This window comes from Pseudomonas sp. FW306-02-D09B (assembly GCF_058782685.1).
Map to the genome: position 1 here is coordinate 1 of NZ_JBYSXY010000004.1, position 115,343 is coordinate 115,343.

At 58.9% G+C, this 115,343-nt stretch carries 105 protein-coding genes, 1 tRNA gene and 4 pseudogenes (1 of these 110 running past the window's edge); 45 read left to right on the plus strand and 65 right to left on the minus strand.

Annotated features, from left to right (window positions below; all coding sequences use genetic code 11):
• Positions 1-111: 111 nt before the first annotated feature.
• From AC3WK5_RS08585 to AC3WK5_RS08595, 3 genes are all read right to left on the minus strand, one after another.
• Complete coding sequence (locus tag AC3WK5_RS08585) at positions 112-609, minus strand: GNAT family N-acetyltransferase (protein ID WP_103314968.1); 498 nt, start codon at positions 607-609, stop codon at positions 112-114.
• 324 nt (positions 610-933) lie between these two features.
• Entirely contained in the window at positions 934-1,422 is a 489-nt protein-coding gene (locus AC3WK5_RS08590) for a GyrI-like domain-containing protein (protein ID WP_103314969.1), read from the minus strand.
• Between the two features lie 66 nt (positions 1,423-1,488).
• Positions 1,489-2,151: a LysE family translocator gene (locus AC3WK5_RS08595; protein ID WP_103314970.1), complete on the minus strand. Its 663-nt coding sequence runs from the start codon at positions 2,149-2,151 to the stop codon at positions 1,489-1,491.
• Positions 2,152-2,380: 229 nt separating this feature from the next.
• On the opposite strand from AC3WK5_RS08595, the gene alaC reads away from it, so the two are divergent.
• On the plus strand, positions 2,381-3,586 hold the full coding sequence (alaC, locus tag AC3WK5_RS08600; protein WP_103314971.1) for an alanine transaminase: 1,206 nt from the start codon (positions 2,381-2,383) through the stop codon (positions 3,584-3,586).
• A gap of 92 nt (positions 3,587-3,678) precedes the next feature.
• Here the strand turns inward: alaC and AC3WK5_RS08605 are convergent, their stop codons facing one another.
• The 3 genes from AC3WK5_RS08605 to AC3WK5_RS08615 form a co-directional block, all read right to left on the minus strand.
• The gene (locus tag AC3WK5_RS08605) at positions 3,679-5,388 is read right to left on the minus strand and encodes a glycosyl hydrolase family 18 protein (protein WP_103314972.1); all 1,710 of its coding nucleotides are present in this window, start codon (positions 5,386-5,388) and stop codon (positions 3,679-3,681) included.
• A gap of 223 nt (positions 5,389-5,611) precedes the next feature.
• Positions 5,612-6,964, minus strand: coding sequence for a GntP family permease (locus AC3WK5_RS08610; protein WP_103314973.1), 1,353 nt, complete (start codon positions 6,962-6,964; stop codon positions 5,612-5,614).
• A gap of 82 nt (positions 6,965-7,046) precedes the next feature.
• Positions 7,047-7,580, minus strand: coding sequence for a gluconokinase (locus tag AC3WK5_RS08615; protein WP_054593660.1), 534 nt, complete (start codon positions 7,578-7,580; stop codon positions 7,047-7,049).
• Positions 7,581-7,795: 215 nt separating this feature from the next.
• Here AC3WK5_RS08615 and gntR point away from each other — a divergent pair, with 215 nt between their 5' ends.
• The 3 genes from gntR (at position 7,796) to AC3WK5_RS08630 (ending at position 11,960) form a co-directional block, all read left to right on the plus strand.
• Entirely contained in the window at positions 7,796-8,827 is a 1,032-nt protein-coding gene (gntR, locus tag AC3WK5_RS08620; RefSeq protein WP_103314974.1) for an HTH-type transcriptional regulator GntR, read from the plus strand.
• Between the two features lie 307 nt (positions 8,828-9,134).
• Positions 9,135-9,878, plus strand: a complete 744-nt coding sequence (locus AC3WK5_RS08625; protein WP_054593662.1) for an NAD-dependent epimerase/dehydratase family protein — start codon at positions 9,135-9,137, stop codon at positions 9,876-9,878.
• Positions 9,879-10,049: 171 nt separating this feature from the next.
• Positions 10,050-11,960 carry an IucA/IucC family protein gene (locus AC3WK5_RS08630; RefSeq protein ID WP_103314975.1) on the plus strand — a complete coding sequence of 637 codons (1,911 nt, stop codon included), beginning with the start codon at positions 10,050-10,052 and terminating at the stop codon, positions 11,958-11,960.
• 77 nt (positions 11,961-12,037) lie between these two features.
• On the opposite strand, the gene AC3WK5_RS08635 is transcribed toward AC3WK5_RS08630, so the two are convergent.
• From AC3WK5_RS08635 to AC3WK5_RS08645, 3 genes and pseudogenes are all read right to left on the minus strand, one after another.
• A complete protein-coding gene (locus AC3WK5_RS08635; protein WP_371917621.1) occupies positions 12,038-12,577 on the minus strand; it encodes a methyl-accepting chemotaxis protein in 540 nt (179 codons plus the stop codon).
• Between the two features lie 9 nt (positions 12,578-12,586).
• Positions 12,587-13,357: pseudogene (locus AC3WK5_RS08640) on the minus strand (PAS domain-containing protein); the annotation flags it as partial.
• 444 nt (positions 13,358-13,801) lie between these two features.
• Positions 13,802-14,680, minus strand: coding sequence for a LysR family transcriptional regulator (locus AC3WK5_RS08645; RefSeq protein WP_103314977.1), 879 nt, complete (start codon positions 14,678-14,680; stop codon positions 13,802-13,804).
• Positions 14,681-14,779: 99 nt separating this feature from the next.
• Here AC3WK5_RS08645 and gstA point away from each other — a divergent pair, with 99 nt between their 5' ends.
• Complete coding sequence (gstA, locus tag AC3WK5_RS08650; RefSeq protein WP_103314978.1) at positions 14,780-15,388, plus strand: glutathione transferase GstA; 609 nt, start codon at positions 14,780-14,782, stop codon at positions 15,386-15,388.
• Between the two features lie 134 nt (positions 15,389-15,522).
• Here the strand turns inward: gstA and AC3WK5_RS08655 are convergent, their stop codons facing one another.
• The 4 genes from AC3WK5_RS08655 to AC3WK5_RS08670 all read right to left on the minus strand — a co-directional run bounded on the left by AC3WK5_RS08655 (position 15,523) and on the right by AC3WK5_RS08670 (position 18,969).
• A complete protein-coding gene (locus tag AC3WK5_RS08655; RefSeq protein WP_103314979.1) occupies positions 15,523-16,536 on the minus strand; it encodes an ABC transporter substrate-binding protein in 1,014 nt (337 codons plus the stop codon).
• On the minus strand, positions 16,533-17,075 hold the full coding sequence (locus tag AC3WK5_RS08660; RefSeq protein ID WP_103314980.1) for a sigma-70 family RNA polymerase sigma factor: 543 nt from the start codon (positions 17,073-17,075) through the stop codon (positions 16,533-16,535). The genes AC3WK5_RS08655 and AC3WK5_RS08660 overlap by 4 nt, the downstream gene beginning before the upstream one ends.
• Positions 17,076-17,227: 152 nt before the next feature.
• Entirely contained in the window at positions 17,228-18,019 is a 792-nt protein-coding gene (locus tag AC3WK5_RS08665; RefSeq protein ID WP_103314981.1) for a phosphate/phosphite/phosphonate ABC transporter substrate-binding protein, read from the minus strand.
• Positions 18,020-18,027: 8 nt separating this feature from the next.
• Positions 18,028-18,969, minus strand: a complete 942-nt coding sequence (locus AC3WK5_RS08670; protein WP_103314982.1) for a fatty acid desaturase — start codon at positions 18,967-18,969, stop codon at positions 18,028-18,030.
• 374 nt (positions 18,970-19,343) lie between these two features.
• Between AC3WK5_RS08670 and AC3WK5_RS08675 the strand changes: the two genes are divergently transcribed.
• Positions 19,344-19,760 (plus strand): GNAT family N-acetyltransferase, encoded by a 417-nt coding sequence (locus AC3WK5_RS08675; protein WP_054593667.1) that lies wholly within the window; start codon positions 19,344-19,346, stop codon positions 19,758-19,760.
• 20 nt (positions 19,761-19,780) lie between these two features.
• Here AC3WK5_RS08675 and def read toward each other — a convergent pair whose 3' ends face one another.
• The 3 genes from def to AC3WK5_RS08690 all read right to left on the minus strand — a co-directional run bounded on the left by def (position 19,781) and on the right by AC3WK5_RS08690 (position 21,638).
• Positions 19,781-20,320 (minus strand): peptide deformylase, encoded by a 540-nt coding sequence (gene def / locus AC3WK5_RS08680; protein ID WP_054593668.1) that lies wholly within the window; start codon positions 20,318-20,320, stop codon positions 19,781-19,783.
• A 2-nt stretch (positions 20,321-20,322) separates the two neighbouring features.
• Complete coding sequence (locus tag AC3WK5_RS08685) at positions 20,323-21,267, minus strand: YihY/virulence factor BrkB family protein (RefSeq protein ID WP_103314983.1); 945 nt, start codon at positions 21,265-21,267, stop codon at positions 20,323-20,325.
• A gap of 179 nt (positions 21,268-21,446) precedes the next feature.
• The gene (locus AC3WK5_RS08690) at positions 21,447-21,638 is read right to left on the minus strand and encodes a CsbD family protein (RefSeq protein WP_054593670.1); all 192 of its coding nucleotides are present in this window, start codon (positions 21,636-21,638) and stop codon (positions 21,447-21,449) included.
• A gap of 197 nt (positions 21,639-21,835) precedes the next feature.
• Here AC3WK5_RS08690 and AC3WK5_RS08695 point away from each other — a divergent pair, with 197 nt between their 5' ends.
• Complete coding sequence (locus tag AC3WK5_RS08695; protein WP_054593671.1) at positions 21,836-22,213, plus strand: hypothetical protein; 378 nt, start codon at positions 21,836-21,838, stop codon at positions 22,211-22,213.
• Positions 22,214-22,456: 243 nt separating this feature from the next.
• Here AC3WK5_RS08695 and fadD1 read toward each other — a convergent pair whose 3' ends face one another.
• Together fadD1 and fadD2 are read right to left on the minus strand one after the other, a co-directional pair.
• On the minus strand, positions 22,457-24,157 hold the full coding sequence (gene fadD1, locus AC3WK5_RS08700) for a long-chain-fatty-acid--CoA ligase FadD1 (protein WP_103314984.1): 1,701 nt from the start codon (positions 24,155-24,157) through the stop codon (positions 22,457-22,459).
• Between the two features lie 380 nt (positions 24,158-24,537).
• Complete coding sequence (gene fadD2, locus AC3WK5_RS08705; protein WP_103314985.1) at positions 24,538-26,226, minus strand: long-chain-fatty-acid--CoA ligase FadD2; 1,689 nt, start codon at positions 26,224-26,226, stop codon at positions 24,538-24,540.
• A gap of 227 nt (positions 26,227-26,453) precedes the next feature.
• On the opposite strand from fadD2, the gene AC3WK5_RS08710 reads away from it, so the two are divergent.
• Both AC3WK5_RS08710 and AC3WK5_RS08715 read left to right on the plus strand, forming a co-directional pair.
• Positions 26,454-27,398 (plus strand): alpha/beta hydrolase, encoded by a 945-nt coding sequence (locus AC3WK5_RS08710; protein ID WP_103314986.1) that lies wholly within the window; start codon positions 26,454-26,456, stop codon positions 27,396-27,398.
• A gap of 42 nt (positions 27,399-27,440) precedes the next feature.
• A complete protein-coding gene (locus tag AC3WK5_RS08715) occupies positions 27,441-27,911 on the plus strand; it encodes a MaoC family dehydratase (protein WP_054593675.1) in 471 nt (156 codons plus the stop codon).
• Between the two features lie 67 nt (positions 27,912-27,978).
• Here the strand turns inward: AC3WK5_RS08715 and AC3WK5_RS08720 are convergent, their stop codons facing one another.
• Complete coding sequence (locus AC3WK5_RS08720) at positions 27,979-28,446, minus strand: PA2169 family four-helix-bundle protein (protein WP_103314987.1); 468 nt, start codon at positions 28,444-28,446, stop codon at positions 27,979-27,981.
• A 202-nt stretch (positions 28,447-28,648) separates the two neighbouring features.
• Here AC3WK5_RS08720 and AC3WK5_RS08725 point away from each other — a divergent pair, with 202 nt between their 5' ends.
• Together AC3WK5_RS08725 and AC3WK5_RS08730 are read left to right on the plus strand one after the other, a co-directional pair.
• Positions 28,649-28,885: a DUF3820 family protein gene (locus AC3WK5_RS08725; RefSeq protein ID WP_019693207.1), complete on the plus strand. Its 237-nt coding sequence runs from the start codon at positions 28,649-28,651 to the stop codon at positions 28,883-28,885.
• A gap of 21 nt (positions 28,886-28,906) precedes the next feature.
• Positions 28,907-30,088 carry an aminotransferase class V-fold PLP-dependent enzyme gene (locus AC3WK5_RS08730; protein WP_103314988.1) on the plus strand — a complete coding sequence of 394 codons (1,182 nt, stop codon included), beginning with the start codon at positions 28,907-28,909 and terminating at the stop codon, positions 30,086-30,088.
• Between the two features lie 24 nt (positions 30,089-30,112).
• Here the strand turns inward: AC3WK5_RS08730 and AC3WK5_RS08735 are convergent, their stop codons facing one another.
• The 4 genes from AC3WK5_RS08735 to zwf all read right to left on the minus strand — a co-directional run bounded on the left by AC3WK5_RS08735 (position 30,113) and on the right by zwf (position 34,056).
• A complete protein-coding gene (locus tag AC3WK5_RS08735) occupies positions 30,113-30,838 on the minus strand; it encodes an intradiol ring-cleavage dioxygenase (RefSeq protein ID WP_103314989.1) in 726 nt (241 codons plus the stop codon).
• A 365-nt stretch (positions 30,839-31,203) separates the two neighbouring features.
• Positions 31,204-31,869: a bifunctional 4-hydroxy-2-oxoglutarate aldolase/2-dehydro-3-deoxy-phosphogluconate aldolase gene (locus AC3WK5_RS08740; protein WP_024264889.1), complete on the minus strand. Its 666-nt coding sequence runs from the start codon at positions 31,867-31,869 to the stop codon at positions 31,204-31,206.
• Between the two features lie 17 nt (positions 31,870-31,886).
• The gene (gene pgl, locus AC3WK5_RS08745) at positions 31,887-32,600 is read right to left on the minus strand and encodes a 6-phosphogluconolactonase (protein ID WP_103314990.1); all 714 of its coding nucleotides are present in this window, start codon (positions 32,598-32,600) and stop codon (positions 31,887-31,889) included.
• The gene (gene zwf / locus AC3WK5_RS08750) at positions 32,587-34,056 is read right to left on the minus strand and encodes a glucose-6-phosphate dehydrogenase (protein ID WP_054593680.1); all 1,470 of its coding nucleotides are present in this window, start codon (positions 34,054-34,056) and stop codon (positions 32,587-32,589) included. Before zwf ends, pgl begins: the two co-directional genes overlap by 14 nt.
• Before the next feature lie 206 nt (positions 34,057-34,262).
• Between zwf and AC3WK5_RS08755 the strand changes: the two genes are divergently transcribed.
• Entirely contained in the window at positions 34,263-35,123 is an 861-nt protein-coding gene (locus AC3WK5_RS08755) for a MurR/RpiR family transcriptional regulator (RefSeq protein ID WP_173859948.1), read from the plus strand.
• 200 nt (positions 35,124-35,323) lie between these two features.
• Here AC3WK5_RS08755 and AC3WK5_RS08760 read toward each other — a convergent pair whose 3' ends face one another.
• The 11 genes from AC3WK5_RS08760 to edd form a co-directional block, all read right to left on the minus strand.
• Entirely contained in the window at positions 35,324-36,178 is an 855-nt protein-coding gene (locus tag AC3WK5_RS08760; RefSeq protein ID WP_054593681.1) for a D-hexose-6-phosphate mutarotase, read from the minus strand.
• Between the two features lie 294 nt (positions 36,179-36,472).
• A complete protein-coding gene (locus AC3WK5_RS08765) occupies positions 36,473-37,819 on the minus strand; it encodes a carbohydrate porin (protein WP_103314991.1) in 1,347 nt (448 codons plus the stop codon).
• 105 nt (positions 37,820-37,924) lie between these two features.
• Positions 37,925-39,085, minus strand: coding sequence for an ABC transporter ATP-binding protein (locus AC3WK5_RS08770; RefSeq protein WP_019693216.1), 1,161 nt, complete (start codon positions 39,083-39,085; stop codon positions 37,925-37,927).
• Positions 39,086-39,088: 3 nt separating this feature from the next.
• On the minus strand, positions 39,089-39,934 hold the full coding sequence (locus tag AC3WK5_RS08775; protein ID WP_054593683.1) for a carbohydrate ABC transporter permease: 846 nt from the start codon (positions 39,932-39,934) through the stop codon (positions 39,089-39,091).
• On the minus strand, positions 39,927-40,835 hold the full coding sequence (locus tag AC3WK5_RS08780; RefSeq protein WP_019693218.1) for a carbohydrate ABC transporter permease: 909 nt from the start codon (positions 40,833-40,835) through the stop codon (positions 39,927-39,929). Before AC3WK5_RS08780 ends, AC3WK5_RS08775 begins: the two co-directional genes overlap by 8 nt.
• 122 nt (positions 40,836-40,957) lie before the next feature.
• Entirely contained in the window at positions 40,958-42,265 is a 1,308-nt protein-coding gene (locus AC3WK5_RS08785) for an ABC transporter substrate-binding protein (protein WP_103314992.1), read from the minus strand.
• A gap of 117 nt (positions 42,266-42,382) precedes the next feature.
• Complete coding sequence (locus AC3WK5_RS08790; protein ID WP_103314993.1) at positions 42,383-43,642, minus strand: D-mannose isomerase; 1,260 nt, start codon at positions 43,640-43,642, stop codon at positions 42,383-42,385.
• 245 nt (positions 43,643-43,887) lie between these two features.
• Positions 43,888-45,315, minus strand: coding sequence for an ATP-binding protein (locus AC3WK5_RS08795; protein WP_177474849.1), 1,428 nt, complete (start codon positions 45,313-45,315; stop codon positions 43,888-43,890).
• Positions 45,316-45,346: 31 nt separating this feature from the next.
• Complete coding sequence (locus AC3WK5_RS08800) at positions 45,347-46,078, minus strand: response regulator (RefSeq protein ID WP_103314995.1); 732 nt, start codon at positions 46,076-46,078, stop codon at positions 45,347-45,349.
• Positions 46,079-46,284: 206 nt separating this feature from the next.
• Entirely contained in the window at positions 46,285-47,235 is a 951-nt protein-coding gene (locus AC3WK5_RS08805) for a glucokinase (protein WP_054593687.1), read from the minus strand.
• A complete protein-coding gene (gene edd / locus AC3WK5_RS08810; RefSeq protein ID WP_103314996.1) occupies positions 47,232-49,058 on the minus strand; it encodes a phosphogluconate dehydratase in 1,827 nt (608 codons plus the stop codon). The genes AC3WK5_RS08805 and edd overlap by 4 nt, the downstream gene beginning before the upstream one ends.
• Positions 49,059-49,282: 224 nt before the next feature.
• Here edd and gap point away from each other — a divergent pair, with 224 nt between their 5' ends.
• The 7 genes from gap to AC3WK5_RS08845 all read left to right on the plus strand — a co-directional run bounded on the left by gap (position 49,283) and on the right by AC3WK5_RS08845 (position 57,293).
• Positions 49,283-50,284, plus strand: a complete 1,002-nt coding sequence (gene gap / locus AC3WK5_RS08815) for a type I glyceraldehyde-3-phosphate dehydrogenase (protein ID WP_054593689.1) — start codon at positions 49,283-49,285, stop codon at positions 50,282-50,284.
• 24 nt (positions 50,285-50,308) lie between these two features.
• Positions 50,309-50,773, plus strand: coding sequence for a methylglyoxal synthase (locus AC3WK5_RS08820; RefSeq protein WP_103314997.1), 465 nt, complete (start codon positions 50,309-50,311; stop codon positions 50,771-50,773).
• A 75-nt stretch (positions 50,774-50,848) separates the two neighbouring features.
• Entirely contained in the window at positions 50,849-51,367 is a 519-nt protein-coding gene (locus AC3WK5_RS08825) for an RNA polymerase sigma factor (RefSeq protein WP_103314998.1), read from the plus strand.
• 118 nt (positions 51,368-51,485) lie between these two features.
• On the plus strand, positions 51,486-52,457 hold the full coding sequence (locus AC3WK5_RS08830; RefSeq protein WP_103314999.1) for a FecR family protein: 972 nt from the start codon (positions 51,486-51,488) through the stop codon (positions 52,455-52,457).
• 120 nt (positions 52,458-52,577) lie between these two features.
• Positions 52,578-55,142, plus strand: a complete 2,565-nt coding sequence (locus AC3WK5_RS08835; RefSeq protein ID WP_103315000.1) for a TonB-dependent receptor — start codon at positions 52,578-52,580, stop codon at positions 55,140-55,142.
• A gap of 113 nt (positions 55,143-55,255) precedes the next feature.
• The gene (locus AC3WK5_RS08840) at positions 55,256-55,864 is read left to right on the plus strand and encodes a biliverdin-producing heme oxygenase (protein ID WP_103315001.1); all 609 of its coding nucleotides are present in this window, start codon (positions 55,256-55,258) and stop codon (positions 55,862-55,864) included.
• 82 nt (positions 55,865-55,946) lie between these two features.
• On the plus strand, positions 55,947-57,293 hold the full coding sequence (locus AC3WK5_RS08845; protein ID WP_103315002.1) for a CoA transferase: 1,347 nt from the start codon (positions 55,947-55,949) through the stop codon (positions 57,291-57,293).
• 36 nt (positions 57,294-57,329) lie between these two features.
• Here AC3WK5_RS08845 and AC3WK5_RS08850 read toward each other — a convergent pair whose 3' ends face one another.
• Positions 57,330-58,193, minus strand: coding sequence for a DNA-3-methyladenine glycosylase family protein (locus AC3WK5_RS08850; RefSeq protein ID WP_103315003.1), 864 nt, complete (start codon positions 58,191-58,193; stop codon positions 57,330-57,332).
• Between the two features lie 495 nt (positions 58,194-58,688).
• On the opposite strand from AC3WK5_RS08850, the gene arcD reads away from it, so the two are divergent.
• The 12 genes from arcD (at position 58,689) to AC3WK5_RS08910 (ending at position 73,374) form a co-directional block, all read left to right on the plus strand.
• Positions 58,689-60,116 (plus strand): arginine-ornithine antiporter, encoded by a 1,428-nt coding sequence (arcD, locus tag AC3WK5_RS08855; protein WP_103315004.1) that lies wholly within the window; start codon positions 58,689-58,691, stop codon positions 60,114-60,116.
• 42 nt (positions 60,117-60,158) lie between these two features.
• The gene (gene arcA, locus AC3WK5_RS08860) at positions 60,159-61,415 is read left to right on the plus strand and encodes an arginine deiminase (protein ID WP_103315005.1); all 1,257 of its coding nucleotides are present in this window, start codon (positions 60,159-60,161) and stop codon (positions 61,413-61,415) included.
• Positions 61,416-61,486: 71 nt separating this feature from the next.
• Complete coding sequence (locus AC3WK5_RS08865) at positions 61,487-62,497, plus strand: ornithine carbamoyltransferase (RefSeq protein WP_054593697.1); 1,011 nt, start codon at positions 61,487-61,489, stop codon at positions 62,495-62,497.
• Between the two features lie 190 nt (positions 62,498-62,687).
• Complete coding sequence (gene arcC, locus AC3WK5_RS08870) at positions 62,688-63,617, plus strand: carbamate kinase (protein WP_103315006.1); 930 nt, start codon at positions 62,688-62,690, stop codon at positions 63,615-63,617.
• Positions 63,618-63,674: 57 nt separating this feature from the next.
• Positions 63,675-64,031: a DUF5064 family protein gene (locus AC3WK5_RS08875; RefSeq protein ID WP_054593699.1), complete on the plus strand. Its 357-nt coding sequence runs from the start codon at positions 63,675-63,677 to the stop codon at positions 64,029-64,031.
• Between the two features lie 205 nt (positions 64,032-64,236).
• Positions 64,237-65,745 carry a transcriptional regulator GcsR gene (gene gcsR / locus AC3WK5_RS08880; RefSeq protein WP_103315007.1) on the plus strand — a complete coding sequence of 503 codons (1,509 nt, stop codon included), beginning with the start codon at positions 64,237-64,239 and terminating at the stop codon, positions 65,743-65,745.
• 438 nt (positions 65,746-66,183) lie between these two features.
• Positions 66,184-66,567: a glycine cleavage system protein GcvH gene (gene gcvH / locus AC3WK5_RS08885; RefSeq protein WP_103315009.1), complete on the plus strand. Its 384-nt coding sequence runs from the start codon at positions 66,184-66,186 to the stop codon at positions 66,565-66,567.
• Positions 66,568-66,576: 9 nt separating this feature from the next.
• Positions 66,577-69,429: an aminomethyl-transferring glycine dehydrogenase gene (gene gcvP, locus AC3WK5_RS08890; protein ID WP_103315010.1), complete on the plus strand. Its 2,853-nt coding sequence runs from the start codon at positions 66,577-66,579 to the stop codon at positions 69,427-69,429.
• 203 nt (positions 69,430-69,632) lie between these two features.
• On the plus strand, positions 69,633-71,009 hold the full coding sequence (locus AC3WK5_RS08895; protein ID WP_054593703.1) for an L-serine ammonia-lyase: 1,377 nt from the start codon (positions 69,633-69,635) through the stop codon (positions 71,007-71,009).
• Between the two features lie 41 nt (positions 71,010-71,050).
• A complete protein-coding gene (gcvT, locus tag AC3WK5_RS08900) occupies positions 71,051-72,175 on the plus strand; it encodes a glycine cleavage system aminomethyltransferase GcvT (RefSeq protein WP_103315105.1) in 1,125 nt (374 codons plus the stop codon).
• Positions 72,176-72,576: 401 nt separating this feature from the next.
• Positions 72,577-72,789, plus strand: coding sequence for a cold-shock protein (locus tag AC3WK5_RS08905; protein WP_019693243.1), 213 nt, complete (start codon positions 72,577-72,579; stop codon positions 72,787-72,789).
• A 96-nt stretch (positions 72,790-72,885) separates the two neighbouring features.
• Positions 72,886-73,374 (plus strand): RDD family protein, encoded by a 489-nt coding sequence (locus AC3WK5_RS08910; RefSeq protein ID WP_285379969.1) that lies wholly within the window; start codon positions 72,886-72,888, stop codon positions 73,372-73,374.
• 158 nt (positions 73,375-73,532) lie between these two features.
• On the opposite strand, the gene nadA is transcribed toward AC3WK5_RS08910, so the two are convergent.
• From nadA to AC3WK5_RS09000, 18 genes are all read right to left on the minus strand, one after another.
• A complete protein-coding gene (nadA, locus tag AC3WK5_RS08915; protein WP_054593706.1) occupies positions 73,533-74,591 on the minus strand; it encodes a quinolinate synthase NadA in 1,059 nt (352 codons plus the stop codon).
• A 263-nt stretch (positions 74,592-74,854) separates the two neighbouring features.
• A tRNA-Lys gene (locus tag AC3WK5_RS08920) sits at positions 74,855-74,930 on the minus strand.
• Positions 74,931-74,993: 63 nt separating this feature from the next.
• Positions 74,994-75,686: a 7-cyano-7-deazaguanine synthase QueC gene (gene queC, locus AC3WK5_RS08925; RefSeq protein ID WP_054593707.1), complete on the minus strand. Its 693-nt coding sequence runs from the start codon at positions 75,684-75,686 to the stop codon at positions 74,994-74,996.
• A 1-nt stretch (position 75,687) separates the two neighbouring features.
• Entirely contained in the window at positions 75,688-76,335 is a 648-nt protein-coding gene (gene queE, locus AC3WK5_RS08930) for a 7-carboxy-7-deazaguanine synthase QueE (protein ID WP_054593708.1), read from the minus strand.
• Positions 76,336-76,504: 169 nt separating this feature from the next.
• Positions 76,505-77,338 (minus strand): tol-pal system protein YbgF, encoded by an 834-nt coding sequence (gene ybgF, locus AC3WK5_RS08935; RefSeq protein WP_054593709.1) that lies wholly within the window; start codon positions 77,336-77,338, stop codon positions 76,505-76,507.
• Between the two features lie 6 nt (positions 77,339-77,344).
• Positions 77,345-77,842, minus strand: a complete 498-nt coding sequence (gene pal / locus AC3WK5_RS08940) for a peptidoglycan-associated lipoprotein Pal (RefSeq protein ID WP_054593710.1) — start codon at positions 77,840-77,842, stop codon at positions 77,345-77,347.
• A 52-nt stretch (positions 77,843-77,894) separates the two neighbouring features.
• The gene (tolB, locus tag AC3WK5_RS08945) at positions 77,895-79,175 is read right to left on the minus strand and encodes a Tol-Pal system beta propeller repeat protein TolB (RefSeq protein ID WP_173859947.1); all 1,281 of its coding nucleotides are present in this window, start codon (positions 79,173-79,175) and stop codon (positions 77,895-77,897) included.
• Positions 79,176-79,192: 17 nt separating this feature from the next.
• Complete coding sequence (gene tolA / locus AC3WK5_RS08950; protein WP_103315012.1) at positions 79,193-80,272, minus strand: cell envelope integrity protein TolA; 1,080 nt, start codon at positions 80,270-80,272, stop codon at positions 79,193-79,195.
• Positions 80,272-80,724, minus strand: a complete 453-nt coding sequence (gene tolR, locus AC3WK5_RS08955; RefSeq protein WP_162174768.1) for a protein TolR — start codon at positions 80,722-80,724, stop codon at positions 80,272-80,274. Before tolR ends, tolA begins: the two co-directional genes overlap by 1 nt.
• A 23-nt stretch (positions 80,725-80,747) precedes the next feature.
• Positions 80,748-81,443 carry a protein TolQ gene (gene tolQ, locus AC3WK5_RS08960; protein ID WP_019693256.1) on the minus strand — a complete coding sequence of 232 codons (696 nt, stop codon included), beginning with the start codon at positions 81,441-81,443 and terminating at the stop codon, positions 80,748-80,750.
• Positions 81,433-81,900: a tol-pal system-associated acyl-CoA thioesterase gene (gene ybgC, locus AC3WK5_RS08965; protein WP_103315013.1), complete on the minus strand. Its 468-nt coding sequence runs from the start codon at positions 81,898-81,900 to the stop codon at positions 81,433-81,435. The genes tolQ and ybgC overlap by 11 nt, the downstream gene beginning before the upstream one ends.
• 138 nt (positions 81,901-82,038) lie before the next feature.
• On the minus strand, positions 82,039-83,100 hold the full coding sequence (ruvB, locus tag AC3WK5_RS08970) for a Holliday junction branch migration DNA helicase RuvB (protein WP_103315014.1): 1,062 nt from the start codon (positions 83,098-83,100) through the stop codon (positions 82,039-82,041).
• Positions 83,101-83,709: a Holliday junction branch migration protein RuvA gene (ruvA, locus tag AC3WK5_RS08975; protein WP_054593714.1), complete on the minus strand. Its 609-nt coding sequence runs from the start codon at positions 83,707-83,709 to the stop codon at positions 83,101-83,103. It lies immediately after the preceding gene.
• A gap of 118 nt (positions 83,710-83,827) precedes the next feature.
• On the minus strand, positions 83,828-84,352 hold the full coding sequence (gene ruvC, locus AC3WK5_RS08980; RefSeq protein WP_046032063.1) for a crossover junction endodeoxyribonuclease RuvC: 525 nt from the start codon (positions 84,350-84,352) through the stop codon (positions 83,828-83,830).
• Positions 84,353-84,542: 190 nt separating this feature from the next.
• Positions 84,543-85,289, minus strand: coding sequence for a YebC/PmpR family DNA-binding transcriptional regulator (locus AC3WK5_RS08985; RefSeq protein ID WP_054593715.1), 747 nt, complete (start codon positions 85,287-85,289; stop codon positions 84,543-84,545).
• 129 nt (positions 85,290-85,418) lie between these two features.
• Positions 85,419-87,194, minus strand: a complete 1,776-nt coding sequence (aspS, locus tag AC3WK5_RS08990; RefSeq protein WP_103315015.1) for an aspartate--tRNA ligase — start codon at positions 87,192-87,194, stop codon at positions 85,419-85,421.
• Positions 87,195-87,302: 108 nt separating this feature from the next.
• The gene (locus tag AC3WK5_RS08995) at positions 87,303-87,524 is read right to left on the minus strand and encodes an FmdB family zinc ribbon protein (protein ID WP_010457489.1); all 222 of its coding nucleotides are present in this window, start codon (positions 87,522-87,524) and stop codon (positions 87,303-87,305) included.
• Positions 87,525-87,691: 167 nt separating this feature from the next.
• Entirely contained in the window at positions 87,692-88,039 is a 348-nt protein-coding gene (locus AC3WK5_RS09000; RefSeq protein WP_173859946.1) for a ribbon-helix-helix domain-containing protein, read from the minus strand.
• Positions 88,040-88,693: 654 nt separating this feature from the next.
• Between AC3WK5_RS09000 and AC3WK5_RS09005 the strand changes: the two genes are divergently transcribed.
• Positions 88,694-89,296, plus strand: a complete 603-nt coding sequence (locus AC3WK5_RS09005) for a cold-shock protein (protein ID WP_054593717.1) — start codon at positions 88,694-88,696, stop codon at positions 89,294-89,296.
• Positions 89,297-89,392: 96 nt separating this feature from the next.
• Here the strand turns inward: AC3WK5_RS09005 and AC3WK5_RS09010 are convergent, their stop codons facing one another.
• Complete coding sequence (locus AC3WK5_RS09010; protein WP_019693266.1) at positions 89,393-89,599, minus strand: SlyX family protein; 207 nt, start codon at positions 89,597-89,599, stop codon at positions 89,393-89,395.
• 3 nt (positions 89,600-89,602) lie between these two features.
• Positions 89,603-90,028 (minus strand): HIT family protein, encoded by a 426-nt coding sequence (locus AC3WK5_RS09015; RefSeq protein WP_103315106.1) that lies wholly within the window; start codon positions 90,026-90,028, stop codon positions 89,603-89,605.
• 924 nt (positions 90,029-90,952) lie between these two features.
• On the opposite strand from AC3WK5_RS09015, the gene AC3WK5_RS09020 reads away from it, so the two are divergent.
• Both AC3WK5_RS09020 and AC3WK5_RS09025 read left to right on the plus strand, forming a co-directional pair.
• Positions 90,953-92,311 carry an OprD family porin gene (locus AC3WK5_RS09020; protein ID WP_103315016.1) on the plus strand — a complete coding sequence of 453 codons (1,359 nt, stop codon included), beginning with the start codon at positions 90,953-90,955 and terminating at the stop codon, positions 92,309-92,311.
• A 123-nt stretch (positions 92,312-92,434) separates the two neighbouring features.
• Positions 92,435-93,688: pseudogene (locus AC3WK5_RS09025) on the plus strand (IS3 family transposase).
• 181 nt (positions 93,689-93,869) lie between these two features.
• Here the strand turns inward: AC3WK5_RS09025 and AC3WK5_RS09030 are convergent.
• Both AC3WK5_RS09030 and AC3WK5_RS09035 read right to left on the minus strand, forming a co-directional pair.
• A complete protein-coding gene (locus AC3WK5_RS09030; protein ID WP_054593719.1) occupies positions 93,870-94,706 on the minus strand; it encodes a mechanosensitive ion channel family protein in 837 nt (278 codons plus the stop codon).
• 139 nt (positions 94,707-94,845) lie between these two features.
• The gene (locus AC3WK5_RS09035; RefSeq protein ID WP_019693270.1) at positions 94,846-95,331 is read right to left on the minus strand and encodes a YajQ family cyclic di-GMP-binding protein; all 486 of its coding nucleotides are present in this window, start codon (positions 95,329-95,331) and stop codon (positions 94,846-94,848) included.
• A gap of 143 nt (positions 95,332-95,474) precedes the next feature.
• On the opposite strand from AC3WK5_RS09035, the gene AC3WK5_RS09040 reads away from it, so the two are divergent.
• Genes AC3WK5_RS09040 through AC3WK5_RS09050 form a run of 3 tightly spaced genes read left to right on the plus strand, consistent with a single transcriptional unit; the run spans position 95,475 to position 99,061 of the window.
• Positions 95,475-96,392, plus strand: a complete 918-nt coding sequence (locus AC3WK5_RS09040) for a putative 2-dehydropantoate 2-reductase (RefSeq protein WP_103315018.1) — start codon at positions 95,475-95,477, stop codon at positions 96,390-96,392.
• Between the two features lie 45 nt (positions 96,393-96,437).
• Positions 96,438-98,477 (plus strand): sensor histidine kinase, encoded by a 2,040-nt coding sequence (locus AC3WK5_RS09045; RefSeq protein WP_103315019.1) that lies wholly within the window; start codon positions 96,438-96,440, stop codon positions 98,475-98,477.
• Between the two features lie 2 nt (positions 98,478-98,479).
• The gene (locus tag AC3WK5_RS09050; protein ID WP_054593722.1) at positions 98,480-99,061 is read left to right on the plus strand and encodes a cob(I)yrinic acid a,c-diamide adenosyltransferase; all 582 of its coding nucleotides are present in this window, start codon (positions 98,480-98,482) and stop codon (positions 99,059-99,061) included.
• 144 nt (positions 99,062-99,205) lie between these two features.
• Here the strand turns inward: AC3WK5_RS09050 and AC3WK5_RS09055 are convergent, their stop codons facing one another.
• The 4 genes from AC3WK5_RS09055 to secA all read right to left on the minus strand — a co-directional run bounded on the left by AC3WK5_RS09055 (position 99,206) and on the right by secA (position 105,046).
• On the minus strand, positions 99,206-100,147 hold the full coding sequence (locus tag AC3WK5_RS09055) for a Nudix family hydrolase (protein WP_019693274.1): 942 nt from the start codon (positions 100,145-100,147) through the stop codon (positions 99,206-99,208).
• On the minus strand, positions 100,144-100,776 hold the full coding sequence (locus AC3WK5_RS09060) for a glutathione S-transferase family protein (protein ID WP_103315020.1): 633 nt from the start codon (positions 100,774-100,776) through the stop codon (positions 100,144-100,146). The genes AC3WK5_RS09055 and AC3WK5_RS09060 overlap by 4 nt, the downstream gene beginning before the upstream one ends.
• 178 nt (positions 100,777-100,954) lie before the next feature.
• A complete protein-coding gene (gene argJ / locus AC3WK5_RS09065; RefSeq protein ID WP_054593724.1) occupies positions 100,955-102,172 on the minus strand; it encodes a bifunctional glutamate N-acetyltransferase/amino-acid acetyltransferase ArgJ in 1,218 nt (405 codons plus the stop codon).
• Between the two features lie 138 nt (positions 102,173-102,310).
• Positions 102,311-105,046, minus strand: a complete 2,736-nt coding sequence (secA, locus tag AC3WK5_RS09070; RefSeq protein WP_103315021.1) for a preprotein translocase subunit SecA — start codon at positions 105,044-105,046, stop codon at positions 102,311-102,313.
• Between the two features lie 306 nt (positions 105,047-105,352).
• Between secA and AC3WK5_RS09075 the strand changes: the two genes are divergently transcribed.
• Positions 105,353-105,808: a DUF721 domain-containing protein gene (locus AC3WK5_RS09075; protein WP_103315022.1), complete on the plus strand. Its 456-nt coding sequence runs from the start codon at positions 105,353-105,355 to the stop codon at positions 105,806-105,808.
• Positions 105,809-105,942: 134 nt separating this feature from the next.
• On the opposite strand, the pseudogene AC3WK5_RS09080 reads toward AC3WK5_RS09075, so the two are convergent.
• Positions 105,943-106,035, minus strand: a pseudogene (locus tag AC3WK5_RS09080) (hypothetical protein); the annotation flags it as partial.
• A 179-nt stretch (positions 106,036-106,214) separates the two neighbouring features.
• Here AC3WK5_RS09080 and AC3WK5_RS09085 point away from each other — a divergent pair.
• The 5 genes and pseudogenes from AC3WK5_RS09085 to gpgF form a co-directional block, all read left to right on the plus strand.
• A pseudogene (locus tag AC3WK5_RS09085) lies at positions 106,215-107,246 on the plus strand (HAMP domain-containing protein); the annotation flags it as partial.
• A 93-nt stretch (positions 107,247-107,339) separates the two neighbouring features.
• Entirely contained in the window at positions 107,340-108,104 is a 765-nt protein-coding gene (locus AC3WK5_RS09090) for a methyl-accepting chemotaxis protein (RefSeq protein WP_488656205.1), read from the plus strand.
• Between the two features lie 174 nt (positions 108,105-108,278).
• On the plus strand, positions 108,279-109,388 hold the full coding sequence (gene gpgS / locus AC3WK5_RS09095) for an N-acetylglucosaminyl phosphatidylglycerol synthase (protein ID WP_103315024.1): 1,110 nt from the start codon (positions 108,279-108,281) through the stop codon (positions 109,386-109,388).
• A complete protein-coding gene (gene gpgD, locus AC3WK5_RS09100) occupies positions 109,381-110,157 on the plus strand; it encodes an N-acetylglucosaminyl phosphatidylglycerol deacetylase (protein WP_103315025.1) in 777 nt (258 codons plus the stop codon). The genes gpgS and gpgD overlap by 8 nt, the downstream gene beginning before the upstream one ends.
• Complete coding sequence (gene gpgF / locus AC3WK5_RS09105; protein WP_103315026.1) at positions 110,154-111,149, plus strand: glucosaminyl phosphatidylglycerol flippase; 996 nt, start codon at positions 110,154-110,156, stop codon at positions 111,147-111,149. Before gpgD ends, gpgF begins: the two co-directional genes overlap by 4 nt.
• Here the strand turns inward: gpgF and AC3WK5_RS09110 are convergent.
• Positions 111,136-111,336: a hypothetical protein gene (locus AC3WK5_RS09110; RefSeq protein ID WP_103315027.1), complete on the minus strand. Its 201-nt coding sequence runs from the start codon at positions 111,334-111,336 to the stop codon at positions 111,136-111,138. The two genes, gpgF and AC3WK5_RS09110, sit on opposite strands and share 14 nt — an antisense overlap.
• An 80-nt stretch (positions 111,337-111,416) precedes the next feature.
• Positions 111,417-112,265 carry a formyltetrahydrofolate deformylase gene (gene purU, locus AC3WK5_RS09115; protein ID WP_103315028.1) on the minus strand — a complete coding sequence of 283 codons (849 nt, stop codon included), beginning with the start codon at positions 112,263-112,265 and terminating at the stop codon, positions 111,417-111,419.
• Between the two features lie 340 nt (positions 112,266-112,605).
• Here purU and mvaT point away from each other — a divergent pair, with 340 nt between their 5' ends.
• Positions 112,606-112,980, plus strand: a complete 375-nt coding sequence (gene mvaT, locus AC3WK5_RS09120) for a histone-like nucleoid-structuring protein MvaT (RefSeq protein ID WP_005790963.1) — start codon at positions 112,606-112,608, stop codon at positions 112,978-112,980.
• Positions 112,981-113,080: 100 nt separating this feature from the next.
• On the opposite strand, the gene sbcB is transcribed toward mvaT, so the two are convergent.
• Entirely contained in the window at positions 113,081-114,508 is a 1,428-nt protein-coding gene (gene sbcB / locus AC3WK5_RS09125) for an exodeoxyribonuclease I (protein ID WP_103315030.1), read from the minus strand.
• Between the two features lie 174 nt (positions 114,509-114,682).
• On the opposite strand from sbcB, the gene AC3WK5_RS09130 reads away from it, so the two are divergent.
• Positions 114,683-115,343 carry the 5' portion of an RDD family protein gene (locus tag AC3WK5_RS09130; protein WP_103315031.1) on the plus strand. Its footprint extends 65 nt past the window's final position, so only the first 661 of its 726 coding nucleotides appear in the window; it begins with the start codon at positions 114,683-114,685; its stop codon lies beyond the right edge, outside the window.

Here is a 115,343-nt window from a genome sequence, read left to right on the forward strand (position 1 = left end):
AAAGCCCGGCGGGCCTGAGCCGCCTGGAGCTGTGTGCTGAATTTGATGGCCTATTCGCGAGCAAGCCCGCTCCCACATTGGATCTCCACTGTCCTGCCAGAATCTCGTGGGTTACAGATCCAGCGCCATTTCATGCCAGGCCATGCCGCCATGGTCGGATGCGGACACGTTGAGGTAGGCGAAACCAAACCCGGCATACAGCGGTATGTGCCGTTCCTTGCACATCAGGTTGATACGAGTTTTGCCCAAATCCCGCATGCGGACAATGAACTCGGTCATCAAGCGCTTCGCCAGTCCCAGCCCTTGGAAGTCAGGGTGCACCACCACCGACATGATCACCACCTGCGGGCCATCCGGGTCATGGCCAATCATTTCCTTGAAGGCTTCATCCGCCATTTCTACCTGATACGCCGCCCCCGAATTGATGAACCCGGCGACGACACCGTCGACCTCGGCCACGATAAAACCTTGCGGCCAGGTGGCAATGCGCGTGGCGATTTTCTCGCGAGTGGCCGCTTCATCACCTTCATAGGCTTGGGTTTCGATGGCGAAACAGCGATCCAGATCAGCCGGCGTGACCTGGCGAATGACAGTCGTGGTTGAGTTCATGGCGTGGCCCGGTCAGCGAAAAAGAGGGAGCGAATCATAAATTAATAAGGTCCGCATATCGATCATCGGCACGCCCGTAAAGCCTTCGTATAGCGGCTTTCTTTCGCGCAAGGTTCGGGCTATTGCTTGTCCCTGTCTTTCGCCATGAAGAGGGAAACTCACCATGACTAGCGTTCAGGTCGGTCTTCTTATGCTGTTCACCATCAGTGCTTTTGGCTTTATCACGCTAACGATCGACGTGTTGCGAGCGCGGCGAATCAGCAAAGATAAATAGTGCAGATGCCGAGTGGCGGCGGCGCTTGAGTGCGCCGCCTCTCAACCCGTTCAGGCCGTTTTGAGCGGGACCCAGATTTCCAGCACACCGGTATTGAGCTTCGGGTTGAAGTCGTCGCTGTAGCGCTCGAACTCCGGGGCATCGGCGGCCTCGTAACCCGACGTTGGCAGCCAGGTTTTCCAGATGTACTGAAAGGTTTGCGGCAGGGTGTCCAGCGCACCTTCGTGCTTGAACACCGCGTAGTGCTGAGGCTGTATTTCGATCCAGCGGTAGAGATCCGGTAAGTCATCGAGCTTGCTGATTTCGACACCGGCGATGTACTCAAATCCACCTTTACCGTCCGGGTTGCAGCAGACGCCGTAGGTTACCTCCCCAATCTGCCCTGGAACGTTACCGATGTGCGGTACGAATTTCTCCCAGAGCTTGGGAATACCTTCGGTGGTGTCCGCGCTAAACCGCCCACCAAGTCCTGCGATCAGCAGAAAATGCCCCGCTTCGAAGCGCGGTCCAGCGACTGCGCCCTTTTTTGGATCATCCATGAATCAACTCCTGCAACTGAAGGTAGGTTCGGCTGCAAGTATAGAAGCCAAACCGGATTCCCCCAGTCAAAGGCCCGGAAGTTCTGCAACAGCCGCCGGAAGGATAAACTCCTGATAGCCAGAAACGATCACGTAGACCGCGAAATAGCAGAAGATCGCTGCAGATGCGAGGTAAGAGTAGCGCAGCAGCTTGTCACCCAAGAGTTTGCCGCCCTGGGTCGCCGCCAGGCACAGGGCAACGCACCACAACAGCCCGGCGCAAAAGAACCCTGCCAGAAACAGTGCGGCATTGCTCAGGCTACCGCCCCCGGAACGGGCAATCAGCGTACCGCCGACCGCGGCGAACCAGAGAATCGCGCTGGGCGACGACATTGCCAGAAAAATCCCACGGAAAAACTCCCGCCGATGGGAACCGGCACTGACTTCACCTGCCTCTGCCAATACGGCGCTGTGATAAATCGCCGAGTGAATCATCTTCGCCGCGAAGTACAGCAGCAATGCCGAACCACCGACCCACAGCACCCAGCGCACTGCCGAGTACTGCAACAGCACCGTCATGCCGGCCAGCGCCAGCACCGCGTAAATCAGGTCACCGACACAGGTGCCGAGCCCCAACGCAAAACCCTGAAAATACCCACGCTGCATGGCCAGCGTGATCATCGCAATGTTGGCCACGCCGATGTCCAGGCACAGTGAAAGACTCAGCAAAAAGCCGCTGGAAAACTCCATTTTTCATCTCGTTTAAAAGTGGTAGTTGAGTAAAAGCCAACTTCTGCAAAAAGCGTGCGCGCACTGATTGAGAGCGAAAACTTGCGCATGCGATCAACCGTGTAGTGAAAAATAGTTGGACCTCGCCACTAGACAATTGGCCACCAGCGCCCTTATCTTCCGCCACAGGCCACCGCAGTGGCCAGCGTCGCTCGGACGGTTCCGGGCGCTTACGTTACTCGAGGCAACAATGGCCGAACAAGGTTCGCCGCGCCGCTTTGCGCGCATAGATCGACTCCCCCCTTACGTATTCAATATCACTGCCGAGCTGAAGATGGCCGCCCGTCGTCGTGGCGAAGACATCATCGACTTGAGCATGGGCAACCCTGACGGCCCGACTCCACCGCACATCGTCGAAAAACTGGTGACCGTTGCCCAGCGCGAAGACACCCACGGCTACTCCACCTCCAAGGGTATTCCGCGTCTGCGCCGGGCGATTTCCAATTGGTACAAGGATCGCTACCAAGTTGATATCGACCCGGAAAGCGAAGCCATTGTCACCATCGGCTCGAAGGAAGGCCTCGCGCACTTGATGCTCGCCACCCTCGACCAGGGCGACACGGTGTTGGTGCCGAACCCGAGCTACCCGATCCACATCTACGGCGCAGTGATTGCAGGTGCACAAGTGCGCTCGGTGCCGCTGATCCCCGGCGTGGACTTTTTCGCCGAGCTGGAACGGGCCATTCGCGGCTCGATCCCGAAGCCGAAAATGATGATTCTCGGCTTCCCGTCCAACCCGACCGCGCAGTGCGTCGAGCTGGATTTCTTCGAGCGGGTGATCGCCCTCGCCAAGCAGTACGACGTGCTGGTGGTGCATGACCTGGCCTACGCCGACATTGTCTACGACGGCTGGAAAGCCCCGTCGATCATGCAGGTGCCGGGCGCCAAGGACATCGCGGTGGAGTTTTTCACCCTGTCCAAGAGCTACAACATGGCCGGCTGGCGGATCGGTTTCATGGTCGGCAACCCGGAACTGGTCAACGCTCTGGCACGGATCAAGAGTTACCACGACTACGGCACCTTCACCCCGCTGCAAGTGGCGGCCATCGCCGCGCTGGAAGGTGATCAGCAGTGCGTCAAAGACATCGCCGAGCAGTATCGGCAACGGCGCAACGTGCTGGTCAAAGGCCTGCATGAACTGGGCTGGATGGTCGAAAACCCGAAAGCCTCGATGTACGTCTGGGCCAAGATTCCAGAAGCCTATGCGCATATGGGTTCGCTGGAGTTCGCCAAGAAACTGCTGGCCGAAGCCAAGGTCTGCGTATCGCCGGGCGTGGGCTTTGGTGAATACGGGGATGATCATGTGCGCTTTGCCCTGATCGAAAACCAGGACCGGATTCGTCAGGCGGTCCGCGGGATTCGCGGGATGTTCCGGGCGGATGCGGCGGCGGGTTGATCCCTGCGTTTAAGCCAGTAGAACGAAGAATGCCCCTGTGAGTGTATTGCGCTCACAGGGGCATTTTCGTATCTGGAAGTTGATCGCTAGCGTTATGGCTGTAACGTAGTCGCGCCTTTGTAGTAGAAAGGTGACATGTCGATAACTTGAGTTTCCACCGTACGGCCCACCCCTTCACAGGCGGCGTTGTTCAGCAGGCCATTGTCATGATCCCCCATCCAACTAAACAGGCCACCCAGCAACCATTGAAGGACATACTCGCCTTTGGCCTTGACGGTACGGGGTGTATCCAGAGACATGAACACTTGGGTCGTTCGGTTGTAGAGAAAGTCTGCATCTGCCTTTTCGTCGGTGTACAGAGTAAAGCCATTCATCGGCTGCTTCGTTTCCAGATCCAGATAATGCTTCATCGCGCCCGGCCATTCGGTAATGCCCGGTTCAAAACAGCCTGGCGTCGAGTTAGGGACATCCTCGGTTCCCGGGCGTTGGGTGTATGTTCCCACCAGCGGTGACACGCTCGTCAGCACCGCTTGCTGAGCATTTCGACTGTATCCAGCGTAGCCGATAAAAATTATTTTCGACGGCACGCCCAACCCCAGCAGGTACTGCACCGCTGAGTGCACGGAGTTCTCGGTAATATCAGCGGGATCGCTGCGATACAGGTTGCAATGGTGCTGGATTTTAGGGGCCCAGGGCGTACCGAAGAAGTCATAACACATGAGGTTGATGCCTCCAAGACCCGCCTGGATCAGCAACGGAATATTGGATTTGGCTAACTTGACCGGGTCGGCAATTGCCGCGATGCTAATTTTCACACTGCCTTTCCCGATGGCAGTCAGTTTGGTTTTAAGCGCCTGAATAAACACCGCAAAGTAAGCCGGATCGTCATCATCAAAATCATTACCTTTCCATGTATCACCCGCTTGCGGCTCATTCCCGGGTACCGATGGGTACTCCCAGTCGATATCGAGTTCGTTGAACATCGGCCATAGCGTAAAGATCGCGACAAGGGAGTCGATGCAACGTGCAGTTTTGATTGGGTCACGCGCAATGTGATAAAAGGCATGACTCATTGACCAACCGCCAAGACTCAAGGAAAGCTTCAGGCCTGGATTAGCCGTTTGAAGTTTAAGCAGCGCACCCAATACGCCTTGCGCTTTGGCGGGGTCATAGAGGTCTGCATAGTCGTTACTTTTCCACCCGTTGAATCCGCAATTGATAAAGGCCGCAACATCATTCCAGGGATCGATAAACATCGCGAGCGCAAGAGCGATAATCTCTGCAGCATCCAACTCTTCTCGCGTCGGATTTTCCGGATCTAGCGCAGGAGAGAGGCCCCAATTGATCACGGCCTTATTGATCACATCTCGATTGACCCCTTTGTCCCCCACAATCGCGGTAAACCCAACCACGATTTTATCGAAGGTTCCGGTCTTGCCCAGAAGCCGCATGATGTCGGTTCCACGGCCTCCGGTTGAATAGTCCTCAGGAGGCGGCTTATCAGGCCCTTCGCCATAACGTGGATCGCCAATGCCCCAATCGCTTTTATAACAAAAAGTACTGTAGCCATTTTCTTCGTACTGATTGAAGACATTCTTGGCCATCCGACCGGGGGTATAGGACAGCTGATCATCTCGTTTTTCAGGCTCAAACTGGTTCTGCGCATAGGTTTTTTCGGCAGCACCCACGCCCCACATCTTGGGCGGAGTTCCTACGGCAGTGCCTGGGTCCGTGTCATAAACAAGCTGACTCACTCTGACGCTTCGGTTTGCCTGCGTTGCACCTGGTTCTTTGGTGGTCATGATGTTTTCTCCCCCGCACGCGTAAATGAGTCACAAGTTCATGAGCAACTTTTACGCGCGGCACAACACAGCGCCTACCTGTCAAAGTTGACAGTGCCGACGAGTGGTATTCAGGGGTTGAGGATCGCAAAGAAGAAAGCCGCGACAAGGATTGAATATCCTCTCGCGGCTCAGATGACTCTGTAAGTCCGGCACCCGCACAAGGCGCAGGCACCGTAATAAATCAAACCACCAACGACAGCAACATGATGAAGCCCAGAGCAACGACGGACAGGATGGTTTCCATCGCGGTCCAGGTCTTGAAGGTTTCGGCCACGGTCATGTTGAAGTACTGCTTGACCAGCCAGAAGCCTGCGTCGTTGACGTGCGACAGGATCAACGAACCCGCGCCGGTGGCCAGCACCAGCAACTCGCGGTTCACGCCCGGAATCATCCCCACCACCGGCACCACAATGCCTGCACCGGTAATGGTCGCCACGGTCGCGGAACCGGTCGCCACGCGGATCACCGCCGCGACCAGCCAGGCCAGCAGGATCGGCGAAATCTGCGCGCTCACCGCCATGTGGCCAATCACATCGCCCACACCGCTGGTCACCAGCATCTGCTTGAAGCCACCGCCGGCACCGATGATCAGAATGATCGCCGCGGTTGGCGCCAGGCTGGCGTCGAGCAGTTTGAGGATCTGTTTGGAACCGATGCCCTGACGATGCCCGAAGGTGTACAGCGACAGCAGCAGCGCCAGCAGCAACGCCGAGATCGGGTGACCGATCATGTCCATCCAGGTGCGGAAGAAATGCCCGTCCGGAAGTGCGATGTCGGCAAAGGTTTTCAGCAGCATCAGGAACACCGGCAACAGCACGGTGATCAGCGTGATGCTGAAGCTCGGCAAGGTGCTGGAGTGCGGCTCGCGAGCCAGTTGATCCACCAGTTCCTGGTTAGGATGGCCGGGGATGTACTTGGCGATGAACGTGCCGTAGATCGGACCGGCAATGATCGCGGTCGGCAGGGCAACGATCAGACCGTAGAGAATGGTTTTACCGATGTCCGCACCGAACACCCCGATGGCCAGCAATGGCCCCGGATGCGGCGGAACCAGACCGTGTACGGCAGACAGACCGGCCAGCAACGGGATACCGATCTTGATGATTGAAACGCCGGTGCGCCGGGCAACGATGAACACCAGCGGGATCAGCAGTACAAAGCCGATTTCGAAGAACAACGGGATACCGACCAGGAAGGCCGCAAACATCATGGCCCATTGCACGCGCTCTTTGCCGAACGCGCGAATCAGGGTCTGGGCGATCTGATCCGCCCCACCCGACTCGGCCATCATTTTGCCAAGCATGGTGCCCAACGCAAGGATGATCCCGACAAACCCGAGTACCCCACCAAAACCGTCCTGGAACGCCTTGATGATGGTGCCAATCGGCATGCCCGAGGTCAGCCCGAGAAAAGCCGCAGCGATGATTAATGCAATGAAAGGATGAAGCTTGAACTTGGTGATCAGGACGATTAATCCAATCACGGTGATCACTGCATCAAGCAGCAAAAACGACTCGTGGGACATGCCAAACATGGGGGGTATCTCCTGTTTGTTGTTGTTATTGAAGCGGGTTATTCAGAAGCCGTCAGGACAGCGCTATCTCTTGCAACAACACTCAGCCGGCGAGTTTCAAACCATGACTGAGCCACCAGGCGTGGGCCTGCCGGGCGAGTTCATCGACGTTGTGCTTCGAGGCATCGAGCGCCAGGGTCAGTGGCTCGCCAACGGGGGATTCAAGGGTCGCGAACTGGCTGGCGATCAAGGTCGAAGGCATGAAATGCCCAGGACGATGAGCCACGCGATCGGCGGCGACTTCAGGGGTCAACTCGAGGAACACAAAACCCAGGCCCGGCAAGGCGCTGCGCAAGCGTTCACGGTAACTGTGCTTGAGCGCCGAGCAGGTCAACACCGGGCGTGCGCCCGAGGCATCGACTCGACGCAACTCCTCGCACAGGCTGTCGAGCCAGCCGGCACGATCGTCGTCGTTGAGGGGAATACCCGCGCTCATCTTTTCGATATTGGCGGCAGGGTGAAAGGTATCGCCTTCAATGCCGGTTGCGCCGCTCAGCTGGCACAGGGCCTCGCTGACGCTGGACTTGCCGCAGCCGGCCACGCCCATGATGACCAGGGCGGTGATGGGTTGACTCATGTAACACCTCAGCGCGCAGACAGCGCTACCTTTGCTACGTGAAACTCTAGTGCAAAAGCAGGCATTGCCGACGCCTTCTTGTCATTTTTATGGGTTGCAGCACGTTCTTTCCCAACGCCAAAAAGCAGGGATCAGGCAAACCCTGCTCAAGCATTTGCAGCCGCATCGAGACAGCGCTACCTTAGTGCCTTGAATTTTGTTTGGCAAGCAGCCCGATGACCTCCACTAAAAACGATAAAAATACTCGCACCACCGGCCGCCCTACCCTCAACGAAGTCGCCCGTCTGGCGGGTGTGAGTCCAATCACCGCGTCCAGGGCCTTGCGCGGGATCAGCACCGTCGCCACCGAGCTGGTGGAAAAGGTCCAGCAGGCCGCGCTCGAACTGAACTACGTGGTCAACCCCGCTGCCCGCGCACTGGCTTCGGCCCAGAGCCATTCGGTGGTGGTGCTGGTGCCGTCGCTGTCGAACCTGCTGTTCATCGAAACCCTTGAAGCCATCCATCAGGTGCTGCGTCCCAAAGGCTTTGAAGTGCTGATCGGCAACTATCACTATTCCCGTGATGAAGAAGAAAACCTGCTGCGCAACTACATGGCCTATCAGCCTCGCGGCCTGCTATTGACCGGCTTCGATCGCACCGAAAGTGCCCGCCGGATGATCGAAACCAGCAATATTCCCTGCGTCTACATGATGGACCTGGACCCTGGCGCCGGTCTGAACTGCGTCGGCTTTTCGCAATTGAGTGCCGGCGAAACCGCCGCACAACACTTGATCTCGCGCGGGCGGCGACACCTGGCCTACATTGGCGCGCAGCTCGACCAACGCACCTTGCTGCGCGGCGAAGGCTTCCGGCGTGCCTTGCAGCAAGCCGGCCTGTACGACCCGGACCTTGAGTTGCTGACACCGCGTCCCTCCTCGGTGGGCCTTGGTGGCGAATTATTCCTGCAGCTGATGGCCAGCCACCCGCAGGTCGACGCGATTTTCTTCGGCAACGACGACCTGGCCCATGGAGCCCTGCTCGAAGCCATGCGTCACGGGATCAAGATCCCCGAACAAGTCGCCATTCTCGGCTTCAACGACCTGCCAGCGTCGGCGCACATGGTGCCGCGCCTGAGCAGCATCAGCACCCCGCGTGAAGCCATCGGCCGGCGCGCCGCCGAACACATGCTGACCTTGATGGCCGGCAACTCGGTGGCCAATCCGGTGGTCGATATGGGGTTTGAATTAAAGGTTCGCGAGAGTACCTGAGCCCGACAGCTCTACGTGCAAATGTGAGCGTTGCCCTTGACCCCGCTGCGTCGAGGGCAGCCGGCCAAACGTTGAAACATCATTATCCGGCACACCCGCGATCCACGCTTGATGCCGGCGATCAAAAACTGCCTTGCCGCCCATCAAAAAGGAGACGGTCCGGCGCTTGTGATGAATGCAGGGCACGCCAACCTCGATGAAGTGTGGGTAATGACCACCGACCTCACTATCGAGTATTTAAGATCGCCCAATGCAGGGGGGGCTGATAGATTCCAGACGCTCGCCTCATCCCCAGAAAGAGACAGACATGAACGGACTCAAGGTACTGCTGACCGGCGCCTGCGGCAGAATTGGCAAAACTTTTTTCGAGGCTTCGAAAGACCGCTACACCTTCACCCTCACCGACCGGGTCGAGCCCGGCTTCACGGTCAACGCGCCACATCGGTTTTTCTGCCTCGACCTGAGTGACGCGGCAGCCGTCAGTGCCGCGCTCGAAGGCATCGACGTCATCGTGCACCTGGCCGGCATTCCTCACGCCACGGCATCGTTCGACGAGTTGTTACCCAACAACATCCTGGCCACCACGTATCTGTTTGAGGCCTCCGTGGCGGCCGGTTGCAAGCGGTTGGTGTTCGCCAGCAGCGCGCAAACCATCGAAGGTTACCCGGTGGACCGGCAGATCACACCGGGCATGCCCGTCATGCCGGCCAATCTTTACGGTGTCAGCAAATGTTATGGCGAAGCCCTGTGTGCTTTCTATTCGGCCAAGCGTGGTCTGTCGACTATCGCGCTGCGCATTGGCGCATTCGAGTTCCCGGATCGTCATGAACTGACCAATGCCCGGGACCTGAGTGCATGGCTCAGCCCCCGCGACGCGGTGCAGTTACTCCAGCGCTCGGTGGAGGTTGAAGGTGTGCAGTACCTGATCGGCCACGGGATTTCCAATAATCGCTTCAAGCGTCTGGACCTGAGCGAAACCACGCGGGTGCTTGGCTATGAACCAGTAGATGATGCATTCCAGCTGTTTGACATCCCCATCGCGCCCCTCTGAGTACCTCGCCCGACAATCAGCGAAATGCCTCGCGCAAACCGCTCTCGGACCTTCCCGCCAACAGCATCGGATGCGTCCCACAGATTTGTCGGAAACGCTTGCCATCGTTTTTTTTGCGCGTGCCGTAGCCTGTTTGGAGCTGCTTTTAACCGCCCCAAGGAGTCTTATGTCATGCACACGGACCCGCAAAAACAGCAAGGGTTACTCTCACGCTGGAGCGAAGCCCTGGCGACCGAGGCGTTCACGTCTCGCCGGATAAGCCTCGGCCATCTGGCCGATACACTCGAGTTCAGCACCCGCGCAAGCTTTCAGCGCTTATTGCAGGCGCTGCTGCGCGAAGGCCTGCTGAATCCCAAAAGCCTGAAAGCCGAAGGCTCGGTGCATTGGCATACGCTGCTCGATGGTGCCCGGTTGTGTTTCGAAGGGCTTATCCCGGCGCGGATGAACAGTTGGGACCTACAGGGCGACATCACGCTGCATCGCTCTGAATGCCCAGCACAAAAACTGCTGTTTCCTTCACAGTTGCTAAACCTGCTCTGCACACAACTTGAGCCTTTACCGTCACCCGAAGTCCTCGTTCGCCTGTGCGAGGAGCTTGATGACAGCTTCTGCAACGCCACCTTGTGCCAGGCCTTTCACCACGGCTGGAGCCGGCAACTGCGTGAACAGTTCAAGCTCGCCGATGACGATAATCTGCTGACCTGGCTCAAGAGCAACACCGCCCACCCGAACCCGACATCGGTGCTTGAACAGTGGGGCACGCTGGGTCATCCCTGGCACCCGAACTACAAGACCAAGCTTGGCTTGGGCACCACTGAGGTCATTGCTTTATCACCGGAATTCGAAGCCTGCGTGCCAGTCGTCCTGTGCGCCTTGCATCGGCAATGGGCTCACGTCGAATCGTTGATCGGACCTGAGCATTACCGCGGCTGGTGGCAAGGGCATTTCCCGCTCGCGGCCGAACAATTGATCCAGCACCTTCTAACCCAAGGTCTCGACCCGGATGACTACCTGCCCATCCCCGTCCATCCGTGGCAAGCCGCAGAGGAACTACCGCGCTCGTTTGCTCGCGAAATTGCCGACCGCGTGCTGGTCGTGACCACCATCATTGCGTTCAATGGTCAGCCGACCATGTCGTTTCGCACCCTGGCGCCCAACGCAAACCGCTGTTCACCGATGGTCAAGCTTCCGGTGGCGCTACGACTGACCAGCGTGCAGCGCACCCTTTCGCCACGCTCTGCGCGGATGGGGCCAAGGGTTAGCGGATTGTTGCTGCAAATACTCAAGCAGGAGCCGCAGATTCGAGCCGTGTTGAACATCGTGCCGGAACGTATCGGCGTGCATTACTCGCCGCAACCGGCAGATGATCAACGCTCCCGGCACCTGGCGGTGCTTTACCGGGATAACCCGTCAAGCGTGTTGCAACCGGGCGAGATGGCCGTTCCCGTTGGCAGCCTGTTCGCCCTGGATGAACGCGGACAACCGTTACTGCGCCAGTGGGTCCGGTTGGCCCAAGGAGGCGACGGCAGACCGGAACTGCTGCGCTTTTGCCGTGACTATCTATCGATCGCCGTTCCCGGATTGCTCGGTCTGTACCTGATCTACGGGGTCGCCTTTGAGGCGCACCAGCAGAACAGCTTCATGGTCATGAGTGCCGAGGGACAGTTAAGCCGACTGCTGGTACGTGACTTCGGCGACATTCGGATTCACCGCCAGACTTTGCACCGGCAAGGCCTAGACCTTCAGTTGCATGACCCGCAGATGACGCTGTATGACGATGCGGACTTCGTGCGCGACAAACTCTTGCACACCACCTTCATGTGCCATCTCGGTGAGCTGGTTCTGCTCTGCGCCCGGCATTGGAAGATGCCGGAAGATGCACTTTGGAATGAGCTGGCCATTCAGGTCAGCGACTGCTTTGACCACCTGCGCGAACGGGTCGAGCCTCAGCGCTGGACAATCGAGCGTCTGGCCTTGCTGAAACAGGACTGGCCGGCCAAATCGTTCATGCGTATGCGCTTGCTCGACAGCGCGCTCGATATCGTCGGTCGCCTGAGCAATCCGCTTCGCGTGCACTCTTAAATAGTCACTGGAACGGTAAAAAGGATTCTCGATCAAGTAATGACACTTGATCGAAATCCTTTTAGCTGCATGACGTTTTAACCAAGTTGCAATGTCGAGTTGAATTGACTGATGGCGTCCACCACATGCCGTGAACCCTGTTGAATTTCCAGGATCACCTCGCCCGCTTCATTGGCCAGTTCCACACCAAGTCCAGTACGACTCAAACTTGATTGCATGCTCGACACTGCACTCAAGGACAAGTCGTGGTTCTTGCGCACTACTTCCACAATTTCCACGGTTGCGTGGCTGGTTCGTGCCGCCAGGCTACGCACCTCGTCGGCAACCACCGCAAATCCTCGCCCATGTTCGCCGGCCCGCGCAGCCTCGATTGCGGCGTTGAGTGCCAGCAGATTGGTCTGATCGGCGATACCGCGAATGGTCTGAACAATGGTGCCGATGATGTCGGACTGTTTGCTCACCGCATCAATGCTGAGGGCCGCTTCATTGAGATCCCTGGAGATCTCTTCGATGATCTGCACGGTTTGCTGCACCACCTGCGAACCTTTCTGGGCGCAGGCGTCGTTTTGCACCGAGGTTGAATGGGCCGACTCGGCGGCGGTTTGCAACGTGGTCATCTGCCGGGTGATGTCGCTGGCGAACTTGACCACTTTGTACAAGCGGCCCTTGGTGTCGAAGATCGGGTTGTACGAAGCTTCGAGATAGACCATGCGACCGTGTTTGTCGACCCGTTCAAACCGACGCGAATGGAATTCACCTCGGTTGAGCGAAGCCCAGAATGCCTTGTAGGCCGCCGACTCGCTCTCCGAGCGATGACAGAACAGGCTGTGGTGCTGACCCACTACTTCGTTAAGTGAATAGTGCATGGTCTGCAAGAAGTTATCGTTGGCAGTAATCACCCTGCCATCGGGGGAGAATTCGATCACCGCCATGGCGCGGCCCAAGGCATTCACTACGCTCTGGTTTTCATGCTCTTTATTGATTCGAGCCGTGATGTCCGAGGCCACCTTGATCACGCTTCGTACGTGCCGGTCAGTCCCGATCACCGGCATATAACTGGCCTCAAGCCAGACTTCCTTGCCACTCTTGTTCATGCGCAAGAAGGTGCCACTGTTTGATTCGCCACGACCCAATTCACGCCAGAAGCGCTGGTAATCTTCGCTTTTGGCGTAATCCTCTTCACAAAAAATCCGGTGATGCTTGCCGCGCAACTCCTCGATGGAATAGCCGACGGCCTTACAAAAGTTTTCGTTGGCCTCGAGGATCACACCGGTGGGGTCAAACTCGATCATTGCCATGCAGCGGCTGATTGCCGCCAACTTGGCATTGGCCTCAGTCAATGCGTAGCTAAATCGCTCTATCTCAAGCAAGTCAGACTTGTGGTGTCGATTGAACATGGTGGTATCACCTTCAGCGCTGTCTTTTGATGAACGGAAGTTCCTAGTCTTTCACTGGACTTACGACTACCTTCCACAGAACAGGCAAACGCATCCTCAGACGAAGGATAAGAGTCAGGTGATCAATGATGATTAATCGGAGTGTCCATAACGCAACGCTCTTATCAAGCCATCCTTTTCTTGACGCCCCGTGCAGGGGCCAACCCAACATTCACAAGTAATTCCCTCTAAGAAACACTCCTTTTCACCGCAGTGCCTTAAGTGGCGCACTCTTATCGATCATTCAATTTACAGCCGGCCGCAAAACACTGACTCAAGCACAATCGGGCTGAGGCATCGAGACTTTCACGCTTTATAAATTGACCGGCATCAGTAGCTACGAGTGAGCATAGACAGCAACGCCACGGATGCAAGGCCATCAATAGGCCATCTTTTTATCGATGGTCAGAGCGCCGCAGGATGGAGCATCGCCAGCAGCGCCTGCACCGCCGCAGAGGGTTCCCTCAACGGTGTCGCGACCAGCGCAAACTCTCGATGAACAGGCACCGCCAACGGCAGCACGCGCAACCCCTTGCGATTGGCTGGCAAGGTCATTTCCGGAACCAGTGTCACCCCGACGTTTTCCCGAACCAGCGCGAACGCACTGCCCCACTCTCGAACTTCAACCCGGACATCCAGCAGCGCAAGACCTGCATCCGCTGCCAGGCTGCGGGCATTGACGCTGCATCCACCAGTGGCCAGCACGAATGGCTGCCCGACCAACGTCTCCAACCTCAATCCGTGCTCATGGTTTCCGCGAGCCAATGGGTGCGCCATCGGCAGCACCGCAACCCAGGTATCTCGCCCCAACATTCCGGCGTTGCGTTCAGGTGGAGGATTGAGCACCACGCCCAGATCAACCAGGCCAGCGCCGAGCAACGCTTCGACTTCGTTGTCGCTGACCTCCAGCGCCACCACCTGAATACCGGGATAAAGTTGCTTGAACTGGCGCAACAGCGGCGGCAGAAACGTTGCAAGCACCATCGGAAAACTGGCCAGGCGAATCGTGCCACGCTGAATATCCCGCGCCGCGTCGGCAGTAGCCCGGATGGTCTCAAGGGCCTGAAGCATCACCCGCGCCTGGTCGATCACATGGACTCCGACCGCGGTCGGCAAGGTCTGACGGTTTTCCCGGACAAACAGTTGAATACCGAGCACGTCCTCAAGCAAGGCCAGCGCTTGACTGGCCCCCGACTGAGTCATGCCGACACGCTCGGCAGCGCGAGTAATGTTGCCCGTGTCGGCGATAGCCACCAGCATCCGCCAATGCGTCAGGTTCATCATGGCAGTAGCTATCCTTATGGCTGATATCTGAAAGATTAATTTTACGACATGCGCGGGCGACTATGACACTGATCAAAATCCTCACCTGGAACCCTGATCATGAAGTTGTATTTTTCGCCTCAAGCCTGTTCCCTTGCGCCGCACATTGTTCTGCGCGAACTGCAGTTGCCATTCGAGCTGGTCCGCGTCGACAACCGAACGAAGAAGACCGGCGACGGTGCCGACTTTCTTGCGATCAATCCGAAAGGTTATGTCGCGGCGCTGCAACTGGATAACGGCGATGTGCTGACCGAAGGACCGGCAATCCTGCAATACCTGGCGGATCTTCGCCCGCTTGCCGGCCTTGCACCGACATGCGGATCCTGGGAAAGAGTGCGTTTGCAGGAGGTCCTGAACTTCATTTCGAGTGAGATTCACGGCGGCCTGGGACTGCTGTTCAACGTGCAGTTTCCTGATCAGGTGAAAGCGCTCTTCAAGGAGAAACTGTTCAAGCGGTTTGCCGTGCTGACCCAGACACTGGAACAACAGGATTATCTGCTGGGCGAACGCTTCAGCATCGCTGATGCCTATCTGTTCAGCGTACTGCGGTGGACTTCCTTGTTTGATATCGACCTGAAGCAATGGCCGTCGCTGGAGCGTTTTCAGGCGCGGATTGACTCACGGCCTGCGGTAAGCGAGGCGCTGGCGGCGGAAGTGGCGCACGCCTGAAGATTGATCGCTGGCAAGCCCTGCTCCTACGGTGATGCGGTGCGTTCGAGATCAAGGGCTCATGCAAAACCTGTAGGAGCACGGCTTGCCGGCGATGGCGACTTCATGAGCGCCATCACCGGTGAATGCCACACCTACAGACTACTGCTGACTTTCGTCGCGACCTGCGTTGGCACCCAGCCCTGCCACACCTGCGGTTGCTCGCGCAGGAAGGCTTGTGCGACTTCACGCGGTTTTTGGCGTTTTTCGCTCATCTGGCCGAGGGTCTGGTTCAGCAGATCGATCGGTAAATCGACTTTCTCGAAGAACGCCACCAGGTCCGGGTATTGCGCCTTGAACGGTGCCGAGACGCCAATGGCCAGGTTGGCCGGCATCGAGCGCGTACCTTTGGGGTGTGGGTTGTTGGCGTCGGCCAGGGTTTTCCAGGCATCGGCATCGAAGGCCGGTTCGTCGAGCTTCACCAATTTGAAACGCCCCAACAGCGGTGTCGGCGACCAGTAGTAGAAAAGTACCGGCTTGCCGCGCCGAATCGACGAACTGACCTCGGCATCCAGCGCCGCCCCCGAGCCGGTGCGGAAGTTGACGAAGCTCTCGTTCAACGCATAGGCCTTGAGCTTCTGGCTGTTGACGATCTCCGAGGTCCAGCCGGTCGGGCTGTTGAGAAAGCGCCCGCGAGTCGGGTCTTCCGGATCCCGGAACACGTCCTTGTAGCGCGCCAGATCGGCGACCGATTTCAGCTCCGGCGCCAGCGGTTTGATCCCGCGCTCGGGGTCGCCCTTGATCACATATTCCGGCACCCACCAACCTTCGGTAGCGCCTTTGACGGTATCGCCCAGGCCAAACACTTTGCCCTCGGCCTGAGCCTTGATCCAGGCTGGACTACGCCCCGCCCACTCCTCGCCGATGACCTGAATATCATCCTTGGCCAGCGCGGCTTCAAGGCTGACGGTGCTGCCCGGCAGCGTGTCAGTCGGGTAGCCATAACCTTTCTCGACGATCAAACGCAGGATCTCGGTGATCAGGCTGCCGCTTTCCCAGGTGATGTCGCCGAAGTGAATGGGTGCGACTTTTTCCGCCGCGGGGGCCTGTGTCGCCACAAGGCTGAAGACCAACAGCGAACTGCCGAGCCAGGTTTTGATTGATCTCATGCGGACCTCAGGGTGGGGGGTGAGAACAATGGTTGATTGGCGCTGCGCTGGCAAAGCGTCTGACAGCGGGTCATGTAGACGCTGACCGAACGCTGGGAGATGCCCAGTTCGGCGGCGATTTGCGGGTAAGTCAGGCCCTCGAGCCGTGACAGCAGGAACGTCGCCCTGACCTTGCCCGGCAAGCGGTCAAGCGCCTGATCGAGAACACTCAAGGTCTGCAACTGCTGCGTCAGGTCTTCCGGCGACGGCCCTTGGCAGGGCTGAATGTGCCGCAACTGATCAAGGTGTTCACGCTCGCGGTCCCGTCGGTGCCAGAGACGATAAATCACCCGCTGAGCAAGAGTGGTCAGCAAGGCACGAGGCTGTTGGATCGACGTCAGGTTCGGCGAGTCGAGGAGCTGCGCAAAGGCCTCGGCGGCGACATCTTCGGCGCTGATGCCAGCATCGAGGTAGCCGCGCAAGCGATTGCACAACCAAACATAATGACAGCGGAACAATCCGCCGACGTATTCGCTGTGAGAAAGGTCAGTGCCGGACATGGAGGCTCCAATCGATAGGGTTGCGCTGGATGTCCGGTGGTCCGGTGCAGCGATCCTAGCAAGGAGCCTTATTCTTTAATAATACTTAAAAACTATTTTAATATATTCTTTAGAAATAAATAAATCACATCGTCCACCAATCGCGTCAATCCTCAACGCAGTTGTCCATACCCCAGCTCTTCGGCTTCCTGCCGGTAATCCAGGAGGATCCGGTAGTCGCTTTCAGTAGCCGGCAACACCTCGTGGAGCCCCAGGACTTCAACCACATCAGGCAGTTCATTCAACGCCTGGTTCATCACCTCGCGAAGGTGCCCGATTTGCCCGTCCGTCAGGCTGGCGACCCCGATATACGGCAAGGTTGGGCTGAACGCACTGCGCGCCACCACCCGCAGACCTTCGACCTCCTGCGGCGCATGGCGTGCCAGATAGGCGAAGGTCACGCTGTCGATGGACGCCAGATCCGCGCGCCCGTCACGCAGCCAGCGCAGGCTTTCCCGGTGACTGCCGCTGACCGAGACGCTGGAAAAAAACTGACCATTGCGTTGCAACGCAGCGATGCGGTGACGCAACAGATTCATCCCGCTGTTGGAGTCCTCGCCATTGATCACCGCTCGGCACTCCAGCAGCGCCGGCAAGGTTCGGCGCGGGTCGTCGGCCCGGGTCAGCAGCAGGCTGCAATGGTTGCCAGCGCTGCTGTCCGGTAGCTCATAACGCGGCCGACCGATCACCCGCACCTGCCCGCGCAGTGTCGTCATCAGCGGATAGCCACAGGTCTGCGTGAGCAGTAATTGCGGGGCCAGCCAAAGCTCCATCAACGACAGGCCTTCAGCGTTCAAACGGGTCGCGCCGAGCCGCTCGACGATACGCGCCAGCCAGTGTTCATTGGCCTGACGTATCGGCTCGGGGGCGACGTACATCAGTAATTCTGCAAAACCTGAAATCATGCCGCTTCTCAACTGAAGGGATGCTGCGGACTGTCGACGGGACTGAGCCCGTGCCGACGCAACAGCTCACCATAGCCGCGCACCAGAAACCCGCCACTGCGCACCTGCCATTGTTCACGTCGCGCGCGATAAACCTGCGGCAAATAGAACCACGGCAAACCCGGCAGATCGTGATGCACCAGGTGCAGGTTCAGGTTCAGGAACAACCAGCGCCAAGGCCAGGCAGCCTCGTTGAGCACGGTGCGTTTTTGTGATTCGCGGTGCGGACGATGTTCATAGTAGGAACGGATCGCCCCGACCGACAACGCCGGCACGCTGATCAAGAACAGGTAATGCCAGACGGGAACAGCACTGTAACCCGCGATGAAGGTCAGCATCAGCACGGTCAACGCGCCGTGGGTCAGCCACATCAACCAGGCCTGGCGATCACCGTGGCGCAAGCGCTGAAACTCTTCCTTGGCCAGCGCCAGCAACGCCAACGGCGCACCAACGGCAAAGCGCCCCAACACGGTTTTGTTCAGCCAGTGCAGGCTGCGCTCGAACACTGAACTGCCCTGCCACTGCTGCGCGCTCACATAGCGACTTTCCGGATCGCGGCCGGGTAACGTCAGGTCTTCATCGCGGTGATGCAAAAGGTGGCTGTCGCGGTACAGGGTGTACGGGTACCAGACGGCAAAAGGTGCATAGCCAAGGAGTTTGTTCAACGCGGTAAAGCGCGTCGGATGCCCATGCAACAACTCATGCTGGACCGACATCCACAGCACCACGATTGGTATCAGCAGCAGCGTGCTCAACCACAGTCCCAGCCAGGCACTGGCCAGCAGTACGCCAAACCAGGACGCGTAGACGCCGATCAACAACAGCCAGGTCGGCCATTCGCTGCGACCGGCAAACGTTCGGCGCAGGGTTTCAATTTCTTCACGCAGGTTTTGATCAAGGTAATAGGACATGGCTCGGCTCAGAACAGGACAAGCCAACAGACAAATGTCGGCCTTATCCCCTTCTGTGCAACGAAGCAGGGAAATCTTGCAGATCGATGGCTGATTTACCTGGAAGTGAACACTTGAGAATGAACGCGGAGCCCGATTGCCGGGCTCCGTCAAAGCGGGCTCAGTGCCCGAACACACCGACCTTTTTGGCCTTCTTGTCAGCGCGTTTTTCAACGGCTGTCTTGGTCGGTTTCTTTTTCGCCGCTTTCTTCGAATCCATGCCTTTGCTCATGATGCACGCTCCACCAACTGGGAATATGAGATCAGGTATACACCTATCTCGCAGCGTTGGTTCTTTTATAATAGGCGCATTTTTCGCAGTGACCCTCTCGCACATGCCCAACACCCAGTACACCCAGCTTGCCGAGCCACTGTGGCCTTTGCTGAACAAGTTTTACCGCAGTCACCAGTCATCGATGAAAGCGGTTCGCGACGCTCAACTGTGGGTAGGCAAGCGCGACGAGATCATCGCCGGGCTCTGTTTGCGGCCGATGGCGGAGGGGTTTTGGCTGACGGGGTTATTTGTCGACCCGGCCCTTCGGGGACAAGGTATTGCGGGGGCGTTGATGGCCCAGGCGCTGGTGCAGATCAAGGCGCCGGTATGGCTGTTCTGCCACCCGGACTTGCGCAGTTTTTATGAGTGCAATGGCTTCACTGCGGACCCGTTGTTGCCCTATGCACTGGCCGAGCGCCTGGCTCGCTATAAACGCAACAAGCCGATGATCGCCATGGGCCTGGAGCCGGGTAGGTAAACAGCGATCTTTTAGCGCCTTTAGTCATCAGCCGTCGGGTCGAGATCCGGGAACATCACCTCGGTAAACCCGAACTTGCGAAAGTCGGTGATCCGCGACGGGTACAACCGGCCGATCAGGTGATCGCATTCGTGCTGCACCACTCGGGCGTGAAACCCCGAGGCGATTCGCACAACCGGCTCGCCCTTGGGATCGAAGCCTTCATAACGAATGTGCTGATAACGCTCAACCGCCCCCCGCAGCCCCGGCACTGACAGGCAACCTTCGAAGCCCTCTTCCAGCGTCGGATCAAGCGGCGTAATCAACGGGTTGATCAAGATCGTCTGCGGTACGGCGTCAGCGTCCGGGTAACGTTCACTGTGCTCGAAGCCGAAGATCACCAGTTGCAGGTCGACGCCGATCTGCGGGGCAGCCAAGCCAACGCCACCGACACTTTCCATGGTCTGGAACATGTCATCGATCAACTGCCACAGTTCCGGGCTGTCGAACATTTCGGCCGGTACAGGCGGAGCGATACGCAGCAGGCGCTCATCGCCCATTTTCAGAATTTCACGGATCATCGTCAGGCTTCGTCAGTGGTCGGGTTGAGCGAGTGGTCCCGGCCCAGTCCCGAAACGTGTTGTTTTTCGTCGTGTTCACCGAAGTCCTTGGCACCAGGATGCTTGCCTTCGCTCGACATGTGATCGATCACCGCATTCATTTCCGCGCCGAGCAACAGCACCGCAGCGGAAATATAGAAGTACAGCAACAGCACGATGATCGCGCCGATACTGCCATACATGGCATTGTAGTTGGCGAAGGTTTTGACGTAGTAACCAAAACCCAGCGAAGCGATGATCCACACCACCACCGCCAGCACCGAGCCCGGTGTGATGAAGCGAAACCGCTGTTTCACATCAGGCATCACGTAGTACATCAAGGCGACCGCAACCATCAGCAAAATGACGATCACCGGCCAGCGCAGTATCGTCCACAGCGTGACGATGAACTCTTCCATGCCGATCTGTGACGCAATCCATTCCATCACTTGCGGGCCGAGCACCATCAAGGCGGCAGCGACCAGCAGCATGCCGGCGATACCCACGGTGTAGAAGACCGACAGCGGAAAGCGCTTCCAGATCGGCCGGCCTTCGACCACATCGTAGGCTGCGTTCATCGCGCTCATCATCAGCCGCACACCCGCCGAGGCGGTCCACAGGGCGATGACGATACCCACCGAGAGCAATCCACCCTTGGATTGCTGGAGCTGGTCGATCACCGGGTTCACTTGTTCCAGCGCTTGCGGCGGCAATACCAGCTCTGTCTGAAGGCGCAGCCAGGAAAAGAAATCCGGCAGGTGCAGGAAACCGATCAGGGCAATCAGGAACAGAATGAAGGGAAACAGCGAGAACAGCATCTGATAGGCCAGCGCCGAGGCATACGTCGACATCTCGTCATTAATAAACTCGGTGACGGTGCGCATCATCACGCGGTGCAAGGGCAAGCCTTTCAACTCGGGGAACATCATAGCGTCTCCTTTCGCCGCAAAAAGGTTGAAGTCGGGGGCGACTCAGGGGGCCGTTTTCTACATCAAAGTAACCTACTTGGCGACTTTGGAACAATTTCGGGGGGGATTCATAACAATAAGCCACAGAAAAACGGCCATCCTCGGATGGCCGTCACACTGCACTAAAACAGGTTATCGGGTCAGATTTTATCGATGGTTTTCTTGATCGCGTCTTTAGCCTTGCCGAGCGCTTGCTGGGCTTCGCCTTTCTTCTCCTGAAGCTTGCCTTCGGCTCGCAACTTGGGATTGTCGGTGGCTTTACCCACACCTTGCTTGACGTTGCCGACCGCTTCGTTGGCCAGGCCTTTAACTTTATCGCCAGTGCTGCTCATGGTATTTCTCCTGTGAACACTCAAAGGTCAGTGACTACCTAGAGGTTGACCTGAGGACGTTGCACAGAGTTTCATTTATTTACACCCGGTCATTTCATCAGCACATGCAGGTTGGGCTTTATGTTTGCGGGCTTTGCCCCGAGAATGCGCAACGTATTCAGGCCGTGGCGCTGAAGATCCAATCCCGTAGGAACGTTATGAAACTCGATAAAAAGCAGGCCATTGCCCGCAGAAACCAGGAACTCGGCGGTGCAGTGCTTGGCGTCAACAACTGCCATTTCACCGAATTGAACCGCAACCGCAATATCTGGTGGTTTGATATCCCGGTTGCGCGCCTGGCCATTGGTCAGTACGAATGGGTTCACCTGCTGATGTACACGCCGGCCACCGACGAACTGCTGCACCTGAAAGTGCCGACGGTGTTCCTGCGCGAGAAGCTCGAAGGCCTGGTGGTGCGCAATGAAGGCAAGCGCAAGGCGGCCCTGAGCCTGGAGCTGAGCGCCGATAAGGACTCGTACCTTCAGGACATGCGCCCGGCCGGTACCAACGTCAACTTTGCGCAGTTCCGCCTCTAACAGCAAAAGATCTGAAGAAACAAAAAGCCCCGCAAATGCGGCAATGCTGTTCACTTAAGGAAGTCTGGAGGCCTGAGAAGTATCTGTGGCGAGGGAGCTTGCTCCCGCTGGACTGCGTAGCAGGCCCAATTCAGGGTCGCTTCGCGCCCCAACGGGGGCAAGCCCCAACGGGGGCAAGCCCCCTCGCCACAAAAAACGATCCAGGTATCTGAAAAAAAGCCCCGCATTTGCGGGGCTTTTGTTTTAGGCGCTGACCTTCTTCAAGCCGAGTTTCTTCAGCTCTTCGTCGCGCAGTTCGCGACGCAGGATCTTGCCGACGTTGGTGGTCGGCAGCGCATCGCGGAACTCGATGGTTCTCGGCACTTTGTAGCCGGTGACGTTGGCACGCATGTGCGTCATCACCTGCTCTTTGGTCAGGGTTACCCCCGGTTTGGCGACGATGAAAATCTTGATCGCCTCGCCCGACTTCTCGTCCGGTACACCAATGGCTGCGCATTGCAGCACACCCGGCAAGGTGGCCAGTACGTCTTCGAGCTCGTTCGGATAGACGTTGAAACCGGAGACCAGAATCATGTCTTTCTTGCGATCGACAATGCGCATGTAGCCATCAGGCTGGATCAACGCGATATCACCGGTCTTCAACCAGCCTTCGCTGTCGAGGATTTCATCGGTGGCTTCCTGGCGCTGCCAGTAGCCCTTCATCACTTGCGGACCTTTCACGCACAGTTCGCCGATTTCGCCCAACGGCTGTTCAACGCCGGCGTCATCGATGACTTTGCACAGGGTCGACGGAACCGGAATACCGATCGTGCCTATCTGAATGTTCTGGTTTGGATTGACGGTGGCCACTGGGCTGGTTTCGGTCATGCCGTAACCTTCGCAGATGGCGCAACCGGTGACGGCTTTCCAACGCTCGGCAGCGGCCAGTTGCAGGGCCATGCCACCGGACAGGGTGATTTTCAGGCCTGAGAAATCCAGCTTGCGGAACGCTTCGTTGTTACACAGCGCCACGAACAAGGTGTTCAGGCCGACGAAACCGCTGAACTTCCACTTCGACAGTTCCTTGACCATCGCCGGCAGGTCGCGCGGGTTGCTGATCAGGATGTTGTGGTTGCCAATCAGCATCATCGCCATGCAATGAAAGGTGAAGGCATAGATGTGGTACAGCGGCAACGGCGTGATGAGGATTTCGCAACCTTCATTCAGGTTGGAACCCATCAGCGCCCGGCACTGCATCATGTTCGCCACCAGGTTGCGGTGGGTCAGCATTGCACCCTTGGCCACGCCGGTAGTGCCGCCGGTGTATTGCAGCACGGCAACGTCGCTGCTGGCCGGGTTGGCTTCGGTCACGGGCTGGCCGTGGCCTTTGCTCAACACGTCATTGAACTTGACGGCCTTGGGCAGGTGATAGGCCGGGACCATCTTCTTCACGTACTTGATGACGCTGTTGATCAGCAAGCGCTTGAGCGGTGGCAGCAGGTCGGCCACTTCGGTGACGATGACGTGCTTGACGCCTGTCTTGGGCACCACGGCCTCGGCCAGGTGCGCCATGTTTGCCAGGCACACAAGCGCTTTGGCGCCGGAATCGTTGAATTGGTGTTCCATTTCCCGCGCGGTGTACAGCGGGTTGGTGTTAACCACGATCAAGCCGGCGCGGATAGCACCAAACACGGCGATCGGGTATTGCAACAGGTTTGGCAGTTGTACGGCGATTCGATCGCCCGGCTGCAAATCGGTATGCTGTTGCAGGTAAGCGGCAAAAGCACCGGACAATTCGTACAGCTCACCGTAGGTGAGTGTCTTGCCGAGGTTACTAAAGGCCGGTTTGTTGGCGAAGCGTTGGCAGGATTGCTTTAACACTGCCTGAATATTCGGATACTCGTCTGGATTGATCTCGGCAGCAATTCCAGCTGGGTACTTATCCTTCCAAAAGTCTTCGATCATGGAAGCCCACTCCTCAGCAACGCGAATTCTTCACCGCATTTTGCGATTATTATTGGTGTCTTTTTGTTGGTGAATCTGGCCTTTACCTAGGCCGAGAAGTCACAAAGCGCGCCGAGAGTAGCAGCTTTGCCAAGGCCCTACTAGAGCCAAAAGAAGCCCCTACAGTCACTTTAATGACTCAAGACCTGCAAATGGTCTGTTTTAGAGCAAAAAATCTATACCCCCTTGAAACGCCCTGAAATTGGCGTTTTACCCCGCTGAAAAGCATCGCGGGCAAGCCTTGCTCCTACGGATTTGTGTCGTGCCACAATTGGCTGATCGACACTAAACCTGTAGGAGCAAGGCTTGCCCGCGATCGTGCGAAGCGCGGTCTTTAACGATTACGCGATATCGCGCAGCTCCCGTCGCAGGATCTTGCCCACAGGCGTCATCGGCAGCGACTCGCGCAGCACGATGTGCTTGGGCACCTTGTAGGCGGTGAAGTTTTCCTTGCAGTAGGCCTTCAGCTCTTCAAGGCTGATCCCCGCTTCACGCGCTACCACGAAGAGCTTCACCGCTTCCCCGGAACGTTCGTCCGGCACACCGATCACCGCGCAGTTGGCGACTTTCGGGTGCGCCATGACCACATCCTCGATTTCGTTCGGGTAAACGTTGAAACCCGAAACGATGATCATGTCTTTCTTGCGATCGACAATCCGTACGAATCCGTCCGGGTCGATCACCGCGATGTCGCCGGACTTGAACCAGCCGTTGGCATCCAGCACTTCGGCAGTGGCTTCGGGTTTCTGCCAGTAGCCTTTCATGATTTGCGGGCCCTTGATGCACAGCTCGCCGCGCTCGCCCAGGGGCTGTTCGACACCGTCATCATTGATGACTTTCAACGTGGTACCCGGCACCGGCAGGCCGACCGTGCCAATACGCGACTTGTCGCCATACGGATTGGTGCAGGCCACTGGCGAGGTTTCGGTCAAGCCGTAGCCTTCGGTGATCCGGCAACCGGTTATCTGCTCCCAGCGTTCGGCGGTGGCCTTGACCAGTGCGGTGCCGCCGGAGTTGGTGAGTTTGAGGCTCGAGAAGTCCAGGGTCTTGAAGTCCGGATGATCCATCAACGCGACGAACAGCGTGTTGAGCCCCAGCAGCGCCGAGAACCGCCAGTTTTTCAGTTCTTTGATGAAACCGGCGATGTCCCGTGGATTGGTGATCAACACGTTGTGGTTGCCGGTCACCATCATGCACATGCAGTTCGCCGTGAAGGCATAGATGTGGTACAGCGGCAGCGGCGCGATCATCACTTCCTGACCTTCACGCAACAGCGGTTTGCCATCGCTGCCGAACTGGCCAAGACAGGCGCGGGCCTGCTGCATGTTGGCGACCAGATTGCCGTGGGTCAGCATCGCACCCTTGGCCAGCCCGGTAGTGCCGCCGGTGTATTGCAGCACGGCGACATCATCGAGGCTGACGTTCAGCGGCTTGATGCTTTGACCTCGGCCCAGGCGCAGCGCGCTCTTGAAGTAAATCGCCTGCGGCAGGTCGTAGGTCGGGACCATCTTCTTGACCTTGTCGACCACGGTGTTGATCAGCCAGCCCTTGGCGGTCGGCATCAGGTCGCCCATCTTCGCTTCGATCAGGTACTGAATCTCGGTGTCGGGCAGTACTTCCTGGACCTTCTGCCCGAACATGTTCAGGTACACCAGCGCCCGGGCACCGGAGTCCTTGAACTGGTGACGCATCTCACGCGCGGTGTACAGCGGGTTGGTGTTGACCACAATCAGCCCGGCTCGCAACGCGCCGAACACGGCAATCGGGTAATGCAGGACATTGGGCATCTGCACCGCGATGCGATCACCGGGCAACAGGTCGGTCTGTGTTTGCAGGTAGCCAGCGAACGCCGCGCTGTAGCGCTCAAGCTCGGCATAGGTGAGCGTCACACCCATGTTGCTGAACGCCGGACGGTCAGCGAATTTCTTGCAGGAACGCTCGAACACCTCGATCACCGACTTGTAGGCACCCGGTTCGATATCATTGGGTACGCCGGCCGGGCGTTTGTCATTCCAGAAATCAGGTTGCATTGTACTTGTCCTCTTTACCTGAGCGAATCCGGGCCGCTCTCTGTGACGCTGAAAAGCGGGGCTTCTGGGACACTAGCAGCTATGGTGATTCAGGCAAATATACGCACCAGCTTCATTGACAGTGTGAATCTTGCTGCTGAGGGACACCCACATCGCACGCCCTGCGGTTGATGAGCTATACAATGCAACGACGCCGCACCTAAACAAAACCGTGCAAAGGAATCGCCATGATCCACGACACTTTCTGGTTGACCGCGAGCGATCACAGTCGACTTTTCGTCAACCAGTGGTTGCCTGAAGGCCCGCTGAAGGCGGTGGTTCTGCTGTCCCACGGTATGGCTGAACACAGCGGTCGTTATGCGCGGCTGGCGCAGGTTTTATGTGCCGAGGGTTACGGCGTCTATGCGCTGGACCAGCGCGGTCATGGCAAAACCGCCGAATACGGCCTGCTCGGGCATTTCGCCGATCAGGACGGCTGGTGCAAAGTGGTCGGTGATCTGGCCAGCCTCAATCAGCACATCGGTCAGCACCATCCGGGCGTACCGATCGTACTGCTCGGTCACAGCATGGGCAGCTACATCGCCCAGGCGTACCTGCTGCATCACAGCGCCAGCCTGCACGCTGCCGTGCTCAGTGGCTCGAACTTCCAGCCCGTCGCGCTTTACCGAGTAGCGCGCCTGATTGCGCGTTTCGAACGCTGGCGCCAGGGGCCTACCGGTCGCAGTGCACTGATCGAGTGGTTGTCGTTCGGTTCATTCAACAAGCCCTTCAAGCCTCATCGCACTCGGTTCGACTGGCTCAGCCGCGACCCTGACGAAGTCGACAAGTACGTCCACGACCCGCTCTGCGGCTACCGTTGTACCAATCAGCTGTGGATCGACCTGCTCGGCGGCTTGCAGCAAATCAGCAAAGCGTCCAATCTCGCGGAGATCGATCCGGGCCTGCCGTTGTTGGTGATCGGAGGTGAATGTGATCCGGTGAGCGAAGGCAAACGTCTCAAGGCTCTGGCCGACGCACTGCGCGGCGCCGGCAACCAGTGCATGCAGCTGAATATCTACCCGCAAGCCCGGCACGAACTGTTCAACGAGAGCAACCGCGATGAAGTGACCGCGGACCTGCTCAAATGGCTGGCTGAGGCATTGAGCCATCGCCGGCCACCCCGAACCGAATAATGTTTGGTTATTACACTTAACTCGTCACAGGATTCAAGACATATGACCCAGGTTACCAATACCCCGTACGAAGCCCTTGAAGTCGGCCAGACCGCCAGCTACAGCAAGACCGTCGAGGAACGCGATATTCAGCTGTTCGCGGCGATGTCCGGAGACCACAACCCGGTGCACCTGGACCCCGAGTTTGCGGCAGCGAGCATGTTCAAGGAACGCATCGCCCACGGCATGTTCAGCGGTGCGCTGATCAGCGCCGCCGTCGCCTGCGAACTGCCTGGACCTGGGACTATCTATATCGGTCAACAAATGAGTTTTCAGAAGCCGGTAAAAATCGGCGACACCCTGACCGTACGCCTGGAAATTCTCGAGAAACTGCCGAAATTCCGCGTGCGCATCGCCACTCGGGTATTCAACCAGCGCGATGAGTTGGTCGTGGACGGCGAGGCCGAAATTCTGGCGCCGCGCAAGCAACAGACCGTGACCTTGCCGACACTGCCCGCGATCAGCATTGGCTGATGCCCATATATGATCGCTCCCACGCTCGCGTGGGAACGATCCTCTGATCCAGGCGTTTTTAACCGACTTACGACCGGGCACGAGCCTGATAACACAAGGCTTTGACCTGATCGTGGTTGCGTTGCGCCCCGTGATACTGACGCTCGATCAGATCACGAATCCCCAGCAGATTGTCTTCGTTGATCTTCTCGAGCGCTGCTTTGTAAGCCTTCAGGGCATGGTCCTCGCCACGCTTGGCTTCGTTGAGCACCACTTCTTCGCTCTTTCCAGTGACCAATGATTTAACGCCGACCCAACGACGATGCCTATCACCGCCGACATGGGTTCTGGTCTCGGGATCGCCACCCATCGAACGCACGGTATGTTGAAGTTCGGCAGCGGCGCTGGCGCACTCGGCAGCGCGTTTGACAAACAGCGCCTTGAGTTCAGGATGCTTGATGTCCTGGGCACAGGTCTTGAAACCCTCCTGACCGTCCTTGCTGATCTCGATCAGGTCGCTCAGGACTGAAATCACTTCTTTATTGATATCAGTCATTTTTCAATTCCTCGCAGACCAAGAGGGATACCTAAAACACTGCATCTCGTGTGCCAGTCCTTGAGTGATTTTTTTATCTTATATTTCAATAATTTAAATTTTCACCAAGTATCTGCACCCGAGTTATTTGCATGATCTGTCAATTGGCCTGCATGCAGAATGCCTGTATTTTCCAAACTGTTTGAATCAAGACGAGCGATCGATGAATCCCGAAAAGCTTGAACTGCTGGTCACCCGCGAAATGCCCTTTGGCAAATACAAGGGGCGCATCATTGCCGACCTGCCCGGCCAATACCTGAACTGGTTCGCCCGCGAGGGTTTCCCCCACGGTGAACTGGGTGGCTTGCTGGCCCTGATGCAAGAAATAGATCACAACGGCCTGTCCGACTTGCTCGACCCGCTGCGCGCCAAACATGGCAAACCCAAACCACGCCACTGAACCACTGAACGAGTCGCCCCCATGCCCGAAAACACGCGCCGTGCCCTTGATGAAGCTTTTTGGCAGACGTTCGCCGACCGCTACGAAGTCCAGCCAGGTCCGATCAATCTGGAGAATGGTTACTTCGGCCGCATGTCGCGTACCGTAGTCGAGGAGTACCAACGCAACATCGAGCTCATCAACCGCAGCAACTCGGTGCATGTGCGCCAGCGTTTCGAAAAACTCGAAAGCCTGAAAATACGCGGGCAACTGGCCGAGCTCTTGCAGGTGCCCGCCGAAGCGGTAGCCCGGACACGCAACGCCTCGGACGCGCTGCAATCGCTGATTCGCAACTACAACGGCTTGCAACCGGGCGATCAGGTGCTGTTGTGCGATCTGGAATACGACACGGTCAAAAGTGCGATGCGCTGGCTGGCTCGCTATCGCGGTGTCGAAGTGATCGAGATCGAGCATGCTCATCCCGCCAGCTTCGAGACGTTGGTGGCGACCTACCGCGAGGCGTTCGTGCGTTATCCACGACTCAAGCTGATGGCGCTGACCCACGTCACCCATCGCACCGGCCTGGTGATGCCGGTCAAGGCGATTGCCGCGGCGGCCAAAGAGCACGGAATCGACGTGATCCTCGACGGCGCCCACGCGCTCGGCCAGATTGAATTCAACCTTGATGACCTGGGCATCTCCTTTGCCGGCTACAACCTGCACAAATGGATCGGCGCACCGTTGACCCTGGGGTTCATCTACATCGCACCACAACGTCTGGCCGATATCGATCCAGACATGGACGAGTTTCACTTCCCGCCCACCGACATCCGCTCGCGCACGCCTTACAGCACGCCAAACATTCCGGCGTTACTGACCTTGCCGCTGGTGTTCGAAGAACATCGCTCCATCGGTGGCGCAGCCGCCAAGGGTGCACGGCTTAACTACCTGCGCAATTTGTGGGTCAAGGCTGTTCGCGATGTGCAGGGCATTGAAGTCATGACCCCGGATGATCCGCGCCTGTATTGCGGCATCACCTCGATGCGCTTCACCCGGCATGCCGACCAGCAAGCGATGGTCGAGCGCCTGCTCAACGACTACAACCTGTTCACCGTGACCCGCAGCGGTTCGGCGTGCGGCAGCTGTATTCGCATCACACCGGGCCTGACCAACACCTCACAGGAAATGCAGCTGCTGGCTCAGGCCCTGATCGAGCTGAGTTGAGGTGATGAACACCGAGGCTGGTGTTCACACGGTATAGATGTCGAAGTCTTCGGGCTTGATCTGCGCAGACATCGCACGCTTGTCGATACCAATGGTCAACTGCCCGAAATAACCGTCTTCCCAGGAATCACGGGCAATGGTGTGGATTTTCAGGATCGAGTCTTCCCCATGCATTTGGGTAAAAAGCTCATCCTGATCGTTGCGCAACGGTGAGACGCCTCGCCCGGTATAGTCTTTGGCGCTCAGTACCGAACGCGATGTCACCTCGGGAAGGTACAGTTGACCGACCCAGGCAACATGCCGCGCCTCCAGGTGATTGCTGCCGGTTACGATTCGAACGGCAACGTGGATGTGCACGCTGCGCCCCGCATAAAACCCCGGATAAATCGTGGTAAACCTGACGGCGCCTTTGCGATCGGTGAATTGCCCACCGCGCAAATAAGTGTCGTCATCGGTACGTGGAACCGAGCCGATATCGCCGACATCGACCTCTTTATCCGGATTGATCTTGCTCCAGCCTGAATAGGCCCCTCGCGCATTGCACTGCCAGATATCCACCAGGGCATCCGTCACCGGTTCGCAGGTGCTGACGTCGACAAGGCTCAGTTTGAGCAGCAAGGGAATGCCACTGGCGCCTTCACTGATGTTCCTTCGGATCAACCTGGGGTTCCTGAAGTACGGGCCGGCAATCTGCTCGGGAGCCAATAAACAGACCGGCCCGGTTGCCTTGGTTGTTGCGTGTTCTTCCATGAGTCGCTTCCTCCATAAGTTGCTCGAAGGATAAACAGATCTGCGGGGTGGGTTGCGGTAACTATGTATGCCGCTATAGACGTTCCAACTCCCCGTAGCAGCTGTCGAGCCCGCGAGGCAGCGTTAGAGGCGGACCGCGTTCGGGCGAAGTCCTCGCAAATCCTGCGAATGCGGTTTGCATGGAAGAACGCGCCGCCTGAATTTACGACCGCTGCGCGGCCGAACGCTGCCTCGCGGGCTCGACAGCTGCTACAGGGCCGCCGCTTTTCCACAGGCAAAAAAAAACGGCGCACTGACCAAGTGCGCCGTAAAGCCGTAGAACACAACTACAACGATTCTGCGTAAAAAACAGCCGGTAAAACCAATCAGTCCAGCAGAGCCAGCGCCTCGGCGGTGCACTCCTGGATACGTGCCCAGTCGCCGTTCTTGATCCACTCCGGATCAAGCATCCAGCTACCGCCGACGCACATCACGTTTTTCAGTGCCATGTAACTCTTGATATTGGCGGGGCCAACACCACCAGTCGGGCAGAAACGTACTTCGCCGAACGGGCCGCCAAGGGCCTTGATCGCCGCCACGCCACCGCTGACTTCCGCCGGGAACAGCTTGAAGCGGCGATAGCCCAGGGCGTAGCCCTCCATGATCCCGGAGGCGTTGCTGATGCCTGGCAACAGCGGAATCGGGCTGGCAACGCTGGCTTCCAGCAGGTCGCGGGTAATACCCGGAGTAACGATGAACTGCGAACCGGCAGCTTCAGCGGCAGCCAGCATGTTGCGATCGAGCACGGTGCCGGCACCGGTGACCAGCTCTGGACGCTGCTCACGCAATACCTGGATGGCCTTGAGGCCGAACTGCGAACGCAGGGTGACCTCCAGGGCCGTCAATCCACCTGCGGCAAGGGCATCGGCCAGTGGCAGAATGTCTTGTTCGCGGGCAATGGTGATCACCGGCAGAATCCGCGCCTTGACGCAGAGGCTGTCGATCAGGGCAACTTTGTCCGCCATGGAAACGGTCGGTTGAGTGTTTGTCATAGCGGCTGATCCTTGGTTCATGGGCACCAGTAAATCTCTAACGTGGGTTGCAGAAACGCGCGAATCGGCATTGCGGCGACATCGTCACCGGCCAGTGCGGCACTCAGGGTGGTCAACTTGGACTGACCGGAAATCGATAGCACGGTGAACTTCGCCGACGCCAGCAGCGCACGACTCATGGTCAGGCGCTGATGCGGCACGGTCGGCGCCAGCATCGGCCAGCATCGGCGCGTGCCGTCGGCTCGCAAGGCTTCGACCAGGTTCGGGCTGTTGGGGAACAGCGAGGCCGTGTGGCCGTCGTCGCCCATCCCCAACACCAGCACGTCGATTGCCGGTAACTCGGCGAGCAAGCGATCGGCCTGCTCGGCAGCCTGTTCAAGGTTGGCGGTGGCGCTGTAGAGGCTGAGGAACTTCGCCTTGGCTGCCGGGCCCTGCAACAAGTAACGCTTGAGCAGACCGGCATTGCTGTCGGCGTGCTCTACCGGTACCCAGCGCTCGTCGGCCAGGGTCACCACGACCTTGGACCAGTCCAGCGTCTGCTTGGCCAGATGCTGGAAAAACGCCACCGGGCTGCGTCCGCCGGAGACCACCAGCGTCGCGGCGCCTCGGGCATCAATAGCGTCGCTGAGTTGCTTGGCCACCTTCAGTGCCAGGCCTTCGGCCAGCAACACCGGGCTGCGAAACTCATGAGCGCTGACGCCCTGAGGCAGTTTGAATTCAGATATCGCCATACCACGACCTCCCGTCCCGCGTGATCAGTGCAATGGAACTCATCGGTCCCCAGGAGCCCGCCGCGTACGGCTTGGGCGCATCACCGGACTTCTTCCACCCGGCAATCAGCTGGTCACACCACTTCCACGCGGCTTCGATTTCATCTTTACGGACAAACAGGTTCTGATTGCCGCGCATCACTTCCAGCAACAACCGTTCGTAGGCATCGGGAATCCGCGCGCTGCGATAGGTATCGGAAAAATTCAGCTGCAACGGACCGCTGCGCAGCTGCATGCCCTTGTCCAGGCCCTGTTCTTTGGTCATCACGCGCAAGGAAATACCTTCGTCCGGTTGCAGGCGGATGATCAGCTTGTTGCTGATCTGCAAGCGCTGCTCGGGAGCGAAGATGTAGTGCGACGGTTCCTTGAAGTGGATGACGATCTGCGACAGTTTCTGCGGCATGCGTTTACCGGTACGCAGGTAAAACGGCACGCCTGCCCAACGCCAGTTGCGGATGTCGGCACGCAGGGCGACGAAGGTTTCGGTGTCGCTCTGGGTGTTGGAGTTCTCCTCCTCCAGGTAACCCGGCACCGACTTGCCTTCGCTGTGACCGGCGATGTACTGGCCGCGCACCACCTGGGTGGTCAGGCCTTCCGGACTGATCGGCGCCAGCGCCTTGAGCACTTTGACTTTCTCGTCACGGATGCTGTCGGCCGAAAGATCCGCTGGCGGGTCCATGGCGATCAGGCACAGCAACTGCAACAGGTGGTTCTGAATCATGTCGCGCAGTTGGCCAGCCTTGTCGAAGTAGCCCCAACGGCCCTCGATCCCGACTTTCTCGGCGACGGTGATTTCCACGTGGGAAATGTAGTTCTGGTTCCACTGGGTTTCGAACAGGCTGTTGGCGAAACGCAGGGCGATCAGGTTCTGGACCGTCTCTTTGCCCAGGTAGTGGTCGATACGGTAAGTGCGGTTTTCCGGGAAGTACCGCGCCACTGCGTCGTTGACCTTGCGCGACGACTCGAGGTCCGAACCGATTGGCTTTTCCAGCACCACACGGGTGTTTTCGGCCAGGCCGACCTTCGCCAGGTTCTCGCAAATCGCGCCGTACACCGCAGCGGGCGTCGCGAAGTAGGCAATCATCCGCTGCGTCGAACCGGCCAGCTCGGCCAAGGCGACGTAGTCGTCAGGCTGGAGGAAGTCGACATGCAGGTACGTCAGGCGTGCCAGGAAGCGCTCGACCACCGCTTCGTCGAGTTCCTTGGCATCAACGTAATGGCGCAGTTCACGGGCAATAAATGCCAGATGCTCTTGCTCGCTGCCTGGTTCACGGGCCAGTGCGATAATGCGCGTGTCCTCGTGCAGCAGGCCAGCGCCATCCAGTTGGTACAAAGCAGGAAACAGCTTGCGAAGGGCCAGATCGCCCAAGGCGCCGAACAAGGCAAAGGTGCACGGTTCAACCGTTATCGAAGGCATGATGTTTGTTCTTTTATCAAGTTAAGCTACAAATACCTTTTTTTAAGGCATCGCTCAAGGAAAAATGTAGTAATAACCACAACATTTTTCCAAAATACAGATTCCGAGTGGTGGTCGGTCGGGGCCATCAGTAGGATAGGCCACCATTATGGGCCGCTTCACAGGCCCAATCTGCATAGCCGACCTAAGGAACATAAATGGACCGCGTGCGAAATTTACTGGAACAAATCCAGAATCGCCTTGCAGACCTGAACAAGGCCGAACGCAAGGTCGCCGAAGTGATCCTGCTCAACCCGCAGCAGGCCACTCGCTTCAGTATTGCCGCCCTCGCCCAGGCCGCCTCGGTCAGCGAGCCGACGGTCAACCGTTTCTGCCGTTCGTTCGGTGTCAGCGGCTACCCGGAACTCAAACTGCAACTGGCCCAAAGCCTGGCCAGCGGCGCGGCCTATGTCAGCCGCGCCGTGGAAGCCGACGACAACCCTGAAGCCTACACCCAGAAAATCTTTGGCAGCGCCATCGCCTCACTGGACAGCGCCTGCCAGGCACTGGACCCGAACCTGATCAGCCGCGCCGTGGATTTGTTGATCCAGGCCCGGCAGATCCACTTCTTCGGCCTCGGTGCGTCAGCCCCGGTGGCGCTGGATGCACAGCACAAGTTCTTCCGCTTCAACCTGGCGGTCACCGCCCATGCCGACGTGCTGATGCAGCGGATGATTGCCTCGGTGGCCCACACGGGCGAACTGTTCGTGATCATCTCCTACACCGGACGCACCCGCGAACTGGTCGAGGTGGCGCGAATTGCCCGTGAGAACGGTGCCTCGGTGCTGGGCCTGACGGCCGAGGGTTCGCCACTGGCCAAGGCCAGCACCTTGAGCCTGAACATCCCGCTGCCGGAAGACACCGACATCTACATGCCGATGACGTCGCGAATCATCCAGCTGACCGTGCTCGACGTGCTCGCCACCGGCATGACCCTGCGCCGCGGCGTCGACTTCCAGCCGCACCTGCGCAAGATCAAGGAAAGCCTCAACGCCAGCCGGTATCCGATCGGGGATGAGTTCAGCTGACGTCTGTCCAAGCCAGTGCCCACTTGTGGCGAGGGGGCTTGCCCCCGCCGGCCGGTCCGCGCTCGGGCGCAGCAGTCGTAAACCGGTAGATACGGTTTACCTGAACTACCGAGTTGGCTGGTTTTGGGGCTGCTTTGCAGCCCAACGGGGCGGTGCGGCGTTCCGACAAGCCCCCTCGCCACAGGGTTTGTGTGCCACCTCTACCCTCCCATCCGCGCCTGCAAACTCAAATGCGCCCGCTCCCCCGGTGCCAGGCTCAGGCTATCGGTGCCTCCGCAGGCTGCCTCTACGCAGACAAACTCCGAGACCTCATTCCAGCTCACTCCCAGCAGCGGCCGTGACCCGGGATGCCAGACCACGGTGTCAGCGCTGTCACCGGTATCGATGCACAACTGGCGCTGCCAGGCGTGGTCCTTGAGCTGTAACTCGCCCTCATGCTGGAACACCCGCTGACAGCCACCTTCCACCCGCAACTCGCCCTTTTGCTCGCAGAACTCGCGCTTGAGCTGGTCATAACCTTGCGCGCCATCGAGTCCAGACAGCGCTATCTCAGCAACGTCGCCAATACGCCAATAGGCGTGCAATGCATGGCTCAACTGGCACGGCAGGCTGTCCTGATGCTCAGTGCTCAGGCGTAAATCCATACGCTCGCCCAAGTGCGCATGCAGGTCCACCTGCCAGTCACACAACTGCAATTGCCAATGCAGGCGCACGCCGTCGTCATCGGTGCTGCTGTCGATCAGCTTCCAGTCGATCAGCCGTGCCCAACCATGGGACGGCCAGGCATTTTCGCTGGGATGACGGCCAAACCACGGCCAGCACACCGGTACGCCACCGCGAATCGCGCCGACCTGCGGCCACTTCGCCGCGCACCAGAGCCAGGGCTTCTGGCCCGTGGGCTGGAAATGCAGCAACTGCGCGCCCTGACGACTGAACACCGCCTGACACAGCGGATGGTCGATCACCAGCACCTCACGCTGCTGATAGCGCTCCCAGGCAAACACCGGGCGCTCGCGCAGGGATTTGAAGAAGCGTTGTAGCGGATGCTCAAGCATGTGCCGCGGTCCTGAAAATCATGGATGTACTCATCACCATTGTCACAACAGCGCTTTTGTGGCGAGGGAGCTTGCTCCCGCTGGGCTGCGAAGCGGCCCCAAAACCAGTCATCGCGCTGCTTCAGCTAAACCACATTTAGCGGATTTACGACTGCTGCGCCCGAGCGCGGACCGGCCGGCGGGAGCAAGCTCCCTCACCACAGAAAACCGTCGTGTGCGGCGCCCCAAAAAAAAGCGGACAGCCTTGGCCGTCCGCAAAAATGCGCACATGGAGAGGAGCTTATCGCAGCTGCGTTAGAACACCGACTGAATTTTCAAACCGGCGACCAGCGCGTTGTCGACTTCATCAACACCGCCCGGGTGAGTGATGTATTGCAGGTTAGGACGCACAGTCAGCCAGTTGGTAACGTGGAAACCGTAGTTGATCTCGTAGTTGTACTCGGTGGAACGCAGTGGCGAGAACAGCGGATTGTCGTAGTCGCTGACACCATTGGCGGCGTTGACCAACTCGGCATTTTTCTTCACGTCATCGTTGACATGGATACGGGCAAAACCGATCCCGACGTCATCTTTTGGACGTGCGTCGAATGGGCCCTTGTACACAAACATCAGCGACTGATAGTTGTCGACGAGGTTGGTGTCCTTGTCGTGGAAAGTGGCGTTGGCCGCGACGTTCAGACCGCGAGAAGCATCACCGTTGTGGGTGGTGAGTTGTTGCTGCGCCACAAACCAGTAGCCGTGCTTGCTGTCGTGGCTACGGAAGGCCTTGCCTGTGGTCGCTGCATCATCGCCATTGTCGTCTTTACGGACGTCATTGGCGTCGGCAGTGCTCTTGTAGTAACCCACGCGGTATTCGCCCGGCAGGTTGTTGACCTTCGGCGACCAGACCAGTTCGACCGGCAAGACGGTGCCTTTGGTACCACTGCCACTGAGCTTGAAGCCGTTACCGTGTTCCAGTTGCGATGGATTCTGGTTGTATGCGCCGATCTGCGCATAGAACTCAGGCGTGATGTTGTACTTCACGCGAACCGCCGCCTGCATGACTGGCCAGTTGAACCAGATACCGGTCGCCCAGTTACCCGCCTGGGAACCGCAGAACGCCAGGTTCTGGAACTCGCAAGGGAAGGTGTTGAAGTCTTCGCCTTCACCGAAGTAACCGGCTTTGACGTCCAGTTTACCGTCGAGGAACTGGTGCTGGACCCACAATTGGGTCAGACGGACCATATGGCCACGGCCGTAGACTTCCTGGGAGGAACTCAAGGTGCCGGCACGCGGGTCGCCGACACGGTCATTGGAAATGTTCTGACCGTTACGGTTGGTGAGCTGGATCTTGGCCTGGGTGTTGTCCCAGCCCCACAGTTTTTGCAGGTCCAGCGCCACGCCCAGACCAAACTGGTCGGCGTAACGTGCGGTCTTGTCGTGGTTGTAGCCGCCATGGAGGTTGGCGCCCACTTCACCGACGTAATCCGCCTTGATGTCGATACCTTGGTCGATCAGCTTGGTCCGCTCGCCCCCCCAGTCACCCGTCATCCACTTGGAGTCGGCGCTGAATGCATCAGCTGCGTGTACGTTACCGGCCATGATCAGCACCGCAACAGCCGACAATTGGCAGATAAGCTGAGCGTTGTTCTTCTTTTTCATCCCTACATCCTCGTCTTTATTGTTATTAACTGTTTTTATCTAACGCGGTTTACAGCGGTTGCGACGGATGTCCCCATCCGCCGCGAATCCCCCACAACTTGATCTTCAGCGCCCTTTGAACTGAGCGACGTTGTCGCTGTGAGTCCCGGTTTTCGCTTGACCGGCCGTCCCCAGGCGTTCGCCCGTCTTGGCATCGAACAGCAGCACTTTCGATGGGTCGAATTGCAAGGTCAGGGTCTCGCCCACGGCCGGCGCAACATCCGGCGCCAGACGGCAGCAGACTTTGGTTTCGTTCAAATTGACGAACACCAACGTATCGGGACCGGTCGGCTCGGTAACCTGGACTTCGGCGCGAATGGTCGGCAAACCATTGGCCTCGCCGTTCGCCAGGACAATTTGCTCCGGGCGCATGCCGAGGATCACTTCGCGGTCCTCAAGACCGGCGTCCTGCATGCCCAGCGGCAGCTCGCAACGCGCCTGGCCGCTGTCGAGCAACGCCAACAGACGGCCGTCCTTGCGCTGCAAACGCAGTGGGATGAAGTTCATTGGGGGCGAGCCGATGAAGCTGGCAACGAAGAGGTTGGCCGGATCGTTGTAGATCTGCTTCGGCGTGCCGAACTGCTGGATGATCCCGTCCTTCATCACCGCCACTTTGTCGCCCAGAGTCATGGCTTCGATCTGGTCGTGAGTCACGTAGACCGTGGTGGTTTTCAGGCGTTGGTGCATCAGTTTCATTTCGGTGCGCATCTCGACCCGCAGCTTGGCGTCGAGGTTGGACAACGGTTCGTCGAACAGATAAATCTTCGGCCGCCGCGCCAGCGCACGGCCCATGGCCACGCGCTGTTGCTGACCACCAGAGAGCTGGCCGGGCTTGCGGCTGAGCAGGTGTTCGATTTGCAGCAGCTTGGCGACCCGCGCCACTTCTTCGTCGATTTCAGCCGCCGGCATTTTGCGGATCTTCAGGCCGAAGGCGATGTTGTCGCGCACGCTCATGGTCGGGTACAGCGCGTAGGACTGGAACACCATGGCGATGTCGCGATCCTTGGGGCTCATGCCGCTGATGTCAGCGTCATCCACCAGAATCGCCCCGCCACTGATGTTTTCAAGGCCCGCGATGCAGTTCATCAAGGTCGACTTGCCGCAACCGGACGGGCCGACGAGGATCAGGAATTCACCGTCATCGATCTTCAGTTCGATGTTTTTCAGGGTGTCCGGCAAGCCGCTGCCGTAGGTTTTGTTGACGTTGCGTAATTCGAGAGTTGCCATGTTCTACCCCTTGACCGCGCCGGACGTCAGCCCACGCAGGAAATACTTGCCAGCGAATATGTAGACCAGCAGTGTCGGCAGCCCGGCGATCATCGCCGCCGCCATATCAACGTTGTATTCCTTGACCCCGGTGCTGGTGTTGACCAGGTTGTTCAGGGCCACGGTGATTGGCTGGGCATCGCCACTGGCGAAGACCACACCGAACAGGAAGTCATTCCAGATCTGGGTGAACTGCCAGATCAGGCAGACCATCACGATCGGAATCGACATCGGCAGCAGGATCTTCCCGAAGATCGTGAAGAAGCCCGCACCATCCAGCCGCGCCGCCTTGACCAGCGCATCCGGAATGCTCACGTAGTAGTTACGGAAGAACAGCGTGGTGAACGCCAGCCCGTAGACGATGTGCACCAGCACCAGCCCTGTGGTGGTGTTGGCCAGGCCGAGTTTGCCGACGGTGAACGAGGCTGGCAGCAGCACGGTCTGGAACGGCAGGAAGCAGCCGAACAACAGCAGGCCGAAGAACAACTGCGAACCACGGAAGCGCCACATCGACAGCACGTAGCCGTTCATTGCACCGATGAAGGTCGAGATCAGCACCGCCGGCACGGTAATTTTCACCGAGTTCCAGAAGTAGCCACCTACCACGTCCCAAGCCTTGATCCAGCCAATGCCATCAATCACTTGCGGCCAGCTCAAGAGGTTGCCGGTGCGGATGTCTTCCGGGGATTTGAAGCTGGTCAGCAACATCACCACCAGCGGAATCAGATACACCGCAGCGGCCAGCAACAAGGTCGCGTAGATCGCAATGCGGCTAAAGCTCAAGGCTGGTTTGCCAAGTTGATTACTCATGGCGTTTGCCTCGCAGTTCGGAGTACAGGTACGGCACCAGAATCGCCAGGATCGCGCCGAGCATCATCATCGCGCTCGCCGAACCGATGCCCATCTGGCCACGGCTGAAGGTGAAGGAGTACATGAACATTGCCGGCAAGTCGGAGGAATAACCCGGACCGCCCGCGGTCATCGCCGCCACCAGGTCGAAGCTCTTGATCGCGATGTGCGCGAGGATCATGAAGGCGCTGAAAAACACCGGACGCAGGCTTGGCAGGACGATCTTCAAATAGATGGTCGGCAGGCTCGCACCGTCGACTTGAGCGGCACGGATGATCGACTGATCGACACCGCGCAGGCCGGCCAAAAACATCGCCATCACAAACCCGGAGGCTTGCCATACGGCAGCGATCACCAGGCAGTAAACCACGCGATCCTGATCCACCAGCCAGTCCAGGCGAAAGCCTTCCCAGCCCCAGTCACGCAGCATCTTGTCCAGGCCCAGGCCTGGGTTGAGCAGCCATTTCCAGGCAGTACCGGTGACGATCATCGACAGCGCCATCGGGTACAGGTAGATGGTGCGGATGAAGCCTTCCTTGCGAATGCGCTGATCGAGCAGCACCGCCAGAAACACCCCGAGCACCAGGCTGATACCGATGAACATGCCGCCGAAGACCGCGAGGTTCTTGCTCGCGACCCACCAGCGGTCGTTCTCCATCAACCGGACGTATTGCTGCAGGCCGACCCACTTGTAGCTCGGCATGAAGCTGGAGTTGGTGAAGGACAAAACGAATGTCCAGATGATGTAACCGTAAAAGCCAACCAGGACGATCAGCATGCTCGGCGCCAAAACCAGTTTGGGAAGCCAGCGCTGCAGTGCGTCGAACGGTGAGGCTTTGCTGAAAACCGCCACAGAGCTCATCGGGATAATCCAGTTGAAGAAGTGAAATCCGGACCGAGCGCCCCCACAACACGAGCCATGGCCCGTGCAGGGAGACGAAGATCTGGGGTTGGCCGCAGGTCGGGCCCGCGGCGGTCCTGGTGTTACTGGGCGGCTTTGATGGCCGATGCCAGTTGGGCGCTGGCCTTGGCCGGGTCAGCGCTCTTGTCGTTCATGAAGTTGGTCACCACATCGAAGATCGCGCCTTGCACAGCCAGGGAAGTGGCCATGTTGTGCGCCATGCTCGGTTGCAGGCCGCCGGTCTTCTCGTCAGCCAGGAAGTCCTTGGCCGACGCCTGGGCGCAGGAGTCGAAGCCCGCCGCGCTCATGTCATTGAGCATGTCGGTGCGCACCGGGATCGAACCTTTGTTGATGCTGAAGACCTTCTGGAAGTCTTTACCCAGCGCGACCTTGGCCAGGTCTTGCTGAGCGGCGATATCGCCGGTGCGATCAGCCTTGAGCTTGAACACCGCCAGAGAGTCGATGTTGTAGGTGAAGGCTTTTTCAGTGCCAGGGAACGGCACGCACTGATAGTCCTTGCCCGCTACCTTGTGGGCGGCGGTCCATTCGCTCTTGGCCCAGTCACCCATCATCTGCATGCCGGCCTTGCCGTTGATCACGTCGGCGGCAGCGATGTTCCAGTCACGGCCCGCGCGGTTGGGGTCCATGTAGCCGGTGAGTTTTTTCAGCTCGGTGAAGGACTTGACCATTTCCGGGCCGGACAGGGTTTTCTGGTCCAGATCGACCAGGGCTTTCTTGTAGCCCTCAGGGCCCATGACCGAGAGCACCACGTCTTCAAACACGGTGCTGTCCTGCCAAGGCTGACCACCGTGGGCCAGGGCAATGAAGCCCGCAGCTTTCAGTTTGTCGCCAGCGGCATAGAACTCTTCGAGGGTGGTCGGGGCTTTGTCGATACCGGCTTTCTTGAAGACCGTCGGGTTGATCCACAGCCAGTTGACGCGGTGAATGTTCACCGGAACGGCGACGTAATCGCCTTCGTATTTGACGGTATCGGAGACTTTCTTCGAGAGCAGGCCGTCCCAGTTTTCAGCTTTGGAAACGCCTTTCAGCGCATCGGTGCTGAGCAGGCCAGTGCTGCCCCACTCCTGGATATCCGGACCTTTGATTTGCGCGACGCCTGGCGGATTACCCGCTACGGCGCGGCTTTTGAGTACGGTCATGGCCGTAGCGCCACCACCGCCGGCGACTGCACCGTCCTTCCAGGTGAAGCCGTCTTTTTCGACTTGAGCCTTGAGGACATCGACCGCTGCTTTTTCACCACCCGAAGTCCACCAGTGCACGACTTCCACGGAACCTTTGGAATCGGCGGCAAGGGCGCTGAGAGGAAATGCAGTCAGGGGAAACAGCGTGGCAAGAGAAACGACAGTGGCGAGGCGAGAAATCGCATTCATCTAGCAGTACCTTTCTTGTTGTTATGCATGCAAGTCTGGTGCTTGCGCTGCAAACGAGTTTAAACAGCGTAGATCGCTTGGCAGGTAACGAAGCGACGGCAAAATGTCACTGCATGGTTACATAAGTGCCGAACTAGAGCCTTGAGCTAATGCGCTGGCCATGCTCGGTGCCAACGGCAAGCGTGGAATCAACACTGCTTGCCAGGCGTGATAGAGGTCTGGCTTGCCGCCCCAGATCTGCGCGCTCGGGCGGTTTTGCGGGTCGAGTTCGTGGTGCCAGCTGCCGTGAATCCGGTCGATCAGGCTGCGGTCGCTGAACTCCCAGAAACGCCGGTACCAGGTTTCGTATTGCGCCTCACCGGTGCGCTTGAGCAAGGCACTGGCGGCGGCACTGGCTTCGCAATGAACCCAGTGCAAACGCTGGCGCACGACCGGGCGATTGTCCCAGTCGAGGGTGTAGACAATGCCTGGCGCGCCATCGACGTCCCATCCGTGAAGGCAGTTGTTGGCGAAGAGTTGTTGCGCGTCGCTCACCAGCCAACCGGGGGTTAACATCCCGGCCTGCCCGCGCGCAGCCTCCAGGTGCAACAGCAGTCGTGACCATTCGAAACCATGGCCCGGCGTGATGCCGTACGGTCGGAAGCCATCAGCCGGATTGGCCTGGTTGTAGTCGCGCAACGGTTGCCAATCGCGATCAAAATGCTCGACCACCAAATAGTCGTTGGCCGCTGCGTGCCGGTGAATCACCCGTTCGACAATCCGCAAGGCACGGTTCAACCAACGGCTGTCCTGCGTGACATCGGCCAGCGCGAGAAAGGCTTCGGTGGCGTGCATGTTGCTGTTGGCACCGCGATAGGGTTCCTCTTCGCTCCAGTCGCGATTAAAGGATTCGCGCATCGCGCCCTCCTCTTCGCTCCAGAAATGCTGCTCGATAATCGCGATGGCATCGTTGAGCAACGCCTCTGCACCGGGCCTTTGGGCAATCACCTCAGAACTCGCCGCGAGTGCCACGAAAGCATGCAGATAAGCGGCCTTGCCGGTATCGCCATCACGGTGATCGGGCGCCGCAAACCAGCCACCGAACTCGGCGTCACGCAGCGGGCCATTGAGGGCATTGATGCCGTGATCCACCAGCTCGGCAAACCCCGGCAAGCCTTGGATGTGGGCCATGGCGAAGCTGTGGGTCATGCGGGCGGTGTTCATGGTGTGGGCCTGGGCGTCAGCCGGTAATTGGCCGTGTTCGTCCAGGTTGCCGAAGCCTTCAGGCAGCTTCGATGCCTTGGCGAAAGCCAGCAGGCGCAAGCCTTCGTCGGCCAGCCATTGCTGATGGGCAGGTGCTTTCAGCCAACTGCTGAAAGCAGGTGGGGTGGTGTTCATGGGGTGCCTTTTTTTGTTGTTATGACTGGGAAGAGTCTAAACAACGGGCGGTGGCGGGCAGGTAACGAAGGGGGTCGGGTATGTCACTGACTTGTGACACTTACTAAAAGTGACGTGCTGAATGGTCGGACGCTTTCGCGAGCAAGCCCGCTCCCACACTTGACCGTGTCGAACACAGATTGTGTGTACGCCGAAAATCCAATGTGGGAGCGGGCTTGCTCGCGAAGAACGATAACGCGGTGTCTCTAATCAGCACTCCGAGGCAACTGCAACGTCACCCGCAGTCCGCCCTCGCGCAAATTCTGCAGGCTGACTTCTCCACCATGGCTATGGGCGATATTGCGCGCAATGCCCAACCCCAACCCGTAACCCTGCTGCTGTCCGGCCAGACGAAAATGCGGCTCGAACACTTGCTCCAGTCGCTGCTCAGGCACGCCCGGGCCTTCGTCGTCGACGTGCAAGATAAACGCGCTGTCATCATCATCGATGTGCAGATGGGCGTTCTGCCCGTACTTGAGGGCGTTGTCGATCAGGTTCCCAATACAGCGCTTGAGCGCCAGCGGCTTACCCGGATACGGCGCCAACGCCCGGCCTTGCTGGGTTACGCGACCATTGCCGTTGGGCGCCAGGTAAGGCTCGACCAGGCAATCGAGTACATGATTGAGGTCCACCGGCTCGATGTTTTCGTGAATGTCGGTGTCCTTGACGCATTGCAGCGCGCCTTTGACCAGCAACTCCAGCTCATCCAGATCACGCCCGAACTTGGCTTGCAGCCGCTCGTCTTCCAGCAACTCGACCCGCAGGCGCAGACGCGTGATGGGGGTGCGCAAGTCATGGGAAATCGCACTGAACAACTGGCTGCGTTCCGTCAGGTAGCGACTGATGCGCTCGCGCATGGCGTTAAATGCCCGGCCGACTTCGACCACTTCACTGCCACCGCCCTCGGCCACCGGCTCCACTTCGGCGCCCAGCGACATGTCCCGTGCGGCCCGCGCCAGACGCTTGAGCGGCCGGCTCTGCCAATGCACCAACAGGCCAATAAACAACAACAGAAAACCGCTGGTGAGCACGATAAACCAGACCTGCTGCGACGGCAGGCCCTGCTCTTCCAGACTGGTATAGGGCTCGGGCAACAGCGACGCGATGTACAGCCATTCGCCCTGGGCCAGTTTGATTTGGGTGACCAGCACTGGTGGATTGACTGGCTCCAGGGTCAACGCGTAGTGCGCCCAGGACCTCGGCAATTCGTCGAGTTTCAAACCGCCATTGAAGATCCGCAGATCGTCCGGGCTGACGAATTGCACGGAGATATTGGTGTCCGCGCCCAGCGATTCGCGCAACACGTCATCCACCGCAGCCAACACTGCTTGTTTGCGCGGGGTCGGCGGCAACAGCTGCATTTCCAGCGGTTTGTCGTTGAGCGTCACCACGAAACGGGTGCCGCCCATGCTGCGCAACTGGTCGAGAACCAGCGGCCGGTACGCCACCGGCAAGGAACGAAAGTAACTGACGCTGGCGGTCATCGAATGCGCCAGGCTGCGAGCTGCGGTGACCAGCCCTTCCAACTGCGTGGCACGCAATTGCGAGACCCAGATCACGCTCGACAGCGTCTGCGCGAACAACACCGCGAGCAGAGTCAGCAGCAACATCCGCCCAAGCAGCGAACGCGGCACCGGCACCCGCCGTATCAGGCGAGTGAAAAACTCAGTGGCCATTGCTGGCGACTACATTGGCGGCCAGTTGATAACCGCTGCCGCGCACGGTGCGGATCAGGCGAGGAGGTTTGTCGGTATCGCGCAGACGCTGGCGCAAACGACTGACGGCCATGTCGACGATGCGATCGAGTGGCATCAGGTCGCGGCCACGGGTGGCATTGCCGATGGTGTCGCGGTCGAGGATTTCCTGCGGGTGATCGAGGAAGAGTTTCAGCAGCGCGAAATCGGCGCCGGAGAGAATCACCTCTTCGCCATCGGTGTGGAACAGCCGGTGGCTGACCATGTCCAGCCGCCATTCATCGAAGGCCAACACCTCGCCGCCAGAGCGCTCCTGACCGAATTGGGCACGTCGTAGCAAGGCTTTGATTCGCGCCTGCAACTCACGAGGGCTGAAGGGTTTACCAAGGTAATCGTCGGCGCCGAGTTCCAGGCCAATGACCCGGTCGGCCTCGTCGGAACTGGCGGTGAGCATGATGATCGGCACCTGGGCCTGACGCGGGTGCTGGCGAATCCAGCGGCACAGGCTGAAGCCGTCTTCGTCGGGCAACATCACATCAAGGATCACCAGATCACTCGGCGCCTCGTTCAGCGCCTGGCGAAAGCCGGCGCCGTCGGGCGTGGTCCGCACCTGAAACCCTGCGCGGCTGAGGTAGGTGTCCAGCAACTCGCGTATCTCTTGATCGTCATCGACCAACAAAATCGACTTGTTGACTGAGCTCACGGGGCGGCATCCTTGTTGTTAGTGTTGGGGCGGATTATGCCTTAAGAAAATCTAATGACGTGCGAGCATTTGTGGCGAGGGGGCTTGCCCCCGTTGGAGCGCATAGCGGTCCCAAAACAGTCGCTGCGGTTTGCCTGAATAAACGCGGCAACTGCATTTACGGCTGCTACGCAGCCGAACGGGGGCAAGCCCCCTCGCCACAGGTATCAAGCCTGTTCCAGTGCCACTCCCGCGCCGGTCAAACCGGAATACGGTGCGGTCACCAGCCAGACCGGAATGCCCTTGAAGTACTCACTCATGCAGCCCTTGTCAGCGAAGCAGCGGGCAAAACCGCTCTTGAGAAAGAAATCGGCAAACCGTGGAATCACCCCGCCGACGATGTAGACACCGCCACGCCCACCGACGGTCAGCACGTTGTTGCCGGCCACCCGACCGAGCCAGCAGCAGAACTGCTCAAGCACTTCCACGGCAATCGGGTCGCCTGCAAGGCCGGCGGCAGTGATGGCTTCCGGGGTATCGAGCACAGGTTCATGCCCGTCGACAGCACAGATCGCCCGGTAGACGCGCGGCAAACCGCCGCCGCTCAGCGCTGTTTCGGCACTGACGTGACCGATCTCGTTGTAGATGTGTTGCCACAGTTGGGTTTCTCGCGGACTGCTCAGCGGCAGGTCGACATGTCCACCCTCCCCTGGCAATGCGGCCCAACGGCCTTCACCAAGATCCAGCAAGGTGCCGACCCCAAGGCCAGTACCGGGACCGATCACCACGGCCGGGCGCAATGGCTCCGGCGTGCCTTCGCAGACCACCCGGAACTCGCCTGGTTGCAGGCGCGTCATGCCCAGCGCCATGGCCGAAAAATCGTTGACCAGCAATAGCCGGTCGACCTGCAAGGTCTGGCAAAAGGCCTTGCGGCTCAGCCGCCAGTGGTTGTTGGTAAAACGAAACTCGTCACCGCTGACCGGGCCGGCTACCGACAAGCAGACCGCGCCTATCGAACCGGGCGCCAGGCCGAGGCCGCTCAGGTAGACGCCGATGGCGTCTTCCGGGCAGGCATAGTCGGCCGTCGCCAGCACCTGGATCGACTCCAGTTGCTGGTCTTTCCACAACGCAAAACGCGCATTGGTTCCACCAATGTCACCGACCAGCGCTAGTTTCACTTAAGGGTCTCCAGGGCAGAGGTAAAGGCGCTGGCGCCCTGCTCTGCCGAGCTGAAGGCCATGCGCATGAAGCCAAACAACTCGCGACCGCAACCAATGCCGTTGTCCAGCAGGCCTTTGGCCGGTGTGCGAGCGGCAAATTCATCGGCGTCCACCAACAGCTGCAAGGTGCCTTTGACGCCATCGACGCGGATGATATCGCCCTCTTGCACGCGAGCCAAAGCACCACCGACAAAGGCTTCCGGGCTGACGTGAATCGCCGCCGGGATTTTCCCCGACGCGCCGGACATCCGCCCGTCAGTCACCAGCGCAACCTTGAAGCCGCGGTCCTGCAACACGCCAAGGAACGGCGTCATCTTGTGCAGTTCCGGCATGCCGTTGGAGCGCGGGCCCTGGAAGCGCATCACCGCGACAAAGTCCTTCTCCAACAGGCCGGCCTTGAACGCATCGGCCAGGTCCTGCTGATCCTGGAAGACCATCGCCGGTGCTTCGACCACTTGATGTTGCGGTGCCACGGCCGAGACTTTCATCACCCCGCGACCGAGGTTGCCTTCCATCACCCGCAGGCCGCCTTCTGGCGAGAACGCACGGGCGACCGGACGCAGGATGTTTTCATCGAGGCTTTCGATCGGACCTTCGCGCCAGACCAGCTCACCGTTTTCCAGGAACGGTTCCTGGGTGTAGCGGCTCAGGCCATGGCCGGCCACGGTGTTGACGTCTTCGTGGAGCAGACCGGCTTCCAGCAGTTCGCGGATCAGGAACGACATGCCGCCCGCGGCCTGGAAGTGGTTGATGTCGGCCTTGCCGTTCGGGTAGACGTGGCTCAGGGTCGGCACCACCTCGGAGAGGTCGGCCATGTCCTGCCAGGTCAGTTGAATACCGGCCGCCATGGCGATGGCCGGCATGTGCAGGGTGTGGTTGGTCGAGCCGCCGGTGGCGTGCAGCGCAACAATCGAGTTGACCAGTGAACGCTCGTCGACGATTTCGCCGATCGGCATGAAGTTGCCGCTTTGCTTGGTCAGGCGGGTGATCTGGTGCGCAGCTTCACGGGTCAGGGCATCACGCAACGGGGTGTTCGGGTTGACGAAGGACGCGCCCGGCAAGTGCAGGCCCATGACTTCCATCAGCAACTGGTTGGTGTTGGCGGTGCCGTAGAAGGTACAGGTGCCAGGGCTGTGGTAGGACTTCATTTCCGACTCCAGCAGCTCTTCGCGGCTGGCCTTGCCTTCGGCGTAGCGCTGGCGCACGTCGGCTTTTTCCTTGTTGGAAATGCCCGACACCATCGGCCCACCCGGAACGAAAATCGTCGGCAGATGACCGAAACGCAGCGCGCCCATCATCAGGCCCGGCACGATCTTGTCGCAGATGCCGAGCATCATTGCCGCGTCGAACATGTTGTGCGACAGCGCGACAGCGGTCGACATCGCGATCACTTCACGACTGGCAATGCCCAGTTCCATGCCCGGCTCGCCTTGGGTCACGCCGTCACACATGGCCGGCACGCCGCCGGCGAACTGGCCGACCGAACCGATCTCGCGCAATGCGTGTTTGATTTGTTCCGGGTAGTGCTCGTACGGCTGATGCGCCGAGAGCATGTCGTTATATGACGAAACAATCGCCACGTTGGCGGCGTTCATCATCCGCAAGCTTTGCTTGTCTTCGGTGCCACATCCGGCCACGCCGTGGGCGAAGTTGGCGCATTGCAGCTTGCCGCGCATCGGGCCATCGCTGGCGGCGCCGCGAATCAGTGCAAGGTAGGCCTCACGGGTAGCGCGGCTACGGGTGACAAGCCGTTCAGTGACCTCAAGTACGCGGGGATGCATGTGTAGAACTCCAGGCTAACGGATGTGGCGACCTGTTCGTGTCTATGCTGATCAAGAGGCATCGACGCGTGACGCGCTGACGGTTTTCTTGACCACTCGGACCAGTTGATTCAGGTCACTCGTTGTAGATAAAACAAAATATTGCCACTAAAAAGGCTTGTTTTCTATTTTTTTGCGAATAATCTTGTAATTCCAACAACAAATATGACGAAGGCGCTTTTCATATGACTCTACGAATTGCAATCAATGGTTTTGGCCGCATTGGCCGCAATGTCCTTCGCGCACTGTATACCCAAGGCTACCGTCAGGATTTACAGATCGTCGCCATCAACGATTTGGGCGATAGCTCGATGAACGCCCACCTGCTCAAGTACGACACCGTGCACGGCACCTTCGATGCCGATGTGCAGCACGATCAGGAAAGCCTGACCGTCAACGGCGACCGGATTTCGGTCAGCGCCATTCGCAACCCGGCCGAATTGCCGTGGGCTGCCGAGAAGGTCGACGTCGTGTTCGAATGCACCGGTCTGTTCACCGACCGTGCCAAAGCCGCTGCCCATATTAGCGCTGGCGCGCGCAAAGTGATTATCTCGGCCCCGGCCAAAGGCGCCGACGCCACCGTGGTGTACGGGGTCAACCACGACATCCTGCGCCAATCGCATCAGATCATTTCCAATGCGTCGTGCACCACCAACTGCCTGGCCCCGGTGGCTCAGGTGTTGCACCGCGAGCTGGGCATCGAAAGCGGTCTGATGACCACCATCCACGCCTACACCAATGACCAGCATCTTACCGATGTCTACCACGTCGACCCGTACCGTGCGCGTTCGGCCACCCAGAACATGATCCCGAGCAAGACTGGCGCCGCCGAAGCGGTGGGCCTGGTGCTGCCGGAACTGGCTGGCAAACTGACCGGCATGTCGGTGCGCGTGCCGGTGATCAACGTGTCGCTGGTGGACCTGACCGTGCAGCTCAAGCGCGAAGCCAGCGCTGGCGAGGTCAACGCATTGCTCAAAGAAGCCAGCCAGCACTCGAAGATCCTTGGTTACAACACCCTGCCGCTGGTTTCCAGCGACTTCAACCACAACCCGCTGTCGTCGATTTTCGATGCCAATCACACCAAGTCCAGCGGCAAGCTGCTCAAGGTGCTGGCCTGGTACGACAACGAATGGGGCTTCTCCAACCGCATGCTCGATAACTGCCTCGCCCTGTGCAACGCCGAATAAGGCCGGTTACCCGTGGAGCAGCCGATGATCGGTATCAGCTTTACCCAAAAAACCATGGCGGCGCGCAAACGCATCGCCCTGGTTGCCCATGACAACTGCAAAGTGTTCTTGCTGGACTGGGCCGAGCGGCAGAAGGACAAGCTCGCCCAACACGAGCTTGTGGCCACCGGCACCACCGGGATGCTGTTGAGCAAACGCCTGGGGCTGCCCGTTGAAAGCATGATCAGCGGCCCGTTGGGTGGCGACCAACAACTGGGGGCGCGAATCGCCGAGCAGCGGGTCGACATGCTGGTGTTCTTCTGGGACCCGTTCGAGCCGCAACCTCACGATCCGGACATCAAGGCATTACTGCGGGTCGCGGCGGTCTGGAACATTCCAGTGGCCTGCAATGAATGCAGCGCCGATTACCTGCTCAGCAGCCCGCTGATGGATCAACCGCACGCGTACCGGATCCCCGATTACCCGGCGTACCTGCAAGGCCGCAAATAATTCTCACCGGTAGCGCTTGACCTTTCAGGTAGATGATAAGCATTATCATTCACTTGAAATGGATCAGGTCCTACTGTGAGTCAATCGCGCTTCAACCATGTCTTCCTCGCGCAGCGAGTCTCGCTGCTGCGGACCCTGGAGCGGATGGTCAATAACCACAGCACCGCCGAGGACCTCTTGCAGGAAACCTACCTGCGAGTGGCCCGCGCGTTGAGTGAACGGGCCATCGATCACCTCGAACCTTTCGTGTTTCAAACCGCCCGCAACCTGGCGCTGGACCATTTGCGCGCACGGCGCATTCAGTCCCGAACGATGCTCGAAGACGTTCCGCTGGACGTCGTGCAAAGCATCGCGGCGCCGCTCAGCAGTGCCGAGGACGCCGCCCATGCCGAACAGTTGCTCGAACGCTTGAACATCAGCCTCAGCCAACTCAGCCCGCGCCAACAGCAGATCTTCATCCTCAGCCGCCTGCACGGGCACAGCTATCTGGAGATCGCCGAACAGCTCAGCGTGTCCTTGAGCACCGTGCAAAAAGACCTGAAGCTGATCATGGCAATCTGCGTCGGTGTCGCTGATCGCCTCAACGAGCACTGAGTCTGCCAGCCATTATTTTGCACAACGACGTCATGACTCAGGCTTTGCTACCCTTAGCCGTCGTTTGCACTCCCCCTATCAAAAACCAGCCGCGCGCAGACGCAGCCGAGGAACACCCGTGACGGACAGCCCACCTTCCCACCCGCCACTCCCGGCGCGGGACTCAGCCAGCACCAGCGCCATGGACCAGGCGCTGGACTGGCTGATCGTGCTGGACAGTCCGAGCGAGCAACAAAGCCGCGAATTCCACGACTGGCTTGCCGCCGACCCGCGCAACGCCGAAGCATTCGCCAAGGCCCAGGCGATCTGGGACGGGCCGCAGGTCGCGCAAGCCGCGCTGGGTTTGAGCACGACCAAACGCAAGGTCTCAAAACTTGAGCGCCTGCGCCCGCACTGGAAACCACTGGCCATGGCGGCAGTGTTGATCCTCGGGCTGTTCAGCTTCAGCAACCTGCCAATGCGGATTCAGGCAGATCATCTGACCGTGGTCGGCGAGCGTCAGCGCCTGCAACTGGAGGATGGTTCAAAAGTCCTGCTCAATACCAATTCGGCGTTCTCCAGCACCATCAACGAACAGCAGCGCATTGCCCGCCTGTATCAGGGCGAGGCCTATTTCGAGGTGGCGGCCAATCGCGGCCTGCCACTGGAAATCGACGCCGGCCCGGTCACGGCCAGCGTGCGCGACACCACGTTCGCCGTGCGTTACCTGGACGGCATTGCGCAGGTTCGCGTGCAACGCGGCGACGTCGACTTGCGCACCACCCACAGCAACGCCCGCGTGCGCCTGAGCGCGGGCGAAAGCATTCGTATCGGCCCTAATGGCTTCGATCAACCGGCCAGACTCGACCCGGCGACCGATCTGGCCTGGGTCCAGGGCCGACTGGTGTTTGAAAACTGCCCATTGAGCCAAGTGCTGGCCGAGTTGCGCCGCTACTACCCAGGCTGGATCATCAACACCAATGAACAGTTGGCCAACGTCGCGGTGACCGGCAATTACCGTCTCGACCAACCGCTGGACGTGGTGCGCTCGCTGGCCCACATCACCTCGGCCAGGCTTGAGGAATTTCCGGCACTGGTGATCCTGAACTAAATGAGAATTATTTTTACTCGATAGCGCTTCATCGTTCGTCTCGTTATAGCCAATGCAATTGATTCGCATCTTTGATGCGGATCTGCACCTATAAGATTCGTGCGACACGGAGCGCTATCGATGTCCTCTCGCCTTACCCGCCGGTCCTCTTCACCTTCCTGCGTGCTGTCCCTGCTGACTGCCGCCATTCTGTTGGCCGGCACGGCACCGGTCATGGCCGCCACCGTCGAACAACCGAGCCGCAACATGGGCGACTACTCGTTCGCCATTCCCCAGCAGCCACTGGTGTCGGCACTCAATGCCTTTACCGCCGTAACCGGTTGGCAGGTCGGCTTGCCGGCTGAACTGGCCGAAGGCGTTGCCTCGCCGGGCGTACACGGCTCGCTGCCCCCGGAAAAAGCCCTCGATCGCCTGTTGGTGGGGACCAACCTGAGCTATCGCAAACTGGGCAATCACAACATCGTGCTGGAAAAACGCAGTGTCGGCGGCACCCTCGCCCTGCAACAGATGACCATCAGCGCCACCCGTCAGGAACAGAGCATCGACAGCGTGCCGAGCACCGTGACCGTTCATACTCGCGAAGAGCTGGACCACGACAACGTCAACACCATCAAGGAACTGGTGCGCTACGAACCGGGTGTTTCGGTCGGCGGCACCGGCACCCGTGGCGGCATCAGCGGCTACAACATTCGCGGTATCGACGGTGACCGGGTCCTGACCCAGGTCGATGGCGTCGAAGTGCCCAACGGTTTCTTCAACGGTCCGTACGCCAAGACCCAGCGCAACTACGTCGACCCGGAAATCATCAAACGCGTGGAAATCCTCCGCGGCCCGGCGTCGGTGCTCTACGGCAGCAACGCCATTGGCGGCGCGGTCAGCTACTTCACCCTCGACCCGGACGACATCATCAAGCCCGGCAAAGACGTCGGCGCCCGCCTGAAAACCGGCTACAACTCTGCTGATGACAGCTGGCTCAAATCCGCCAGCGTCGCCGGGCGCGCCGAGCAGTTCGACGGCTTGCTGCACTTCAGTCAGCGTGATGGTCACGAAACCGAATCCTTCGGCAGCAACAACGGCACGGGGCTCAATCGCACCGCAGCTAACCCGGAAGACGTGCGCACCACCAACGTGCTGGCCAAAGCCGGCTGGAATTACGCCGATGACGCACGCCTGGGCCTGACCTACGAGAAGTACAAGGACGACCGCGACACCGACCAGCGAAGCGCCGTCGGTGGCCCGTTCAACAATGGCCAGCCAATGGGCATGTACCGCTCGCGCACTGGCAACGACACCATCACCCGCGAACGCTTCGGCCTGGAAAACAGCTTCGCCCTCGACTCCTTGCTGGTCGATCACCTCAAGTGGAGCCTGAACTACCAGATCGCCAAGACCGATCAGAGCACCCTGGAAAACTACTTCCCATTCAGCCGCAATGTGATGCGCAGCCGCGAAACCCTCTATGAAGAAAAGCAGTGGGTATTCGACGCACAGCTCGATAAGGCCTTCAACATCGGTGAAACCGACCATTTGCTGACCTACGGCACCACCATCAAGCAAGAGAAAGTCAGCGGTTCGCGTAGCGGCAGCGGAACCTGCCTGGCCGTTGGCCGTGGTTGCACAGCGATCGGCGCGATCAGTCCTAGCGATGTGCTAAAGAAGTCCAGCGACTTCCCGGACCCGACCATCAACACCTACAGCCTGTTCGCCCAGGATCAGATCCGCTGGAACAAATGGACCTTCCTGCCGGGCCTGCGCTACGACTACACCCAGCTCAAGCCGCACATCACCCAGGAATTCCTCAACACCGTGGCCGCCGACGGCAAAGGCTCGGTCAGCGACGAGAACAAAACCTGGCATCGCGTGTCGCCCAAGTTCGGCCTGACCTACGCCCTGACCGACAACTACACTTGGTACGGTCAGTACGCCGAAGGTTTCCGCACCCCGACCGCCAAGGCGCTGTATGGCCGTTTCGAAAACACCACCACCGGCTACCGCGTGGAGCCGAACCCGAATCTGGGGCCGGAAAAAAGCCAGAGCTACGAGACCGGTCTGCGCGGCATCTTCGAGTCCGGTCACTTCGATGTAGCGGTGTTCTATAACAAGTATCGCGACTTCATCAACGAAGACGCCGTCACCCCGGGCTACAACGAGCTGACGTTCCAGAGCAACAACATCAAGCACGCGACCATCAAGGGCGTTGAGCTCAAAGGCCGCCTGAACCTCGACACCTTCGGCGCACCGCAAGGCCTCTACACCCGGGGTTCGGTGGCTTATGCCCACGGTCGCAACAACGACACCGGCGAGCCGCTCAACGCGGTCAACCCGCTGACCGGCGTGTTCGGCCTGGGTTACGACCAGGACAACTACGGTGCCTTGCTCAGCTGGACCCTGGTGCAGAAGAAAAACCTCGTCGACAGCAGCAGCTTCAAGTCGCCGGATGGCGTCAGCAGCCAGTTCAAGACGCCGGGCTATGGCGTGGTCGACCTGAGCGGTTTCTACAAAGTGACCGACGACGTCACCGTCAGCGCTGGCGTGTACAACCTGGCCGACAAGAAATACTGGCAGTGGGACAACGTGCGCGGTTACGACAGCGTCGGTGAAGCCGCCGTGCTCAGCCCGGCCAACCTTGATCGCCTGACCGAGCCCGGCCGCAACTTCGCGATCAACCTGATCTGGGACATCTGATCCAGTCGGGCCTCACTGCGCTTTCAGACCATAGCGCAGTGAGGATTTTTTACGCTGTCGCGTCGTCTGGTTCGTCCAGTTACAACGCGCCTTTCATTCTCAAGGACCTCTTCATGACCGCTGCCCACACCTCTGAACGCCCGAGCCTGCGCTCGCAACGCCTGAACCAGATCACTAATGAGCCACACAGCAAGCTCGACGCGCTGGTGAAAGCTCATGCACCGTTCGAAACCCAAGCCAACTTCGCCCGCTTCGTGGTTGCCCAGTACCTGTTCCAGTCAGAACTGGTGTCGCTGTACAACGATGCCGAGCTGATCGCCATCGTCCCGGACCTGCCGCAGCGTTGCCGTGCCGACGCCGCCAAGGCTGACCTGGCTGACCTGGAAACCGACGTCCCGGCCCCGGTGGCCGGTGCCGTGAAAAACCCGGGCAAGGCCGAAGCCCTGGGCTGGATCTTCGTCTCCGAAGGGTCGAAACTCGGTGCCGCGTTCCTGATCAAGCGTGCCGTTAGCCTGGGTTTGAGCGAAACCTTTGGTGCCCGTCACCTGGGAGAACCTGCCGGTGGCCGCGCCGAAGGCTGGAAACGCTTCGTCAAAACCCTCGACGGTCTTGAGTTCAGTGCCGAAGAAGAAGCCACAGTCGAAAAAGGCGCCATCGACGCCTTCAACCGCTTCACCGTGCTGCTGGAACAGGCTTACGCTGCAACTCCTGAATTGGCATGACCTAAATGCGATCCTGTGGGAGCGAGCAAGCCCGCTCCCACAGTTTTGAACTATGATCGTGCTCTCTTCCGGAGGGCCTTCGATGACTGATTTCCTGACGTCCATTCAAGCCGCGCTCGGCTTGCCCGCTACTGCGATCACCTTTACCTCCAAAGGCGCCCTGCCCTCGACGTTTGCCGTGACGGACCTCGCCAGCGCCAGCATCGCGGCTGCCGGCCAGGCCGCCAGCGAATTGCTCCGGCAACAGACCGGTCGGTTACCGGCCCTTGAAGTCGACCGTCGTCTCGCCTCCTTCTGGTTTGCCACATCGATCCGCCCGATCGGCTGGAACGTGCCACCGTTGTGGGACTCCATCGCAGGGGACTACGCGACCCAGGACGGCTGGATTCGCCTGCACACCAATGCCCCCCATCACCGCAGTGCCGCCGAGCAGGTGCTGGGACACTGCTTTGATCGTAGCGCGATGGCCGCCAAGGTCGCTCAATGGAGCAAAAGAGATCTGGAACACGCGATAGTCGAGGCTGGTGGTTGCGCCGCTGAAATGCGCTCATGGCCACAATGGCAGTCCCACCCTCAAGGGTTGGCGGTCAACGCCGAGCCACTGATTGATTTTTCCGCCGGCAACAGCGAACGCTCGAAAGCCTGGCAAGGTTCGGTCGCACAACCGCTGGCGGGCATCAAGGTGCTGGACCTGACCCGCGTCCTCGCCGGGCCCGTTGCCAGCCGCTTCCTTGCGGGATTGGGTGCCGATGTGCTGCGCATTGATCCTGCGCAGTGGAACGAACCGGGTGTGATTCCGGAAGTCACCTTGGGTAAACGCTGCGCCCGCCTCGACCTGCACAACAGCGTCGATCGCGGGGTATTCGAAAGCCTGCTCAAGGACGCCGACATCCTGCTCCACGGTTACCGCGCCAACGCCCTCGAACGCCTCGGCTACGGCACCGCCGAACGGCAGGAACTCGCCCCGGGCCTGATCGACGTTTGCCTCAATGCGTACGGCTGGAGCGGTCCCTGGCAAAACCGCCGGGGCTTCGACAGCCTGGTGCAAATGAGCAGCGGCATCGCCGAGGCCGGGATGGAGTGGAAGCAGGCGGACAAACCGACACCCTTGCCGGTTCAGGCGCTGGACCACGCCACCGGTTACCTGATGGCGGCCAGTGCGATCAAGTTGTTGGCTGAGCGGTTGAGTAGCGGACGCAGTGGCTCGGCACGATTGTCTCTGGCGCGCACGGCAAAGTTGCTGGTTGAACAGGGTCCGGGGACGGATGAGGCGTTGCAGGCCGAAGATGGCAGCGATCAGGGAATGGTGATTGAACAGACACCCTGGGGCCCGGCGCATCGGTTGCATGTACCGCTGAAAATTACCGGCACGCCGTTGCAGTGGGCCATTCCGGCCGGGGAATTGGGGTCACATCGGGCGCGATGGTGAGCCCCCATGATCGTTCCCACCGGAACGTGGGAACGATCAATCGATGCGAACCAACGACGTCCACAATACCTGCGCCGCATACGCCCGACACGGTCGCCAAGCCTCGGCACGGGCCAACAACTCGCGCGGCGTCACCGGCCCGCCTTCCAGCGCCGCCAGCGCGTTGATCAATCCCACATCGCCTGACGGAAACGCATCCATCTCGCGCATCTGTCGCAACGCGATGTACTGCGCCGTCCAGTCGCCAATCCCCCACAATGCCAGCAATCGCGCAATACCGTCGTCCCGACCCGGTTCAAACAACAAGGGATCGTCAAGCAATGCCTGCGCCACGCCAGACAGCGTCCGCCCACGGCTTTTCGGCATTCCCAACGTTGCCAGATCCGCTGTCGCCAGCACCGCCGCTTGAGGAAACACATGAGTCAATCCTGACAGCGGCGCAGACAACGGTTCGCCATACTGCGCCACCAACTTACCCGCCAGCTTGATCGCGGCGCCGACCGTGATCTGCTGGCCCAGCACCGCACGTATCGCCAGTTCGAGCCCGTCCCAGGTCCCCGGTACCCGTAAGCCAGGACGCTCGGCAATCAACCTTGCCATCAACGGATCAACCGCCAGTTGCTGGTGGATATGCGGCAAGTCCGCGTCCAGATCGAACATCCGCCGCAACCGCGTAATGATCTCGGGCACGACTGACGCATCGGGGAAGCACAGCCTCACCTCCAGCGCATTATCAGTCGCTGGCGTAATCGAGAACGTGCCGTGCACACCGTTCAGGCTGATGCTGCGTGAGTACACACCATCGACCACCGACTCCATCCCGGCAATCGCCCGCGCCGACAAAAAGCCGAGCATCGCCGGCCAGTCATAAGGCGGCTGATAGTCGAGCAACAACCTCACAGCAACCGCCCGCCAAGTCGAAGCGTTTGCGCCGGTTGCGACATCCTTACCTCTCATCTCGAGTCGACTGTTTGTCATGTTTTGAAACCATAACAAGTGTTCAATTCATTAAATAGGCAACGTGGCATGACGTTAATAAAATAACGGCAAAAAACAATGCTTATTCAGAATGCTCTCATCTATGCCATGAAGGCACTTTGCCGGTTTTGTGGGGCATTCCAGATACATAAATTCTGTACTGAAAACAGATGCGCAAAATTTGCGCATTCTGAAAAAACAACTAGCTTCAAGGCTCGCAGCTATTAGCAGCCATCCCCGGTTAATTTATAAAAAGCCCTCTGGAACAGGCTTCTTGTGGCACATACGCTCTATTCAGGAAGTATTTACACATCAGTCATTAACAATGGAATGTGGCCATCAACTGATCCAGATCAGCTGTCCTGTCAGCGAGCGGATTTAGAGTGTGGCCTCTCTTCTCCGACAATGGAGTCATGCATGTCTGAATCTTCCGGAAAACTACGACTCGGCGCCTTAGTCGCCCTGGTAGTAGGTTCCATGATTGGGGGCGGGATATTCTCTTTGCCACAAAACATGGCCGCCAGTGCCGATGTCGGCGCAGTGCTGATTGGTTGGGCCATTACGGCCGTGGGCATGTTGACCCTGGCGTTCGTCTTCCAGACCCTCGCCAACCGCAAGCCTGACCTTGATGGCGGTGTCTACGCCTACGCCAAGGCCGGTTTCGGCGACTACATGGGTTTCTCGTCCGCCTGGGGTTACTGGATCAGTGCCTGGCTGGGCAACGTCGGCTATTTCGTTCTGCTGTTCAGCACCTTGGGCTATTTCTTCCCGATCTTCGGTGAAGGCAACACTGTGGCGGCGGTGATTGGCGCTTCGCTGCTGCTGTGGGCCGTGCACTTTCTGGTGCTGCGCGGGATCAAGGAAGCGGCGTTCATCAACCTGGTGACCACGGTCACCAAAGTCGTGCCACTGGTGCTGTTCGTCTTGATCGCGATCTTCGCCTTCAAACTCGACATCTTTACCGCCGACATCTGGGGCCTGAAAAACCCTGATCTGGGTAGCGTAATGAACCAGGTGCGCAACATGATGCTGGTCACCGTCTGGGTGTTCATCGGCATCGAAGGCGCGAGCATCTTTTCGGCCCGGGCGGAAAAACGTTCGGACGTCGGTAAAGCCACCGTCATTGGCTTCATCACCGTGCTGTTGTTCCTGATGCTGGTGAACGTGCTGTCACTGGGCATCATGACTCAACCGGCGTTGGCCAAACTGCAAAACCCATCGATGGCTGCCGTACTCGAGCACGTCGTCGGTCACTGGGGCGCAGTGCTGATCAGTGTCGGCCTGGTCATCTCGTTGCTGGGTGCATTGCTGTCGTGGGTGCTGCTGTGTGCGGAGATCATGTTCGCCGCCGCCAAAGACCACACCATGCCGGAGTTCCTGCGTAAGGAAAACTCCAAACAGGTACCGGTCAATGCCTTATGGCTGACCAACGTCATGGTGCAGATTTTCCTGATTATCACCCTGTTCTCGGCCAGTACTTACCTGTCGCTGATCTACCTCGCCACCTCGATGATTCTGGTGCCTTACCTGTGGTCGGCGGCCTACGCCCTGCTGCTGGCGGTGCGCGGCGAGAGCTACGAAAACGCCCTGGCCGAACGCAAGAAAGACCTGGTCATCGGCGCCATCGCGCTGATCTATGCGATCTGGCTGCTGTATGCAGGCGGCATCAAATACCTGCTGCTGTCCGCCCTGCTCTATGCCCCCGGCGCAATCCTGTTCGCCAAGGCCAAGCGCGAGTTGGGCAAAGCGGTTTTCACCAACGTCGAGAAGCTGATTTTCACCGCGGTAGTCATTGGCGCCCTGGTGGCGGCCTATGGACTCTACGACGGCTTCCTGACCCTGTAGCACCTGAACCACTCGACTGTTTTGTTATCTGGAGGATCTGAAATGACCACGGAAAAAGTGAAGTACGGCGTACATTCCGAAGCCGGCAAACTGCGCAAAGTCATGGTGTGCTCCCCCGGTCTGGCTCACCAGCGGCTAACCCCGAACAACTGCGACGAACTGCTTTTCGATGATGTGCTGTGGGTGGCCCAGGCCAAGCGTGACCATTTCGACTTCGTCACCAAAATGCGCGAGCGCGATATCGACGTGCTGGAAATGCACAACCTGCTGACCGACATCGTCGCCAACCCGGAAGCGCTGGACTGGATTCTGCAACGCAAGATCACCGCCAACTCGGTGGGTGTCGGCCTGGTCCACGAAGTCGACGCCTGGTTGCGCAGCCTCGAGCCGCGCAAGATCGCCGAATTCCTGATTGGCGGCGTGTCGGCCGATGACCTGCCCAACAGCTTCGGTGGCAAGACCATCGAAATGTTCCGCGACTTCCTCGGCCACTCCAGCTTCATTCTGCCGCCGCTGCCGAACACCCAGTTCACCCGCGACACCACCTGCTGGATCTATGGCGGCGTCACGCTGAACCCGATGCACTGGCCGGCGCGCCGTCAGGAAACCCTGCTGGCCAGCGCCATCTACAAATTCCATCCGGAGTTCACCAACGCCGACTTCCAGGTCTGGTACGGCGACCCGGATCAGGAGCACGGCAACGCCACGCTGGAAGGCGGCGATGTGATGCCCATCGGTAACGGCGTGGTGTTGATCGGCATGGGCGAACGCACGTCCCGTCAGGCCATCGGTCAACTGGCGCTGAACCTGTTCAAGCACAAAGCGGTCGAGCGGGTAATCGTTGCCGGCCTGCCGAAATCCCGCGCGGCGATGCACCTGGACACGGTGTTCAGCTTCTGCGACCGCGACCTGGTGACGATCTTCCCGGAAGTGGTCAGCCAGATTGTGGCCTTCACCCTGCGCCCTGACGAAAGCAAACCGGGCGGTATCGATATCCGCCGCGAAGAAACCAGCTTCCTCGACACCGTGGCCGCCGCGCTCAACCTCAAGGCCCTGCGCGTCGTCGAAACCGGCGGCAACAGCTTCGCCGCCGAACGCGAACAGTGGGACGACGGCAACAACGTGGTGGCCTTGGAACCTGGCGTGGTAATCGGCTACGACCGCAATACCTACACCAACACCTTGCTGCGCAAGGCCGGGGTCGAGGTCATCACCATCAGCGCCAGCGAACTCGGCCGTGGCCGTGGCGGCGGCCACTGCATGACCTGCCCGATCATCCGCGACCCGATCGACTATTAACCTTCAAACCAGGGCCAGCGCTTATAAAGCGCCGGCCTTGGGGATAACCGAAATCCAAGGAGATCCACATCATGGCTTTCAACATGCGTAATCGCAGCCTGCTCTCGCTGATGCACCACACCAATCGCGAGTTGCACTACCTGCTGGACCTGTCCCGCGACCTGAAACGTGCCAAGTACACTGGCACCGAACAGCCGCACCTCAAAGGCAAGAACATCGCGCTGATCTTTGAAAAAACCTCGACCCGCACCCGTTGCGCCTTCGAAGTCGCGGCCCATGACCAAGGAGCTCACGTCACCTACATCGACCCGGTGTCGTCGCAGATCGGCCACAAGGAAAGCATGAAAGACACCGCCCGCGTTCTCGGACGGATGTTCGATGCCATCGAGTACCGCGGCTTCGAACAGGAAATCGTCGAAGAGCTGGCCACGTTCGCTGGCGTGCCGGTGTTCAACGGCCTGACCGCCGAGTTCCATCCAACGCAAATGATCGCCGACACCCTGACCATGCGCGAGCACAGCGACAAGCCGCTGCATGACATCAGCTACGCCTACCTTGGTGATGCGCGCTACAACATGGGCAATTCGCTGCTGATGATCGGCGCCAAACTCGGCATGGACGTACGCATCGGCGCACCGAAAGCGCTGTGGCCCCATCAGGACTTCATCGATCAGTGCAAAGCCTTCGCAGAAGAAAGCGGCGCACGCATTACCATCACCGAAGACCCTGCCGAAGCGGTCAAGGGTGTGGACTTCATTCATACCGACATCTGGGTGTCGATGGGTGAGCCGGTCGAAGCGTGGGACGAGCGCATCGAACAACTGCTGCCGTACCAGGTCAACGCTAAAATGATGAAAGCCTCGGGCAATCCCCGGGTGAAATTCATGCATTGCCTGCCGGCGTTCCACAACAGCGAAACCAAGGTCGGCAAGGACATTGCGGCGCGCTACCCGCACCTGGCCAACGGCGTTGAGGTGACTGAAGAAGTATTCGAATCGCCCGCCAACATCGCCTTCGAGCAAGCGGAAAACCGCATGCACACCATCAAGGCGATCCTGGTCTCGGCGCTGGCGGATATTTAACGATCAACACGGTTTCCCTGTCGGAACCGGCCTGAATGTGGGAGCGGGCTTGCTCGCGAAAGCGGTGTATCAGTCGACATCAATGGTGCATGTCAGTCCGTCTTCGCGAGCAAGCCCGCTCCCCCATTGACCGTGTTCCGACAGGGGGAACCGCGTCGCTCGCAACTTCTCTGATTAGAAGGATTGCATTATGCGTATCGTCGTTGCACTGGGCGGTAACGCCCTGCTCCGCCGTGGTGAGCCCATGACCGCGGACAATCAACGCGGCAATATCCGCGTCGCCACGGAACAGATCGCCAAGATCCATCCCGGCAATCAACTGGTGATCGCCCACGGCAATGGCCCGCAAATCGGTCTGCTGTCGTTGCAAGCGGCCGCCTACACCTCTGTCAGCCCTTATCCGCTGGACGTGCTGGGTGCTGAAACCGATGGGATGATCGGCTACATCATCGAACAGGAACTGGGCAATCTGCTGGACTTCGAAGTGCCCTTCGCGACCCTGCTGACCCAAGTCGAAGTCGACCCCAATGACCCGGCGTTCCAACACCCGAGCAAGCCCATCGGCCCGGTCTATTCCAAGGCCGAAGCAGAAAAGCTCGCCGCCGAAAAAGGTTGGGCCATCGCCCCGGACGGCGACAAGTTCCGTCGCGTGGTGGCCAGCCCGAAACCCAAGCGCATCTTCGAAATCCGCCCGGTCAAGTGGCTGCTGGAAAAAGGCAGCATCGTGATCTGCGCAGGCGGTGGCGGCATTCCGACGATGTACGACGAGCACCGCAAGCTCAAGGGCGTGGAAGCGGTGATCGATAAAGACCTGTGCTCGGCGCTGCTGGCCGAACAACTGGAAAGTGACTTGCTGGTGATCGCCACCGACGTCAACGCCGCGTTTATCGACTTTGGCAAGCCGACCCAGAAAGCCATCGCCCGGGCCCACCCGGACGACATCGAAAAACTCGATTTTGCCGCCGGCTCCATGGGGCCGAAGGTCCAGGCTGCCTGCGAGTTCGCCCGCAACACTGGCAAAGTCGCGGTGATCGGTTCACTCTCGGACATCGAAGCGATCGTCCAGGGTAGGGCCGGCACCCGAATCAGCACGGCTGAACCTGGTATCACTTACCTGTAAATCCAACCGGGCAGGACTTGAACCTGCCCCGTTTCAACGCCTTTGAAGGAGATGTCCATGGCCATATTTGAGCCCGGTCACTTGCACATCGAGCGCCATGCACTGAACAAGGACGACTTCAGCTACAACCTGTGCATCGACTATGCGATCGCCACCGACCCCAAGGAAGGTATAGGCATGCTTTTCACGGTGCATGGTTCGGTCGAGGGCAAGGACCTGAAGGAAGACTTCTTCCTGGCCAAAGACCAGGCCTTCGACTTTGCTCGACACGCCACGCGCATCGCACAGAAATACGGCATGCCCAAGACTGCCAACATCAGCTCGTTGCACAAGTACTACGACGAAATGTTCGAAGACGTACGCAAGCAGCTTGACGTGAAATCCGGTGATCCGGTGAAGCCTGAACACCTGTAATAACCCACACTTCCCTGTGGGAGCGGGCTTGCTCGCGAAAGCGGTGTCTCAGTCGCCATCAACGTTGAATGTCAGACCGCTTTCGCGAGCAAGCCCGCTCCCACATTGGTTCGGTGTTGAGGTGAAGTCCTGCGCAGGATTTCACCATTACCCCGCTCCAAGGCATACTTGCCACCCTCCGCACTCCAGAACACTGAACCGTCCCATGCGTATCCACGTCAGCTTCATCGACCGCGTCGGCATCACCCAGGAAGTCCTGGCCTTGCTCGGTGGGCGCAATCTCAACCTGGATGCGGTGGAAATGGTGCCGCCGAACGTTTACATCGATGCGCCGACCCTCAGCCCGCAAGTGCTCGAAGAACTGAGCGATGCGCTGTTCAATGTGCGCGGCGTGCAAGCGGTGACGGTGGTCGACATTCTTCCCGGCCAACGTCGGCACCTGCAACTCGATGCGCTGCTGGCGGCGATGACCGATCCGGTGCTGGCCCTCGATAGCGCCGGCAACGTGTTGCTGGCCAACCCGGCACTGATTGCCTTGTACGGCCGTGAACCGGCCGGGGAAAGCGTCGCCGAGTTGTTCAGCGATCCGGCGCTGCTGGACACGCTGCTGGAAAACGGCTTCCGCCTGCCTTTGCGCGAGATCACCGTCAACGGCCAGACCTTGCTGCTGGACGCTACGCCCATCACCGATGCCGGCGCCCTGCTGACTTTGTATCAACCCAACCGCATCGGTGAGCAACTCTCGGCGTTGCACCACGATCACGCCGAAGGTTTCGATGCGTTGCTCGGTGAGTCCCCGGCGATCCGCACCCTTAAGGCCCGTGCACAACGGGTGGCGGCACTTGATGCTCCGCTGCTGATCCAGGGTGAAACCGGCACCGGCAAAGAACTGGTGGCCCGCGCCTGCCATGCCATCAGCGCCCGACACAGCGCGCCGTTTCTGGCATTGAACTGCGCGGCACTCCCGGAGAACCTCGCCGAAAGCGAGCTGTTCGGCTACGCCCCCGGCGCCTTCACCGGCGCTCAGCGTGGCGGCAAGCCAGGCCTGATGGAACTGGCCAACCAAGGCACGGTGTTCCTCGACGAGATCGGCGAAATGTCGCCGTACTTGCAGGCCAAATTATTGCGTTTCCTCAACGACGGCAGCTTCCGTCGAGTTGGTGGCGATCGCGAGGTCAAGGTCAACGTGCGAATCCTCAGCGCCACCCACCGCAACCTGGAAAAAATGGTCAGCGAAGGCACGTTCCGTGAAGACCTGTTCTACCGCCTCAACGTGCTCAACGTAGAAGTCCCGCCACTGCGGGAACGCGGTCAGGACATCCTGTTGCTGGCGCGCTACTTCATGCAGCAGGCCTGCGCGCAGATCCAGCGCCCGGTCTGTCGTCTCGCGCCCGGCACGTATCCAGCCCTGCTCGGCAACCGCTGGCCGGGCAATGTGCGGCAATTGCAGAACGTGATCTTCCGCGCCGCGGCCATTTGCGAAAGCAGCCTGGTGGACATCGGCGACCTGGACATCGCCGGCACCTCGGTAGCGCGCGAAAGCGACGTGGATGTCGACAGCCTTGAGCAGGCCGTGGAAGCGTTCGAGAAAACCCTGTTGGAAAAGCTCTACGTCAACTACCCCTCGACCCGCCAACTGGCCAGCCGCCTGCAGACCTCGCACACCGCCATTGCCCATCGATTGCGCAAGTACGGGATTCCGGGCAAGGCCTGAACCTGACGCGGTCAAATGTGGGAGCGGGCTTGCTCGCGAAGAACGATAACGCGGTGTATCTGAATGACCGTGGCGCGCCATTCGCGAGCAAGCCCGCTCCCACAGGGATAGCCATGACTCCGCACCCCACTTCAAAAGCGACCTCCACCTGTACTGAATGCGCTACAGCGGAACGATTTCGCTACACACTCGATTAAACTGCGCTACGCAAGGCTTTGATCCCCATAGGCTTTTTTACACGCCTCAATCTGTAGCGATTTCGCTACAGTCGTGTTTTTCACCTCGCCCGCAATAATCATCAACCTATTGATTTATAACGAATAAAAAACGTTGGCCGCGTTCTTGCTACGTTCTTGTCAAGTCACTGAACATTCAGCTCTGCCCTGCACGAGCATTCAATCGCGTCCACCAGACGAATCTGGCCCCCTAGGAGTTTCCATGAGCGAGTTGCGTTTTACTGAAGATCACGAATGGCTGCGCACCGAAGCTGACGGCAGCGTTACGGTCGGCATCACCGCCTTCGCACAGAACGCCTTGGGCGACGTGGTTTTCGTACAACTGCCTGAGCTGCAGTCCTACGAACAAGGCGCTGAAGCAGCCACCGTGGAATCGGTAAAAGCTGCCAGCGGCGTGTACATGCCACTGAACGGTGACGTGCTGGAAGTGAACCCGGCGCTGGACAGCAGCCCTGAACTGGTCAACGAAGATCCGCTGGGCGAAGGCTGGTTCTTCCGCTTCAAGCCTACCGACGCCTCGGCTGTCGCCAATCTGCTGGATCAAGACGCTTACGACCGTCTGATCAAAGCCAACGCCGAAGCCTGAGGAGCCGCCATGACTCAAGTAAATCTAAGCACCGCCAACGAATTCATCGCGCGCCACATAGGCCCGCGTTCGGGCGATGAGCAAGCCATGCTCAACAGCCTCGGCTTTGACTCGCTGGAAGCCCTGAGCGCCAGCGTCATCCCCGACAGCATCAAAGGCACCAGCGTTCTCGGACTGGAAGACGGCTTGAGCGAAGCCGAGGCCCTGGCCTCGATCAAAGCCATCGCCGCCAAGAACCAACTGTTCAAGACCTACATCGGCCAGGGCTACTACAACTGCCATACGCCGTCGCCGATCCTGCGCAACCTGCTGGAAAACCCGGCCTGGTACACCGCCTACACCCCGTACCAGCCGGAAATTTCCCAGGGCCGCCTGGAAGCGCTGCTGAACTTCCAGACCCTGATCAGCGACCTGACCGGCCTGCCGATCGCCAACGCGTCCCTACTTGACGAAGCCACCGCCGCTGCCGAAGCCATGACCTTCTGCAAACGCCTGAGCAAGAACAAGGGCAGCCACGCCTTCTTCGCCTCGATCCACAGCCACCCGCAAACCCTCGACGTGCTGCGCACCCGTGCCGAGCCGTTGGGCATTGACGTGGTGGTCGGCGACGAACGTGAACTGACGGATGTCAGCGCGTTCTTCGGCGCGCTGCTGCAATACCCGGCGAGCAACGGTGACCTGTTCGACTACCGCGAACTGACGGAACGCTTCCACGCGGTTAATGCGCTGGTCGCAGTCGCTGCTGACCTGCTGGCCCTGACCGTGCTGACCCCGCCGGGCGAGTTCGGCGCCGACGTGGCCATCGGCAGTGCGCAACGCTTCGGCGTGCCGCTGGGCTTCGGTGGCCCGCACGCGGCTTACTTCTCCACCAAGGATGCGTTCAAGCGCGACATGCCGGGCCGTCTGGTCGGTGTCTCGGTGGACCGTTTCGGCAAGCCGGCCCTGCGCCTGGCCATGCAGACCCGCGAGCAACATATCCGCCGCGAGAAAGCCACCAGCAACATCTGCACCGCCCAAGTGCTATTGGCCAACATCGCCAGCATGTACGCCGTGTATCACGGCCCTAAAGGCTTGAAGCAGATCGCCAACCGCATTCATCACCTGACCGCGATCCTCGCCAAAGGCTTGAGCGCACTGGGTCTGAACGTTGAGCAAGCAAACTTCTTCGACACCCTGACCCTGGCCACTGGCGCCAACACCGCTGCCCTGCACGACAAGGCCCGCGCCCAGCGCATCAACCTGCGTGTCATCGATGGCGAGCGCCTGGGTCTGTCCCTCGACGAAACCACCACCCAGGCCGACATCGAAACCCTGTGGAGCGTGCTGGCTGACGGCAAAGCCCTGCCGGACTTCGCCGCGCTGGCCGCCTCGGTACAAAGCCACATCCCGGCTGAACTGGTGCGTCAATCGCCGATCCTCAGCCACCCGGTGTTCAACCGTTATCACTCGGAAACCGAGCTGATGCGCTACCTGCGCAAGCTCGCCGACAAGGACCTGGCGCTGGATCGCACCATGATCCCGCTGGGTTCGTGCACCATGAAACTCAACGCCGCCAGCGAAATGATCCCGGTGACCTGGGCCGAATTCGGCGCCCTGCACCCGTTCGCTCCGCCTGCGCAAAGCGCCGGTTACCAGCAACTGACCGATGAACTGGAAGCGATGCTCTGCGCCGCCACCGGTTACGACGCGATCTCGCTGCAACCGAACGCCGGTTCCCAAGGTGAATACGCCGGCTTGCTGGCAATCCGTGCCTACCACCAGAGCCGTGGCGAAGAACGCCGCGACATCTGCCTGATCCCGTCGTCGGCCCACGGCACCAACCCGGCCACCGCCAACATGGCCGGCATGCGCGTGGTCGTGACCGCGTGCGATGCCCGCGGCAACGTCGACATCGAAGACCTGCGCGCCAAAGCCATCGAGCACCGCGAGCACCTCGCCGCGCTGATGATCACCTACCCGTCGACCCACGGCGTGTTCGAAGAAGGCATCCGCGAAATCTGCGGGATCATTCATGACAATGGCGGCCAGGTGTACATCGACGGCGCCAACATGAACGCCATGGTCGGTCTCTGCGCACCGGGCAAGTTCGGCGGCGACGTGTCGCACCTGAACCTGCACAAAACCTTCTGCATCCCGCACGGCGGTGGCGGCCCGGGCGTCGGCCCGATTGGCGTGAAATCGCACCTGACACCGTTCCTGCCGGGGCACGCGGCCATGGAACGCAAGGAAGGCGCGGTCTGCGCGGCACCGTTCGGCAGCGCGAGCATTCTGCCGATCACCTGGATGTACATCCGCATGATGGGCGGCGCTGGCCTCAAACGGGCTTCGCAACTGGCGATCCTCAACGCCAACTACATTTCCCGTCGCCTCGAAGAACACTACCCAGTGCTCTACACCGGCAGCAACGGTCTGGTCGCCCACGAATGCATCCTCGACCTGCGCCCGTTGAAAGACAGCAGCGGCATCAGCGTCGATGACGTTGCCAAGCGCCTGATCGACTTCGGCTTCCACGCCCCGACCATGTCGTTCCCGGTGGCCGGCACGCTGATGATCGAGCCGACCGAAAGCGAATCCAAAGAAGAACTGGACCGCTTCTGCGACGCGATGATCCGCATCCGCGAAGAAATCCGCGCAGTAGAAAACGGCACCCTGGACAAGGACGACAACCCGCTGAAAAACGCCCCGCACACGGCTGCGGAAATCGTTGGCGAGTGGACGCACCCGTACAGCCGTGAGCAAGCGGTGTATCCAGTGGCTTCGTTGATCGAAGGCAAATACTGGCCACCGGTCGGTCGGGTCGACAACGTGTTCGGCGACCGCAACCTGATTTGCGCTTGCCCGTCGATCGAAAGCTACGCTTAAACCTGAGTGGGGCGGCTAATCCCGCCCCACTTTCAAAAACACCGCATCTCCCTTGTGGGAGCGGGCTTGCTCGCGAAGGCGGTGTGTCAGCCGCCAAATGTGCTGCCTGTCACGCCGCCTTCGCGAGCAAGCCCGCTCCCACAGGGATCTGTGCCAAGCCTCAGATTCCGTTAATACCTATAACAAGAAACCGGAGAACAACCATGTCGTTAAGCGTGTTCGACCTGTTCAAGATTGGCATCGGCCCCTCCAGCTCCCACACCGTTGGCCCGATGCGCGCCGCTGCGCGCTTCGTCGAAGGCCTGCGTCGTGAAAACCTGTTGGCAGCCACCACCTGCGTCAAAGTCGAGCTCTACGGCTCGCTCGGCGCCACTGGCAAAGGCCACGGCAGCGACAAGGCCGTGTTGCTGGGTCTGGAAGGTGAACACCCGGACACCGTGAACACCGAGAACATCGCCGCTCGCCTGAATGAGATTCGCAGCAGCGGTCGCTTGAACCTGCTCGGTGAGCACGTCATTGAATTCAACGAAAAACTCCACCTGGCGATGATTCGCAAGCCATTGGCCTATCACCCCAACGGCATGATCTTTCGCGCCTTCGATGCAGCCGGCATCCAGATCCGCAGCCGCGAGTATTACTCGGTCGGTGGCGGTTTTGTGGTCGACGAAGACGCTGCCGGCGCCGACCGCATCGTCGAGGATACGACGCCGCTGACCTTCCCGTTCAAAAGCGCCAAGGACCTGCTCGGCCATTGCGCCACTTACGGGCTGTCCATCAGCCAGGTGATGCTGACCAACGAAAGCGCCTGGCGTCCGGAAGCGGAAACCCGCGCCGGTCTGCTGAAAATCTGGCAAGTGATGCAGGACTGCGTGGCCGCGGGTTGCCGTAACGAAGGGATTCTGCCCGGGGGCTTGAAAGTCAAACGCCGCGCCGCCGCCCTTCATCGACAACTGTGCAAGAACCCGGAATCGTCGCTGCGCGATCCGTTGTCGGTGCTCGACTGGGTCAACCTGTATGCGCTGGCGGTCAACGAAGAAAACGCCAACGGCGGGCGCGTGGTCACGGCGCCCACCAACGGTGCAGCCGGGATCGTCCCCGCGGTATTGCATTACTACATGCGCTTCATCCCCGGCGCCAACGAAGACGGTGTGGTGCGATTCCTGCTCACCGCCGCCGCCATCGGCATTCTGTACAAGGAAAACGCTTCGATCTCCGGCGCCGAAGTCGGTTGCCAGGGCGAAGTCGGCGTGGCCTGCTCAATGGCTGCCGGCGCGCTCTGCGAAGTGCTCGGCGGCACGGTGCAGCAAGTGGAAAACGCCGCCGAAATCGGCATGGAACACAACCTCGGCCTGACCTGTGACCCGATTGGCGGACTGGTGCAAGTGCCGTGCATCGAGCGCAACGCCATGGGCTCGGTCAAAGCCATCAATGCGGTGCGCATGGCCCTGCGCGGCGACGGTCAACACTTCGTCTCCCTCGACAAGGTCATCCGCACCATGCGCCAGACCGGCGCCGACATGAAAAGCAAATACAAGGAAACCGCCCGTGGCGGTTTGGCGGTCAACATTATCGAGTGCTGATGCGAACGCATCTGCATCAGTACAATTTTCAGGAGCTGCATATGTCCACCGAACAACTGTTGAAAACCCCTCTGCACGCGCTGCACATCGAACTCGGCGCGCGCATGGTGCCTTTCGCCGGCTACGACATGCCGGTGCAATACCCTCTGGGCGTGATGAAAGAACACCAGCACACCCGTGATCAGGCCGGGTTGTTCGATGTCTCGCACATGGGCCAGATCCGCCTGACCGGTGCCAACGCCACCAAGGCCCTGGAAACCCTGGTGCCGGTGGACATCATCGACCTGCCGGTGGGCATGCAGCGCTATGCGATGTTCACCAACCAGAACGGTGGCATCCTCGACGACCTGATGGTCGCCAACCTCGGGAACGACGAGTTGTTCCTGGTGGTCAACGCCGCCTGCAAGGACCAGGACCTGGCACACCTGCGCCAACACATCGGCGATCAATGCAGCATCGAGCCGTTGTTCGAAGAACGCGCCCTGCTCGCCCTGCAAGGCCCAGCCGCGGTGACCGTGCTCGCGCGCCTGGCCCCTGAAGTGGCGAAGATGACGTTCATGCAGTTCACCCGCGTGACCTTGCTCGGCGTCGACTGCTTTGTCAGCCGTTCGGGCTACACCGGTGAAGACGGTTTCGAAATCTCCGTGCCGGCCGTCAATGCCGAAGCCCTCGCTCGGGCCTTGCTGGCCGAGCCGGAAGTCGCGGCCATCGGCCTCGGCGCCCGTGACTCGCTGCGCCTGGAAGCCGGCCTGTGCCTCTACGGCCACGACATGAACATCGACACCACACCGATCGAAGCCAGCCTGCTGTGGGCCCTCTCCAAGCCACGGCGTGCCGACGGGGCGCGTGCCGGAGGATTCCCGGGCGCCGAGACCGTATTCGCCCAGCAACAAAACGGTGTCAGCCGTAAACGCGTCGGCCTGCTGCCTCAGGAACGCACTCCGGTGCGCGAGGGTGCGGAAATCGTCAACGAAGCGGGCGAAATCATTGGCAGCGTCTGCAGCGGCGGCTTCGGGCCGACCTTGGGCGGTCCTTTGGCCATGGGTTACCTCGACAGCGCTTACATCGCACTCGATACCCAGGTTTGGGCGATTGTACGTGGGAAAAAGGTGCCTTTGCTTGTAAGCAAAATGCCATTTGTTCCACAACGCTACTATCGCGGTTGATTGACTGTTCCTATAAGTAACGCGGTTGCGTAACAGTGCACTAATCTGTAACGCAACCGCCATAAAACAGTGCATACCTGGATCAGGCACTTCGATTGTGAACTTGACTTATATCAATCGAAAACAATTGAACAACACTATCGAATAAGCCGCACTATCCATCCTGTGAAACAGTCATCAAGCCAAGCAATACGCGGCTTCCACGGGGCTTGTTTTTTCTCCCGTAGTTGGCGTAGAGTTTGTTCACTGTGTTTGCATGGGTCGCTTGGAATCGTGACCTGGGCAGTAGCCTACAAGTTAGCTACATCCCGTTCGACGCCTCTTACTCTCCTGCAACCAGCTCCAGTACTCTTTCATGAGAAAGAGGCTGTCATCAATTTTTGCGTCAAAGGAAATAAGAAATGTCCCAACGTCAGAGCGGCACCGTCAAGTGGTTTAACGACGAGAAAGGTTTTGGTTTTATCACTCCAGAAAGCGGTCCGGATCTGTTCGTGCATTTCCGCGCCATTCAAGGTAGCGGCTTCAAGAGCCTGAAAGAAGGCCAGAAAGTCACTTTCATCGCTGTGCAGGGCCAGAAAGGCATGCAAGCTGACGAAGTACAAGCAGAAGGCTGATCTTCTGTAACGAAAAAGCCCCTGATGCTGACATCAGGGGCTTTTTTGTGCGCGCAATTCCGTAAAATGGCTTCTTTTTCAGCCGAGAGCCACCCCATGTCGAAACACCTGCTAAGCCCTCAGGGTGAATTCCCCATCGCCGGCCTGGGCCGTCGCCTGGCAGCGATGTTCTACGACTTCTTGCTGTGCACTGCCCTGCTGATCGTCACGGGCGGTATCTACAAGATGGTGCAGATGGCAATCATCGGCGAAGAGCAGATGCGCGCCCTGACCGAGGCCGGCGCGCTGGATGGCGATCCGCTGTTCTCGACCATCCTGCTGTTCGTGCTGTTTGGCTTCTTTGCCAAATTCTGGACCTGGTCCGGCCAGACCCTCGGCATGCAGGTCTGGTGCATCCGCGTACAGAACGCCGACGGCTCGGCAATCAGCCTGTGGCAGGCGCTGTTGCGCTTTGTGGTGTCGATTGCATCCTTGCTGTGCGCAGGCCTGGGGTTCTTCTGGGTACTCTTCGACAAGCAGAAGCGCAGCTGGCACGACATGTACTCCAACAGCCAGCTGGTACGGATCCCGAAGAAGAAAAAATAACTCCCCTAAACGCCAAACCCTGTGGCGAAGGGAGCTTGCTCCCGCTGGGGCGCGAAGCGCCCCTAAAACTGCCAACTCGATTTGCCGGTTAAAAGTGCATGCAGGACTTTACGACGGCTGCGCCGCCGAGCGGGAGCAAGCTCCCTCGCCACAGATAATCAGGCGTTACCCGCCAGCTTCATCCGCGCTGCCGCGGTGAAGTCGAGCATGCGCTTGAGCGGGCGAATCGCCTGAGGGATCAGCGCCGGCTCGACAAAGATCTCGCCTGAGCCCTCACGCAGGCACTGTAGCGTGCGCTCAAGCGTATTCATCGCCATCCACGGGCAATGCGCGCAACTGCGGCATGCCGCGCCGTTGCCGGCGGTAGGCGCCTCGATGAAGACCTTGTCCGGGCACAGCTGCTGCATTTTGTAGAAAATGCCGCGGTCGGTCGCAACGATCAGGGTCTTGTTCGGCAGGCTTTGCGCAGCGGCGATCAGCTGGCTGGTGGAGCCTACCGCGTCGGCCAACTCGATCACCGCTGTCGGCGACTCCGGGTGCACCAGAATCGCGGCGTCCGGATACAGGGCTTTCATGTCTTCCAGCTGCTTGGCCTTGAACTCTTCGTGAACGATGCAGGCACCGTCCCAGAGCAGCATGTCGGCGCCGGTCTTGCGCTGAATGTAGGTGCCCAGGTGTTTGTCCGGGCCCCAGATGATCGTTTCGCCGTTATCCATCAGGCTCTCGACAATCTCCAGCGCGCAGCTGGAGGTCACCACCCAGTCTGCCCGCGCCTTCACCGCTGCCGAGGTGTTGGCATACACCACCACCGTGCGCTCCGGGTGCTGATCGCAAAACGCCGAGAACTCGTCGACCGGGCAACCCAGGTCCAGCGAGCAGGTCGCCTCCAGGGTCGGCATCAGCACGCGTTTTTCCGGGTTGAGGATTTTTGCGGTCTCGCCCATGAACTTCACACCGGCAACCACCACGGTCTTGGCCGGGTGAGCGTTGCCGAAGCGGGCCATTTCCAGGGAGTCGGAAACGCAGCCACCGGTTTCTTCGGCCAGGGCCTGAATGATCGGATCGCAATAGAAGTGGGCAACCAGCACCGCGTCCTGAGCCTTGAGCTCGGCGGCGATGGCGGCGCGGTAATGGGCTTGTTCTTCGGCGCTCAGCGGTTTGGGCTGTTTGGCGTCGAGGTGGGCTTGTACCAGAAGGCGTTCTGAAATTTGCGTCATGATCGCAAGACCTACGGGCGCTTTCGCGCGAAAGTCGAGTATACACCCGGCTCCGGACCACAGAAGGTACCGCCGGGAGAGTGAGTATTCATCAGGCATGGACAGCGTTGAAGCTGCGCAAGGCTACAGAATATCCCCGAGATGCAAAAGATCATTCTGACCTGCGTCACGCGGTGCAACACCCGGATTGAGCCAGGCTCAAATCGCGGGCAAAAAAAAACCCGGAAATCCTCACTTACGTGGGCCTTCCAGATTTTTTAAAATGGTGGGTCGTGTGGGATTCGAACCTACGACCAATTGGTTAAAAGCCAACTGCTCTACCAACTGAGCTAACGACCCGCTGTGTGGTGGCGCGTATAATACTGATTTTTAAGGACTATTCAACACCTAATTTGAAATAAATCAAAAATAAACGGTTGGGTCGCTGATTCCGGCCGCCAGGAAGCCTTCGGCACGCAGACGGCAGCTGTCGCACTTGCCGCATGCACGGCCGTTATCGTCCGCCTGATAGCAGGAAACCGTCAGTGCATAGTCGACGCCAAGCTTCACGCCGGCCTGGACAATTTGCGCCTTGCTGAGGTTTTGCAGCGGCGCCTGGATACGGAAACCGTTCCCCTCTACCCCAGCCTTAGTCGCCAGATTAGCCATGCGCTCGAAGGCTTCGATGAACTCGGGACGGCAATCCGGGTAACCGGAATAATCCACCGCATTCACGCCGATGAAAATGTCGCGCGCGCCGAGCACTTCGGCCCAGCCCAATGCCAGAGACAGGAACACCGTATTGCGGGCCGGCACGTAAGTGATCGGGATACCTTCACTCGGCGCCTCAGGTACATCGATGGAGCTGTCGGTCAATGCCGAGCCACCAATGCCGTTCAGGTTCAGGCCAATCACTTTATGTTCGATGACGCCCAGATCACGCGCTACACGCTCAGCGGCGTGCAACTCGGCGCGGTGGCGCTGACCATAGTCGAAACTCATGGTGTAGCAGCTGTAGCCGTCAGCACGGGCCATCGCCACGACCGTTGCCGAGTCCAGACCGCCAGACAGCAGGATGACCGCACGTTTTTCAGTAGTGTTCAGTTGCTCAGTCATTTCAGCGCCCCGGCTCGTCGTTCCAAAGATATTTATGCAGCTGCAATTGCAGGCGCACCGGCAGGTTGTCCGCGACAATCCAGTCAGCCAGCTCGCGCGCGCTCAAGTCATGGTGACTTGGCGAGAACAGGACTTCGCCAGCACGCTGGTCGAGACCGTACTGAATCAGCTTGGAGACCGCCCAGTCGTAGTCTTCGCGAGAGCAGATCACGAACTTGACCTGATCGTTGGCCGTCAGCAGGGCGATGTTCTCGTAGAGATTGCGGTGCGCTTCTTTCGACCCGGGTGTTTTCAGGTCAAGCACCCGGCTGACTCGTGGATCGACCGCTGAAATATCCAGGGCGCCACTGGTTTCCAGCGACACTTGGTAACCGGCGTCACATAACTGCTTGAGCAAAGGAATGGCGTTAGGTTGTGCCAACGGCTCACCGCCGGTGACACAGACGTAGCGCGGACGAAAGCCGGCCACTTGCTCGAGGATATCCTCGAGCGGGCGAACGGTGCCGCCAGTGAAGGCATAGGCGCTGTCGCAGTATTGGCAACGCAATGGGCAACCGGTCAGGCGCACAAATACAGTGGGCAGCCCGGCAGTCCGCGTTTCACCCTGCAACGAGTAAAAAACTTCGGTAATTCTCAATGTGTCTTGCATAGTCGCCACGGGCGTAACAGCTAAACAGGCTGTCCGCCTCCGTCAGGCACTTAAAGGAACCCCGCCAACGCGCAGATCCCCAAAAGCGGTGTTTCATAAAAAAGGGGGGTGAATTCTAACGAAAAAACCCGCGGCAAGCGCGGGTTTCTTGTAAACGGGTCAAACAGCCTTACATGCGCTGCAGATCGCGTTGGGCCAGCTGAGCGGCGGAAGTCCCCGGGTATTGGGAAACCACCTGCTGCAGAATGCCTTTGACCTTGTCGGTATGACCCAGGCGGCGCTCTACATCAGCGAGCTTGTACAGCGAGTCAGGCACTTTGGCGTGCTTGGGGTACAGCTGCGAAACCTTGGCAAAAGCCTGACCCGCACCTTGCAGGTCGCCCTTGGCCAGGTTCACTTCGCCCAACCAGTATTGGGCATTGCCCGCGTACTGACTGTTCGGGTATTTGCGCAGGAATGCCGCAAACGCCTGGCTGGCCTTGTCGAAATCCTTGGCTTTGATCAGGTCGAAGGCCGCATCGTAATAGAGCTTTTCCTTCGCCGGATCACCCGGTTCGCTGCTGGCCGCAGGGGCTTGAGTGGCAGCACTCGCACCTGCAGCTGCACCGGCGGCATTATTCATATCGCCACCGGCTGGAGAATTTTGAGGAGCCGCAGCGGGTGCACCGCCGGTTCCAATACGCCGATCAAGATCCTGGTATCGCTCCAGGTTTTCCTGCTTCATGCGCGCTACATCATTTTGCAGAACTTCGATCGCACCTTGTTGGCGCGCGATTTGTTCCTGCATTTGTTGCAGTTGGTTGAACAGCACGCCCTGTGCCGAGGCAGGGGCCGTAACCCCTCCCCCGGCATAGGCGCCGTTCGTACCGTAACCCGCAGGCGGATAACTGCTCCCGCTATTGTTATAACCGGAGTTGTCATCGACCACAGGAACCGCAGCCCACACCGCAAGCGGTGCGAGACTGAGAGCCAGAACAGTTACAGCACGACGGCACGTTCGCATGACGAATTACTTACGCAGTTCGACGCGACGGTTTTGAGCCCAGGACTGCTCGTCGTGGCCAGTAGCAACTGGACGCTCTTTACCGTAGGAAACCAGTTCCAGCTGAGCTGGGGAAACACCTTGCAGTACCAGGTAGCGTTGAACGGCTTTCGCACGACGCTCGCCCAGTGCCATGTTGTACTCACGAGTACCACGTTCGTCGGTGTTGCCTTCCAGAACAACGCGAGCGCCGTTTCCTTTCAGGTCTTTGGCGTGAACGTCCAGAGCGCGCATGGCTTCTGGCTTCAGGTCCGAACTGTCGTATTCGAAGTAGAAGGTGGTGATTGCGCGCAGAGCAGCTTCTTCGCTCAGGGAGCCGTCAACTGCACCAGTGTTAGCGCCGTAACCAGCGTTTGGATCTACAGCGCCTGCACCGGCGTTGTCGCCGCCTTTGGACGAGCAACCTACAGCTACAGCCATGGCCAGGGCCAGCGCAGCAAACTTACCAAACTTCAGCATTTCCATCGTGAAACTCCTAATGAACCCCAATGTGTTAAGTAAAACGTGTAGCGCCGCGTCAGTTCAGGTAAGGGGACCAGGAAGGTTCTCTGACTTCGCCTTGAGCGGTAGGAAGCGGGAGCCTTACGCGTCCATTGATGGACACGAGCATCAAGACTCCCCGGCCCTGCTGGGCGGTGGCGTAGATTACCATGGTGCCGTTGGGCGCAACAGTGGCTGACTCATCTAGGTTGGTGTCTGTCAGGATCTTTACACTACCGCGCTGCAAATCCTGAGCCGCCACCCGGAAATTGGTGAAGCCATCCTGACGGTGAATCATGACAAGCGTCTTTTCGTCAGCCGACAGTTTCGGGTTGGCGTTGTAGTTACCGATAAAGGTCACACGCTCCGCACCACCACCATTGACGTTGGTCTTGTAGATCTGCGGCTTGCCGCCACGGTCGGAGGTGAAGTAGATGGTCGAACCATCCTTGCCCCAGAACGGTTCGGTGTTGATGCCAGGACCAGCCGTCACGCGATTGATCTGACGCGACCCCAGGTTCATCACGTAGATGTCCGGGTTGCCGTCCTTGGACAGCACAAACGCCAGGCGAGTACCGTCCGGAGACCAGGCTGGCGCGCCGTTGAGGCCTTCGAAGTTGGTGATCTGCTCGCGGCGACCGGTGTCGATGTTCTGCATGAAGATGCGCGGACGCTTCTGCTCGAACGACACATAGGCGATGCGCTTGCCATCGGGTGCGAAACGCGGCGACAGGATCGGCTCACGCGATTGCAGCAGGGTCACGGCACGAGCACCGTCGTAGTCCGAACGCTGCAGGGTGTAGCGCGTGTTGTTCACCGAAAAGCGCTCGGCCGTTACATACAGCAGGCGTGTGGAGAACGCGCCCTTGATGCCGGTCAGCTTTTCGAACGACTGGTCGGAGATGTAGTGCGCCATGTCGCGCAGTTGATCGACGCCACCCGACACGCTACCGGTCAGCACTTGCTGCTCGGTGGCGACGTTGAACAGTGCATATTGCACCTGCAGGCGACCGCCCGCCGGAACGATGCTGCCGACCATGATGTACTGGGCGCCCAGGGCCTTCCAGTCACGGTAGATGACTTCGCTGGCCGAAGTTGGCTGGCTGATCATGTTCTGCTTCGGAATCGGCGAGTAGTAACCCGAGTTGCGAAGGTCGTTACCGATGATTTCCGCCATGTCGTCCGGCAGGACGCTACCGCCCTGCCAGCCAAATGGAACAACCGCAATCGGTGTTGCCCGGTCACTGCCGCTGGTGACCAGAATGTTCTTTTCATCTGCTGCCGCTATCCCTGCCATGCAGCAAATAACGACAAGCATTCCTCGAAGAAGGTTTCTCACAAGGCTAGATCCTCAGGTGTGAATGTCATCTTGAATGAACGATAGGGAGCGAAATCGCTCGACTTCATTCCCTGCATTTCTGTCAAACGTCCAATATTCTTGACCGCCGCTACAGCCGAAGCGTCAAACGGACCATCGCCACTGGACTTGGCCACGCTGACCGAAGTCACCGTACCATCGGGCAACATGCCGATTTGCAGCACAACCGTCATGCCTTTGCGTGCCGAAGGAGGACGAGCCCAACCTTCCGCTGCCCGAGCACGAATCAGATCATCGAAACTGCCCGCGGTTTCATCGCCCTGCTCATCGGCCAAGGCTTGCTGACGCTGCGGCGTGTCGGAAAGCAAATCAGCCAGGGCCTGAGCCTTTTTCTCTTCGGCAGATTTACGCGCCGCTTCCTGCGATTTTTTCTTCGCAGCATCGGCAGCAGCTTTCTTCTTCGCTTCCTCGGCGACTTTTTTCTTCGCCTCGTCCGCTTCAGCTTTCTTCTTGGCGTCTTCCGCGGCTTTCTTCTTCGCGTCTTCGACTATCTTTTTCTTCGCTTCTTCAGCGGCCTCTTTCTTGGCCTCTTCTTCAGCGGCTTTCTTGGCTTCTTCTTCAGCTTTCTTCTTGGCTATATCAGCCAATTGTTTCTGTTCGGCCTTTTTGGCTTCGGCGGTCTTCTTCGCTTCATCGGCTTTCTTGGCTTCATCAGCCTTTTTCGCCTCTTCCGCTTTCTTCGACTCGTCGGCCTTCTTGGCTTCCTCGGCTTTTTGAGCCGCCGCTTCTTTCTTTTGTTCCGCAGCCTTCACCGCTTCCTGCTCGACCTTCTTCTGTTCCATCTGTTCGACTTCGGTCTGGCGCGCAGCGGATTTCTGCGCTTCACCCGCAATCTTCTGATTGGTCTGGGTGGTCGCCCGACTTTTCGATTTCAGTTGGTACAGGGTCGCCTGGACGATCGGCTTGGCCGGCGGCAATTCCGGTGTCATGGAAAAACTGACGAACAGCATGCCAAACACCAGCACGTGCAGGCCGATCGCCCAGACACTAGGCCAGAAGTAGCTTTCCGAGGCTGTCGGCTCTCGCTGTTGCTGCATCAGGGCGCCTCGGTAATCAAGCCAACATTACCGACCCCGGCTTTCTGCAACCCACCCATGGCGCCCATGACGGAGCCGTAATCGACGCTCTTGTCGCCACGAATGAAGACCTGGGTGTGCTTGCCGTTTTCATTACCGGCGCTGATGATCTTGGTCACGGCGCTGGTCATCTGCGGCAGGGTCATGGCCCTGTCCTGCTGCTTATCGGTGTCGACTTCGCTGCCAAGGTTCCAGTAATAGGTCTTGTCAGCCTTGATCGAAATGGTCAGGACCTGGGTGTTGTTGTCTTGCGGCAAGGCTTCGCTGGAAACCTTGGGCAGATCAACTTTCACGCCCTGATTGAGCATCGGTGCGGTCACCATGAAGATAACCAGCAGTACCAGCATCACGTCGATGTAAGGCACCACGTTCATCTCGGCAACCGGCTTGCGCTTTTTGCGAGCTCGAGCGATTAAAGCCATTGGGAATTACCTGCTTATTCTTCGCTGGTGTGCACTTTGCGGTGCAGGATCGCCTGGAACTCGTCGGCGAAGGTGTAGTAACGGCTAAGCAAGGTTTCGCTGCGGGCAGAGAAACGGTTGTAAGCGATAACGGCCGGGATCGCCGCGAACAGGCCGATGGCCGTTGCAACCAGTGCCTCGGCAATACCTGGAGCCACGGTGGCCAGGGTCGCTTGCTGGGCAGTTGCCAGGCCGCGGAAGGAGTTCATGATGCCCCAGACTGTACCGAACAGGCCGATGTACGGGCTGACGGAACCGACGGTCGCAAGAAACGGCAGGCTCTGCTCGAGCTTTTCTTCTTCGCGGGAAATGGCCACGCGCATGGCGCGCGCCACACCTTCCATGACCGCTTCCGGATCAACGCCTGGCTGCTGACGCAGACGGGAGAACTCCTTGAAACCTGCACGGAAGATCTGCTCTACGCCGGAATCCGGGTCAGGGTTGCTGCCGGCCTGACGGTAGAGTTTGGACAGGTCGATGCCGGACCAGAAGCGCTCTTCAAAGCTCTCCAGGGCACGTCGACCGGCGCGCAGCAAATTGCTGCGCTGAAAGATCATGATCCACGAGGTCACCGATGCGGCTACCAGGATCAGCATTACCAACTGCACCACAACGCTGGCATTGCTGACCAGGCTCCACATGGAGGAATGGTCGACGACGTTAGCTTCCACGCTTTATCTCCTGCTCTGAGTGTGTACCCGCGCCGCTCACGTCGGCAAAGGCCGCACGTAGAGCTTCGGGAATGGCCCGGGGTTTCAAACTATGGGTGCGCACACAGGCCACCAAAAACTGCCCTTCGCAGAGCAGTGCATTATCCGCGGCTCGCCTGACCTGCTGTTTAAAGCGCAGGCTGACGCGGTTCAATTCGATTACTTCTGCACTTACCAGAAGCTCGTCGTCCAGTCGCGCCGGCGCGTGATAGCGCGCTTCGCTGGAATGCACGACGAACAACAGGTCCTCACCAGCAAGCTGCGATTGGGCAAAGCCCAGCTCCCGTAGCCGCTCGGTTCGAGCCCGCTCCATAAACTTAAGGTAATTAACGTAATACACGATGCCGCCGGCATCGGTGTCCTCGTAATAAACGCGACAACGATGTGCGAACGGCTCAAGCCCGTTTTGCGCGCGCATACTCTAGTGGTTACTCCTCAGGTTGCCAATCCGGCCAGGCAACTGTTTTTCATTCTCGAACGACTTTCGTGCGAAAGATCGGCAATCGCAGCCCCCTAGGACCGCACAAAGCCGAAATAAATCGGCACGCAGAGGTCGTCATTCGTCTACTGCATCAAGAAACTCGTCTACCACGGGCATTTCACCCAACCGAGACGGGATATTCAAACCGAAATGCAAGTACGCATGCCGGGTTACGACCCGACCACGCGGGGTCCGCATGATATAGCCCTGCTGAATCAGATAGGGTTCCAGCACATCCTCGATGGTGTGCCGCTCTTCGCTGATCGCCGCCGCGAGACTGTCCACCCCGACCGGGCCGCCATCGAACTTCTCGATCATGGTCAGCAGCAGACGCCGGTCCTGGTGATCGAAGCCACGCTCATCGACGTCCAGCAGGTTCAGCGCCAGATCGGCAATCGGTTTAGTGATATGCCCCTTCGCCCGGACTTCGGCAAAATCGCGCACCCGGCGCAACAAGCGGTTGGCGATACGCGGCGTGCCACGGGCCCGACGGGCGATTTCAAAGGCGCCCTCCGGGTCCAGCGGCAAGCCGAGGATGTTCGCCGAACGGCTGACGATGGTCGCCAGATCCGCCGTGCTATAGAACTCCAGGCGCTGAACGATACCGAAACGGTCCCGCAACGGGTTGGTCAGCATCCCGGCGCGGGTAGTAGCGCCGACCAGGGTGAACGGTGGCAGGTCGAGCTTGATCGAACGCGCCGCCGGCCCTTCACCGATCATGATGTCGAGCTGGAAGTCTTCCATGGCCGGGTACAGCACTTCTTCGACAATCGGCGACAGTCGATGGATCTCGTCGATGAACAGCACATCATGCGGTTCGAGGTTGGTCAGCAACGCCGCCAGATCTCCCGGACGCTCGAGGACCGGCCCAGAGGTGCTTTTGATCGACACGCCCATTTCCTGGGCAATGATGTTGGCCAAGGTGGTTTTACCCAGCCCCGGCGGACCGAAGATCAGCGTGTGATCGAGGGATTCGTTGCGCCCGCGGGCAGCCTGGATGAACAACTCCATCTGCTCGCGAACGGTCGGCTGGCCGATGTATTCGGCCAGGCTGACGGGACGAATCGCGCGGTCCTGGACTTCTTCGCGGTCACGGGGGCCACCCGTGGCGGCGATCAGACGATCAGCTTCAATCACTTAAATCATTCCCTTCAGGGCGCGACGAATCAGGTCTTCACTGCTCAAGCCTTTCTCCTTGATGGCAGAAATCGCCTTGCTGGCCTCCTGCGGCTTGTAGCCCAGGGAAATCAACGCACTCACCGCGTCATTTTCGGCGGTGGCCACGGGTATTGGCGCATCCGGCTGATTCGGCACCAGGGCGAACATGCTTGGCACGGTCTCCCAGGCCTTGAAACGATCCTTGAGTTCCACCAGCAAACGCTCGGCGGTCTTCTTGCCGACGCCCGGCACCTTGGTCAACGCCGATGTGTCCTGCGCCTGCACGCAGCGCACCAGCTCATCGACTTCAAGGCTCGACATCAAGGCCAGCGCCAACTTGGGGCCCACGCCATTGAGGCGGATCAGCTCACGGAAAAAATCGCGCTCACGCTTGCCAATGAAGCCGTAGAGCAGTTGGGCGTCTTCACGCACAACCAAATGGGTGTGCAAGGTGATCGGCTCTCCGACCGACGGCAGTCGATAAAGCGTGGTCATCGGCACTTCCAGCTCATAGCCCAGACCATTTACATCCAGAATCAGGTGCGGCGGCTGCTTCTCAGCCAAGGTGCCGCGCAAACGTCCAATCACGTTTCAAATCCTTAAGCGTTGGCCAGATCTGGCTGACGAGTACCAAAGTGAGCGTGGCGGCCGGCAAAACAGGCGCAAAACGCTCAACGGATAAAATGAGTGGGCTGATGCTATCAGATCAGAGGCGAAGGCGACCGCCACGACTGCGAGCCGCCCCCAGACCATGGGGTAACAGGCTGGAACGGGTGTGAGCATGACAAATGGCGATTGCCAGGGCATCCGAGGCATCGATTTGCGGTTTGCTGGTCAGTTTCAGCATGTGCATGACCATCATCTGCACCTGCTCTTTATTCGCCGCGCCCGTCCCGGTCACCGCCTGCTTGACCTGGGTTGCGGTGTATTCGGCGATTTCCAGGTTTTCTTCGGCGCCGGCAACGATGGCCGCGCCACGAGCCTGGCCCAGCTTCAAGGCCGAGTCGGCGTTACGGGCCATAAAGACCTTTTCGATCCCCATGGTGACCGGGCCGTAGGTCTGGATGACTTCACGCACACCGCGGTAAACGATTTGCAGCCGTTCATGCAACTCGCCGCTGCCGGTACGAATGCAGCCCGAGGCCACGTACACGCAGCCACGGCCGGTATCGCGTACCACGCCGTAACCGGTAATGCGCGAACCGGGGTCGATACCAAGAATTAAAGTCATAACGCCTGCGGGTTTAGAGAGTGAGGCCAGCACAGAGCAGGCTGTGCCGAGTGCACATTTTGCGGCCCTGCCGAAAACCCTGTGGGAGCCGGGCTTGCCCGCGATAGCGGTAGAACATTCAACATCAATGTCGAGCCTGCCGACGTCATCGCGAACAAGCCCGGCTCCCACACCAGATCTGCGTCGCCCATCAGCCCAGCTGCGCGGCCACCGACTCTGGAATATCGGCATTGGAATAAACGTTCTGCACGTCATCCAGGTCTTCGAGCATGTCGATCAGCTTGAGGATCTTCTCGGCGCCTTCCAGGTCCAGTTCGGCACTGGTGGTCGGCAGCATGACGATTTCCGCGTCATGACCTTTGAAGCCAGCAGCTTCCAGAGCATTACGAACCGAGTAGAAGCCGGCGAACGAAGTGAACACATCAATCGAGCCGTCTTCGTGGGTGACCACGTCATCGGCGTCAGCTTCCATGGCCGCTTCCATCAGCGCGTCTTCGTCGACGCCCGGCGCGAAGGAAATCTGCCCCTTGCGCTCGAACAGGTAGGCCACCGAGCCGTCGGTCCCCAGGTTGCCGCCACACTTGCTGAAAGCGTGACGAACAGCCGCTGCGGTGCGGTTGCGGTTGTCAGTCATGCACTCGACCATCACCGCTACACCGCCCGGACCGTAACCTTCGTAGCTCAGCTCGACCATGTCGTCGGTGTCGGCAGCACCAGCACCACGAGCCACCGCGCGATCGATGATGTCACGGCTCATGTTCGCGCCAAGGGCTTTATCCAGCGCCAGACGCAAACGCGGGTTGGAGCCCGGATCACCGCCACCCTGACGGGCTGCGACAGTCAGTTCACGAATCCACTTGGTGAAAATCTTGCCCTTCTTGGCATCCTGACGTTCTTTGCGGTGCTTGATGTTCGCCCACTTGGAATGACCCGCCATAACTCGCTCCGAATTCTCTTTAAAACAATTCTCTATAAAACAATGCCCGCACGCCCATGAAGGCGAGCGGGCAACACAATCTGGATCTGACACCCCGGCGCATCGCTTGATGTGCCAGGGTGCTCGGTCTTACTCAGCCTTAGGCTGTTCGCGCAGGCGAATGTGCAGCTCGCGCAGCGCCTTGGCGTCGACCAGGCCAGGAGCCTGAGTCATGACGCAGGCAGCGCTCTGGGTTTTCGGGAAGGCAATCACTTCACGGATCGACTGGGCGCCGGTCATCAGCATCACCAGACGGTCGAGACCGAAAGCCAGACCACCGTGCGGCGGCGCGCCGTATTTCAGGGCGTCGAGCAGGAAGCCGAATTTCTCTTCCTGTTCCGCTTCGCTGATACCCAGCAGACGGAAGACCGACTGCTGCATTTCCTTGCGGTGGATACGGATCGAACCGCCACCCAGCTCAGTGCCGTTCAATACCATGTCGTAGGCACGGGACAGAGCGGTCGCCGGGCTGGCTTCGAGCTCTTCTGGCGTGCACTTCGGTGCGGTGAACGGGTGGTGCAAGGCGGTGAAGCTGCCGTCGTCGTTCTCTTCGAACATCGGGAAGTCGACAACCCACATCGGTGCCCACTCGCAGGTCAGCAGGTTCAGGTCGTGACCGACCTTGATCCGCAGTGCGCCCAGCGCTTCGCTGACAATCTTGGCCTTGTCGGCACCGAAGAACACGATGTCGCCATCAACCGCGCCAACGCGATCGAGGATCACATTGAGGTTGGCTTCAGGGATATTTTTGACAATAGGCGATTGCAGCCCTTCAACGCCCTTCGCGCGCTCGTTGACCTTGATGTACGCCAGGCCCTTGGCACCGTAGATGCCGACGAACTTGGTGTAGTCGTCGATCTTGCTGCGCGGCATGCTCGCCCCGCCTGGAACGCGCAGAGCGGCGATACGGCTTTTCGGGTCGTTGGCCGGGCCACTGAAGACCTTGAAATCGACTTCCTTGAGCTGGTCGGCAACGTCAACCAGTTCCAGCGGGTTACGCAGGTCCGGCTTGTCGGAACCGTAACGACGCATGGCCTCGTCCCAGGTCATGTGCGGGAATTCACCGAATTCCAGACCCAGCACTTCCTTGAACAGGTTGCGGATCATGCCTTCGGTCAGACCCATGATCTCGGCTTCGTTGAGGAAGCTGGTCTCGATGTCGATCTGGGTGAATTCCGGCTGACGGTCGGCACGCAGGTCTTCGTCGCGGAAGCATTTGGCGATCTGGTAGTAACGATCGAAGCCGGCGACCATCAGCAGTTGCTTGAACAGCTGCGGCGATTGCGGCAAGGCGAAGAAGCTGCCAGCGTGAGTACGGCTCGGCACCAGATAGTCACGTGCGCCCTCTGGGGTTGCACGAGTCAGGATCGGCGTCTCAACGTCGAGGAAGCCATTCTCATCCAGGTAGCGACGGATGCTGGTAGTCATGCGCGAACGCAGACGCAGCTTCTCGAGCATTTCCGGACGACGCAGGTCGATAAAGCGATAACGCAGGCGGGTTTCTTCGCCAACGTCGGAGAATTCGTTGAGCGGGAACGGCGGGGTTTCCGCTTCGTTCAATACTTCCAGCTCGTAGCCCAGCACTTCGATCATGCCCGAAGCCATGTTGGCATTACCGGCACCGGCTGGACGCAGGCGCACCTTACCGGTGATCTTGACCACGTATTCGCTGCGCACACGGTCGGCGGCGGCGAAGGTTTCGGCGCGATCCGGATCGAACACCACCTGGGCCAGACCTTCACGATCACGGATATCGAGGAAGATCACCCCGCCGTGGTCACGACGACGGTGGACCCATCCGCAAAGGGTAACTTCCTGACCTTCCAGGCTTTCGTTCAGTTGGCCGCAATAATGGCTGCGCATCATGGTAGTGGTTTCACTTCTCGTAATTCGAAATTCGTTTGGAGGCCTTGCCGCACCACCGCACTTCAATAAGGTGCCTGATGATGCAAGAGCTCACGCGTGTCGTTCAACTTAGTCAGCTTTGTCGCCGCCAGCCAGATTCTTCTTCGAACCGGTTTTGAAATCGGTCTCGTACCAGCCGGTGCCGCTGAGGCGGAAGCCTGGCATGGACAGCATCTTTTTCAATTCGGGTGCCTGGCAGGCAGGGCAGTCGACCAACGGTGCTGCGCTGATCTTCTGAATGGCTTCCAACTGATGACCACAGGAAGCACATTGATAGTCGTACATCGGCATGGGGTTGTCTCGGCAATCAGATTATCACCGCGCAAACGTCGGGTTTCGCGGCAAAGGGCGGGATTATATCCATTAAATCGAGCCTGTGCAGCCGTAACGCTGCACAGGCACATGCTCATTCGGGTGACGCCTGGCCACACGAGCCGTCCCCATCACCGAGCGGCACGTCATTCAACGCTACAGGCGTCCTCATTCAAACTGTGTACAACGCACACCACCCGGACCAACCCGCTGAAATTTTTCACCCCGCCATGACGCAGGTGTACCTCTCTATCAACGTAGGAAAGCAAAGCGCTCACCGAGCAACAGTTGATTTTCGCCATCCTGGCCAAAATGTCCCAATAGACCTGCTCAAGGCGCAAACAGGTGGCAAATCCATTCAAACGCACTGATCGGGACAATGGGCGCGCCAACCCCATGTCAAACTCCCGAACAAAAGGATCTCTCTTCCCCTCCTGCTTTCCATCTTGAAACCGAGCGACTTCGATTGTCCCTTGCCCTATTCCTCGACTCATACTGCTGACACTCCTTTGTCATACTTGCTTTCAACAAGAGCAACCCTCTGTTTCCTTATAGAAACGCAGGCGGATAGTTATATCCAGATGACTTTATGACCATCAACGTAGGACAAGCCAACAACCGTAGGGAGACCGTTAACACGGTCCTACATCTGCCTATAAAGCGGAATTTCAGCGCGGGAAAAGTCAAAACCACCGAGCGAATAAAGCCGAAAAAGGCTCGGACATCGCCCTATCAGAGAAGCATCTCAGACCACGGACAGGAGAAGCACTGACGGCGCCGGGCACCCTCTGACACTCGCGCACCTCTTTCCCCTCTATAGAAGAAAACACCCTGAATCCACGAACTCAAGGCGTTTTCTCTGCCCGCAGCAGGCCAAAAAACCGATCGAGCTCTCTAGAACAAGCCTTCAGGCAACACCTGCGACCAGCACGCACAAACCGCCATCCGCCTCCGCCGCCATGCCCCCTGCACTTGATTTGAGAAGGCCTGGGCTTTGCTGTTAAATAGAGGCGTGTCGCTGCCTCTATTTTCCTGGGCGCAGCGCATAGGCTGATAGCGGGTACGTGCCCAGCGCCTCCCATTGTTCAGAAGCGAACCGTGCTCAATCAGCTCTTCCTTGTGATCCGTCTTAACGTGAGTCAATCAAAATGTTGAAAATCGTCCACCTGCTAACGGGCGCAGCGGCTTTGCTGCTGTCCTTCATCCCTAGCTTGCGAACCGAAGCCGCACCTTACCTGCAACAACCTGACGCGCTGTACCTGGCGTTCTTCGGCTTGCTCAACCTGACCCTCGCGCCGGTTATTCCTTACTGGAACAAAGGTCCACGTCACCAACTGCAAAATCTGGTCAGTGCCTTGCTGGTGCTTGCCGTTGTTGTGCAAACCCTGACCCTCCTCGCACCGATGCCGGTCATTGGTGGTCAGCCCGCAGTCCTGCTTAGCCTCATCGTCGCCCTGATCGCCGTACTTCTGCACCTGGCCATCAGCTTTTATAAATCCTCTCCTGCTGCCGCTACGCAAAATTACGACATGACCAATCGTGATACCGGCACCGTCAAATGGTTCAACACCTCCAAAGGCTTCGGTTTCATTTCTCGCGATTCCGGAGACGATATTTTTGTGCACTTCCGTGCAATCCGCGGTGAAGGTCACCGCGTCCTGGTCGAAGGCCAGCGCGTGGAGTTTTCTGTCATGAACCGTGACAAGGGCCTGCAAGCTGAAGACGTGATCGCCGCGTTGCCGCGTCGCTGATGTAAGTTCCGCTACGCCCACACTAAAAAACCGCGATGCAGCCTGGCTGCATCGCGGTTTTTTTATCGACTGCCGATGTGTCGCCCCGGCCAGCACTCAGTAATGCGGTGGTGGAGCCTCTTCTTCGAAGGACTCGAACTGCCCGGCCGCTTCTTCCTGGCGCTTGAGCAACGCTTCCATTTGCAACTGCAAGCGCTCGACCACCCGCTGCTGTGTTACCAGCACATCATTCATCGCTTCAATCGTGTCATCCTGAAACGCCAGACGACTTTCCAGTTCGGTAATGCGCTCTTCCAGGCTCATGGTTCAGCCCTCCAGAAACGTGAAGTCATTGGTCAAGACCAAACGCAGCCGTTCGCGAATTACTGCCACTTCTTCGGCACTGTAAGGCTTGGCCGGGTGTTTGCCCCAAACCGGGGCTGGCCAGGCGGCATCATTGCGCTTACGCACAATGACATGCATGTGTAGCTGACTGACAACATTCCCCAGGGTCGCGATATTCAACTTGTCGGCGTCGAACGAATCCTTGAGCGTTTCGGCCAACTCGGTTGTTTCCCGCCACAACTGCTGCTGGTCGGCGACATCCAGTTGAAACAACTCGCTGATATCCTCACGACGCGGCACCAGGATAAACCAGGGGTAATTCGAATCATTGGACAGCAACAACCGACTTAGTGGGAAATCCCCAATCGGCAGGGTGTCTTGTTCAAGTCGTGGATCTAAGGCGAACACCGCGCGCACTCCCGCACTTTGCATGAGACTCAGTTTAGCGCCCAGCCCGAAGGCTAATCGCCCGTATATAACAGCAGCATACCCGTGAACGCCGCACGGATCACTGCGAAAAAACAGGGCACACAGCCCCGAGCCGGATGACCCGATACAAACGCTCAACGCACGAGCGCCCTGGTACTGAACATTTTCATTCTCGACGCACCACCTCAGCACCAGACCTCGGCGCTTCGTCAAAAAATCAACGACCTATCAGCGGATGTAGATCTGCATTCGAGGTCTTCGCTGTACGAATTTCGTACAGTTTTGAAAATTTTTTGCACCAAATCTGCACACTGCGTCTACGCTGAAAACGTCGAGCATCCGCCGTCTACTCACCCGCGAGGGTGGAGCAGTAACATTTGTGTGCTAATACCCATGCTCTTTGATGGTGCAACACTAGAAGAACCGCGGCGTCAAGCTCAAACAGATCGGCCCTGAAAGCCCCGGTTTTATGCGGCTTTAGTCATTAAGGCAGGTTTTTTTGAAAAAACCGGCAACAAAAAGCCGATTTGTGCACGCTTGTTGCATTCATACACACATCGCCTGTAAGGCATCCGCTGGAAGTCGGAACCTAAAGGCTCATAACAATAGCGGCATGGCTGCCCAGGGAGCTTCAAGTGCAGGACAGGGATTTCTTTTTCTGATACTGAAGCCTTGGAAAACAACGCTGAAGTTGTCAGTCCGAAGGCAAAAAAATTGTGAAATTACGACCTCTACAGCGCATTTTGCGACAGGGCCGTAAAGAAGCTGAAAGGTTAGATACGCAAGTATCGCCAACATTGTCGGCGTGATATAAGTTTGCGCCGACACAAAAAGAAAGAGCCGCCCAGATAATAAATCAGGTGGGACGGCAGTACTCTTCTAAAACCAAAGGAGCAAATCACGATGCGCGTGATGAAGTGGAGCATGATCGCCCTGGCTGTTACTGCAGCTACCGGCGCCCAAGTCGCTATGGCCGACCCGTTTGTAACCGACCAGGCTGACGCAAAAGGTTTCGTTGAAGGCGCCTCCGCTGGCGTGGTACTGAAGAACTACTACTTCAACCGTAACAACAAAAATGGCGCTGAAGACCAGAAAGACTGGACTCAGGGCGTACTGGGCAAGTTCAACTCTGGCTATACCCAGGGTACGGTTGGTGTGGGCGTTGAAGCCTACGGCGATGCCGCCTTTAAACTGGACGGTACTGACGCGCAGTCGGGTACGGGCAACATGAGCCGCACCACCTTCCGCGACGCAAACGGCAAAGTTATTGGCCACGACGTCAACAGCGAAATGGGTAAAGCGGGTGCAGCACTGAAGGTTCGCATCTCCAAAACCGAGCTGAAAGTGGGTGACTTCACACCTTCCACCGCCCCGGTATTCGCTGTTGGCGGCTCCCGCATGTTCCAACAAACCGCTAGCGGTTTCCAACTGCAGAGCAGCGAGATTAAAAACCTCGATCTCGAGGCCGGTCACTTCACCGGTGGTAGCAGCCAGGACCAAACCCGTCACAATGGCGAGCTTTGGACCCAGTACGCTGGCACCAAGGTCGAAGCTGCTGATTACTTGGGTGGTAAATACGGCATCAATGACAACCTGAGCGTTTCGCTCTACGGTGCCAAGTTCCAGGACACCTGGACCCAGTACTACGGCAACGCGAACTACACCATTCCGTTGGCGACTGACCAGTCCCTGAACTTCGACTTCAACCTGTATCAGACAAACGATACCGGTGCAGCGAAAGCAGGCAAAATCGATAACACCACCTACTCGCTGGCAGCGGCCTACTCCTTCCTGAAGGCGCACACCGTTACTCTGGCGTTCCAGCAGGTTCACGGTGATACACCATTCGACTACATCGGTGTAGGCGATAACAACCGTGGTGGCGACTCGATCTTCCTGGCCAACTCGATTCAGTACTCTGACTTCAACGGCCCTGAAGAAAAATCCATCCAGGTACGTTATGACCTGAAAATGGCTGAGTACGGCGTACCAGGCCTGAGCTTCATGGCTCGTTATGCTCACGGTCAAGGCATCGACGGCACCAAGATGGCTGCTGACAGCCCTTACCGCGCCTACGGTTACGGCGAAGACGGTCGTCACAACGAGACCAACCTGGAAGCCAAATACGTTGTCCAGACTGGTCCTCTCAAAGACCTGTCCTTCCGTGCTCGCCAAGCTTGGCACAGAGGCAACAACGACCAGGCCGAAGGCAATATCGACGAGTTCCGCCTGATCACCGAGTACCCAATCAACATCCTGTAATCGCTTCGGCTACAGTTGTTCGATTGATATAAAAAAGGCCCATCAGTGATGGGCCTTTTTTTTATGACTGTGTCCCGTCCTGAATAAGGTTTACACCTTCTGATCTATTTTCAGGAGGGAGTAATGGAATCAGCAAAAAGGCGTAGTCAGCGAGACTACACGCTGACTTTTAAATTGTCGGTCGTCGACCAGGTCGAAAAAGGCGAGCTGAGTTATAAAGAGGCTCAGGAGCGCTACGGGATTCAAGGCAAAACGACCGTTCTGATGTGGTTGCGCAAGCATGGTCGGCAAGATTGGAGCCCAGGCACATACATTGGCTCGCCGAGGATGGGGTCTATGCCCGACAAAAACCGACCATTAACGCCAGAGCAACGCATCAAAGAGCTTGAAGAGCAGCTGGCTCTGTCCAATCAGAAAGCGCAGTTTTTCGAAGCTGTCGTGGATGTCTTGAAGAATGACTACGGCCTCTCTGTCATAAAAAAGCGTCCCGGCAAGTCCTCGCGCAAAAGCGAGTCCAAAACCTGAGTATCAGCAGGGCTTGCCAGTTCATGGGGATAAGCCGCCAGGCTTACTACAAACGCAATCGCGCTGATGCTGCTCGCCGCGTTCTGGATCAGAAAGTTGCCGATTTCGTTCAGCAAAAGCGTCAGCGGCAGCCACGTCTGGGCACCCGAAAGCTGCATTACTTGCTGCATTGCCAGCCTCAACTTGAGCTGCAAGTGGGTCGAGATCGGCTGTTTTCGATTCTGCGCGAAAGGCGTTTATTGGTGGTCCGCAAGCGGGCCTATCACAAAACGACCGACAGCCATCATCGCTTTCGACGCCATCCGAACCTGCTCAAGCCCGGTCCTGATCAGGTTGTTGCAAGCGGCCCGGAACAAGTCTGGGTGGCTGACATCACCTATTTGCCAACTCAGGAAGGCGTGGCCTATCTAAGCCTCGTGACGGATGCTTTTTCGCGAAAGATCGTGGGTTATCACGTCCATGAGAGCCTGCACGCCGAGTCGGTAGCGCATGCGCTGCGCCGGGCGGTGAAACGCCGTCGAACGGAGCAGTCGCTGGTCCACCACTCGGATAGAGGCAGCCAGTATTGCTCGGGAATGTACCAGGAACTGCACGCGAAACACGGCATCCGGTGTTCTATGACGGACGGCTATGACTGCTACCAAAATGCATTGGCAGAGCGGGTCAACGGGATATTAAAGACAGAGCTTATGCTCCAGCGACCGCAGGATTTGACGCAGGCGAAGAAGATGGTGAGTGAGTCGGTATCGATCTATAACGGCGAGCGACCGCACTTGTCTTTGAAATACAAAACGCCCGATGCGGTGCATCGGGCGTTGAAGTGAAACAGGTGTAAACCTATTTCAGGACTAGACACTGCTTGATGACAACATGAAATTAGCTACCAATAAATAGCCTGCTAATAATAAGCCCGCACTCTATTCCGCTTTCAGAACAACAAAACAGCAGACTGTAAAAACACTCAAGGGGCTTATCGCCCCTTGAGTTCGTTACCGATACTTGACCAACAGGCCAAGTAATAATCCGCTACTAGTTACGCCGTTTCCTGAACCATACGAATCATTCGTTGCGGGTACGGGATATCAATACCTGCCGCCTTCAGACGATCACGGGCGTGTTCATTGAACATGAACATCACATCCCAGTAGTCCGCCGTTTTCACCCAGACGCGCAGGGAAACCGTAATCGAGCTATCGCCCAGGGTCGACACTACCGCTACCGGCGCAGGATCAGCCAACACGCGCTCATCCTTGGCCAACTCCAACAGCACCTCACGCGCCTTCTGCAAATCGGCGTCGTAATTCACTGCGATGTCAAACACCACTTTACGGGTCTGCTGACGGTTGTGGTTGGTGATGATGCCGTTCGACAGATTACCGTTAGGCACGATGACGGTTTTGTTGTCACCGGTGCGCAGCAGGGTATGGAAGATCTGAATGCTGTCGACCGTGCCGGTAATGCCCTGTGCTTCGATCACGTCACCGATACGGAACGGACGGAACAACAGAATCAACACGCCGCCAGCGAAGTTCGCCAGACTGCCTTGCAACGCCAGACCGATCGCCAGACCGGCAGCACCAATGGCGGCCACGAACGAGGTGGTCTCAACACCGATCATCGACGCGACGCTGACCATCAGCAGCACTTTGAGGATGATGTTCGCCAGGCTGCTCATAAACCCCTGCAACGCCAGATCGGCGTTGCGCAGGGCCAGCAGCTTGCCAACCTTGTGGGTCAGCTTGTTGATCAGCCACCAGCCAATGGCCAGGGTAATGGCCGCCAGCAGCACACGGCTGCCGTATTCCATGATCATCGGGATCCAGGCCTGGGAAGCCTTGACCAGGTTGTCCACTTCAGCATTTATGTCCATCTATCTCTCCTGATTCCCGGCTACCCGGCACGTAAAAACTGCACGGCAGAAAGACCGAGCCAAGGATGATGGCTCAATCGTTTCTGCCGTTACATGGGCCTCGGACGTCATTAACGCCCGGAGGTTCCCTGAAGACTGATCAGTCGCGGAAGTTGTTGAACTGCAGCGGCATGCCAAATTCCTTGGCGCGCAGTGCCGCAATGGCTTCCTGCAGGTCATCACGCTTCTTGCCGGTGATCCGTACCTGCTCGCCCTGGATGGCGGCCTGGACCTTGAGCTTGGCGTCTTTGACGTGAGCAACGATCTTCTTCGCCAGCTCCTTGTCGATGCCTTCCTTGAGCACAGCATCCTGCTTCATCAGCTTGCCGGAAGCATAGGCGTCTTTTACCTCAAGGCACTGCACATCGATCTTGCGCTTGACCAGTGCCAGCTTGAGGATCTCGATCATCGCTTCCAGCTGGAAGTCGGCCTCGGCAGTCAGATTGACAGTCAGGTCCTTTTCCTTGAACTCGAAGCTGCCCTTGCCTTTCAAATCATAACGACGGTCGAGTTCCTTGACGGCGTTCTCGACCGCGTTGGTGAGTTCGTGTTTGTCCAGTTCGGATACCACGTCGAACGACGGCATGTAATCTCTCCAATAAAAAAGGGCGCGCTCAATAGCGATGGAACACGCCTGGCTTGCGGTTAAAATCCGCGCTGATTATAACGGGTCTTTACCTTCCTACGCTGCGAGCCTCACATGCGCCTGCCAATCCGAGCAAAAAACTGATGTCGACCACCTGGCACGTCCTTGGCGCCGGCAGCCTGGGCACCCTGTGGGCCACGCGCCTGGCACGGGCTGGCCTGCCGGTGAAACTGATTCTGCGCGACACGGCGCGCTTGCAGGCCTATCAGGCCGCTGGCGGGCTGACCTTGGTCGAACAGGGCGAAGCGCGGCAGTATGCGATCCCCGGCGAAACTGTCGACAGCGCGGGGCCGATAGACCGCTTGCTGGTGGCCTGCAAAGCCTACGACGCCGAAAGTGCGGTCGCGCAACTGGCAGCGCGTCTTACACCCAACGCCGAACTGATTCTGTTGCAGAACGGCCTCGGCAGTCAGGACGCCGTCGCCGCACGTGTCCCGCAGGCACGCTGCATCTTTGCCTCAAGCACCGAAGGCGCGTTTCGCGATGACGACTGGCGCGTGGTGTTTGCCGGTCATGGGTACACCTGGCTCGGCGATGCCAGCCACCCTACTCCGCCGATCTGGCTGGATGACCTGAGCGCCGCCGGCATCCCGCACGAATGGAGCGCAGACATCCTGACCCGTCTGTGGCGCAAGCTGGCGCTCAATTGCGCAATCAACCCCCTGACCGTGCTGCATGACTGCCGCAACGGCGGTTTGCAACAGCATCATTGCGAGGTCGCCACTCTCTGTGCCGAGCTGAGCGAGCTGCTGGAGCGTTGCGGTCAGCCAGACGCTGCGCAGAACCTGCAGCAGGAAGTCGAGCGGGTGATTCAAGCGACTGCGGCCAACTACTCGTCGATGTACCAGGACGTTGCCAGTCAACGCCGAACCGAGATCAGCTATCTGCTGGGGCATGCCTGCACTGCTGCGTCGAGACACCAACTGGTTCTGCCGCACCTCAATCAATTGCAGCAGCGGCTGATTACGCACCTGCATGCACGCGGATTGCCCAGCGACTGAGCAACGGCTACGCTGCCTTCCTGTTCCTTTTTAGCGACGACCCCGATGCCATTGCGCCAGCGCCTTGAAAACCTGCCGGTCGGCCAGAAACTGCTGGCCGCCCTGTTGGTGCTGTTGACCACCGTGTTACTGGTGGCCAACCTGACCTTTATCAGCGCCGCCTATTGGATCTCTCAGGAAAGCATGGCCCCGCAGGCCTTGCAGACCATCGGCCGGCTGGTTGCCAACCCGTCCATCGCCGACCAGGCGCTCAACTCTCCCGAAGAAGCCCAACGGCTGCTCAACGAACTCAACAGCTATTCACCACTGCGAGCCGCCGCACTGTATGACGGCAAAGGTCTGCGCCTGGCGCAGGTGCAGCACGGCGACAAACTCAAGCTGCCCGAGCACTATCGAAATATCGAAGCCTGGCAGGCCTCCGAGTTTCGCAGCAATCAGCTGATCACCCTGTTGCGCCCGGGCGAGGCGCCGGGTCATCTGCTGCTGGTGGCCAGCAGCGAATTGCCGATGGCGTTCTACACTGGCACCCTGACCGCCAGCCTCGGGATTCTGATTTTCAGCGTGCTGCTGTGGCTGGTGATTGCCCGGCAGATCAAACGCCTGATCACCCGACCCATTCATGAACTCGAAGAATTGTCCCGGCAGGTGACTCGCGAAGAAAACTACGCCTTGCGTGCGTCCCGCGGCAATCACGACGAAATCGGCAGCCTTGCCGAAGCCTTCAACACCATGCTCTCGCGCATCGAAGCCCGTGAACAGCAACTCAAGCGCGCGCGGGACGACTCCCAGGCCGCCTACGACCAGGCCCAGGGCCTGGCCGAAGAAACCCGTCATACCAACCGTAAACTGGAACTGGAAGTCCAGGTGCGGAGCAAGATCGAGAAAAAACTCACCGGCTTCCAGAACTACCTCAACAGCATCATCGACTCGATGCCTTCGGCGCTGATCGCCCTTGATGAACAGCTCTACGTGACCCAATGGAACCAGGAAGCCAGCGCGCTTTCCGGTACTCGCCTGGACGAAGCGCTGAACCAGCCGATCTTCCTCGCGTTTGAACCGCTGAAACCGTTCCTGCCGCAGCTCAAGGAAACCGTCGAGCAGCACAGCGTGGTCAAGATCGAGCGCGTCACCTGGGTCAAGGACGACGAGCCCAAGCATTACGCGTTGACCTTTTATCCGTTGATGGGCGGTGCCGGACGCGGCGTGGTGATCCGCATCGACGACATTACCCAGCGCCTGTCCCTCGAAGAAATGATGGTGCAGTCGGAGAAGATGCTCTCGGTCGGCGGCCTCGCCGCCGGCATGGCCCACGAAATCAACAACCCCTTGGGAGCGATCCTGCACAACGTGCAGAACATTCGTCGGCGCTTGTCGGCCGACCTGCCGAAGAACATCGAAACCGCCGAACAGATCGGCATCGAACTGGACAGCGTCAATCGCTACCTGCAAAACCGCGAAGTACCGCAACTGCTCGACGGCATTCAACAGGCCGGCGCCCGAGCCGCAAAGATCGTCACCCACATGCTTAGTTTCAGTCGTCGCAGCAACCGCCAAATGGCTCCGTGCGACCTGCCGGCACTGATCGATCAAGCCGTGGAGATCGCCAGCAACGACTTCGACCTGGCCATCGGCTTCGACTTCAAGGGCCAGGCCATCATTCGTCAGTTCGACCCGCAACTGGGGCCAGTCCCCGGCACCGCCAACGAACTGGAACAAGTGCTGCTCAACCTGCTGAAAAACGCTGCTCAGGCGATTCACCAGCGTGAAAACGCCACAGAGCCGGGACGCATTACTCTGCGCACCCGACTGAACCCGCCGTGGGCGGAAATCCAGGTCGAGGACAACGGCGTGGGCATGAGCGAGAACGTGCGCAAACGCACCTTCGAACCGTTCTTCACCACCAAGGAAATAGGTCAGGGCACCGGCCTCGGACTGTCGGTGTCGTACTTCATCATCACCAACAACCACAAGGGTCAGATGGAAGTGCAATCGACCCTCGGCCAAGGCACGTGCTTCACCTTGCGCCTGCCATTGGCGGGCACTACTCCGCTCGCCTCTCACGAACTCAAACAACTGGAGCGCTAAGCATGGGTTTTCGCTTGTCGAAGATTTACACCCGCACCGGCGACAAAGGTGAAACCGGGCTTGGCGATGGTCGCCGCGTACCGAAGGACCATCCACGGGTCGAAGCCATCGGCGAAGTCGATACGCTGAACAGCCAGCTCGGGTTGCTGTTGGCTGGCTTGGCCGAGCAACGCCACGCTCATCCTGGCCTGGCCGAGGTGATTGAGGTGCTTGAACCGTGTCAGCACCGGTTGTTCGATTTGGGGGGTGAACTGGCTATGCCGGTGTATCAGGCCTTGAATGCCGCAGAAGTCGAACGCCTGGAAGCGGCGATCGATGTCTGGAACGAGGAGCTGGGACCGCTGGAGAACTTCATTCTGCCCGGCGGTTCAGCCTTGATTGCCCAAGCCCACGTCTGCCGCAGCCTGGCACGCAGCGCCGAGCGACGTTGTCAGCATCTGAACGCGCTGGAGCCATTGGCCGGAGTTGGCCTGGCGTACATCAATCGCTTGTCGGACCTGTTGTTTGTGGCGGCTCGGCTGATTGCCAAGCGCCAGGGGATTGCCGAGATTTTGTGGCAGGCGGCGGCGAAGCCTGAGGCTTAACCAAGCAGAATTCCATCGCCTGTGAGGCCGCCATCGCGAGCAAGCCTTGCTCCTACGGATTGATGTCGTTCACTAGTCTTGTGAACAACTCTGCCCTGTAGGAGCAAGGCTTGCCCGCGATGAGGCCCTCAGAATCACCGCCAATCAATCAGGCCAAAACGCCCGAATCCCCGCCACGCCCTGTGCACCCGCTTCCCAGGCTTTTTGCCGTTCGGCAGGCCCCACACCACCCAGTAGAAACACCGGTTTGCTGAACCCTGCAATCAACTGCGAGGCCTGCTCCCAGCCGAGTGGTGATGCATCCGGATGAGTCTGGGTCGGCTGAACCGGTGACAGCGTGACGAAGTCCACGCCCATCTGTTCCGCCAGGCTCAGCTCTTCAGCGTTGTGGCAGGACGCCGCCAACCAGCGCGAGGCTGGCACCGGACGCCCGGCACTGGCGTATTTGCGCAGTTGCGCTGCGGTGATGTGCCAACCAGCGGCCGGGAAATCTCCCAACCACTCGAACGGACCCTTGAGCATCAGTTGCGCCTTACCGGCACACAAACCCACGGCATCCACCGCCAGATCGCGGTATTGCGGGTCGTAGCCATTCGGCGCGCGCAACTGGATCAGCTTGATCCCGCCGGCGATGGCTTTCTGAATACCGCGCAGCAGGGCTGGCGTTTCCAGGCCTTCCGGGGTAATCAGGTAGTCGCCTGGCAGACGCGCAGCCGCCACGATCGGCTGGTTGGCGGCCGGGAACTCGTAGTCGCGCAGTTCACGCGCCGTCACCCATGCCAGAGGCTGGCCTTCGGCGCCATGAGGTTCGCCGGTAAACGCCGAGACCTCCCAGACATCCAGCAACACTTGCTTGTCCGGATAGTCATGCTGAACCTTGATCAATGGCCGAGCGGCACTGACCACGATGCCCAACTCTTCCTGCAGCTCGCGAGACAGCGCGGCTTGCACCGCTTCGCCGTCCTCGACCTTGCCGCCGGGAAACTCCCACAGGCCGCCTTGATGCTGGGTATCGGCGCGGCGAGCGATGAGGATCTTGCCGCTGGCATCACGGATGACAGCCGCTGCTACATGAACTCGTTTCACCGCACTATTTCCTCTAGACCGGCTTTCTGCCAGGCCTTGAAGGCTGGCCATTGGTAAATCGCTTCAACATAGGCCGCATCCACCGCCGGTAGCGCGACTTGATAAGTACGCAGGCGCACAGCTATGGGCGCGAAGAAGGCATCTGCCAGGCTTACGCGACCAAACAGGAACGGGCCAGGTTCGGTTGCGACCGCGCGGCATTCAGCCCACAACGCCAGCATCCGCTCGATCTCCACCTGCACTTCGGGCGGCATTGGCGACAACGGCGCATCGTGGCTCAGGTCAAACGGCATGTTGCTGCGCATGGCGAAAAAGCCGCTGTGCATTTGTGCGCACGCCGAACGGGCCTGGGCGCGGGCGGCGATATCCTTCGGCCAGAGGTTGGCGTTCGGGAAACGCTCGACCAGATACTCGGCGATGGCCAACGAGTCGGCAATGGTCCCATGTTCGGTTTTCAGCAACGGGACTTTGGCGGTCGGTGAATGCTTGAGCAGGCGTTCACGGGTGTCCGGCTGGTTCAGTTTGATCAGTTCTTCGGTGTAGGTCGCGCCGGCCAGTTCCAGCGCCAAAGCGCCGCGCAGGGACCAGGAGGAATACAGTTTGTCGCCGATGATCAGGTGGTAGCTCATGTTCAGGCGCCTTTTCGTAAGGGGGGAACAGGCCAGAATTTTCAGTGTCTGGTGGGCCGTCTTCGCGAGCAAGCCCGCTCCCACACTAGATCTTCAGTGAACACAGTAGTTGTGTACGGCAGGATCCAATGTGGGAGCGGGCTTGCTCGCGAATGGGGCAACTCGGTCCAAATCCTGGTTACGTGCGGTATTCGGCGTTGATTTTCACGTATTCGTGGGACAGGTCGGTGGTCCAGATGGTTTCGCTGCAATCGCCGCGACCCAGTTCGATACGAATGGTGATTTCTTCGCGCTGCATTACAGCCGAGCCCTGGGCTTCGGTGTAAGTCGCGGCACGGGCACCGCGGCTGGCGATGCAGACTTCACCGAGGAACACGTCGATCTTGCTCACGTCCAGGTTCGGCACGCCGGCACGGCCAACGGCTGCCAGGATACGACCCCAGTTGGGATCGGAGGCAAACAACGCGGTCTTGATCAATGGTGAATGCGCCACGGTGTAGCCGACGTCCAGGCACTCCTGGTGATTACCGCCGCCGTTGACTTCAACAGTGACGAACTTGGTCGCGCCTTCGCCGTCGCGAACGATAGCCTGGGCGACGTCCATGCACACTTCAAACACCGCCTGCTTCAGCGCCGCGAACAGTGGACCGCTGGCGGAGGTGATTTCCGGCAGCGCGGCTTTACCGGTGGCGATCAGCATGCAGCAGTCGTTGGTCGAGGTGTCGCCATCGATGGTGATGCGGTTGAACGACTTGTTGGCGCCGTCCAGCAGCAGGTTCTGCAACACCTCGCGGGAAACCTTGGCGTCGGTGGCGATGTAACCGAGCATGGTCGCCATGTTCGGGCGAATCATCCCGGCGCCTTTGCTGATACCGGTGACCGTGATGGTCACGCCTTCATGCTGGAACTGCCGGCTCGCACCCTTCGGCAGGGTATCGGTGGTCATGATCCCGGTAGCTGCAGCTTCCCAGTTATTCTCCGACAAGTCGTCGAGGGCAGCTTGCAGCGCGCCTTCGATCTTCTCGACCGGCAGCGGCTCACCGATCACGCCAGTGGAGTACGGCAGCACGAGGCTGGCGTCGACGCCGGTCAATTCAGCCAGCTTGGCGCAGGTGCGCTCGGCGGCAGCCAAACCAGGCTCACCGGTACCGGCGTTGGCATTGCCGGTGTTGGTCAACAAATAACGTACCGGGCCCTGCACACGTTGCTTGGCCAGAATCACTGGCGCAGCGCAAAAGGCGTTCAACGTGAACACACCGGCCACCGTGGAACCTTCGGCGCAGCGCATGACCACGACATCTTTGCGCCCGGGGCGCTTGATGCCGGCCGAAGCGATACCGAGTTCAAAACCGGCAACCGGGTGCAACGTTGGCAAAGGACCAAGACCAACAGCCATGAAAGCGCTCCTCTTAATGTAATGTCTGCACCGTCGTCGCCCTGTTCTTTTTAACCTGGCATCGGTGTTTTAAATGGTAAAACGCCGCGACGGCTGATGCCGGTCGCGGCGCGGGTATTTCAATGTCTGGCAGAAATCTTAGTTGATCTGGCCGTGACAGTGTTTGAACTTCTTGCCCGAACCGCAGTAGCACAGCTCATTGCGGCCCAGCTTCTGCTCGTTGCGCACCGGAGCGGCAGCGAGCGCCACATCGACCTCTTCACCCAACAATTCCGGTTGCTCGAGGCCTGGGGCTTCGTCGTGCTGGAATTGCATGCGTGCGGCCAATGCCTCGGCTTCCTGACGCAGGCGCGCTTCTTCTTCGACCGGATCTTCGCGGCGAACCTGAACGTGCGACAGCACACGGATCGAGTCGCGCTTGATCGAGTCCAGCAGTTCGGAGAACAGCGTAAACGACTCGCGCTTGTATTCCTGCTTCGGGTTCTTCTGCGCATAGCCACGCAAGTGGATGCCGTGACGCAAGTGGTCCATGGTCGACAGGTGGTCTTTCCACAGGTCGTCCAGAACGCGCAGCACGATTTGCTTCTCGAAGGTGCGCAGCGCTTCGGCGCTCGCCTGCTCTTCTTTCTCGTTGTACGCCGCCAGCAGCTCGTGCATCAGCTTCTCGCGCAGGGTTTCTTCGTACAGGTGATCGTCTTCGTCAAGCCATTGCTGGATCGGCAGTGTCACGCCGAAGTCGCTTTGCAGGGCAGCTTCCAGACCGGCAACGTCCCACTGCTCTGGCAACGATTGCGGCGGAATGTGCGCGCTGACCGTTGCATTGAGCACGTCCTGACGGAAGTCGGCAATGGTTTCGCCGATGTTGTCCGCGGCCAGCAACGTGTTACGCATGTGATAGATCACTTTACGCTGTTCGTTGTTGACGTCGTCGAACTCGAGCAGTTGCTTGCGAATGTCGAAGTTACGGCCTTCAACCTTGCGCTGAGCCTTTTCGATGGCGTTGGTCACCATGCGGTGCTCGATCGCTTCGCCAGGCTGCATGCCCAGGGCCTTCATGAAGTTCTTCACCCGGTCAGAGGCAAAGATGCGCATCAGGCTGTCTTCCAGCGACAGGTAGAAACGGCTGGAACCGGCGTCACCCTGACGACCGGCACGACCACGCAGCTGGTTGTCGATACGGCGCGATTCGTGACGCTCGGAGGCGATCACCTGCAAACCGCCCGACTCGAGCACTTGCTGGTGACGCTTCTGCCAGTCGGCCTTGATCTGGGCGATCTGCTCAGGCGTCGGATCCTCAAGGGAGGCGACTTCCACTTCCCAGTTACCGCCCAACAGGATGTCGGTACCACGACCGGCCATGTTGGTGGCGATGGTGAGTGCACCCGGACGACCGGCCTGAGCGATGATTTCAGCTTCTTTTTCGTGGAACTTGGCGTTCAGAACCTTGTGTTCGATGCCTTCCTTCACGAGCAGGCTGGACATGTGCTCGGACGTTTCGATGGTCGCGGTGCCCACCAGTACCGGCCGGCCCTGAGCCATGCTTTCCTTGATGTCGGCAACGATGGCCGCGTACTTCTCGTCCGCGGTGAGGAACACCAGGTCGTTGTAGTCCTTACGTGCCAGCGGTTTGTTCGGTGGAATGACCATCACCGCCAGACCGTAGATCTGGTGGAATTCGAACGCTTCGGTGTCCGCCGTACCGGTCATGCCGGACAGCTTGCTGTAAAGACGGAAGTAGTTCTGGAACGTGGTCGACGCCAGGGTCTGGCTTTCGGCCTGGATGTTCAGGTTTTCCTTGGCTTCGATGGCCTGGTGCAGGCCTTCGGACAGGCGGCGACCCGGCATGGTACGACCGGTGTGTTCGTCGACCAGTACGACCTGACCGTCCTGGACGATGTATTCGACGTTGCGATGGAACAGTTTGTGCGCGCGCAGACCGGCATAAACGTGGGTCAACAGGCCCAGGTTGTGCGCCGAGTACAGGCTCTCGCCTTCAGCCAGCAGGCCGATACCGGTCAGCACTTCTTCGATGTACTGGTGACCGGCTTCGTTGAGTTCGACCTGGCGGGTTTTCTCGTCGACGGTGTAGTGACCGGCCTGGGTCACTTCGCCTTCGACTTCCTCGACGTGCAGCTTCAACTGCGGGATCAGCTTGTTGACCTCGATGTACAGCTTGGAGCTGTCTTCGGCCTGACCGGAAATGATCAGCGGGGTACGGGCTTCGTCGATGAGGATCGAGTCGACTTCGTCGATCACGGCAAAATTGAGTTCACGCTGGAATTTTTCTTCCATGCTGAACGCCATGTTGTCGCGCAGGTAGTCGAAACCGAATTCGTTGTTGGTACCGTAGGTAATGTCGGCGGCATAGGCCGCACGCTTCTCTTCCGGCGGCTGGAACGGCGTCACCACGCCGACGCTCAGGCCGAGGAATTCGTAGAGCGGACGCATCCAGTTGGCGTCACGACGAGCCAGGTAGTCGTTCACGGTAACAACGTGCACGCCCTTGCCGGACAGCGCGTTCAGGTAAACCGCCAGTGTCGCCACCAGGGTCTTGCCTTCACCGGTACGCATTTCGGCAATCATGCCTTCGTGCAAGGTCATGCCGCCAATCAACTGAACGTCGAAGTGGCGCATACCCATAACCCGCTTGCCGGCTTCACGGGCAACCGCAAAGGCTTCAGGCAGCAGTTTGTCGAGGCTTTCACCTTTGGCGATGCGGGCCTTGAACTCATCAGTCTTGGCGCGCAGCTGATCGTCCGAAAGGGCCACCATTTGCTCTTCGAAGGCATTGACGATCTGTACCGTCTTGAGCATGCGTTTGACTTCACGCTCGTTCTTGCTTCCAAAAAGTTTCTTTAACAAAGGCGCAAACATATCGGCAGGATCTTCCACACAAAGGGATGGAGGGCGGCCCCGTGAGTCGCCCGTGCAGCCCTCATGGCCGCATGCGAACGAGCATTCTACCCGGAAACGATGGTGAGGAAAGTGGCGTTGTTCCACGATGCATGCACAGCGCTGTTACGGGGCTCACTTAAAATAAGGGCATTTTGCTGAACTTCAAGCCATTCACGCCAGAAGTTACTCGTTGATTTAATGAGTAAAGCGCTCACAAAGCAATGGCTCAGGCGCATCAAGTGCTTTCTGCTACCATGGCGGCTCTGTTACTTCAGGTGTCTGATCATGGCATTTCGCCCTCTTACGGCCAGAGCACCCGCCGTTCTGCTTCGCGAAGCCAAACCGTTAAAAGCCATTTTCGGCCACGCACAACGCCTGGGTCATTTACAGCGTTTGCTGGAAAGCCAGCTGCAGCCGGCCGCCCGTGAACATTGTCATGTGGCGTCGTGGCGCGAGGGCAGCCTGTTGCTGATCGTCACCGACGGTCATTGGGCAACCCGTCTGCGGTATCAGCAGAAGCGTCTGCAACGGCAATTACAGATGTTCGACGAGTTCGCCAGCCTGACGCGAATCCTGTTCAAGGTACAACCGCCGACTGTGCAACAAGGCGCCGTCGGCCACACCATGGACCTGTCGAGCGATGCGGCGGCGACCATTCAGGCCACCGCCGACGGCATCAGCGATCCGAAATTGCGCGCAGCGCTGGAACGCCTGGCGGCACACGCCAAACCCAAAACCTGACACACATCTCATAATGTGGGAGCGGGCTTGCTCGCGAAGACGGTCGATCAGTCAGCATCTCTGTTGAATGTTGGACCGCTTTCGCGAGCAAGCCCGCTCCCACATTTTGATTGTGGCCATCCAAAAGATTGTTCGCGGCGCTTGCTGCCGCCGAGCAACGAGCCCATCAAACCGCGGACCAGTTGTCGCACCAACTGATTGGCCGCCTGTCGCGTCGCCGATTTCAAGCCCCTAAGTTTTAGTCCTGCGCGGCCGATAGATACAAGCAAGAGACCAGACAGAGAATCAGGTCCGATAATTCCCGAAGGACAGACGGAAATATCAGCTTATGTGCGACAGCGCCTGGTTTGCGCGCTTTTCAAAGCAACACGCCCCAACAATAAGACATTAGCGGACACCCCAAGCCATGAACAAAAACCTGCGCTTCAGCCACAAAATCCTGCTTGCAGCCGCGCTCATCGTCATTGCCGCCTTCGCTTCGTTCACGCTGTACAACGACTATTTACAGCGCAACGCGATTCGCCAGGACCTGGACAATTACCTGCATGAGATGGGCGATGTCACGTCCTCCAATATCCAGTCCTGGCTCGCCGGGCGGATTCTCATGGTGGAAAACCTGGCCCAGAACATCGCCCTCAACCCCGAACAAGGCAACGTTTCCAACCTGCTTGAGCAGAATGCCCTGGCGTCGACCTTCATGGCCCGGTACCTGGGCGATGCCAGCGGTACGTTCATCAACCGCCCCGATTCCAAGATGCCGGACGGCTACGACCCACGCGTTCGTCCCTGGTACAAAGGCGCGGTAAACAGCAATGGCTCGACGCTCACTGAACCGTATATCGATGCGGCGACCGGCCAGACCATCATCTCCATCGCCACCGCCTCGAAAAAAGCCGGACAAAGCGTGGGGGTGGTCGGCGGTGACCTGAGCCTGCAAACCCTGATCGACACCCTGACCGCGCGTGACTTTGGCGGCATGGGCTACGCCTTCCTGGTCAGCGCCGACGGCAAGATCCTGGTTCACCCGGATAAAACCATGGTGATGAAGTCCCTCAGCGAGGCTTACCCGACGAACACCCCGCGTATCGGTGGCGGCATCACTGAAGTCGAGGTCAATGGCAAAACCCGTATCGTCACCTTCACCCCGATCAAAGGCCTGCCATCGGTCAACTGGTACGTCGGTCTGTCGGTGGACAAAGACAAAGCCTTCTCGATGCTCAGTAGCTTCCGCACCTCGGCCATCATTGCCACGATCATTGCCGTGGCAATCATCATCGCCTTGCTCGGCATGCTGATCCGCATCCTGATCCAGCCGCTGCACGTCATGACCCGCGCGATGCAAGACATTGCCGACGGTGAAGGCGACCTGACCCGCCGCCTGACCATCCAGAGCCAGGACGAGTTCGGCATCCTCGGCAGCGCGTTCAACCGCTTCGTCGAGCGGATCCACGGTTCGATCCGCGAAGTCTCGTCGGCGACCGAGCACGTCAACGAAGTCGCTCTGCGAGTGGTCAGCGCATCGAACTCGTCGATGCTCAACTCCGACGAACAATCGAGCCGGACCAACAGTGTGGCGGCCGCGATCAATCAGCTGGGCGCTGCAGCTCAGGAAATCGCCCGTAATGCGGCGCAGGCCTCTCATCAGGCCAGCGATGCGCGCAGCCTCGCCGAAGATGGCCAGCAAGTGGTCGACCGCAGCATTGCGGCGATGAATCAGCTGTCGAGCATGCTCAGCGCCTCCAGCACCAACATCGAGTCGCTGAACAGCAAAACCGTGAACATCGGGCAGATTCTCGAAGTGATCACCAGCATTTCCCAGCAAACCAACCTGCTGGCCCTCAACGCGGCGATTGAAGCGGCGCGGGCCGGTGAGGCTGGGCGTGGTTTTGCGGTGGTCGCCGATGAAGTGCGTAACCTGGCGCACCGCACTCAGGAATCGGCACAGCAAGTGCAGACCATGATCGAGGAGCTGCAAATCGGCGCCCGCGAGTCGGTCAGCACCATGAGCGACAGCCAGCGTCACAGCCAGGACAGCGTCGAGATCGCAAACCTCGCCGGTGAGCGCCTGAACAGCGTGACCTTGCGCATCGGCGAGATCGACGGCATGAACCAGTCGGTGGCCACCGCCACCGAAGAGCAAACCGCCGTGGTCGAGTCGATCAACGTCGACATCAACGAAATCAACACGCTGAACCAGGAAGGCGTGGAAAACCTGCAATCGACGTTGCGCGCCTGTTCCGACCTGGAGCAGCAAGCGGCGCGGTTGAAGCAGTTGGTCGGTAGTTTCAGAATCTGACGCGCCCTTGAAGGCCCCATCACGAGCAGCCGGACGACGTTCCGTCTGCTCGCGATAGCGGCCTGTCAGCCACCACAACACCTCACTGAAACCCCGCCACAAATCCCCAACCAAACATCTATTCTTCATAAGGGTCAACCCTAAGGAGAACAACGGATAGAAGGGAGGGTTATCGTGCATATCGCTGACATCACCATGTTCTACGCACCGGCCAGCGGAGGCGTGCGTACTTATCTGGATGCCAAGCACCGCCGCCTGGGCCGCAAACCGGGGATTCGTCACAGCTTGCTGGTCCCGGGAGCCCGCCTGAGCGAGCAGGACGGTGTTTACACGGTGCCCGCCCCGGCCCTGCCTTTCGGCAAAGGCTATCGCTTCCCGCTTCGACTGGCGCCCTGGCGCAATGCCCTGCACGACCTGCAACCGGACCTGATAGAAGTCGGTGATCCTTACCTGACAGCCTGGGCAGCGCTGGATGCGCGGCGCGAACTGGACGTTCCAGTGATTGGTTTCTATCACTCCGACTTGCCACTTTTGGCGAGCAACCGTGTGGGCAACTGGGTCACGTCCAATGTCGAAGCGTATATCCGCAAGCTGTACGGCAACTTCGACCGGGTGCTGACGCCGAGCCAGATCATGGCCGACAAGCTCAGAGGGCTTGGGGTCAAAAACGTTTACGTGCAGCCATTGGGCGTGGACCTGCAAACCTTCAATCCAGACGCCCGTGACCCAGATCTGCGGGCGAAGCTGAAGATCGCCAAAGACATTCGACTGCTGATTTTCGCCGGGCGAGGCTCCAAGGAGAAAAATATTCCCGTCCTGCTCAATTGCATGAAGCGTCTGGGAAACCGTTATCACCTGCTGCTGGTCGGCACCTCGGTGTCAGCACAGGTACCGGACAACGTCACGCTGGTCGATGAGTTCTGCCCGGCATCACAAGTGGCCCGGCTGATGGCCAGCGCCGATGCCTTGCTGCACGCAGGCGATCAGGAAACCTTTGGCCTGGTCGTTCTCGAAGCCATGGCCTGTGGCATTCCAGTGGTTGCCGTGGCAGCGGGCGCCTTCACCGAAATCATCAACGAGCGCTGCGGCATACTTTGCGCCCCCAACAATCCAGTGGCGATGGCCAACGCAGTGCGCGAACTGTTTGCACAGCATAACGATCTCGGTCGATCCGCCCGCCGCCATGTCGAACAGCATTACGCCTGGGATTCAGTGGTCAACAGCCTTCTGGGGCACTATTACGCAGTCCTCGGCGCCCCTTTGCCGCGGCTGAGCAATGGCTGATGCGATGAACACGCCCAGCCTGCTTCTGGTGCTGCATGACGTCACCCCGCAAAGCTGGGCCGACTATCAGCCGTTTGTCGAAGCGGTGGACGCGCTCGGCGAGGTGCCGATGACCTGGCTGGTCGTGCCAGACTTTCATAAACACCACCACCTCGAAAGCCATCCGGATTTTCGGGGCATGCTGACCCGCCGCATCGAGCGCGGCGACGAACTGGCACTTCACGGCTACTACCATTGCGATGACAGCCCGCCAACGGCGCGCCCCCGTGACTGGTTCATGCGCCGGGTCTACACCCATGAAGGCGAGTTCTACAGTCTTTCGCAACCGGCTGCGCTGGCCCGCCTGCTCGCCGGGATCGAATTGTTCAGCCGTTACCACTGGCCACTGGAGGGGTTTGTTGCACCGGCCTGGCTGATGAGCGAAGGCACGCGTCAAGCCCTGCGCCAGTTACCGCTGAGCTACACCAGTGATCCGCAGCACCTGTATCGCCTGCCGGATTTCTCCCGGGTCAACGCCCCAGGCCTGGTCTGGAGCGCGCGCAGTGCCTGGCGTCGCGGTGTGTCGAAGATTGTCAGCGCTCAACGCGAACTGCGCTGGCAGCACACCCCGGTGATTCGCCTGGGTGTGCACCCGGTGGACCTGCGCCATGAGTTCTCCCGCACTTACTGGTTGCAGACCCTCGAACGTTTGCTCAATGACGGCCGACTGCCAATGACCAAGGCCCGGTGGCTGCGCACGCAAAACGCTCAGGTCGGTCGCGCCGCATGAGTCGCGTCCTGTGGCTGGTCGCCGCCCTGCTCTGCGCGGTGCTGATTCCGCTATTGCTCGGCGCCAATGAACTATGGCCACGGCTGCAGCACTTTCCACCGACATTGTTGCTAACGATGCCGGGCATGATCCTGCTCTGCTGGTTCACCAACTCAATACGCTTGCGCTTGTTGCTGGGTGAACAGCGCAGCCGGATAGGCCGCCTGAAATGCCTTGGGGTGGTGATGTCCACCGAGTTCGCGATTTGCGCGACCCCAGGCGGCGGCGGTGGACCGCTGACACTGATGGCCCTGCTGGCGCGCCATGGCGTACGCCCGGCCCATGGCAGTGCGGTGTTCGCCATGGATCAGTTGAGCGATTTGCTGTTCTTTCTCTGCGCGCTGATCGCCATCGTGGTGTATGCGCTGTTTCAGCACCTGAGTCGGAATCTGGAGTGGATGCTGACATTCAGCGCCATTTCGATGGTCGGCGGCCTGTTCAGTTGCGTGATGGTGGCACGCTACCATCGCCTGCTGATTCGCCTCAGCGGGCGCGTGCTCAAGCACTTCAAGCTCAACGCTGCCACCCGGCGCCGTTGGGCACGCAAGCTGCTGCACTTTCTTGCGGCCTTCACGGAAACACTCAAGTTGCCTGCGCGCACACTGATCAGCGTATTTGCGTTGACTTGCGTGCACTGGTTACTGCGCTATAGCGTGTTGTATCTGGCTTTGCGGGGGCTGGGCACGGATCTTCAGTGGGCCTGGAGCTTTTTGATCCAGATGCTGTCACTTAGCGCCGGGCAGTTCAGCCTGTTACCGGGCGGTGCCGGCGCGGCGGAATTGACGTCGGCAGCGCTGTTGGCGCCCATGGTGGGAAAATCGACGGCGGCGGCCGCGATTCTGATCTGGCGAGCGGTGACCTATTACTTCTACTTGCTGGCCGGCGCACCGGTGTTCCTGGTGATGGCCGGTAAACCACTGCTGAACAAACTGATGAAGATCAAACAGGCTTAGGGGCATTCTTTTCAGGATCCACCGTTTCATCACCAACGTCTGGCTTCAACTGCTCCCACAATTGCGCGGCACCGGGAAACTCCGTGCCGTCTTCAGGGCTCAGCTCATCCGGGTCGTACCGACTCAGACACCCCTCGCCCAACGTCGCGGGGGCTTTGGATGTTGCCTTATCCAGTGGATCAGCCATCTCCCCTACCTCACTCTGAAAAAAAGGGCCTGAAGCGATTGAACGCTCAGGCCCTGTTTTTTTCAATCAGCGCTCGGCAATCAGAACACTACGGTTTTATTGCCATGCACCAGCACGCGGTCTTCCAGGTGATAGCGCAGGCCGCGGGCCAGGACCATCTTCTCGACGTCACGGCCGAAACGCACCATGTCTTCAATACTGTCGCTGTGGCTGACACGCACCACGTCCTGCTCGATGATCGGACCGGCGTCCAGCTCTTCGGTCACGTAGTGGCAGGTCGCGCCAATCAGCTTCACGCCACGCATCGACGCCTGGTGGTACGGCTTGGCACCGACGAACGATGGCAGGAAGCTGTGGTGAATGTTGATCACCTTGTGGGCGTACTCGGTGCACAGTTCCGGCGGCAGGATTTGCATGTAACGCGCCAGCACCACCACTTCGGCGTCGTGCTGTTTGACCAGGCGTGACACGTCGGCAAAGGCCGGCTCTTTGTTCTGCGGGTCCACCGGCACATGGTAATAAGGAATGCCATGCCACTCGACCATGCTGCGCAGGTCGTCATGGTTGGAAATCACGCAGGAGATTTCGCAGTCCAGCTCGTCGCTGTGCCAGCGGTGCAGCAAGTCGGCCAGGCAGTGGGATTCGCGGCTGGCCATCAATACCACGCGTTTTTTCTGCGCGGTGTCGGTGATGCGCCAGTCCATCGAAAACTCTTCGGCGATCGGTGCAAAGGCCTCACGAAACGCCTCAAGGCCGAACGGCAGCGAATCGGCACGAATTTCGTGACGCATGAAGAACCAGCCACTGAGCGTGTCCGAGTGATGGCTCGCTTCAGTGATCCAGCCATTGTGTGACGCCAGAAAGTTACTGACTTTAGCAACGATACCGACGCGGTCCGGGCAAGCAATCACTAGCCGAAAAGTGCGCATGGGGGGGAAACTCCAGAACTTCGCAAAGGCCGCTATTCTAGCGATTGCGCAGCAAAACTGCAGTATTCCTGACACCAAGCCCGGTAATGCACGGCCTCGCCCTACCGATTGGCGGCCTCTGAACGCTCAACAATGTTCTATTGGCGAAATACGCAAGCGGGCTTTTGTGAGTATCTGTGATGAAACCCTGACAAGTTTTAACAGCGGCATGAGGCTTTTTTCACTGAGCACTCTAATTAAATTAAATAAAAGCCGGCTTAAATGTTTACTTGATGAAACACCCTGACTATTATTGCGCCACTGTACCCTGTCATCCAGCGCCCAACATAAGGTAGTCCTCATGTCCTTGATCAACGAATACCGTGCCACCGAAGAAGCTATCAAAGAGCTGCAAGCCCGTTTGAAGAACCTGTCCCAAGACGACAAACTGCAAACCGAGCTGGAATTCGAAGGCAAACTGCGTACCCTGATGGGCGAATACTCCAAGTCCCTGCGCGACATCATCGCCCTGCTGGATCCAGAGTCCAAAGTTAAAGCACCACGCGGTGCTGTAAAAACTACCGGCACCAAGCGCGCTCGCAAGGTTAAACAATACAAAAACCCGCACAACGGCGAAGTCATCGAAACCAAAGGTGGCAACCACAAGACGCTGAAAGAGTGGAAAGCCAAGTGGGGCGGTGACGTGGTTGAAGGCTGGGCTACCCTGCTGGGCTAAGCCGCAACCCGCTTCGCTGGTTCATTTGCGAGCACCCAAAAACGCCAGCGTCCGCTGGCGTTTTTTTATGCCCCGCCTTCAGGTATTTGTACAGCTTGTTTCAAAGCTCCAAACGCTTGCGTAATGAGTCGACATACTCGCGCCACTCGTCCAGTACCTGTTGCTGAATCGCTGTAGCACTAAGCGAGCAATGCGCCATTGCCTCATTAAACCCCTGCAAGGTATTCGGCGCTCCCCATCCGGCGTCTGACAAACGTTGCTGACAGAATAATCTCCAGCGCTCGTGCTCCTCGTGACTCAAGGTCTCGGGAAAGTTACGCGCACGATAACGAAATAATAATTCCGGCAAACGTTCATCATCGAACGGCCATTGCTCTTGCGCTAATTGCATCGGGTCCGCATGTCGGACTTGTTCGCATAAACGCCGGTCCCGATCGCCAATGAAGCCGTCGTATAACTGTTGTTCAGGGTCCTCGATTGGCGTGAAATCCTCGCGGGCATAAATGGCCAGAACTTTATCTCGCCATACTTCCTGTGCGTCACTTAGACGCAGTGCGCGCGCTTCATACTGCGCCATGTCCAGTTGCAATCGTTGCCGGTCTTCGGCGCGCAACACCGACAACGGTGCCACCACCGGGCAACGGTTGATGTGAATCAGTTTGAGCGGCACCGGTAATTCGCCTTCGGCCAGATCTTCGCGGCGAGTATACAAACGCTGACGCAAGGTCTCGGCGTCCTGGTCGAGTAGCCCCTGCGGGTCGAGATGCAGGTCGCAGACAATCAGTGCATTGCGATTGCGCGGGTGCCAGGCCAACGGCAAGACCACCCCGACATAGCTGCGGGCTGCCGAGAAACGCCCGGAGATATGCACCATCGGTTGCAACAGGCGGATCTGATCCATGACCTTCTGCTTGCTGCGCAGCTTGAACAGCCAGTCGTAGAGTTTTGGCTGCTTGTCGCGAATCAACCGCGCCAGGGCAATCGTCGCGCGCACATCGGACAATGCATCGTGAGCCTGACCATGGTCGAGGCCATTGGCGGCAGTCAGGCGTTCGAGTTTCAACGTGACGCGACCGTCCTCTTCAGGCCAGACGATACCGTCCGGGCGCAACGCGTACGCCGCGCGCACCACGTCGATCAGATCCCAACGACTGTTGCCGCCCTGCCACTCCCGCGCATACGGATCAAAGAAATTCCGGTACAGGCTGTAACGGGTCATTTCATCATCGAAGCGCAAGGTGTTGTAACCGGCACCACAGGTTCCGGGGGCCGCAAGTTGCGCATGTACCCGGGTCATGAAGTCGGCTTCACTCAGGCCTTGTTCGGCCAGGCGGCCGGGGGTGATGCCGGTAATCACGCACGCCGCCGGGTGCGGCAGGATGTCGTCGCTCGGCTGGCAGTAGAGATTGACCGGATCGTCGATCTCGTTGAGCTCGAGGTCGGTGCGAATCCCGGCCATTTGCAGCGGACGGTCGCAGCGCGGTGAGATGCCGGTGGTTTCGTAGTCGTACCAGAAGATGGAGGTCACGGGGCGTTCCTGAACTTGAGACGGGCAAAGTCTAGGCGCTCAAGCGCGGCGCCGACCAGCAATCTTGCTATTCAAGCATTTCTGGTTGATACCTTGTCATACATAGTTATGTCGTTAGCACGACGAAGGCTGCTAGCATCGAATCGTTATTGAATCCCAACCATCAGGTTGATCATGCGCAAGACTTCAGCATCGCCAAGGAAAGCAACGCTGCCCCCGCCACTGGATACGCGGCATCAGGTTGAAACGCCGGAAGGCATCGATCTGCCGCTGCGACCTGCCGGGTTGATGCCCCGTGTACTGGCGTTTGCCATCGACCTGGGGGTGCGCGGGCTGGTGCTGGGCTTGCTGTTTATTGTCCTGGCCTTGCTGGGGAGCGTCGGCATCGGGCTGGGCTCGGTGCTGCTGTTTCTGGTCAGTTGGTGGTACATGGTGCTGTTCGAGGTCCTCAATCAGGGCCGCTCGCCGGGTAAACAGCTGATGGGGTTGCGCGTCGTGCATGACGATGGAACGCCCGTTGGCTGGCCGGCCTCGCTGATCCGCAACCTGCTGCGGTTCGTCGACATGCTGCCGTTTGGCTACAGCCTCGGTGCCATCAGTTGCCTGCAGCATCCGACCTTCAAACGGCTGGGCGATATTGCAGCCGGCACACTGGTGATCTACCGCGAACAGGCGGTCACCCGACCACAGATTCCGCAAGCCCTGGCACTGCACCCGCCCTTTGCGCTGACCCTCAATGAGCAACGCGCGGTGCTGGGTTTCGCCGAGCGTCAGACGGAGCTCTCCAGTGAACGGGTCAATGAGCTGGCGGCCATCCTCGCCGAACCGCTCCATG

Coding starts and splice junctions, on each gene's coding strand:
- AC3WK5_RS08585 (WP_103314968.1), bottom strand. CDS start 609: ATGAACTCAACCACGACTGTCATTCGCCAGGTCACGCCGGCTGATCTG.
- AC3WK5_RS08590 (WP_103314969.1), bottom strand. CDS start 1,422: ATGGATGATCCAAAAAAGGGCGCAGTCGCTGGACCGCGCTTCGAAGCG.
- AC3WK5_RS08595 (WP_103314970.1), bottom strand. CDS start 2,151: ATGGAGTTTTCCAGCGGCTTTTTGCTGAGTCTTTCACTGTGCCTGGAC.
- alaC (WP_103314971.1), top strand. CDS start 2,381: ATGGCCGAACAAGGTTCGCCGCGCCGCTTTGCGCGCATAGATCGACTC.
- AC3WK5_RS08605 (WP_103314972.1), bottom strand. CDS start 5,388: ATGACCACCAAAGAACCAGGTGCAACGCAGGCAAACCGAAGCGTCAGA.
- AC3WK5_RS08610 (WP_103314973.1), bottom strand. CDS start 6,964: ATGTTTGGCATGTCCCACGAGTCGTTTTTGCTGCTTGATGCAGTGATC.
- AC3WK5_RS08615 (WP_054593660.1), bottom strand. CDS start 7,580: ATGAGTCAACCCATCACCGCCCTGGTCATCATGGGCGTGGCCGGCTGC.
- gntR (WP_103314974.1), top strand. CDS start 7,796: ATGACCTCCACTAAAAACGATAAAAATACTCGCACCACCGGCCGCCCT.
- AC3WK5_RS08625 (WP_054593662.1), top strand. CDS start 9,135: ATGAACGGACTCAAGGTACTGCTGACCGGCGCCTGCGGCAGAATTGGC.
- AC3WK5_RS08630 (WP_103314975.1), top strand. CDS start 10,050: ATGCACACGGACCCGCAAAAACAGCAAGGGTTACTCTCACGCTGGAGC.
- AC3WK5_RS08635 (WP_371917621.1), bottom strand. CDS start 12,577: ATGACCACGTTGCAAACCGCCGCCGAGTCGGCCCATTCAACCTCGGTG.
- AC3WK5_RS08645 (WP_103314977.1), bottom strand. CDS start 14,680: ATGATGAACCTGACGCATTGGCGGATGCTGGTGGCTATCGCCGACACG.
- gstA (WP_103314978.1), top strand. CDS start 14,780: ATGAAGTTGTATTTTTCGCCTCAAGCCTGTTCCCTTGCGCCGCACATT.
- AC3WK5_RS08655 (WP_103314979.1), bottom strand. CDS start 16,536: ATGAGATCAATCAAAACCTGGCTCGGCAGTTCGCTGTTGGTCTTCAGC.
- AC3WK5_RS08660 (WP_103314980.1), bottom strand. CDS start 17,075: ATGTCCGGCACTGACCTTTCTCACAGCGAATACGTCGGCGGATTGTTC.
- AC3WK5_RS08665 (WP_103314981.1), bottom strand. CDS start 18,019: ATGATTTCAGGTTTTGCAGAATTACTGATGTACGTCGCCCCCGAGCCG.
- AC3WK5_RS08670 (WP_103314982.1), bottom strand. CDS start 18,969: ATGTCCTATTACCTTGATCAAAACCTGCGTGAAGAAATTGAAACCCTG.
- AC3WK5_RS08675 (WP_054593667.1), top strand. CDS start 19,344: ATGCCCAACACCCAGTACACCCAGCTTGCCGAGCCACTGTGGCCTTTG.
- def (WP_054593668.1), bottom strand. CDS start 20,320: ATGATCCGTGAAATTCTGAAAATGGGCGATGAGCGCCTGCTGCGTATC.
- AC3WK5_RS08685 (WP_103314983.1), bottom strand. CDS start 21,267: ATGATGTTCCCCGAGTTGAAAGGCTTGCCCTTGCACCGCGTGATGATG.
- AC3WK5_RS08690 (WP_054593670.1), bottom strand. CDS start 21,638: ATGAGCAGCACTGGCGATAAAGTTAAAGGCCTGGCCAACGAAGCGGTC.
- AC3WK5_RS08695 (WP_054593671.1), top strand. CDS start 21,836: ATGAAACTCGATAAAAAGCAGGCCATTGCCCGCAGAAACCAGGAACTC.
- fadD1 (WP_103314984.1), bottom strand. CDS start 24,157: ATGATCGAAGACTTTTGGAAGGATAAGTACCCAGCTGGAATTGCTGCC.
- fadD2 (WP_103314985.1), bottom strand. CDS start 26,226: ATGCAACCTGATTTCTGGAATGACAAACGCCCGGCCGGCGTACCCAAT.
- AC3WK5_RS08710 (WP_103314986.1), top strand. CDS start 26,454: ATGATCCACGACACTTTCTGGTTGACCGCGAGCGATCACAGTCGACTT.
- AC3WK5_RS08715 (WP_054593675.1), top strand. CDS start 27,441: ATGACCCAGGTTACCAATACCCCGTACGAAGCCCTTGAAGTCGGCCAG.
- AC3WK5_RS08720 (WP_103314987.1), bottom strand. CDS start 28,446: ATGACTGATATCAATAAAGAAGTGATTTCAGTCCTGAGCGACCTGATC.
- AC3WK5_RS08725 (WP_019693207.1), top strand. CDS start 28,649: ATGAATCCCGAAAAGCTTGAACTGCTGGTCACCCGCGAAATGCCCTTT.
- AC3WK5_RS08730 (WP_103314988.1), top strand. CDS start 28,907: ATGCCCGAAAACACGCGCCGTGCCCTTGATGAAGCTTTTTGGCAGACG.
- AC3WK5_RS08735 (WP_103314989.1), bottom strand. CDS start 30,838: ATGGAAGAACACGCAACAACCAAGGCAACCGGGCCGGTCTGTTTATTG.
- AC3WK5_RS08740 (WP_024264889.1), bottom strand. CDS start 31,869: ATGACAAACACTCAACCGACCGTTTCCATGGCGGACAAAGTTGCCCTG.
- pgl (WP_103314990.1), bottom strand. CDS start 32,600: ATGGCGATATCTGAATTCAAACTGCCTCAGGGCGTCAGCGCTCATGAG.
- zwf (WP_054593680.1), bottom strand. CDS start 34,056: ATGCCTTCGATAACGGTTGAACCGTGCACCTTTGCCTTGTTCGGCGCC.
- AC3WK5_RS08760 (WP_054593681.1), bottom strand. CDS start 36,178: ATGCTTGAGCATCCGCTACAACGCTTCTTCAAATCCCTGCGCGAGCGC.
- AC3WK5_RS08765 (WP_103314991.1), bottom strand. CDS start 37,819: ATGAAAAAGAAGAACAACGCTCAGCTTATCTGCCAATTGTCGGCTGTT.
- AC3WK5_RS08770 (WP_019693216.1), bottom strand. CDS start 39,085: ATGGCAACTCTCGAATTACGCAACGTCAACAAAACCTACGGCAGCGGC.
- AC3WK5_RS08775 (WP_054593683.1), bottom strand. CDS start 39,934: ATGAGTAATCAACTTGGCAAACCAGCCTTGAGCTTTAGCCGCATTGCG.
- AC3WK5_RS08780 (WP_019693218.1), bottom strand. CDS start 40,835: ATGAGCTCTGTGGCGGTTTTCAGCAAAGCCTCACCGTTCGACGCACTG.
- AC3WK5_RS08785 (WP_103314992.1), bottom strand. CDS start 42,265: ATGAATGCGATTTCTCGCCTCGCCACTGTCGTTTCTCTTGCCACGCTG.
- AC3WK5_RS08790 (WP_103314993.1), bottom strand. CDS start 43,642: ATGAACACCACCCCACCTGCTTTCAGCAGTTGGCTGAAAGCACCTGCC.
- edd (WP_103314996.1), bottom strand. CDS start 49,058: ATGCATCCCCGCGTACTTGAGGTCACTGAACGGCTTGTCACCCGTAGC.
- gap (WP_054593689.1), top strand. CDS start 49,283: ATGACTCTACGAATTGCAATCAATGGTTTTGGCCGCATTGGCCGCAAT.
- AC3WK5_RS08820 (WP_103314997.1), top strand. CDS start 50,309: ATGATCGGTATCAGCTTTACCCAAAAAACCATGGCGGCGCGCAAACGC.
- AC3WK5_RS08835 (WP_103315000.1), top strand. CDS start 52,578: ATGTCCTCTCGCCTTACCCGCCGGTCCTCTTCACCTTCCTGCGTGCTG.
- AC3WK5_RS08840 (WP_103315001.1), top strand. CDS start 55,256: ATGACCGCTGCCCACACCTCTGAACGCCCGAGCCTGCGCTCGCAACGC.
- AC3WK5_RS08845 (WP_103315002.1), top strand. CDS start 55,947: ATGACTGATTTCCTGACGTCCATTCAAGCCGCGCTCGGCTTGCCCGCT.
- arcD (WP_103315004.1), top strand. CDS start 58,689: ATGTCTGAATCTTCCGGAAAACTACGACTCGGCGCCTTAGTCGCCCTG.
- arcA (WP_103315005.1), top strand. CDS start 60,159: ATGACCACGGAAAAAGTGAAGTACGGCGTACATTCCGAAGCCGGCAAA.
- AC3WK5_RS08865 (WP_054593697.1), top strand. CDS start 61,487: ATGGCTTTCAACATGCGTAATCGCAGCCTGCTCTCGCTGATGCACCAC.
- arcC (WP_103315006.1), top strand. CDS start 62,688: ATGCGTATCGTCGTTGCACTGGGCGGTAACGCCCTGCTCCGCCGTGGT.
- AC3WK5_RS08875 (WP_054593699.1), top strand. CDS start 63,675: ATGGCCATATTTGAGCCCGGTCACTTGCACATCGAGCGCCATGCACTG.
- gcsR (WP_103315007.1), top strand. CDS start 64,237: ATGCGTATCCACGTCAGCTTCATCGACCGCGTCGGCATCACCCAGGAA.
- gcvH (WP_103315009.1), top strand. CDS start 66,184: ATGAGCGAGTTGCGTTTTACTGAAGATCACGAATGGCTGCGCACCGAA.
- gcvP (WP_103315010.1), top strand. CDS start 66,577: ATGACTCAAGTAAATCTAAGCACCGCCAACGAATTCATCGCGCGCCAC.
- AC3WK5_RS08895 (WP_054593703.1), top strand. CDS start 69,633: ATGTCGTTAAGCGTGTTCGACCTGTTCAAGATTGGCATCGGCCCCTCC.
- gcvT (WP_103315105.1), top strand. CDS start 71,051: ATGTCCACCGAACAACTGTTGAAAACCCCTCTGCACGCGCTGCACATC.
- AC3WK5_RS08905 (WP_019693243.1), top strand. CDS start 72,577: ATGTCCCAACGTCAGAGCGGCACCGTCAAGTGGTTTAACGACGAGAAA.
- AC3WK5_RS08910 (WP_285379969.1), top strand. CDS start 72,886: ATGTCGAAACACCTGCTAAGCCCTCAGGGTGAATTCCCCATCGCCGGC.
- nadA (WP_054593706.1), bottom strand. CDS start 74,591: ATGACGCAAATTTCAGAACGCCTTCTGGTACAAGCCCACCTCGACGCC.
- queC (WP_054593707.1), bottom strand. CDS start 75,686: ATGACTGAGCAACTGAACACTACTGAAAAACGTGCGGTCATCCTGCTG.
- queE (WP_054593708.1), bottom strand. CDS start 76,335: ATGCAAGACACATTGAGAATTACCGAAGTTTTTTACTCGTTGCAGGGT.
- ybgF (WP_054593709.1), bottom strand. CDS start 77,338: ATGCGAACGTGCCGTCGTGCTGTAACTGTTCTGGCTCTCAGTCTCGCA.
- pal (WP_054593710.1), bottom strand. CDS start 77,842: ATGGAAATGCTGAAGTTTGGTAAGTTTGCTGCGCTGGCCCTGGCCATG.
- tolB (WP_173859947.1), bottom strand. CDS start 79,175: ATGCTTGTCGTTATTTGCTGCATGGCAGGGATAGCGGCAGCAGATGAA.
- tolA (WP_103315012.1), bottom strand. CDS start 80,272: ATGCAGCAACAGCGAGAGCCGACAGCCTCGGAAAGCTACTTCTGGCCT.
- ybgC (WP_103315013.1), bottom strand. CDS start 81,900: ATGCGCGCGCAAAACGGGCTTGAGCCGTTCGCACATCGTTGTCGCGTT.
- ruvC (WP_046032063.1), bottom strand. CDS start 84,352: ATGACTTTAATTCTTGGTATCGACCCCGGTTCGCGCATTACCGGTTAC.
- AC3WK5_RS08985 (WP_054593715.1), bottom strand. CDS start 85,289: ATGGCGGGTCATTCCAAGTGGGCGAACATCAAGCACCGCAAAGAACGT.
- aspS (WP_103315015.1), bottom strand. CDS start 87,194: ATGATGCGCAGCCATTATTGCGGCCAACTGAACGAAAGCCTGGAAGGT.
- AC3WK5_RS08995 (WP_010457489.1), bottom strand. CDS start 87,524: ATGCCGATGTACGACTATCAATGTGCTTCCTGTGGTCATCAGTTGGAA.
- AC3WK5_RS09000 (WP_173859946.1), bottom strand. CDS start 88,039: ATGAGTCGAGGAATAGGGCAAGGGACAATCGAAGTCGCTCGGTTTCAA.
- AC3WK5_RS09005 (WP_054593717.1), top strand. CDS start 88,694: ATGTTGAAAATCGTCCACCTGCTAACGGGCGCAGCGGCTTTGCTGCTG.
- AC3WK5_RS09010 (WP_019693266.1), bottom strand. CDS start 89,599: ATGAGCCTGGAAGAGCGCATTACCGAACTGGAAAGTCGTCTGGCGTTT.
- AC3WK5_RS09020 (WP_103315016.1), top strand. CDS start 90,953: ATGCGCGTGATGAAGTGGAGCATGATCGCCCTGGCTGTTACTGCAGCT.
- AC3WK5_RS09030 (WP_054593719.1), bottom strand. CDS start 94,706: ATGGACATAAATGCTGAAGTGGACAACCTGGTCAAGGCTTCCCAGGCC.
- AC3WK5_RS09035 (WP_019693270.1), bottom strand. CDS start 95,331: ATGCCGTCGTTCGACGTGGTATCCGAACTGGACAAACACGAACTCACC.
- AC3WK5_RS09040 (WP_103315018.1), top strand. CDS start 95,475: ATGTCGACCACCTGGCACGTCCTTGGCGCCGGCAGCCTGGGCACCCTG.
- AC3WK5_RS09045 (WP_103315019.1), top strand. CDS start 96,438: ATGCCATTGCGCCAGCGCCTTGAAAACCTGCCGGTCGGCCAGAAACTG.
- AC3WK5_RS09050 (WP_054593722.1), top strand. CDS start 98,480: ATGGGTTTTCGCTTGTCGAAGATTTACACCCGCACCGGCGACAAAGGT.
- AC3WK5_RS09060 (WP_103315020.1), bottom strand. CDS start 100,776: ATGAGCTACCACCTGATCATCGGCGACAAACTGTATTCCTCCTGGTCC.
- argJ (WP_054593724.1), bottom strand. CDS start 102,172: ATGGCTGTTGGTCTTGGTCCTTTGCCAACGTTGCACCCGGTTGCCGGT.
- secA (WP_103315021.1), bottom strand. CDS start 105,046: ATGTTTGCGCCTTTGTTAAAGAAACTTTTTGGAAGCAAGAACGAGCGT.
- AC3WK5_RS09075 (WP_103315022.1), top strand. CDS start 105,353: ATGGCATTTCGCCCTCTTACGGCCAGAGCACCCGCCGTTCTGCTTCGC.
- AC3WK5_RS09090 (WP_488656205.1), top strand. CDS start 107,340: ATGCTCAACTCCGACGAACAATCGAGCCGGACCAACAGTGTGGCGGCC.
- gpgD (WP_103315025.1), top strand. CDS start 109,381: ATGGCTGATGCGATGAACACGCCCAGCCTGCTTCTGGTGCTGCATGAC.
- gpgF (WP_103315026.1), top strand. CDS start 110,154: ATGAGTCGCGTCCTGTGGCTGGTCGCCGCCCTGCTCTGCGCGGTGCTG.
- AC3WK5_RS09110 (WP_103315027.1), bottom strand. CDS start 111,336: ATGGCTGATCCACTGGATAAGGCAACATCCAAAGCCCCCGCGACGTTG.
- purU (WP_103315028.1), bottom strand. CDS start 112,265: ATGCGCACTTTTCGGCTAGTGATTGCTTGCCCGGACCGCGTCGGTATC.
- mvaT (WP_005790963.1), top strand. CDS start 112,606: ATGTCCTTGATCAACGAATACCGTGCCACCGAAGAAGCTATCAAAGAG.